The sequence below is a fragment of the Algoriphagus antarcticus genome (genome assembly GCF_002150685.1).
Lineage (GTDB): Bacteria > Bacteroidota > Bacteroidia > Cytophagales > Cyclobacteriaceae > Algoriphagus > Algoriphagus antarcticus.
The window spans coordinates 1-115,343 of sequence record NZ_MSSW01000008.1; the positions used below are offsets into that span (position 1 = coordinate 1).

91 protein-coding genes and 1 tRNA gene (1 of these 92 running past the window's edge) are annotated in these 115,343 nt (G+C 40.0%); 50 read left to right on the plus strand and 42 right to left on the minus strand.

Annotated elements, in window-relative coordinates:
* Positions 1 to 2,353, minus strand: a 2,353-nt coding sequence (locus BVH04_RS04455) for an ABC transporter permease (RefSeq protein ID WP_086540132.1), incomplete at its 3' end; no start/stop codon positions are given.
* A 241-nt stretch (positions 2,354 to 2,594) separates the two neighbouring features.
* On the opposite strand from BVH04_RS04455, the gene queG reads away from it, so the two are divergent.
* Positions 2,595 to 3,530: a tRNA epoxyqueuosine(34) reductase QueG gene (gene queG, locus BVH04_RS04460; protein ID WP_086540270.1), complete on the plus strand. Its 936-nt coding sequence runs from the start codon at positions 2,595 to 2,597 to the stop codon at positions 3,528 to 3,530.
* A 17-nt stretch (positions 3,531 to 3,547) separates the two neighbouring features.
* A complete protein-coding gene (corA, locus tag BVH04_RS04465) occupies positions 3,548 to 4,657 on the plus strand; it encodes a magnesium/cobalt transporter CorA (protein WP_086540133.1) in 1,110 nt (369 codons plus the stop codon).
* Between the two features lie 2 nt (positions 4,658 to 4,659).
* Here corA and BVH04_RS04470 read toward each other — a convergent pair whose 3' ends face one another.
* From BVH04_RS04470 to BVH04_RS04485, 3 genes are all read right to left on the minus strand, one after another.
* Positions 4,660 to 5,064, minus strand: a complete 405-nt coding sequence (locus tag BVH04_RS04470) for an META domain-containing protein (RefSeq protein WP_086540134.1) — start codon at positions 5,062 to 5,064, stop codon at positions 4,660 to 4,662.
* Positions 5,065 to 5,124: 60 nt separating this feature from the next.
* Positions 5,125 to 5,982, minus strand: coding sequence for a carboxylating nicotinate-nucleotide diphosphorylase (gene nadC, locus BVH04_RS04475; protein ID WP_086540135.1), 858 nt, complete (start codon positions 5,980 to 5,982; stop codon positions 5,125 to 5,127).
* A gap of 739 nt (positions 5,983 to 6,721) precedes the next feature.
* Positions 6,722 to 7,063, minus strand: coding sequence for a DUF4783 domain-containing protein (locus tag BVH04_RS04485; protein ID WP_086540271.1), 342 nt, complete (start codon positions 7,061 to 7,063; stop codon positions 6,722 to 6,724).
* Between the two features lie 194 nt (positions 7,064 to 7,257).
* Here BVH04_RS04485 and gpmI point away from each other — a divergent pair, with 194 nt between their 5' ends.
* Both gpmI and BVH04_RS04495 read left to right on the plus strand, forming a co-directional pair.
* Entirely contained in the window at positions 7,258 to 8,781 is a 1,524-nt protein-coding gene (gpmI, locus tag BVH04_RS04490) for a 2,3-bisphosphoglycerate-independent phosphoglycerate mutase (RefSeq protein WP_086540137.1), read from the plus strand.
* On the plus strand, positions 8,781 to 9,353 hold the full coding sequence (locus BVH04_RS04495; protein ID WP_086540138.1) for a hypothetical protein: 573 nt from the start codon (positions 8,781 to 8,783) through the stop codon (positions 9,351 to 9,353). The genes gpmI and BVH04_RS04495 overlap by 1 nt, the downstream gene beginning before the upstream one ends.
* 291 nt (positions 9,354 to 9,644) lie before the next feature.
* Here the strand turns inward: BVH04_RS04495 and BVH04_RS04500 are convergent, their stop codons facing one another.
* Positions 9,645 to 11,324 carry an amidase gene (locus BVH04_RS04500; protein WP_086540272.1) on the minus strand — a complete coding sequence of 560 codons (1,680 nt, stop codon included), beginning with the start codon at positions 11,322 to 11,324 and terminating at the stop codon, positions 9,645 to 9,647.
* Positions 11,325 to 11,392: 68 nt separating this feature from the next.
* Between BVH04_RS04500 and BVH04_RS04505 the strand changes: the two genes are divergently transcribed.
* Both BVH04_RS04505 and BVH04_RS04510 read left to right on the plus strand, forming a co-directional pair.
* Positions 11,393 to 11,833, plus strand: coding sequence for a hypothetical protein (locus BVH04_RS04505; RefSeq protein ID WP_086540139.1), 441 nt, complete (start codon positions 11,393 to 11,395; stop codon positions 11,831 to 11,833).
* Between the two features lie 145 nt (positions 11,834 to 11,978).
* Positions 11,979 to 12,296 carry a hypothetical protein gene (locus tag BVH04_RS04510; RefSeq protein ID WP_086540140.1) on the plus strand — a complete coding sequence of 106 codons (318 nt, stop codon included), beginning with the start codon at positions 11,979 to 11,981 and terminating at the stop codon, positions 12,294 to 12,296.
* A 945-nt stretch (positions 12,297 to 13,241) separates the two neighbouring features.
* Here the strand turns inward: BVH04_RS04510 and BVH04_RS04515 are convergent.
* A complete protein-coding gene (locus tag BVH04_RS04515) occupies positions 13,242 to 13,556 on the minus strand; it encodes a hypothetical protein (RefSeq protein ID WP_086540273.1) in 315 nt (104 codons plus the stop codon).
* A 159-nt stretch (positions 13,557 to 13,715) separates the two neighbouring features.
* On the opposite strand from BVH04_RS04515, the gene polA reads away from it, so the two are divergent.
* From polA to BVH04_RS04580, 12 genes are all read left to right on the plus strand, one after another.
* Positions 13,716 to 16,544 carry a DNA polymerase I gene (gene polA, locus BVH04_RS04520; RefSeq protein ID WP_086540141.1) on the plus strand — a complete coding sequence of 943 codons (2,829 nt, stop codon included), beginning with the start codon at positions 13,716 to 13,718 and terminating at the stop codon, positions 16,542 to 16,544.
* 304 nt (positions 16,545 to 16,848) lie between these two features.
* A complete protein-coding gene (gene radA / locus BVH04_RS04525) occupies positions 16,849 to 18,222 on the plus strand; it encodes a DNA repair protein RadA (RefSeq protein ID WP_086540142.1) in 1,374 nt (457 codons plus the stop codon).
* Between the two features lie 152 nt (positions 18,223 to 18,374).
* Entirely contained in the window at positions 18,375 to 18,860 is a 486-nt protein-coding gene (locus tag BVH04_RS04530; protein ID WP_086540143.1) for a mechanosensitive ion channel domain-containing protein, read from the plus strand.
* A gap of 75 nt (positions 18,861 to 18,935) precedes the next feature.
* Positions 18,936 to 19,346: a DUF6157 family protein gene (locus BVH04_RS04535; protein WP_086540144.1), complete on the plus strand. Its 411-nt coding sequence runs from the start codon at positions 18,936 to 18,938 to the stop codon at positions 19,344 to 19,346.
* 304 nt (positions 19,347 to 19,650) lie between these two features.
* Positions 19,651 to 20,697 carry a family 43 glycosylhydrolase gene (locus BVH04_RS04540; protein ID WP_086540145.1) on the plus strand — a complete coding sequence of 349 codons (1,047 nt, stop codon included), beginning with the start codon at positions 19,651 to 19,653 and terminating at the stop codon, positions 20,695 to 20,697.
* A 258-nt stretch (positions 20,698 to 20,955) separates the two neighbouring features.
* Positions 20,956 to 23,100 (plus strand): beta-L-arabinofuranosidase domain-containing protein, encoded by a 2,145-nt coding sequence (locus BVH04_RS04545; RefSeq protein WP_086540146.1) that lies wholly within the window; start codon positions 20,956 to 20,958, stop codon positions 23,098 to 23,100.
* 10 nt (positions 23,101 to 23,110) lie between these two features.
* Complete coding sequence (locus BVH04_RS04550) at positions 23,111 to 24,955, plus strand: glycoside hydrolase family 2 protein (RefSeq protein ID WP_086540147.1); 1,845 nt, start codon at positions 23,111 to 23,113, stop codon at positions 24,953 to 24,955.
* A 5-nt stretch (positions 24,956 to 24,960) separates the two neighbouring features.
* The gene (locus BVH04_RS04555) at positions 24,961 to 26,109 is read left to right on the plus strand and encodes an aldose epimerase family protein (protein ID WP_086540274.1); all 1,149 of its coding nucleotides are present in this window, start codon (positions 24,961 to 24,963) and stop codon (positions 26,107 to 26,109) included.
* 288 nt (positions 26,110 to 26,397) lie between these two features.
* Positions 26,398 to 29,877 carry a PAS domain-containing sensor histidine kinase gene (locus BVH04_RS04565; protein WP_086540149.1) on the plus strand — a complete coding sequence of 1,160 codons (3,480 nt, stop codon included), beginning with the start codon at positions 26,398 to 26,400 and terminating at the stop codon, positions 29,875 to 29,877.
* The gene (locus BVH04_RS04570) at positions 29,874 to 32,243 is read left to right on the plus strand and encodes a PAS domain-containing protein (protein WP_086540150.1); all 2,370 of its coding nucleotides are present in this window, start codon (positions 29,874 to 29,876) and stop codon (positions 32,241 to 32,243) included. The genes BVH04_RS04565 and BVH04_RS04570 overlap by 4 nt, the downstream gene beginning before the upstream one ends.
* Positions 32,224 to 32,676, plus strand: a complete 453-nt coding sequence (locus tag BVH04_RS04575) for a response regulator (RefSeq protein ID WP_240510829.1) — start codon at positions 32,224 to 32,226, stop codon at positions 32,674 to 32,676. The genes BVH04_RS04570 and BVH04_RS04575 overlap by 20 nt, the downstream gene beginning before the upstream one ends.
* The gene (locus BVH04_RS04580) at positions 32,651 to 33,679 is read left to right on the plus strand and encodes a PAS domain S-box protein (protein ID WP_240510830.1); all 1,029 of its coding nucleotides are present in this window, start codon (positions 32,651 to 32,653) and stop codon (positions 33,677 to 33,679) included. Before BVH04_RS04575 ends, BVH04_RS04580 begins: the two co-directional genes overlap by 26 nt.
* A gap of 92 nt (positions 33,680 to 33,771) precedes the next feature.
* Here the strand turns inward: BVH04_RS04580 and BVH04_RS04585 are convergent, their stop codons facing one another.
* From BVH04_RS04585 to BVH04_RS26580, 3 genes are all read right to left on the minus strand, one after another.
* Positions 33,772 to 34,395 carry a phosphatase PAP2 family protein gene (locus BVH04_RS04585; RefSeq protein ID WP_086540152.1) on the minus strand — a complete coding sequence of 208 codons (624 nt, stop codon included), beginning with the start codon at positions 34,393 to 34,395 and terminating at the stop codon, positions 33,772 to 33,774.
* Between the two features lie 58 nt (positions 34,396 to 34,453).
* Positions 34,454 to 35,365 (minus strand): serine hydrolase, encoded by a 912-nt coding sequence (locus BVH04_RS04590; protein WP_086540153.1) that lies wholly within the window; start codon positions 35,363 to 35,365, stop codon positions 34,454 to 34,456.
* A 99-nt stretch (positions 35,366 to 35,464) separates the two neighbouring features.
* Positions 35,465 to 35,623: a PIN domain-containing protein gene (locus BVH04_RS26580; RefSeq protein ID WP_116116502.1), complete on the minus strand. Its 159-nt coding sequence runs from the start codon at positions 35,621 to 35,623 to the stop codon at positions 35,465 to 35,467.
* 591 nt (positions 35,624 to 36,214) lie between these two features.
* Here BVH04_RS26580 and BVH04_RS04605 point away from each other — a divergent pair.
* The 5 genes from BVH04_RS04605 to BVH04_RS04625 all read left to right on the plus strand — a co-directional run bounded on the left by BVH04_RS04605 (position 36,215) and on the right by BVH04_RS04625 (position 41,609).
* Positions 36,215 to 37,039 (plus strand): alpha/beta hydrolase, encoded by an 825-nt coding sequence (locus BVH04_RS04605; RefSeq protein ID WP_086540156.1) that lies wholly within the window; start codon positions 36,215 to 36,217, stop codon positions 37,037 to 37,039.
* 176 nt (positions 37,040 to 37,215) lie between these two features.
* Entirely contained in the window at positions 37,216 to 38,115 is a 900-nt protein-coding gene (locus BVH04_RS04610; RefSeq protein ID WP_205635787.1) for a sugar phosphate isomerase/epimerase family protein, read from the plus strand.
* A 151-nt stretch (positions 38,116 to 38,266) separates the two neighbouring features.
* The gene (locus BVH04_RS04615; protein ID WP_086540157.1) at positions 38,267 to 39,808 is read left to right on the plus strand and encodes a M20/M25/M40 family metallo-hydrolase; all 1,542 of its coding nucleotides are present in this window, start codon (positions 38,267 to 38,269) and stop codon (positions 39,806 to 39,808) included.
* A gap of 128 nt (positions 39,809 to 39,936) precedes the next feature.
* Entirely contained in the window at positions 39,937 to 40,134 is a 198-nt protein-coding gene (locus BVH04_RS04620; protein ID WP_086540158.1) for a type II toxin-antitoxin system VapB family antitoxin, read from the plus strand.
* Between the two features lie 389 nt (positions 40,135 to 40,523).
* Entirely contained in the window at positions 40,524 to 41,609 is a 1,086-nt protein-coding gene (locus BVH04_RS04625; protein ID WP_086540159.1) for a serine hydrolase domain-containing protein, read from the plus strand.
* Positions 41,610 to 41,656: 47 nt separating this feature from the next.
* Here BVH04_RS04625 and BVH04_RS04630 read toward each other — a convergent pair whose 3' ends face one another.
* Both BVH04_RS04630 and pnuC read right to left on the minus strand, forming a co-directional pair.
* A complete protein-coding gene (locus BVH04_RS04630; RefSeq protein WP_086540160.1) occupies positions 41,657 to 42,184 on the minus strand; it encodes an AAA family ATPase in 528 nt (175 codons plus the stop codon).
* Positions 42,185 to 42,371: 187 nt separating this feature from the next.
* The gene (gene pnuC, locus BVH04_RS04635) at positions 42,372 to 43,001 is read right to left on the minus strand and encodes a nicotinamide riboside transporter PnuC (RefSeq protein WP_086540161.1); all 630 of its coding nucleotides are present in this window, start codon (positions 42,999 to 43,001) and stop codon (positions 42,372 to 42,374) included.
* Between the two features lie 216 nt (positions 43,002 to 43,217).
* Between pnuC and uvrA the strand changes: the two genes are divergently transcribed.
* From uvrA to BVH04_RS04655, 4 genes are all read left to right on the plus strand, one after another.
* The gene (gene uvrA, locus BVH04_RS04640) at positions 43,218 to 46,034 is read left to right on the plus strand and encodes an excinuclease ABC subunit UvrA (protein ID WP_086540162.1); all 2,817 of its coding nucleotides are present in this window, start codon (positions 43,218 to 43,220) and stop codon (positions 46,032 to 46,034) included.
* 525 nt (positions 46,035 to 46,559) lie between these two features.
* Complete coding sequence (locus BVH04_RS04645) at positions 46,560 to 46,970, plus strand: nucleotidyltransferase substrate binding protein (protein WP_086540163.1); 411 nt, start codon at positions 46,560 to 46,562, stop codon at positions 46,968 to 46,970.
* A complete protein-coding gene (locus BVH04_RS04650; protein ID WP_086540164.1) occupies positions 46,960 to 47,277 on the plus strand; it encodes a nucleotidyltransferase domain-containing protein in 318 nt (105 codons plus the stop codon). The genes BVH04_RS04645 and BVH04_RS04650 overlap by 11 nt, the downstream gene beginning before the upstream one ends.
* Positions 47,278 to 47,539: 262 nt before the next feature.
* Positions 47,540 to 47,614: transfer RNA gene (locus tag BVH04_RS04655), tRNA-Val, on the plus strand.
* Positions 47,615 to 47,680: 66 nt separating this feature from the next.
* On the opposite strand, the gene BVH04_RS04660 is transcribed toward BVH04_RS04655, so the two are convergent.
* The 3 genes from BVH04_RS04660 to BVH04_RS25370 all read right to left on the minus strand — a co-directional run bounded on the left by BVH04_RS04660 (position 47,681) and on the right by BVH04_RS25370 (position 49,735).
* Positions 47,681 to 48,832: an ATP-binding protein gene (locus tag BVH04_RS04660; protein WP_240510831.1), complete on the minus strand. Its 1,152-nt coding sequence runs from the start codon at positions 48,830 to 48,832 to the stop codon at positions 47,681 to 47,683.
* A 479-nt stretch (positions 48,833 to 49,311) separates the two neighbouring features.
* A complete protein-coding gene (locus tag BVH04_RS04665; RefSeq protein ID WP_086540166.1) occupies positions 49,312 to 49,521 on the minus strand; it encodes a YgaP family membrane protein in 210 nt (69 codons plus the stop codon).
* 70 nt (positions 49,522 to 49,591) lie between these two features.
* Positions 49,592 to 49,735 (minus strand): hypothetical protein, encoded by a 144-nt coding sequence (locus BVH04_RS25370; protein ID WP_169714357.1) that lies wholly within the window; start codon positions 49,733 to 49,735, stop codon positions 49,592 to 49,594.
* A 161-nt stretch (positions 49,736 to 49,896) separates the two neighbouring features.
* On the opposite strand from BVH04_RS25370, the gene BVH04_RS04675 reads away from it, so the two are divergent.
* Together BVH04_RS04675 and BVH04_RS04680 are read left to right on the plus strand one after the other, a co-directional pair.
* The gene (locus BVH04_RS04675; protein WP_086540168.1) at positions 49,897 to 50,460 is read left to right on the plus strand and encodes a hypothetical protein; all 564 of its coding nucleotides are present in this window, start codon (positions 49,897 to 49,899) and stop codon (positions 50,458 to 50,460) included.
* Between the two features lie 106 nt (positions 50,461 to 50,566).
* A complete protein-coding gene (locus BVH04_RS04680) occupies positions 50,567 to 51,592 on the plus strand; it encodes a hypothetical protein (protein WP_086540169.1) in 1,026 nt (341 codons plus the stop codon).
* A 192-nt stretch (positions 51,593 to 51,784) separates the two neighbouring features.
* On the opposite strand, the gene BVH04_RS04685 is transcribed toward BVH04_RS04680, so the two are convergent.
* Positions 51,785 to 52,096 carry a rhodanese-like domain-containing protein gene (locus tag BVH04_RS04685; protein WP_086540170.1) on the minus strand — a complete coding sequence of 104 codons (312 nt, stop codon included), beginning with the start codon at positions 52,094 to 52,096 and terminating at the stop codon, positions 51,785 to 51,787.
* 11 nt (positions 52,097 to 52,107) lie between these two features.
* Entirely contained in the window at positions 52,108 to 53,502 is a 1,395-nt protein-coding gene (locus tag BVH04_RS04690; protein WP_086540171.1) for an MBL fold metallo-hydrolase, read from the minus strand.
* A gap of 301 nt (positions 53,503 to 53,803) precedes the next feature.
* On the opposite strand from BVH04_RS04690, the gene BVH04_RS04695 reads away from it, so the two are divergent.
* On the plus strand, positions 53,804 to 56,335 hold the full coding sequence (locus BVH04_RS04695; protein ID WP_086540172.1) for a M14 family metallopeptidase: 2,532 nt from the start codon (positions 53,804 to 53,806) through the stop codon (positions 56,333 to 56,335).
* A 97-nt stretch (positions 56,336 to 56,432) separates the two neighbouring features.
* Here the strand turns inward: BVH04_RS04695 and BVH04_RS04700 are convergent, their stop codons facing one another.
* Complete coding sequence (locus tag BVH04_RS04700; protein WP_140160521.1) at positions 56,433 to 57,425, minus strand: hypothetical protein; 993 nt, start codon at positions 57,423 to 57,425, stop codon at positions 56,433 to 56,435.
* 165 nt (positions 57,426 to 57,590) lie between these two features.
* Complete coding sequence (locus BVH04_RS04705; RefSeq protein ID WP_086540174.1) at positions 57,591 to 57,824, minus strand: hypothetical protein; 234 nt, start codon at positions 57,822 to 57,824, stop codon at positions 57,591 to 57,593.
* Between the two features lie 531 nt (positions 57,825 to 58,355).
* Here BVH04_RS04705 and glgP point away from each other — a divergent pair.
* From glgP to BVH04_RS04720, 3 genes are read left to right on the plus strand one after another with little or no spacing between them, the layout of a single operon-like run.
* A complete protein-coding gene (gene glgP, locus BVH04_RS04710) occupies positions 58,356 to 60,014 on the plus strand; it encodes an alpha-glucan family phosphorylase (RefSeq protein ID WP_086540175.1) in 1,659 nt (552 codons plus the stop codon).
* 53 nt (positions 60,015 to 60,067) lie between these two features.
* Positions 60,068 to 60,796, plus strand: a complete 729-nt coding sequence (locus BVH04_RS04715; RefSeq protein ID WP_240510832.1) for a DUF1003 domain-containing protein — start codon at positions 60,068 to 60,070, stop codon at positions 60,794 to 60,796.
* Positions 60,797 to 60,850: 54 nt separating this feature from the next.
* A complete protein-coding gene (locus BVH04_RS04720) occupies positions 60,851 to 62,650 on the plus strand; it encodes a M14 family metallopeptidase (protein WP_086540177.1) in 1,800 nt (599 codons plus the stop codon).
* A 53-nt stretch (positions 62,651 to 62,703) separates the two neighbouring features.
* Here BVH04_RS04720 and BVH04_RS04725 read toward each other — a convergent pair whose 3' ends face one another.
* The 14 genes from BVH04_RS04725 to fic form a co-directional block, all read right to left on the minus strand.
* Complete coding sequence (locus BVH04_RS04725; protein WP_086540178.1) at positions 62,704 to 63,567, minus strand: DUF7281 domain-containing protein; 864 nt, start codon at positions 63,565 to 63,567, stop codon at positions 62,704 to 62,706.
* Positions 63,567 to 67,274: an ATP-binding protein gene (locus tag BVH04_RS04730; protein WP_086540179.1), complete on the minus strand. Its 3,708-nt coding sequence runs from the start codon at positions 67,272 to 67,274 to the stop codon at positions 63,567 to 63,569. Before BVH04_RS04730 ends, BVH04_RS04725 begins: the two co-directional genes overlap by 1 nt.
* Entirely contained in the window at positions 67,258 to 67,731 is a 474-nt protein-coding gene (locus BVH04_RS04735) for a condensin complex protein MksE (protein ID WP_205635788.1), read from the minus strand. Before BVH04_RS04735 ends, BVH04_RS04730 begins: the two co-directional genes overlap by 17 nt.
* A 24-nt stretch (positions 67,732 to 67,755) precedes the next feature.
* Positions 67,756 to 69,270, minus strand: coding sequence for an IS66 family transposase (gene tnpC, locus BVH04_RS04740; RefSeq protein WP_086540180.1), 1,515 nt, complete (start codon positions 69,268 to 69,270; stop codon positions 67,756 to 67,758).
* A gap of 68 nt (positions 69,271 to 69,338) precedes the next feature.
* A complete protein-coding gene (gene tnpB / locus BVH04_RS04745) occupies positions 69,339 to 69,692 on the minus strand; it encodes an IS66 family insertion sequence element accessory protein TnpB (protein WP_086540181.1) in 354 nt (117 codons plus the stop codon).
* Positions 69,692 to 69,985, minus strand: a complete 294-nt coding sequence (tnpA, locus tag BVH04_RS04750; RefSeq protein WP_086540182.1) for an IS66 family insertion sequence element accessory protein TnpA — start codon at positions 69,983 to 69,985, stop codon at positions 69,692 to 69,694. Before tnpA ends, tnpB begins: the two co-directional genes overlap by 1 nt.
* Positions 69,986 to 70,173: 188 nt before the next feature.
* A complete protein-coding gene (locus tag BVH04_RS04755; protein ID WP_086540183.1) occupies positions 70,174 to 71,370 on the minus strand; it encodes a hypothetical protein in 1,197 nt (398 codons plus the stop codon).
* Positions 71,371 to 71,372: 2 nt separating this feature from the next.
* A complete protein-coding gene (locus tag BVH04_RS04760; protein ID WP_086540184.1) occupies positions 71,373 to 72,239 on the minus strand; it encodes a bifunctional class I SAM-dependent methyltransferase/HIT family protein in 867 nt (288 codons plus the stop codon).
* Positions 72,227 to 73,345 carry an HNH endonuclease domain-containing protein gene (locus BVH04_RS04765; protein ID WP_086540185.1) on the minus strand — a complete coding sequence of 373 codons (1,119 nt, stop codon included), beginning with the start codon at positions 73,343 to 73,345 and terminating at the stop codon, positions 72,227 to 72,229. Before BVH04_RS04765 ends, BVH04_RS04760 begins: the two co-directional genes overlap by 13 nt.
* Before the next feature lie 373 nt (positions 73,346 to 73,718).
* A complete protein-coding gene (locus BVH04_RS04770) occupies positions 73,719 to 74,864 on the minus strand; it encodes a PDDEXK nuclease domain-containing protein (RefSeq protein WP_086540186.1) in 1,146 nt (381 codons plus the stop codon).
* Between the two features lie 453 nt (positions 74,865 to 75,317).
* Positions 75,318 to 77,432 carry a DNA helicase RecQ gene (gene recQ, locus BVH04_RS04775; protein ID WP_086540187.1) on the minus strand — a complete coding sequence of 705 codons (2,115 nt, stop codon included), beginning with the start codon at positions 77,430 to 77,432 and terminating at the stop codon, positions 75,318 to 75,320.
* Between the two features lie 547 nt (positions 77,433 to 77,979).
* Positions 77,980 to 78,771 (minus strand): nucleotidyl transferase AbiEii/AbiGii toxin family protein, encoded by a 792-nt coding sequence (locus tag BVH04_RS04780; protein ID WP_086540188.1) that lies wholly within the window; start codon positions 78,769 to 78,771, stop codon positions 77,980 to 77,982.
* Positions 78,768 to 79,589 (minus strand): type IV toxin-antitoxin system AbiEi family antitoxin domain-containing protein, encoded by an 822-nt coding sequence (locus BVH04_RS04785; RefSeq protein WP_086540189.1) that lies wholly within the window; start codon positions 79,587 to 79,589, stop codon positions 78,768 to 78,770. Before BVH04_RS04785 ends, BVH04_RS04780 begins: the two co-directional genes overlap by 4 nt.
* Positions 79,590 to 79,727: 138 nt before the next feature.
* The gene (fic, locus tag BVH04_RS04790; protein WP_086540190.1) at positions 79,728 to 80,612 is read right to left on the minus strand and encodes a protein adenylyltransferase Fic; all 885 of its coding nucleotides are present in this window, start codon (positions 80,610 to 80,612) and stop codon (positions 79,728 to 79,730) included.
* A 526-nt stretch (positions 80,613 to 81,138) separates the two neighbouring features.
* Between fic and BVH04_RS04795 the strand changes: the two genes are divergently transcribed.
* Complete coding sequence (locus tag BVH04_RS04795; protein ID WP_086540191.1) at positions 81,139 to 81,390, plus strand: hypothetical protein; 252 nt, start codon at positions 81,139 to 81,141, stop codon at positions 81,388 to 81,390.
* A gap of 221 nt (positions 81,391 to 81,611) precedes the next feature.
* On the opposite strand, the gene BVH04_RS04800 is transcribed toward BVH04_RS04795, so the two are convergent.
* From BVH04_RS04800 to BVH04_RS04810, 3 genes are all read right to left on the minus strand, one after another.
* Positions 81,612 to 82,208, minus strand: a complete 597-nt coding sequence (locus BVH04_RS04800) for a YceI family protein (RefSeq protein ID WP_086540192.1) — start codon at positions 82,206 to 82,208, stop codon at positions 81,612 to 81,614.
* 63 nt (positions 82,209 to 82,271) lie between these two features.
* Positions 82,272 to 83,546, minus strand: coding sequence for a hypothetical protein (locus BVH04_RS04805; protein WP_086540193.1), 1,275 nt, complete (start codon positions 83,544 to 83,546; stop codon positions 82,272 to 82,274).
* Between the two features lie 17 nt (positions 83,547 to 83,563).
* A complete protein-coding gene (locus BVH04_RS04810; RefSeq protein ID WP_169714359.1) occupies positions 83,564 to 84,037 on the minus strand; it encodes a YceI family protein in 474 nt (157 codons plus the stop codon).
* A gap of 428 nt (positions 84,038 to 84,465) precedes the next feature.
* On the opposite strand from BVH04_RS04810, the gene BVH04_RS04815 reads away from it, so the two are divergent.
* The 5 genes from BVH04_RS04815 (at position 84,466) to BVH04_RS04835 (ending at position 90,513) form a co-directional block, all read left to right on the plus strand.
* Positions 84,466 to 86,625 (plus strand): TonB-dependent receptor, encoded by a 2,160-nt coding sequence (locus BVH04_RS04815; protein ID WP_086540195.1) that lies wholly within the window; start codon positions 84,466 to 84,468, stop codon positions 86,623 to 86,625.
* An 11-nt stretch (positions 86,626 to 86,636) separates the two neighbouring features.
* Positions 86,637 to 87,281 (plus strand): tetratricopeptide repeat protein, encoded by a 645-nt coding sequence (locus BVH04_RS04820; RefSeq protein ID WP_086540196.1) that lies wholly within the window; start codon positions 86,637 to 86,639, stop codon positions 87,279 to 87,281.
* 95 nt (positions 87,282 to 87,376) lie between these two features.
* The gene (locus BVH04_RS04825) at positions 87,377 to 88,447 is read left to right on the plus strand and encodes a sensor histidine kinase (protein ID WP_086540197.1); all 1,071 of its coding nucleotides are present in this window, start codon (positions 87,377 to 87,379) and stop codon (positions 88,445 to 88,447) included.
* Positions 88,444 to 89,196 carry a LytR/AlgR family response regulator transcription factor gene (locus BVH04_RS04830; RefSeq protein WP_086540198.1) on the plus strand — a complete coding sequence of 251 codons (753 nt, stop codon included), beginning with the start codon at positions 88,444 to 88,446 and terminating at the stop codon, positions 89,194 to 89,196. Before BVH04_RS04825 ends, BVH04_RS04830 begins: the two co-directional genes overlap by 4 nt.
* 198 nt (positions 89,197 to 89,394) lie before the next feature.
* The gene (locus tag BVH04_RS04835; RefSeq protein ID WP_086540199.1) at positions 89,395 to 90,513 is read left to right on the plus strand and encodes a DUF4221 family protein; all 1,119 of its coding nucleotides are present in this window, start codon (positions 89,395 to 89,397) and stop codon (positions 90,511 to 90,513) included.
* A 127-nt stretch (positions 90,514 to 90,640) separates the two neighbouring features.
* Here BVH04_RS04835 and BVH04_RS04840 read toward each other — a convergent pair whose 3' ends face one another.
* The 3 genes from BVH04_RS04840 to BVH04_RS04850 form a co-directional block, all read right to left on the minus strand.
* Positions 90,641 to 92,212, minus strand: coding sequence for an Rne/Rng family ribonuclease (locus BVH04_RS04840; protein ID WP_086540200.1), 1,572 nt, complete (start codon positions 92,210 to 92,212; stop codon positions 90,641 to 90,643).
* 181 nt (positions 92,213 to 92,393) lie between these two features.
* A complete protein-coding gene (locus BVH04_RS04845; protein ID WP_086540201.1) occupies positions 92,394 to 93,221 on the minus strand; it encodes a tetratricopeptide repeat protein in 828 nt (275 codons plus the stop codon).
* 18 nt (positions 93,222 to 93,239) lie between these two features.
* On the minus strand, positions 93,240 to 93,548 hold the full coding sequence (locus BVH04_RS04850) for an HU family DNA-binding protein (protein ID WP_086540202.1): 309 nt from the start codon (positions 93,546 to 93,548) through the stop codon (positions 93,240 to 93,242).
* Between the two features lie 145 nt (positions 93,549 to 93,693).
* Here BVH04_RS04850 and mutY point away from each other — a divergent pair, with 145 nt between their 5' ends.
* From mutY to BVH04_RS04875, 5 genes are all read left to right on the plus strand, one after another.
* The gene (gene mutY / locus BVH04_RS04855) at positions 93,694 to 94,767 is read left to right on the plus strand and encodes an A/G-specific adenine glycosylase (protein ID WP_086540203.1); all 1,074 of its coding nucleotides are present in this window, start codon (positions 93,694 to 93,696) and stop codon (positions 94,765 to 94,767) included.
* A gap of 45 nt (positions 94,768 to 94,812) precedes the next feature.
* Positions 94,813 to 95,274: a single-stranded DNA-binding protein gene (locus BVH04_RS04860; RefSeq protein WP_086540204.1), complete on the plus strand. Its 462-nt coding sequence runs from the start codon at positions 94,813 to 94,815 to the stop codon at positions 95,272 to 95,274.
* Between the two features lie 70 nt (positions 95,275 to 95,344).
* Complete coding sequence (gene gldE / locus BVH04_RS04865) at positions 95,345 to 96,694, plus strand: gliding motility-associated protein GldE (RefSeq protein ID WP_086540205.1); 1,350 nt, start codon at positions 95,345 to 95,347, stop codon at positions 96,692 to 96,694.
* Between the two features lie 394 nt (positions 96,695 to 97,088).
* The gene (gltB, locus tag BVH04_RS04870; RefSeq protein WP_086540206.1) at positions 97,089 to 101,579 is read left to right on the plus strand and encodes a glutamate synthase large subunit; all 4,491 of its coding nucleotides are present in this window, start codon (positions 97,089 to 97,091) and stop codon (positions 101,577 to 101,579) included.
* A gap of 1 nt (position 101,580) precedes the next feature.
* Complete coding sequence (locus BVH04_RS04875) at positions 101,581 to 103,059, plus strand: glutamate synthase subunit beta (protein WP_086540207.1); 1,479 nt, start codon at positions 101,581 to 101,583, stop codon at positions 103,057 to 103,059.
* Between the two features lie 162 nt (positions 103,060 to 103,221).
* Here BVH04_RS04875 and BVH04_RS04880 read toward each other — a convergent pair whose 3' ends face one another.
* Together BVH04_RS04880 and BVH04_RS04885 are read right to left on the minus strand one after the other, a co-directional pair.
* Positions 103,222 to 103,452 (minus strand): type II toxin-antitoxin system RelE/ParE family toxin, encoded by a 231-nt coding sequence (locus BVH04_RS04880; protein WP_086540208.1) that lies wholly within the window; start codon positions 103,450 to 103,452, stop codon positions 103,222 to 103,224.
* Positions 103,427 to 103,675, minus strand: coding sequence for a ribbon-helix-helix domain-containing protein (locus BVH04_RS04885; protein ID WP_086540209.1), 249 nt, complete (start codon positions 103,673 to 103,675; stop codon positions 103,427 to 103,429). Before BVH04_RS04885 ends, BVH04_RS04880 begins: the two co-directional genes overlap by 26 nt.
* A gap of 172 nt (positions 103,676 to 103,847) precedes the next feature.
* Between BVH04_RS04885 and BVH04_RS04890 the strand changes: the two genes are divergently transcribed.
* From BVH04_RS04890 to BVH04_RS04905, 4 genes are all read left to right on the plus strand, one after another.
* Positions 103,848 to 106,721, plus strand: a complete 2,874-nt coding sequence (locus tag BVH04_RS04890; RefSeq protein ID WP_086540210.1) for an SNF2-related protein — start codon at positions 103,848 to 103,850, stop codon at positions 106,719 to 106,721.
* Between the two features lie 42 nt (positions 106,722 to 106,763).
* Positions 106,764 to 107,102 carry a hypothetical protein gene (locus BVH04_RS04895; protein WP_086540211.1) on the plus strand — a complete coding sequence of 113 codons (339 nt, stop codon included), beginning with the start codon at positions 106,764 to 106,766 and terminating at the stop codon, positions 107,100 to 107,102.
* 13 nt (positions 107,103 to 107,115) lie between these two features.
* A complete protein-coding gene (locus tag BVH04_RS04900) occupies positions 107,116 to 108,234 on the plus strand; it encodes a helix-turn-helix domain-containing protein (RefSeq protein WP_086540212.1) in 1,119 nt (372 codons plus the stop codon).
* Between the two features lie 269 nt (positions 108,235 to 108,503).
* Positions 108,504 to 110,045 carry a hypothetical protein gene (locus BVH04_RS04905; protein WP_140160522.1) on the plus strand — a complete coding sequence of 514 codons (1,542 nt, stop codon included), beginning with the start codon at positions 108,504 to 108,506 and terminating at the stop codon, positions 110,043 to 110,045.
* A gap of 13 nt (positions 110,046 to 110,058) precedes the next feature.
* Here BVH04_RS04905 and BVH04_RS04910 read toward each other — a convergent pair whose 3' ends face one another.
* Positions 110,059 to 110,739 carry an RloB family protein gene (locus BVH04_RS04910; protein ID WP_086540214.1) on the minus strand — a complete coding sequence of 227 codons (681 nt, stop codon included), beginning with the start codon at positions 110,737 to 110,739 and terminating at the stop codon, positions 110,059 to 110,061.
* Complete coding sequence (locus BVH04_RS04915) at positions 110,708 to 112,081, minus strand: AAA family ATPase (RefSeq protein WP_086540215.1); 1,374 nt, start codon at positions 112,079 to 112,081, stop codon at positions 110,708 to 110,710. The genes BVH04_RS04910 and BVH04_RS04915 overlap by 32 nt, the downstream gene beginning before the upstream one ends.
* A gap of 255 nt (positions 112,082 to 112,336) precedes the next feature.
* Here BVH04_RS04915 and BVH04_RS04920 point away from each other — a divergent pair, with 255 nt between their 5' ends.
* Both BVH04_RS04920 and BVH04_RS04925 read left to right on the plus strand, forming a co-directional pair.
* Entirely contained in the window at positions 112,337 to 114,013 is a 1,677-nt protein-coding gene (locus tag BVH04_RS04920; RefSeq protein WP_086540216.1) for a site-specific DNA-methyltransferase, read from the plus strand.
* Between the two features lie 17 nt (positions 114,014 to 114,030).
* Positions 114,031 to 115,343, plus strand: the beginning of a protein-coding gene (locus BVH04_RS04925) for a DEAD/DEAH box helicase (RefSeq protein ID WP_086540217.1). 1,351 nt of this gene lie beyond the right edge of the window; 1,313 of the gene's 2,664 nt are visible here — the first part of the coding sequence; it begins with the start codon at positions 114,031 to 114,033; the stop codon falls past the right edge of the window.

A 115,343-nucleotide genomic window follows, 5' to 3' on the forward strand; every position in this document is an offset into this window, starting at 1 on the left:
ATGGATGCTTTTTTGCAACGGTCTCAACTCGATAAGCATAATTTTCCAACCATGCTTTCCCTCCCCAAATGACAGCTGGAACTGCTAAAACTGCTGAAACTCCAAGAAGGAAAATGTATTCTCTGACCAGCAAGAGCATCAGCTTTCCAACACTTGCTCCAAGGACTTTTCTGATACTAACCTCCTTTGCTCTCAAGATAGCGGTCACCGACACAAGTGCGAAAAGACCTAGGCAAGCAATGATTATGGCTAGGATAGAGAACGCTGAAAAAAGATTAGCGAATTGGATGTCAGCCTGATATTGTCTATTGAAGTCTTCGTCAAGGAAGTAATAGTTAAATGGATCTTCGGGAAATGCCGAGTTGTAAGCGGCTTGTATGTGATCCATAGATCCTTGAATATCTGATATATCAATTTTCAATGAATAATATGAATTATAAAATTGATTATGAACAAAAACATACGGTGTATATGAGTCCTTCAATGAACTCCAATGAAAGTCCTTCACTACTGCTGATACGGTGATCGTATCCACGCTTCCATAGTCTGCAGCCAATCTTTTTCCTATCGCATTTGCGGGATCTTGTAGGCCAAAGGCTCTAACAGCGGCTTCATTAATAATTACGTCATTAGGTATCCATTTTCCCCTTTCTCTAAAGTCCTCTCCAGACAACAATTCAAAATCATACGTATCAAAGAAATCGTCATCAATAAAAATGATGCTACTACTTTGCTTTAAACCCATTTCATCAGGAGCATCCAATGCCCACATATCCAATGTCGCACTACTTCCTCTTCCGGGAATAGAACTTGAGCCAGACACTTCAGAAATCGTAAGGTGCTTACTCACCTGCTCCTTAAATACTTGAAATTTTGACTCCTGCGCTAACCTATCCTTTTCCAAAATTCGGCTTGGGCCATCCAGGACAAGGATTTTTTCTATATCAAGGACCAGATCTTGATTTTTCATAAACAGGACTTGTCTATAAATCAAGTAAGTACCTGATATCAGCAACATGGAAATGAAAAACTGAAAGATGATCAACCCTTTTCGTAAGGAGAGACCGCCCCTCTGTTTTATCGTATTTGATTTGAGTATGTTCAAAGGCTTATGCCCGCTTAAGATGAATGCCGAATAGAGCCCGGAAAGCAAAGTTCCGACTACTATCACCAGAGCGAAGCCGCCCAGAAATTTCAAATTCGTTATTACATCCAATGAAAGTTTTTGACCTAGAATTTTATTGAGAATGGGAAGCAATAAATAGGCAATGCCAATGGAAAACACCGCGGCTAAAAAATTGACGAGAAAAGATTCCATTAGAAATTGGCCAATGAGCTGTTTCCTGTCTGCTCCGATGATTTTTTTCACACCGATCTCTTTAGCTCTTCCTAATGCCTGTACCGTAGAAAGATTGATGTAATTGGCCCAGGCCATCAACAGAATGACAATTGCTATGATTGAGAAAAAGGTAATATGCTGACTATCTCCATTATTTGCAGCTATGTCTCCAGCAAATTCAGACTTCAAATGAATATCAACCAGAGGTTGTAATCCTGCTTCCAAAGTGACTTTTTCCTCCTCCAAAATATCTCCAATATGAGTGGCAAACACTTGGTCAAATTTTTTGGCAACTATTTCAGGATCGCCATTTTTGTCTATCGAAACATAAGTCACAAAGTTAGCCCATTCCCAGCCGTTAGATTCTGTATAGGTTTTTTCGTTTTCAAGCAAAAACCCCATCGGCAATAGAATATCAAACTGCAAATGGCTGTTACTTGGCAGTTCTTTTAATACTCCAGCAACTGTAAAATTCCCAACAAGTAAACCTTCATTTACCTGTAGTTCCTTACCCAAACAATTGTTATTTCCAAAGTATTTTTGGGCAATTTCCTCAGTAATAACAATGTTGTTCTTAGTGATTAATGCAGAGCGCAAATCTCCATATATAAGTGGGAAATCGAATAGTTGTAAAAAATTACTGTCGACGTACCAACTCCTATTTTCCTGAAAATGCAAGTTGTCCTGCTTATTAGAAACAACCATTCTTTCAATTTGTGGCTGTATTCTAACAAACTGCTCGATCTCGGGAATCATCTCTTTACCACTTGGCCCCAGCGCAAAACCGCTATATGCCGATGAATTCAAGTCTCCTCCTCTCTTACTCGTTACAGTAAGCCGATATATATTCTCTGCATTTGAATGAAATCGATCATAGCTTGACTCAAAATAGACGTATTGAAAAATTAATAGAAATACTCCCATCCCCACAGCCAAACCTAAGATATTGATGAATGAAAAAATCTTGTTTTTGGCAAGGTTTCGGCTGGCGACTTTGAAATAATGGGTTATCATTAGGTGTGTATTTTATGTTCAAAAAATCAATCGTCTATGGAGGTGAAATATGAATATATTCTTGAGAAATTTTTATTTAATTTTCTTTATTAACCCTAAGATTTACAGTTGCTTAAACCCCAATTATTACATTAGTATAGTTCTTTTAAAAAAATAAACCAAAAGAGTAGTCTGATTTCTCAGGATTTATACGCCTAGGCTCATGAGCGTAGAAAAAATTAAAGACGTGTATCTTTACCCCATGGCTCCCGCCGAAAATAACGCTTCCATCATCAAATCCACCGCCAAGCGGCTGGGATTTGACTTTTGTGGGATAGCGAAAGCAGGATTTCTCGAGGAGGAAGCGCCGAGATTGGAAGACTGGCTAAATCGCAACTACAATGGTGAAATGGGCTATCTCTCCAATCATTTTGACAAGCGACTCGATCCGACCAAACTTGTAGAAGGAGCAAAAACGGTGGTTTCATTGGTTTACAATTACTATCCTAGTAATGAGTTGCCAGCTGAAAAGTCAGACATCAAACTCGCCAAGTACGCTTACGGAGAGGATTATCATTTTGTGATTCGTGACAAACTCAATGAATTTTTGGAAATACTCCGAGAAGAAATCGGTGAAATCGACGGGCGTGGTTTTGTGGATTCTGCTCCGGTCATGGAGCGGCAGTGGGCCCAAAAAGCTGGGTTAGGCTGGCTGGGGAAAAACAGTCTTTTGCTAAACCGGGAGATGGGAAGTTTCTTCTTTCTCTCCGAACTCATTATCGATCTGGAAGTAGCTCCTGATACTCCTTTGGCTAAAGATTACTGCGGCACCTGCACCGCTTGTATTGATGCCTGTCCTACGGATGCCATTGTGGATAACGGAGTGATTGATGCTTCCCGCTGCATTTCTTACCTGACCATTGAGCTAAAAGAAGCCATACCCAATGAGTTCAAAGGAAAAATGGAGAATTGGGTTTTTGGTTGCGATATCTGTCAGGATGTGTGTCCTTGGAATAGATTTTCGAAGCCACATCAGGAGCCTCGATTTCAACCCAATGATGAGCTGAAGGAATTGTCAAAATCTGACTGGCAGGAGATCACCGAGGAAACTTTCGGAAAGGTTTTTAAAAAATCAGCAGTAAAGCGCACTAAACTTGCTGGACTAAAAAGAAATGTCGACTTTCTTACCTCTAATTAACCTCCTCCGAGATTCATATGAGCCCTCAAAAACCTAGTCTTAAATCCGTTCAGAAGCTTTTTAAGCCAAAAAAGAAGAAGAAGATAAATCATAAAGTTGGTTTGGCACCTGGTGCTTTGGTTTATACCGGGGACAAAAAGCTTGATAAAGTATCAATCAACCTAATCACCTATGATGAAGTTGATTTCTACGAAGAAGCTATTGTACTCGATCAATTGGAAGAGCATCTAAAGATGAGGAAAAAGGTACTTTGGATAGATATCATCGGTTTACATGATGTGGAGCTATTTGAGAAAATAGGCTTGCTTTTCGGCATACACAAGCTGACAATGGAGGATATTCTAAATGTAGATCAGCGTCCAAAGATGGAGGCTTTTGATGATTATCTTTTTGCGGCTTTGAAAATGATTCAATGTCCTACCCCAGAGTCTCCTATAGACGACGAGCAGATCAGTTTTGTGCTAAAAGACGGTATCCTGCTGACTTTCCAGGAGAAAAAAGGAGACGTATTTGAGTTTGTACGTAGTCGCTTGATAGACCCTAAGCGAGCTATACGCCAGCGAAAAGCAGATTATTTGCTTTATGCACTACTCGATGCGGTGATTGATAATTACTTTATCGTAATGGAAAATGTGGGTGAAAGAATAGAAAACCTGGAATCACAGGCTATGACTTCTCCCGGTAGTGAAACCCTCAGCGCGCTTTACTTACAAAGACGTGAAATGATGGATCTACGCCGTACTGTCTATCCATTACGTGAAGTAATTGGTTCTTTCGACAAATACGCAGACGATAAAATCAGTCCTGAGACCAGGCCTTTCATACGGGATCTTTACGAGAATACCGTGCAGGTCATAGAGACCATGGAAGTGTTCCGAGACATGTCTTCAGGCGTTCTCGATCTCTATATGAATAGCCTTTCCAACCGCATGAATAATATCATGAAAGTGCTGACAATCATCTCCACTATCTTTATTCCACTCAGTTTTGTGGCAGGTGTCTATGGGATGAACTTTGACAATATGCCCGAACTGAACTGGAAATATGGTTATTTCTACGTGATCGGGGGAATGGGATTGGCAATAATAGGTATGCTAATATATTTCAGAAAAAAAGACTGGATTTAGATTTACTGCAGTTTCAGAATCACATCTTTTTTGCCGCTTTTCAGCAACATCATATCCCCTTCGATCTCGTAATACCGAACTTGGTCTAGTAATTCCAAAAATCTGTTTTCAAAAGGCTGACTTTGACAAGTCATTCGCGTAGCACCTATTTCTGAAAATCTCATTGATTTTCTTTTATCCAAAGAGAAATCCCCAAAGATCCTGTTACATCCCCCACTCCCATTGATGAGTCCATTTTGAGAATTGAAGATTAAATGAGCATCGTTAGGAGAACCTGAAGTTTGCACTGGAGTGCCCATCATCTCTACCACAGCTAAGTGTCTGCCGTACCAATTTTCATTTGGAAACGAACTGGAACTGCAAGATGCAAAAATAAGTAGGGTAAGTACGAAGAATATATTTTTCATAGTTGGCTAATTTTTCTTTATAAGGCTGAAATCATGCCAAATTGTTCCGCACTGCTTAGTTTACATCGCCTTCAAACTGATATCCATACTTTTCACGGAGTGAGTTAATGCCCCCATAGAAATATAATCCACCCCACATTCGGCCACAGCAACTAGGGTGTCTTCGGTGATTCCGCCCGAAGCTTCAGTTTTATATCGATCACCAATCAGGCTTACAGCTTCTCGCATCATGGCATAATCCATATTATCGAGCATAATCTGATCTACTCCGCCTACCTTTAGCACCTGCTTTACCTCTTCTAGATTTCTTGTTTCAATCTCTATTTTTAAGTCTAGATTATTTGCTTTCAAATAGGATCTTGAAGCTTCTATTGCCTGGCGAATTCCACCTGCAAAATCAACATGATTGTCTTTCAGCATCACCATATCATACAGCGCAAAACGGTGATTTACGCCTCCGCCGATCAGCACAGCCCACTTTTCCATTAATCGGAAATTAGGAGTTGTCTTCCGAGTATCCATGAGACGAGCTTTGGTGTGAAGGATCTTCTCAGTCAAGCGATAAGTCAGCGTGGCAATTCCGCTCATCCGCTGCATGCAGTTCAGCACCAACCGTTCGGAGGAAAGAATGGAGGCAGATGATCCTTTTACTATAAGACCTATATCTCCATACTTCACTTCCTCTCCATCTTTTACAAATAGTTCTACATCGAGCATTGGATCATAAGTCTTAAAAATCCGCTCTGCTAACTCGACTCCTGCAATGATTCCATCATCCTTGATCAGCAATTTCGCCTGACCTGTTTTTCCTTCTGGGATAGAGGAAAGAGATGAGTAATCACCTGGGCCTATATCCTCTACAAAAGCAGCTGATATAAAGGAGGACATGGCTTCTTCGGTCAAATAGGTTGGTTTCATGCCCAAAAATAGGCATTCGGATCTCCCTTAATGGCGCTAAGGCGCAAATATCTTTTAATGCTCTAGAGTCTTTGCGTTGATTTGCGGGTCGAAAATTCTCAATGTTCAAGGCTCAAAGAAAAGGCAGCTCCCGCAACGGCGCAAATTTCCTTTTGGAAACTGTAAGATACTTTTACATAGGAACTTTTGATAAGAAATAATTTACAAGACGTTTCTTATAAAAAGTCTCAAAGTTTAATAATCATGCTTCGATGACCTCTCCACAACAATTCAATGAATATGTAAAAAGCAACTGAGTCCTCCGCGGAAATCTTTGTGTACCCCGCGGTTAAAAAAGCGCAATGTTCAAATTCAATGATCAAGGAAAGAATAGCCACGTACTTTGCACTTTCTTGGTGCCCCCTGCGGCTAAAAAAACACATTAAGAGGTAGAAATTCATAGCGCCGTACCTAAAGGCACGGCTCGAAACAAGCATAACATTCTACCTTTCTACCCATAGTTTGTCCCTAAAGGGACGCTTAAACTTGGCTGTCGACTTTGATTACAGACTATTCTCCCGCTCGGAAAAAGATCTTTATATAAGCGATTTTACTAACCTGAACTAGCTGCGCACTCTGCGTGCCCTCCGCGAAAACCTTTGTGTATTCCGCGGTTGAAAAAGTCACAATGTTCAAATTCAATGGTTTAGGAAAATAATTGCGCTCTCTGTGCAAACCATCGTGAGCTCCGTGGATATAATTAGCCTTTGACAAACTCAAGACTGTAAATTTTAAAATCTGAAGCTTGCTGAGACACTTTTATAAAAACTTTAAACAGCGCCTCAGCGGTCTGGTAATCACCGATATAGGAACTCAAACTCGGGTTGTTTTCACTGTGGAAAACAAGACTGAATCCCAAAGATGGGTTTTTCTTAAAAAAATCTTTTAAAACAAGTTCTGCTTGATTTTTGGAATAATCTCCCTGCGAACCGTTAACATTTAAGGAAATGCTGGAATCGAAATATTTGGCCAACTCGCTGCTGGAGCCATTGTCAATGGCAGATATAACCGTGTCGATGGAATTCAGGGAATCAATTTCCATTGCTGGAGATTGAATAAACAAGAAAATTGAAACGATTAAACTTAATACTGAGGTCATTGCCCTTGCTAAGCAAATACTAAGCCAAAAAAGGAATCCTGCCCTGCATTTTTATGATTACCAATTGCAGCCCTCCGAAGTTTTGTCTAATCGGGATTTCGGGGCTACTTTGCCTTGAAATATAATATATTTGCAGTATGGAGAAGAAAGTACTTTTAATGATTTTGGATGGCTGGGGAATAGCCACCAACCCTTCTGTTTCTGCTATTGACAAGGCTAAAACGCCTTTTGTTGATAGCCTTTATACCAAATATCCCCATGCTAAATTGGAAGCTTCTGGTCTTGCTGTTGGTTTGCCAGCTGGCCAAATGGGTAATTCCGAGGTTGGTCACATGAATATTGGTGCTGGTCGTGTAGTCTACCAGGATTTGGTAAAAATCAATCTTGCGGTAGAAAATAAAGAGTTAAATACCCATCCTGTTTTAGTAAAAGCGTTTGCAAAAGCCAAAGCGAATCACAAAAAGGCTCACTTCATGGGCTTGCTTTCTGATGGCGGAGTCCATTCGCACATAGAGCACCTGAAAGGACTTTGTGATGCAGCACAATTCAACGGTATGGATAATGTATTTATCCATGCATTCACCGACGGTAGAGATACGGATCCTAAGGGAGGCATTGGCTATTTAGAAGATCTTCAGCAGCATTTGACTCATTCCTCGGGTAAGATAGCTTCGGTAGTCGGACGATATTATGCCATGGACAGAGATAATCGCTGGGAGCGGGTAAAACTGGCTTATGATGCATTGGTGAAAGGTCAGGGCGAGAAATCCAAGGATATTATTGCCTCCATGCGCAAATCCTATGAAAACAATGTCACTGACGAATTTATCAGACCCATCATCCATGCCGGTGCTGATAACAACCCTTTAGCTATAATAGAGGAAGGTGATCTCGTGGTCTGCTTCAACTTCCGTACAGACCGTGGTAGAGAAATCACGCAAGTACTTACACAGCGTGATAACGACGATTTCAACATGAAAAAGTTGAATGTAGAGTACGTCACGTTCACTAGTTATGATGCTACGTTCAAGGCCGTAGAAGTACTATTTGAAAAAGACAACCTGAACGATACACTTGGAGAAATCTTGGAAAAAGCTGGGAAAAAACAAATCAGAATTGCCGAAACAGAAAAATATCCTCATGTAACGTTCTTTTTTTCCGGAGGAAGGGAACAGGAATTCATTGGAGAAAGCAGATTACTTTGTCCATCACCGAAAGTGGCTACTTATGACCTAAAGCCTGAGATGAGTGCTTTTGAAATCACTTCCAAAATCAACGGTGAGCTGAAAAAGAAAAGCGCAGATTTTATTTGTCTCAACTTTGCAAATGCAGATATGGTCGGTCACACGGGTGATTTCGATGCAGCCGTGAAGGCCTGTGAAGCAGTAGATGCCTGCGCGAATAGTGTGATTACTACAGCTTTGGAAAATGACTACACCATTATTGTCATCGCCGATCACGGCAATAGCGACATGATGATTAACGACGACGGCACTCCAAATACAGCCCATACGACCAATTTGGTGCCTTGCATCATGGTTGACAAAAATGATACACTCACCATCAAAGATGGAAAATTAGGTGATTTAGCACCTACCATTCTCAAGCTGATGGGCATAGAAAAGCCAGAAGTCATGACTGGAAATATTCTGTTGGCTTGATGAAGCATATCAAAAGCTTTTCATTCGGAATTTTCTTTCTCGCTAGCTTCGGGCTGTGTTCTTGTGTAGATGAATCAACAAAGGGAATTGAAAAAGAACCTTACTTTGACCTAAAAGGATTTATCGAAGAGAAAATTCAGGAAATAGATAGCGTGGAAGTGAGCAAAGTTTCTCAGGTTCAAGAAGAAGAAAAACAGGCCACTGTTATCTACACTACCAAGGATTGGGAGGAGGAATTTGGCATATTCACAGAAGCTGATATCAATAATTCTTCTTCACTTCAATCCTACGAAACTACGTCTTCAGACAGTACGTTGGCTCATGAACTCTATCCAAATTCAGAAGGAAAAGTGAAGTACATCAAAGTCACTTATTTCGAAGACGAAGTAAGCAGTGTATCCATCAAAATAGCAGATGATAATTTGTTTTACTCTACCACTACCCTGGCAGAAATGTATATGAACAAAGCTACCAATCTGATAGACCATTATTCTATCGAGACCACTCAGAAGATTTGGTTTCTAGATCCAAATGAAATGAAAATCCAAGGAACTATAATTCCGAAATATTAAGGTTTCAAATAGGAAATTTCTAAAGCATAAAGGCAAGAATTGAAGCGTATCTTCAGTCCTTGCCTTTTTTTTACTGTCTTTCTCACCACGAGGTCGCTGAGAAAACCGCAGAGATAAATAGATAGGCTTTATGCACTATTTCTAATAAATAGGCAATCTGGGTTTTGGGTTTTTGATAGTCCATCAACCCATCTCAGCGACAAAAACTCTGCGTACTTTTCTTTGCGTTAAATATCAGTTTCCTTCTTTTCCATTTGTGAAGTCCCAAATCATAAATGCTTTTTTAACTGACTATTTATCAAACATCGGAGGACGCTTGGCTTGCCAGTCACTAGTATTCTGAATTAGATGCCCAAGCATCACCAGTTTCTCTTCTTCGAAAAGATTAGCAAGCAAGGTAATGGAAGTAGGATTTCCTTCTTCATTGAAGCCATTTGGAAGGCAAAGCGCAGGGTGACCTGTCAGGTTGGTGACCTGTAATTGCTGACCACCAAAACTCGGTGTCACTATCACATCATACTCCTTCATGATCTCATGCATCTCTGCTATCAGCACAGTTCTCTGCCGAGCTGCCTGCACGTATTCTACTGCCGGAATAAAGCGAGCTGCCCGGAATAGATTTGGCCAGGCATTTTTGTGCTGTGCTACCAATTGATCATCCCAACCTAGCCGTGTCAACTCATCAAAAGCTGCTGCGCCTTCCACCATCAACATGAGCCCGATTGAATTAGGATTTACCGACGTCTTTAACTCCACGGGATGGAGTTCGAAGCCTTGATTTTTCAATAATTCCAGCACCTCATTATTATTTTCACTTCCTGCTCCTTCTCCTTCAAAATAGGATTTGAAATACCCTACTTTCAGTTTTTTGACGTCAGTTTTACTCGAATAATTAAAAGCTGCCCCAATCGTACTGCGATCCATAGCATCTTCACCGTTTATCACAGAAAGGATAATCCCATCATCCAAGGCGGATCTTGATATTGGGCCGATCTTGTCCATCGACCAGCTCAAAGCCATAGCTCCATTTTTACTCACTCGTCCGTAAGTAGGTCTCAAACCGGTGACTCCATTCCGAGTGGAGGGAGAAACTATGGATCCTAGAGTTTCCGTTCCTATAGCAAATGGAACCAATCCTGCACTGACCGCGGACGCTGATCCAGCAGAAGATCCACTTGAGCCTTGTTTCAAATTCCAGGGGTTTTTAGTCACACCGCCATACCAGACATCACCCATCGCCAAAGCTCCCAAAGTAAATTTCCCTACTAAAACACCTCCTGCATCAGACAATTTAGTTACAACAGTTGCTGTTTGATCGATTTCCTGATCCTTGTAAGGCATGGCTCCCCAGGTAGTTTTTGTGCCTTTCACCGCCAAAAGATCTTTGATTCCATAAGGAATCCCATGAAGTGGGCCTCGGTATTTTCCTTCAGAGATCTCTTGATCCATGGCTTTAGCCTTTTGCAATGCTGATTCCTCCATGAGCGTGATTAGACATTGAAGGGTGTCCGAGTAAGTCTTGATTCTATCCAAGTAGATCTTGGTCAAGCGTTCACTGCTTAGTTTCTTTGATTTGATCAAGAATGCCAGCTTATGGACAGGCAGGTAGGCAATGTCTGATTCCTTCTCAGGCAATTCCACCGCAGTGGGTAATCCCCAATCCAAATCTTTTTGAACCTGATTTGGAGTAAATCCAATGGGAAGCGGATTGAAAATGAGAGATGGAGTTACAGAATTATCTAGCTTAAATTCGCGAAGCCCTTCATACTTTCTTCGTTGAGATGTGAGTGTGCCAATCATACTATCCTTCTCTGCAGGTGTGAAGCTAAGACCTAACAATTCGGAAGCTCCCTCAATTGCTACCGGGGTGATTTCACCGTATTTTTTGCCAAACGAAAAGCCTAATGCCAAACAGGCTGCAGCTCCAATAAGGATAAAAACAGGTAATCGAACTACATTTTTTGATTCCATTGAATAGTTTTGTAATAATGCGGTACAGAGATTCAACATGAATTCCTTTACCCAAGATAATTAACCTTATGGATCAAAGTCCTTCCTTTCCTGTATTTCCCATGCATTTTCGGGGAATTCTATTACTTGCCGGAATGTACACAATTGCCTGGTCTGCTATTTACAGGCTAACGGGCAGTTCTTTATTGACTTGGCTAGCTAATGGAAATGAAGTTAATTCTGACCTTTCCTTAGGATATTATGGAGGTTTTGGGATAGTAATAGGCCTGCTGATCTTTTTTAGTGCATTCTATCCCATCAGCTGGGTTTACCTGATTATAGCGGGTATTACCGGAAAAATAATTTTAGCTATTTGGTTTGCCTTAGCTTTTCTGCCGGATTTGGGATGGAGTAAACGGACAGGTTTTCAATTGATTTTTAATGAAATACTTTGGCTTATACCTTTAATCGTGATTTTCTTGCGGGCTATTCAAGTAAAAAATTACTTGTTTAATAAAACCCCGGAATAATGTGTTCAACATTTGTCAGATTTAATCTTTGAAACAAAAAAGTTCTATTACACCTACGTTATGGGCAATTCCTGAAGAAAATTCAGAATCAAACTATTTCAATATTTAGTCGTAAGTTAAATTTTCAAGATATAAACAGAATACTATGATAGTTCAAGCAACACGTGAATTACCAAATTTAAACGACCTGCTTCAGGAACTACAAAACGAGTTTTCTGGTCAGTATACCTTTAAGATTTTTGGTCTTGGATCTCAAAAAAGCATTTTAGTTCGGAAGTCTGCTTGGATTGGTGTTCAAATAACAATACATGGTAATGAAATCAATATAGACGGGTCATTCCCCAACATTATTATTTCATCTTTAATGACCTTACTTTCTCAAAGTACAATAGCCCCCGTTAACAAGTGGTTCAAACTTGAAATCAAGATAACAGACTTCTTGAAAAGAAAGTACAACCAGTAACTACGTTACGTACCATTTAACTGAAAGTATCAACAATCGAGCTGGAATATGGTGAACATAGGATTCTTTCTAAGAACATTACAAGAGCATAAATGACTAAATAAAGCCCATACAGCATATAATAAGAAGAGTAACTAAAAATAAAATTTCCAAATCTCTATACAATTTGGGTTCTTTTGTTGGAATTTTAACCCAATATTTTTACAGTTAGAATTAGGGAATATCAGCCTTGAATTTGTATAGTATCAATTCTTCGAATTTCATTTTAAGAAACTAGGACTTTCAAGAAAAGTTATTGTGATAGGATTGCTGAGTTTTCCAATACTTGACTTGACCTTCGATATAGCTTTTACGCTTCGAGATAAAATTACAAGGTGAAATAGTCTTTACAGCAATTGATGACAGTTTCGCTACAACCAAATCAATCAGACAAAAAAACGCAGAATTTAAAGGAGAATATCATTTCTCAATAGCAGCTTTTGGAAAAACTAGAATACAAATTAAGAATGACTCAATTTTAGTGATGAGCCTAGCATGTAGAGAATATACTGACACTCGACAAAGAAAATAATAGAATCTGTATGTACGCTTCTCTGCCAGTAAGTTCTCTTCCAGTAAGTGAATTCTCTTTGGTCAATGGATTGAAAGACCGATGACCAAAAACCGGAGTAAACCAGAATTCAATGTGTCTTTGGATTTTCTATCGTATTAATTTCCTCATGGCAACAATGCTTACATTCAAATGAGAATTTAGAAAAGTAACTGACTTACAGACTATTGGACAATAAAATACTCAAATAAATATGTTCCTCAAAAGCGTGTAGACAAGAGCAGAAATAGCGTCCTCTGCGGAAATCTCTGTGTACACCGTGGTAAAAAACTGTAAGAAAAAAGCTGACAAATTACTGTCAGCCTTTGGATTGGTTGTTAGAAGGTTAAGTTCGCTTAGGTCAACAATATCAAAAGAAGCAGAATAATAATTATTGCTCCGACTGAGATGTAAATCGCTCCTCCCTCACGCTTAGCTTCTTTCTTCATGTCTTTCAGCTCCATGCGTACATCCTTAATTTCATCTTTGCTCATTTCACTGAAATCCATTGCCTTGATTTCATCTACTCTTAGTTGGATCTCGGCAAGCCGCTCTTGCTGAGCTTCCGTCAATTCAGTTTTCTCTTTCTTCGAGTTTTCGTCGTTTGCAGGTGCGGCTACCAACATGTGTGTGGAGAAAACCAATGCGATAATTGCGAATAATTTTTTCATAAGTAGTTTGCTAATGGTATAATGAAACTTATAATCAAAATTGCCGCCAAAGACTGTCAAAAGCATGTGGATGAGGTAATCTTTTGAGCCAGCCTACCAGAAAATTTGTAACTTCACAGCCTCAAAATGACCTGCTTTTTATCATAAAATCATTCTAAAATGTCCCAAAAACAGCCTTGTAAGCTTTTTTTACTTGATGCAATGGCGCTTATCTATAGAGCGCATTTCGCCTTCAGCAAAAATCCACGAGTAAACTCCAAAGGACTGAATACCGGAGTGATGCTGGGGTTCACCAATACGTTACTTGAAATAGTTGACAAGGAAAAACCTACCCACATTGGGGTGGCATTCGATACCCATGCCCCCACTTTCAGGCATGTGCAGTTCGCGGCCTACAAAGCCAATCGTCAAGAGCAACCAGAGGACATAGCCATTGCTATTCCATGGGTAAAAGAGATTGTAAAGGCATTTAATATTCCGATTTTGGAATTGGATGGATACGAAGCGGATGATGTGATCGGCACATTGGCTAAGCAAGCAGAGAAAGAGAATTTCACGGTGTATATGATGACCCCCGACAAGGATTATGGGCAGTTGGTGGACGATCATATTTTCTTGTACAAACCTTCTTTCATGGGCAATGGAGTTGATATCATGGGGCCAAAAGAGATCTGCGCAAAATGGGATATTGAGCGCGTAGATCAGGTTCGGGATATCTTGGGACTGATGGGAGATGCTGTGGATAACATTCCCGGAATACCTGGAATAGGCCAAAAAACAGCTGTAAAACTTCTAAAAACTTACGGTACCGTCGAAGAATTAATAAAGAATACCGCGGATCTGAAAGGCAAACAAAAAGAGAATGTGGAAAACTTTGCTGCACAGGGTATTCTCTCCAAAGAACTCGCTACGATAAAATGCGACGTGCCTATTACTTATATAAAAGAAGATCTAAAGTACGAGGGAATTGATGAAGAGAAAGTACGTGCGATTTTTACAGAACTTGAATTTCGAACTCTTGCTTCCCGTGTATTCAAGGGCACTGATAAAATCGCAGCAGTTCAAAAAAATGACCAATTGGGACTTTTTGGCGAAGCTTCAGCTCCTACTGCTACCATTTCGCCAGAAATAGAATTTGAAGAAGAATCAGTGAATGTGGCTGAACAGAAAGCACCGGATACTATTCACAGCAATATTCAGAATTATCACAAAGTCAAAGGCGAAACGGAAATCCTTGAATTAGTCGAATTTCTGGAGATTCAGAAAGAACTTTGCTTTGATACCGAGACCACCTCCGTGAATCCCATGGAAGCCGAGTTGGTTGGAATTTCTTTCGCTTATGTCACAGGTGAGGCATATTATATTCCTTGTCCAGAAGACAGGGAAGGAACCTTGGCAATCCTGGAATTACTCAAGCCAGTCTTCGAAAATGAAGCCATCTTGAAAATAGGCCAGAACATCAAGTACGATATTTTGGTACTGAAAAATTACGATATCGAAGTGAAAGGTGTGCTCTATGATACCATGCTTGCGCACTACCTGATCGATGCGGATGGTAAGCATTCTATGGATTGGTTGGCAAAGCAATACCTGAATTATGAGCCGGTTTCGATTATTGAGTTGATCGGAAAAAAAGGCAAGAATCAGGGAAGCATGCGTGATGTGGATGAGGACGAGGTGACTGCCTATGCCTCGGAAGATGCAGATATCACGCTTAGATTAAAAGCAGAATTTGATCCGCTTTTGAAAGAAAATAAGCTGGAAAAGCTTTTTGATGAGGTAGAAAATCCGCTGATCAACGTGCTTGCTGATATGGAGTTTGAAGGCATTCGGATCAATACGGATAGCTTGGCTGAGATGTCTGTTTTGCTGGAAAAAGAGAGTAAGGAAATCGAGAACAAAGTCTACGAAATGGCTGGAGTTCGCTTCAATCTGGCTTCGCCAAAGCAATTGGGTGAAGTACTTTTCGATAAATTGAAACTTGATCCGAAGGCAAAAAAGACCAAAACCGGTCAATACGCAACAGGAGAAGAAGTGCTGAGCAAACTCGCTCACGAGCATGAAATCATCCAGAACATCTTGGATTTTCGACAGATGGTGAAGCTCAAGTCAACTTACGTGGATGCCTTGCCTACCTTGATCAATTCCAAAACTGGTCGAATTCACACTACTTACAATCAGTTTGTGGCGGCTACAGGCAGACTATCCTCTACCAATCCAAACCTTCAAAACATTCCTATCCGAACAGAAAGAGGTCGTGAGATCCGTAAGGCTTTTGTCCCAAGAGATGAAAATCATATCCTGCTGGCTGCTGATTATTCTCAGATCGAACTACGGATTATGGCAGCTTTCTCGGGAGATGAATCTATGATCGAAGCTTTTAAAAATGGCCGTGATATTCATGCGACTACTGCTGCAAAGATCTTTCAAGTACCGCTTGAAGAAGTGACTTCTGATATGCGTAGAAAAGCCAAGACAGCTAATTTTGGAATTATTTACGGTATTTCTGCCTTTGGGCTTTCTCAGAGATTATCCATTCCACGCGGTGAGGCTAAGGAGATAATTGATTCTTATTTCAAAGAATTCCCTGCTGTCAAAGAGTACATGGATGGAGCAATCGAAAAAGCCAAAACGCATGAATACGTGGAAACTATCTTAGGTCGCCGCAGATATCTTCGCGATATCAACAGCCGAAATGCTACCATGCGTGGTTTCGCCGAGCGAAATGCAATCAATGCACCGATTCAGGGATCTGCTGCCGATCTGATCAAAGTAGCAATGATCGATGTGCATAAATGGATGAAAAAAGAAGGGCTCAAATCCAAAATGATCCTTCAGGTTCATGATGAATTGGTCTTTGATGCGCACATAGATGAAGTGGAAATCCTTAAAGCCAATGTTCCAGGCCTGATGTCAAATGCAATCAAAATGGCTGTTCCGGTAGAAGTGGAAGTGGGGACAGGCACGGATTGGCTACAGGCGCATTAAGAATTTAAAATTGAAAAATTTAAAATTGGAAAATTCTTAGTCTCGGAAACGAAGGCAATTCTTAAGGAGAAAGGTATATCTCGCTCTTTCAGAGCTTTTGTATCCCGATCTTCTATTTATTACCCAGCCGGTAAGGCTGTCCTTTGGTATCTTGGGCTTTCAGCCCAACTGCATTGTAAATCTATGTTGAGGATCTTGCTGAACTACCTTATAGAATTTTTATAAAGAAAACTTCGGTACTTAATAGAACCTCTGAAGTTCCGTCAAGCCTCGTAAATCAAAAATCGAAACTCGCAAATCCCCCATGGCCAAAATAAAAACCACCTTCTTCTGTCAAAACTGTGGCGCACAAAGTCCAAAATGGCTTGGCAAATGCCCTGCTTGCGGGGAATGGAACACCTACGTGGAAGAAGTAGTCCAAAAAGAGGAATCCGGAAAAGGAAGTTGGAAGTCACCTTCAACAACTACCAAAAAGGCCAACGTCCCAAAGAAAATCCAAGAGGTCAACTACGAGGAGTCACCAAGATATGTGACAGGAGATGATGAACTCGATCGTGTTTTGGGCGGAGGGATTGTACCTGGCTCACTCGTATTGATCGGTGGAGAACCCGGGATAGGCAAGTCCACCTTGATGCTTCAGATAGCTTTGATCCTGGAAGGCAAGAAAATTCTCTATATCTCTGGGGAAGAGAGTGAGGCCCAGATCAAGATGCGTGCAGATCGCATGGCAGCAAAGAATCCAGATTGCTACGTGCTTTCGGAGACGAATACCCAGCAGATTTTTCAACAGATCGAGGCTCTAAAGCCTGATTTGCTGATTATAGATTCCATACAGACTTTGACAAGTCAATATGTAGAATCAGCGGCAGGATCTGTTTCTCAAGTGCGGGAGTGCACCGCCGAACTTATGAAATTCGCTAAGGAAACCGGAACGCCAGTTTTCCTGATCGGACATATCACCAAAGACGGATCTATCGCCGGACCGAAAGTGCTGGAGCATATGGTAGATACGGTTTTGCAGTTTGAAGGAGATCGGCACATGAGCTATAGAATCCTGCGAACTTCCAAAAACCGCTTTGGATCTACACACGAACTTGGAATCTACGAGATGCGAGTGGAGGGTCTTCGCCCTGTAGCCAATCCTTCAGAAATCCTTTTGACCCAAAGAGAAGAAGTGCTAAATGGTGTCGCTATAGGTGCAATGATGGAAGGAAATCGGCCTTTGCTGATTGAAATCCAATCACTGGTCAGCCCTGCTACTTATGGCACACCACAGCGAAGTAGTACAGGACATGATGCCAAGCGATTGAATATGCTTTTGGCCGTGTTGGAAAAGCGGGGAGGAATGAAACTTGGTCAGCAGGATGTATTCTTGAACGTGGCGGGAGGAATACGCGTGGATGATCCGGCATTGGATCTTGCCGTTTGTGCTTCTTTGATTTCCAGCTATGAGGACACGCCTGTTTCAGAGCAGATTTGCTTTGCGGCGGAAGTGGGCTTGGGAGGAGAGATACGTGCTGTTCATCGCATCGAAAACCGAATAGCTGAGGCCGAGAAACTGGGTTTCAAAAAGATCATCGTCTCCAAATACGCCGTGAAAGGCCTCGATCTTGACAAATACAAAATTGATGTGATGCCGGTAAGTAAGCTGGAGGAAGTATATCAAAAGATTTTTTGAGAGAGTTTAATGAGTTAATAGGACTGTGGAGACACAGGATACGGTGAAGGAATCAATAGTGGAAACTAATCAGTCCTTCGGGCAGATTAGTCATATAGGAAATACAGTAACACCGAATATAATAGATTACCCTATAGTTAAAAAATATTTATATGGACATTAGAGTAATAGAAACAATAATTGCGATTGCTTCCTTCTTTATACTAAGATTTGCAACTGTAAAATTTCTTACAAAAATTCAGAATAAATATAGCTATTCAAAATATAGAATTCGCCCAATTTTAAAGTTTATAAATTTGCTTATTTTTATTACTCTTTTAATTGTATTAATAGCAATTTGGGGAGTTGAACAGTCAAGACTCTTGACTTTTATAACTTCTGCACTGACGATAATTGGTATAGCTTTAGTTGCTCAGTGGTCAATACTTTCAAACATATCTTCTGCTTTAATCATATTTATTAGCCATCCTGTTAAATTAGGAGAGTCAGTTACAATCCTTGATAAGGAATTTGATATTGAAGGCCAAGTATCCGACATAGGATTGTTTTATGTAATTTTGAAAACAGATAAAAATGAAAAAATTATGATCCCTAATAATGTATTTTTACAAAAAGCAACAAAGATTAATATAGAATAGATAATTCGATTTCCTTTTAGAAAAGGCTGCCAACTTACCGGAGGAGATTTGAGGAACTTTAAATTATGAAGAAAAATGAAAGTGCATACAACAAACTACTTTGACACATTCATAGAAGTTGCGGACGACACAAAAGCTATCTTCGGGACACAGCCAGAGTCAAAGAATAAAAAAACGGTTGCCGAAATGCAGTACGAATTGATTTCTAAAAATCCCTATAAGTACACTTCGGACGACATATTTTTTCAGGTGTTTGCCAACAGAAATGACTTGACCAAAGCAGAATACAAACAAGCAAGGGAACAATTCTTCTCAAAAGGACAACCTTGCTTTCGTGCTTCTCCACTGACTAAAACATATGGTTTTGGTATTCATAGCGACAGAAATGGGAAGATTGCACTTTACGGAAGGGAAACAGACCAATACCAAAAATTAGTAGCCGAACCAAATGTCAAAAAAGTGAAGGCAATGAAATCGAGCAAATAAGAAAATATGGGTATCCTCTCGAATGCACAAACAGAATTAAACTTGGTTTGAGGGTTGGAAAATCCACCTATCCCCTTTTGATCCGGGTAGCTCGGGAGGAGGAATTTCCATAATTGAACTTCATCATTGATTCCAAGAAGCTACGTGTAGATAAGCGGATACGCATATTCCTTTACAAAACCTCTAAGGTAGACTTCCCTCCAAAGTAGACCTCTTCTCTTTCTTGTCCATTTTTCAAATTCCCCGGTCAGATCCCTCAGCGACTCCTCATTTTCATTTAAATTGAGACAAGAACTTTCAAAACATGAATATTGCCCTTGTCCTTACCCTACTGAGTATTGCTTGTAATTCTTTCCCATCTGCAAAGGTTGACAATAATTTTGCGCAGCAAATAAGCGACACGCTCAGATACACCAACCCCGTTTTTGAACCTGTGCTGGCAGATCCTACAGTCGTGCTAGTCGGTGATGAATTCTATGCCTATGGCACGGAAGACAATTGGGGCGAAGAGGGCGGCTACCACTTGGTGCCCGTGATCAAATCCAAAAATCTGGTGAATTGGGAATTAGTTGGAAATTCCATGGCCAAAAAGCCAAACTGGAAAGAGCGAGGTGGAATCTGGGCTCCGGATGTCACTCAGGTAGGAGCACAGTTTTACATGTACTATTCCTTCTCCACTTGGGGCGATTCTAATCCGGGGATCGGGCTGGCAATTGCCGATAAGCCAGAAGGACCATTTGTAGATCAGGGGAAAGTTTTTGACTCTGAAGAAATCGGTGTGGCCAATTCCATTGATCCATTTTATGTGGAAAAGGATGGGAAGAAGTACCTGATCTGGGGAAGTTTCCATGGACTATTTCTTACCGAACTGGCTGCAGATGGTAAAAAGCCAATTGGCGAAAAAATCCAAGTGGCCGGCAATCATCTGGAAGCTGTATATGTCTATGAAAAGGACGGCTATTATTACCTCTTTGGATCTGCAGGGACTTGCTGCGAGGGAGCCAATAGCACATACAGAGTACTGGTAGGTAGATCTGAGAAGTTGGAAGGACCATATTTGGATAAGGAAGGCAAAAGTATGTTGGACGCCGACTCGGGGACTTTAGTCGTCGGGACAAACACAGGTGAAAATGGCTATGCTGGTCCAGGACACAACGCTGAGATAGTTACTGATACCGAAGGGCAGGATTTTCTGCTTTATCATGGTATGAACAAGCAAAAGCCCCTACTTACTAATGGCACAAATCGTCGGGTTTTGCTTTTGGATAAGATAATTTGGTTAAATGGCTGGCCGAGGATCGCTGGTCGAGAACCCAGCACGAGTTCTCAGACTTCACCAATTTTGGAATAGCTCCATACAAGAATCTGAAAAAGAACGATATAAATAATAATGAGAGGAATTGAAAACATTAGTGTATTGCCTTAGATAATCAGGGTCTTTTTAGATTTTCATTGTTAACTTGGGATTTAAACTCATTGTTTTTTCATCAACATTAATCTAAACCTATCATGAAAAAGACTTACACTAGAAACACTACGAAGATTAAGCCCAGTCTGAAACAGGGGGTTGCAATTTCAGGGACCTTCATAATCCCAAAACCTGTAATAAATGTTAAAAAACCGCTTTAAATCAACTCTGGCACTAGGTGTTTGTGCCGGGCTGGTTTCTTGTAATTCTGGAAATAATTCCAATAATTCGGTCACATTAGTTGACCGAATCCCCACCGAAAATACAAATGAATTCTACATCAGCAACCGGGCGCCTTTGGTGCCCAGTGCGCTGATCAAGCTTCCCGTAGGTGCGGTGAAGCCGGAGGGATTCCTCAAAGAATATCTGATTCGTCAGAAAAACGGCCTAACGGGAAATCTAGGTGAGATCTCTGCTTGGCTTCAAAAAGACAACAATGCTTGGCTTTCCAAGGATGGTACAGGAGAATGGGGCTGGGAAGAAGTCCCCTATTGGCTAAAGGGATATGCCAATATCGGGTATATCATGAATGATCAGCCCATGATCGACGAGGCTAAGATCTGGCTGGAAAGTGTACTGAATAGTCAGCGGGAAAATGGAGACTTTGGGCCAAAAGTGATGGATGGCGATCATCCTGATTTCTGGGCGAAGATGATCATGCTTTATTGCCTTCAGTCCTATTACGAGTATTCTCAGGATCAGCGTGTCATCGAGTTGATGACCGATTATTTCAACTATGAGTTGACTGTTCATGACGAGGAATTTTTAGAAGGATACTGGCAGCGACTTCGCGGAGGAGACAATCTTCACAGCGTGATCTGGCTATACAATCGTACAGGAGATGCTTTTTTGCTGGAATTAGCAGAGAAAATCCATCAGAACACCTCGGACTGGCGAGGTAGAGATTTGCCTATAGCCCAAGTGAAAAATCACTACGAAGTCCGTGATGGAGGAGCAGTTCCTGACTGGTATCGGGATCAGGTGGATTGGCACAATGTGAACCATGCACAGGCATTTCGCGAACCAGCTCAGTATTACTTGCTGAGCAAAGACGAAAAAGACCTGAAGGCGACCTATGAAAACTTTAGTATTATCCGCGAGCATTTCGGTCAGGTTCCTGGCGGAATGTTCGGCTCGGATGAAAATGCCCGTCCAGGCTATGCGGATCCGCGTCAAGGAGTAGAAACCTGCGGTATAGTCGAGCAGATGAATTCCGATGAGCATTTATTGAGAATCACCGGAGATCCATTCTGGGCAGATCATGCGGAGGAAGTTGCATTCAACACCTACCCCGCTGCCGTGATGCCGGATTTTAAATCCCTTCACTACATCACCTCTCCAAATATGGCTTTGCTGGATGCTGAAAATCATGCTCCCGGGATCGCCAACAATGGCCCATTTCTGATGATGAATCCATTCTCTTCTCGTTGCTGCCAACATAACCATTCTCAGGGCTGGCCATATTTCATCGAAAATCTCTGGATGGCTACACCTGACAATGGCGTAGTTGCGGCAATGTATGGAGCGAGTAATGTGGAAGTGAAAGTTGGAGACGGGACACTAGTCAACATAGAAGAAACGACTCATTATCCGTTTGAAGAGGAAATCAAGTTTGCAGTGAGCACAGAAAAGTCCGTTGATTTTCCACTTTATCTGAGGATTCCAGCTTGGACAAAAGGAGCTTCCATCACCGTGAATGGTGAGGTAATAAAGGATAATATTTCTGGAATTGGCTATGCGAAGATTAGCAGAACTTGGGCAACTGGTGATCAGATTACACTTACCCTTCCCATGGAAATCCAGACCAAAACATGGGAAAAAAACAGCAATAGCCTAAGCGTGAGCCGGGGGCCATTGACTTATTCCCTCAAGATCAGAGAGAAGTATTTCAAAAAAGAAAGTGATGAGACTGCGATTTGGGATTCCAAATGGCAGAAAGGCGCTGATACGAAGAAATGGCCTTCTTGGGAGATTCATCCGGTGACAGACTGGAACTACAGTTTGGTCGTGGACGAAAATGATCCCGCTTCCTCTTTTGAGGTAATGAAGGGACAGTGGCCGAAGTCTGATTTCCCGTTCACGCTAGAGGAAGTTCCTATTAAAATCGTGGCTAAAGCGCGTCAGATTCCAGAATGGCAATTGGATCAGTACGGCTTGGTGGGAGAATTGAAAGACCTTCCCAAGACTTCCGATCAGCCTATAGTCGATGTTACCTTGATCCCCATGGGAGCTGCAAGACTGAGAATTACTGCTTTTCCAGAACTGATAAGTAACAATAAACCATAAACCTATACTTATGAAGAACATATTGATTTTTGGCATATGCCTGCTTTTTGCGCAGCAGATCGCGACAGCACAAACGAGTGCTTACAAACCTGTAGAGGGAAAAATAATCACGGAATGGGCAGCTAAGGTTACTCCTGAAAACGTCCATCAGGAATATCCCAGACCTCAGATGACCCGTGAAAATTGGGTAAACCTGAACGGACTATGGGACTATGCGATCAAACCAAAAGGTCAGGCTGTTCCGTCTGCGTTTGATGGGGAAATTCTAGTGCCTTTCCCAATAGAATCAGCTCTTTCTGGCGTAGGTAAAACTGTGGGGAAAGACAATGAACTTTGGTATAATACCACTTTTTCTACCCCAAAGAAATCAAGTAAAGATCGCGCTTTACTTCATTTTGGAGCCTCTGACTGGGAAACTGAAGTTTATGTAAATGGTCAAAGTGTAGGAATACATAAGGGAGGTTATGATCCTTTTGATTTTGATATTACAGAGCATTTGAAATCTGGCAAAACTCAGAATCTGCAAGTGCGCGTCTGGGATCCAAGTGATGATGGCCCTCAGCCACGTGGCAAGCAGGTAAAGAATCCAAATAGTATTTGGTACACTCCCGTGACTGGAATCTGGCAAACGGTATGGTTGGAAACAGTGCCTGCTTCGTACATTTCCGGTTTGAGAAACGCCTCTGATATTCAATCCAAGCAAATTTTGGTAACACCAGAAGTAGCTGGAGCTACCTCTGGTCAGCAAATAAAAGTTTCTGCTTGGAAAGACGGGGCAATGCTCGACGAGCAAACTATAAGCCCATCTGAAACAGCCAAATTGACGATCAAAGACGCTGAACTTTGGGCTCCGGGGAATCCTGTTTTGTATGATCTGAAAGTAGAACTTGTTGATGGCAAAAAAGTAGTGGACGCTGTAGGAAGCTATGGGGCTTTGAGAGAAATCAGCATGGCTCCAGACAAAAACGGTATTCAGAGAATGATGCTTAATGGCAAATTTTTATTCCAATATGGCCCGCTTGATCAAGGCTGGTTTCCAGACGGATTGTACACCGCGCCTAGCCATGAAGCAATGGTTTTTGACATCCAAAAGACTCAAGAAATGGGTTTCAACATGATTAGAAAGCACGTCAAAGTGGAGCCGGCTACCTGGTATCATGCATGCGACAAGATGGGCATGCTAGTCTGGCAAGATATGCCGAGTGGTGATATGGGAAATGGCTGGGAGATGAAGCTGGGAGTTTTGGGAAGTGGATCAGACCGTGATCGAACTCCTGAGTCGGAGGCGATTTACAGAGAAGAATGGAAAGAGATCATGGATGATTTCTATAACTTCCCCTCAATCGTAGTTTGGGTGCCTTTCAACGAGGCTTGGGGCCAGTTTAAAACCATGGAAATCACCGAATGGACCAAAGATCACGATCCTTCAAGATTGGTGAATAGTGCCAGTGGAGGAAACTTTGAAATGGACGGAACCAAAATCACTGGAGACATCATCGATCTGCACAATTATCCAGATGCCAAAATGCCAGCTCCGGGAATTTACGGTAAAGAAAATATCCTTGTACTGGGTGAATTTGGTGGCTTGGGACTTCCAGTGGATGGACACGTTTGGCAGCAGAAAGACAACTGGGGCTATCAGAGTTTCAAAAATCAGGAGGAGTTATACAACCGATATGCTGGGCTGATGAGTAAACTAGAAGAATTGATTGACGCTGGCCTTTCAGCCGCAGTGTATACGCAGACTACCGATGTGGAAATAGAGACGAATGGGCTGATGACTTATGATAGAAAGGTCATCAAATTCGATGTATCTAAGATGAAAAGTATTCATGCACCTTTATATAATAAATGAGCAGAATGAAGAATCATTTCAATAAAATCCTTGGTGCAGTAGCGCTGGGGATTGTACTATATAGCTGCGAAAGCAAACCAAAAGAAGAATCAAAAGCTGAGGAGCCTGAGCAAGAGCAGGTTTTTGGCACAACATTTCAAAATAAAAAAGTGGAAACATACGAGATCAAAAATGTCAACGGCCTGAAAATGAACGTCACCAACTTCGGCGCAAGAGTTACCCAACTTTGGGTTCCGGACAAAGATGGAAATCTGGTGGATGTCGTTTTGGGTTTTGAAACCCTTGACGAATACCTCAACAGTGGAGAGAAATACTTCGGTGCAGCTATTGGTCGCTATGGCAACCGAATTGCAAATGGGAAATTCACGCTGGATGGTGAAGAATACACATTGCCAACCAACAATAATGGACAAACGCTACACGGCGGACCGGGTGGATTTGACTATGTGATTTGGGATGTAGAGAAGTCGGGAGAAAATGGCCTGATCTTCACATACACTTCGCCAGATGGAGAAGAAGGTTTCCCTGGAGAACTGAAAGTGAAAATGATCTATACGCTCACTGACGACAATGAATTTAAAGTCACTTACGAAGCTGAAACTGACAAGGCAACACCAGTTAATCTGACTCATCACTCATTTTTCAACTTAAATGGAGCAGGAAATGGAACTGTGCTGAACCACACGCTTAAATTGAATGCCAGCAAATACACTCCAGTGAATGAAGTACTGATCCCGACAGGTGAGACTCCAGCTGTGAAGGGAACTCCTTTCGACTTTACTACCGCTACCACAATCGGAGCGAGAATCGATCAGGAAAATGAGCAGTTGACCTTCGGTGGAGGTTATGACCACAACTGGGTATTGGACAAAACAGGAAATGACTTGACCCAAGCTGCTGTGATCTCATCGCCACAGACTGGAATCGAGATGGAAGTTTGGACTACCGAACCAGCTATACAGTTTTACAGCGGCAATTTCCTAGATGGAAGTACCACAGGAAAAGGCGGTAAGGTCTATGCGCTGAGATCTGCATTTTGCTTGGAAACACAGCATTATCCAGATTCACCGAATCAGCCGAATTTCCCTTCTACGGTCTTGAAGCCAGGCGAGAGATACAAACAGACCTGTGTGTATAAGTTTGGGCTAAATTAAATCTATTCTTAAAGCCTTTATGTTCAGCCATTTTGCAGAACATAAAAGGCTGTTTCTTAAAATAGTAAAATCTCACTTCGATTAACAGAACATTTAGGTTTAAATAATTGTGTCAAAAAGCCAATAGCAATTCGTCAAGTTCTAATTGGATTATATCCAGAATAAAATCATTTTTTTGGCTAAAAGGCCTTGCAAAGTGTTTTTTTTTATACTTTTCTGAACCCATCAAGGGTTTGATTGAGAAAGAAACCAAAGATTTCAATCAAATTTATTTTGAAACTTTCGCTTATGTCACTTCCAAAAAAAGAAAATTCAAATAACATATGCCCAACTTCATTTTCTTATATGAATTTGAGTGAAAGTGGAAAAGGGATATTTGAATTAATTGAAAATATATCTGGGATTGGGTTTTGGAAAGTCAATTTACAAACAGGAGAAAATCAATGGTCTGATAAATTTTATAAGATCTGTGGATTGGATCGCAAAAAAAATCCTCCAAGCACTGACCTTGGTATTTCCGTCATACATCCAGAGGATAGAAATAATGTCAGAGAAGCTTTAGAAGAAAGTATTGAAAAAGGGATTCCATATCAAGTGGAAAAAAGAATCTTATGGCCTTCGGGAGAAATTAGGCATGTGCTTTCGGAAGGGGTTATTGAATATGATGAAAAAGGGAAGCCTCATTTCTTAATAGGGACATTTAAAGATATTACTAATCTCAAAGGTAGGGAAAGCCAGTATGTTACTACATCCAGCGAGCTGGGTGATATATTAGATTACTCAATTGACCTGATTTTCTTGTTTGATGCCAATGGACTTATAGCTAAAGTTTCTGAAAGCGTACTAGAGACATTAGGATATTCTAAAAAGGAATTATTAGGAAAGCATTATGTAGATTTTTTGTATCCTCCAGATTTGGAAAAAACCAACGTCGCGTTTAAAAGCGTATTACAGGGTGAGAAAATCAGAAATTTCGAAATACGATTGATTGCCTCAAGTGGTAATCTCATCCACCTTAATTGGTCTGGTAATATAAAGCAAGGTACTAATCAGGTTTTGGGGATAGCGCGGGATGTTACTGAACTGGTAGAATTGAGAAAAAAACAGATAGAGGAAAAATTCAGAATTCAAACTATCCTAAACTCCTCTCCAGATTTAATTTGGAGCTTAGATAGAGATTTCAAGCTAGTTACTGCCAACAATGCTTTTTTTAAAAACATGCAAAAAGCATTGCATTGGGATATCAAATCTGGTGAAAATCTTTTATCCAATGAATTTTATGAACCTAAGCAGATCGAATTTTGGAAGTTCAATTATGAAAAAGCCCTAAAAGGTAAGAATGTAAAAATTGAGGTGAAAGAAGAATCAAAGCACCAAGATTTCTCTACATTCTTTGAAACAAAAATAACTCCTATAGAGGTAAATGGTGAGATTGTAGGTTTGGCTTGTTTTTCTAGAGATGTAACTGAAAAAAGAATTGCATCTGAAAAAATTAAAGTTGAAATCATGCAACTTCATAAAGGCCAAGAAATATCTAAAATTGGCTATTGGGAAAGTGATTTGGATACCAAAAGGGTTTTTTGGTCTGATGAGATGTATAAAATATGGGAGGTCAAAAAGAGTTCTCAGAATTTAGACTTTGATTTTTTCTTTCAGTCAATACATCCTGAAGACCGAAAGGAGTTTCTATATCATAAAAACAGGGCTTTGATTCAGGAAAAGAAATTGGATGTTGTTTATAGAATTATTCTTGAGGGGAATAGATTTAAATACATTCATGAAAAAGGAGAAATAATTCAAGATAAAAATGGAAAAATAAATTTATTCAGAGGAACTGCCCAGGAAATCACCAAAGAAAAAGAAATTGAAATTGAGCTCAGGGATAGAAATTTTTTTATAGAATCTACTCTCAACAATATCCCTATGGGAATAGCCGTCAACAAAATCAGTGATGGGGAAGCCACTTATATGAATAAAGCCTTTGAAGATATTTACGGATGGCCAAAATCCGAACTAGTTAGTGTAAATGATTTTTTTGAAAATGTCTATCCCAATCCAGAATACCGCAACTGGATAAAAACAAAGATTTCTGAGGATGTAAAAAGCGGGGTTCCAGAAAGGATGTCTTGGAAAGGAATAAAAATCAACACGAAGGACGGAAAGGAAAAAATAGTAAATGCAAAAAATATTCCTGTACCGGACTTGAATTTGATGATTTCAACTGTGTCTGATGACACTGACAGGTATTTGGCAGAGCAAGCTTTGAAAGTCAGCAATGATCGCTTTACACTAGCTTCAGAAGCGGTTTCAGATGCAATTTGGGATTGGGATTTGGAGAAAGACACCATCTTTTTAGGTCAGGGTTTTCAGAGACTTTTTGGATATCCAGTAAATCAAAATCAGGTTGATGGGAAATTATGGTCAAATAATATTCACCCAGATAATTTTGAAGAAATCCAAACTAGTATCCAGAAAGCGATACAAGATGCATCTCAGAAATATTGGTCAGGGGAATATCGCTTTAGAAAGAATGATGGTTTTTATGCTTTTGTAATTGAAAAGTCGATTATCATAAGAAACAAAAAAGGAGTAGCGGTCAGAATAGTTGGTGCAATTCAAGATATTACTCAAGAGAAGGAGAGAGAAAAGCATCTTAACCTTTTAGAATCAGTGGTTACAAATACGACAGATTCCATATTGATCACCAAAGCAGAACCAAGTGAAAAAGGTCATGAGATCATCTATTGTAATAAGGCATTTATAGAAATGACAGGATATCAACCGGAGGAGGTATTGGGTAAGACACCTAAAATTCTTCACGGTATAGGTTCAGACCAAGATGCCCTCAAGCGATTAGGCAAAAACCTGAGAAATTGGGAGAGTACTTCTGTAGAGGTGATTAATTATAGAAAAGATGGAACCCCATTTTGGGTCAATATAACAGTGATTCCTGTGGCAGATGAGAAAGGGTGGTACACGCACTGGATAGGTATACAGAGAGATGTTACTGAGCGTAAGAAAAAAGAACAGGAAGTCGAACTGACGAATGAAAACCTCAAGAAAGCAAATAGAGAATTACTGCTATCTAATCAAGATCTGGAGCAGTTTGCCTATGTGGCTTCTCATGATTTGCAAGAACCTCTTCGGATGATAAGCAGTTTCTTGGGTTTGATAGAAAAGCGCTACGATGCTGTTCTGGATGAGAAAGGGAAAAAATACATTCACTTTGCAATAGATGGTGCGAATAGAATGCGTGAGATAATTTTAGACCTATTGGAATTTTCTAAACTAGATAGTTTTAAAGAAGCTAAATCATGGGTTGAGTCAAAAGAAATCCTAGATACCTCTCTGCTTTTTTTGAAAAAAAATATTGATAAAACTGGACCTGTTTTTCATCTAGAGCACCTTCCAAAAGTCTATGGACACAAAAGTACTTTAATACAATTGTTCCAAAACATAATCTCAAATGCCATCAAATATCAGCCCGAGGGTCAAAAGCCGGAAATATGGATTACTGGCATTGAGTGCGATAATGAATGGGAGTTTTCGATCAAAGACAATGGCATTGGAATAGAACAAGAATACTTGGAAAAGATCTTTGTGATTTTTCAAAGATTGCATGTAAAAGGTACTTACACTGGGACAGGCATAGGCTTAGCTATCAGTAAGAAAATAATAGACCTTCACGAAGGTAGAATCTGGGCAGAATCTGAGCTGGGAGAGGGTACTAATTTTTACTTCACTTTGAAAAAACCAGCTAGTTCATGAAGAGAATAAAAATGTTGTTATTTAAATCCCCGGCAATTCTTGGGTTTTTAGTGTTTTTTGTCCTCTTGTGGTTTGGGTTTTTTCTTTCTCTAAGAGATTATCAAATAAACCAACTCGATGAAAATAATAAGGTAGCACAGGCTGCGGAACTCATTGAAAATAGGATACAAAGTGTAATATCTACGTCCAATACCTCAGTAAATATTTTGGCATATTTGGTTCAAACGAATAAGATTGAGCAAAACTTCGTTGAAATAGGCAAGAGCATCATAGATAATATTGAAATAATTGACCAAATACAATATTTAGATAGCGGGGTCATAGTGGCTACTTACCCATTAACTGGCAATGAATCCGTTATTGGATTTGATATCTTAGCTGATTCTGCCTCGTCTGAAGAGGCTACCATAGCAATAGAAAAAAAACAAATATTCTTTGCAGGCCCCGTTGCTTTAAAACAAGGCGGAGAAGCCATCATAGCGAGGCAGCCAATATTTGAAGACAATAATTTCATTGGATTTGCAGTAGTTATAATTAATTGGCAAAAATTCATAGACGAAGTTTTCAATGGCTTGCACAGTAATCCAGAATTTACAGTTGATTTATTCAAGCTTTCCCCTACTGGTGCAGTTGATAAATCTTTGCTCTTAAGTGATTTTACTTTAGCTAATGGCCCTATAAAGGAAATCAAAATCCCTGAAGGAAACTGGATTATTCATGTACAGCTCAACTCAAGCAAAGCGCTAAGTTCTATAGGCTTCCTTATTCTGCTGAGAGTATTGCTTGCCCTATTGCTTGGCTATTTAATATTTAATTTAGCTAACCAACCCAAAAAACTAGCTAAAAAAGTAAAGGAAACTACACGCAAGCTCAGGCTGAGTAATCAACGATTTAAACTGGCTACAAAAGCAACTTCAGAGGTGATTTGGGATTGGGATCTTGAGAAGAGTTATACTTTTCGTAGTGATAACTTCGATAAGCTTCTTGGATATTCGAGAAATGAAGATGTAACTAAAGATGAGTTTTGGAAATCAAAAATTCATCCAGAAGATCTAGCTACTGTTGAGAAGAATTTAAAAGATACCCTTTTGGGAAAGGAGGATAAATGGTCTCAAGAATTCAGATTTAAAAAAGCAGATGGAGAAGTACTTTATGTAATTGATAATGGGCTGATAATTCGGGATAAGGATGGTAAAGCAATCAGAATGATTGGCTCAACTCAAAACATTACAAAAAGAAAAAATGCAGAAATCGATCTTTACAACCAGAAGCAGAGGCTTTCTAATCTAATAGAAGGGACACAGGCTGGTACATGGGAATGGAATGTACAAACAGGTGAAACCATTCTAAATGAAACTTGGGCAAATATCATTGGGTATACTTTGAAAGAATTAGAACCAATCAGCATCCAAACTTGGATTGATTATTCTAATGCAGAGGACATGAAAGAATCCAATAAACTATTAAAAGATTATTTTGCCGGCAAAAGTAACTCCTACGAAGCTGAGTGCCGAATGAGGCATAAAAATGGAAATTGGGTTTGGGTATTAGATCGAGGAAAAGTTTTCTCTTGGACCCCGGATGGAAAGCCACTAATGATGTTTGGAACACATGTAGACATCACCGAGAAAAAACTGAGGGAAGAAGAAATCAAAACTGCAAACCTGAAACTACAATCGGCTAACGAAGAGCTAAAATCTTTTGCATCCGTGGCTTCTCATGATATGAAAGAACCATTGAGGATGATTAGTTCTTTCCTTCAGCTTTTGGAGAAAAAATATACACCAGTTTTGGATGAAAAGGGTCTCCAATACATCAATTTCGCAGTTAGTGGAGCAAAAAGACTGAGCTTTCTAATTGACGATATACTGGAGTATTCCCGTATTGGTTTTGATGCAAGTAAATTAGATCGAGTAAATCTCACTAGGTTGGTAGAAGAAGTAATTGTGCTCAAGAAGGATTTAATTGATGAAAAAAGGGCACAAATAAATGTGGGGGATTTACCGGAAATTTCAGGAATGGTGACACCTATTAAAAGTGTCTTTATCAACTTGATTTCCAATGCACTGAAATATCAAGAAAAAGGAAATATTCCAATAATTTCCATCTATTCTAAAAGTGTGGAAGGTTTCTGCCAAATCACTGTTGAAGACAATGGAATAGGAATTGATGAAGTATACTTTGATAAGGTTTTCAATGTATTCAGTCGCTTGCATGGTAAGGATGAATATTCTGGAACAGGAATTGGGCTTGCTGTATGCAAAAAAATAATAAGCCAGCATGGAGGGGAAATCTGGATAGAGTCTCCAGACAAAGGCTGTAAGTTTCATTTTACTCTCAAAGGATATGGCAATTCAACCAATTAATCTTTTGCTAGTTGAGGACAATGAAGGAGACATCGTGTTATTAACTGAAGCGTTGAGCGATGCCAAAATTGTACATAAGATCGATATAGCAAGAGACGGGGCCGAAGCAATAAATTTACTTAATAGGCTTGCTAAAACTAATTCTGATGATCTACCAGATTTGATTTTATTAGACATTAATCTTCCTAAAAAAAATGGGTACGAGGTAATCCCTTCTCTAAAAGAAAACTCTGCGTTGGGTAAAATCCCTTTGATTATTTTTACTACATCTTCTTCAGAGTTGGATATTATTAAAGCCAAAAATCTGGAAGCTTATTGCTATATTATCAAGCCCATCGAAATTGAGGAGTACGTGAAAGTGGTCAGTAAAATTGTGGAGTTTTGGTTATCAACACTTAAACTTCCAAATGAAGAGCGCAATGGCAAAAGATGAAGAGCATTACCATATTTTAGTAGTTGAGGACAACATTGGAGATTTTGTGCTGATAGAGGAATATCTCTTTGATTCACTTCTTAATTTAAACACCAAACATGCCGAAAGCTTCAAAGCTGCCAGCAATTATTTGGAAAATGCTGAATATCAATTTGACATTGTATTTCTCGATCTTTCACTTCCTGATAAATCTGGAGAAGAATTAGTGTTGGATATCATCAACAGAGCTGTAGGAATTCCAGTGGTAGTTTTGACAGGCTTTTCCAATTTGGAATTTGGAATCCGGTCTTTAGCATTGGGGGCTTCAGATTATTTGCTCAAAGATGATTTGTCTCCTGCGATCCTTTATAAAAGCTTGCTCTACAATATTCAACGGGTCAAATTTATTTCTGAACTGAAAGAATCCAGAAGTAAATTCTCCGACCTCTTCCAATTAAATCCCTCTCCCATTATTGTATATGATTTGGAAACTTTAAAAGTCTTAGATGTAAATCAAGCTACAATTTCAAAATATGGCTACACGAGGGAGGAATTATTATCCAAGAACTTATTTGATTTTCGCCCAAAAGAAGAAGCCGATAAATTACCACAAGCTGAAGAGGGGTTCTGGGAAAAAAATATTTCAAATGATCAGCGGATAACAAGACATATAAAAAAAAACGGAGAGATCATAGATGTAGAAATTAATCCTGCCATAGTCAAAATCAACAGCAAAGATGCCGGCTTAGTTTTAGTAAATGATATCACCGAAAATCTTAAATATATCAGGAAAATTGAAGAGCAAAATGACGCCTTTAAAGAGATAGCTTGGGTGCAATCACACGTGGTGAGAGCTCCCTTGGCAAGGCTGCTGGGATTGGTAAATCTATTGGAGGTTTCAGAAGATGAAGGTGAAAGTGAAACCAACGACCTACTTGAATACATCCAAGCTGCTGCTTTAGAATTAGATAAAATCGTCAGAGATATCAACGCGAAGGCAGAAAAGATTTCCAGTCGAGAATAGTCAAATAATGTGAGACTACTTCAAATTTAATTTATCACTCATCCTCCCCACCATATCTTCATAAACTGTCTCTGACCCTTCCAATTTGGTTTCTACGGATAGTTTGACTTTCTCCTAAGTAAGCTATCTCCTTTTTTATGAAATACTTTCTTATTGATAAAATAGCAGAGATATGCACTACCGGCACCGACCACAGCACCCACCAGTACATCACTGGGATAATGCACCCCCAAATCCATTCTTGAATATCCCACTGTCGAAGCCCACAAGAATGAAGGGGCGATAATGTACCATTTGGGATAACTGAGACTCAAAGTGGTAGCTGTGGCAAATGCCGCTGAGGTATGGCCAGAGGGAAAAGAGGGTGTATCGGGATCAAGCACATTCTCTATGAAAATATAAGTTTCGTAGGGTCTGGGTCTATTTACGCTGTATTTAAATGCGGTGTTGATAAAGGTGGAAACGAGGAGAGTTTCTGCAATAAATAAACCTTTTTGAGTGGTTTCTTTATTTTTTTCCAAGAGCCCTACAGATAGGATAATAACAGGCGTAGCTATGCTGATAGGAGTGACAGTGTTGCTGATAAATTGAAAAGAAGGATCCAGGTTCTCATTTCTGTTTAGATTGATATTTTTTAAAATATCGATATCAAGATTCTGAGAAAAGCCTGGAACTGAAACCGAAAGGAAGAGCAGTAAACTGATTAATTTTTTCATAGCTTTTTAGCAAAATCCCCTCCCAAGTAAAACTGAATAGTTGACAATTGTGATAGTATTACTTCTCTTCAGAGCTCATCATATACTCATACACAGTCTTAGATATTCCAGCTAATTGCTCCGTTCCGGTATCATAATCTTTTAGATTTTTGGAAAGTAAAACCAACACATATGAGCGACCATCTGGCAAATAGACGATCCCCGCATCATGGTGTAAGGCTGTGATTGCACCGGTTTTGTGAGCCACTTTAACGTTTTCAGGAAGATAAAAAGGGATGATCGTATTGAACTGCTGGTCCTTCATGATAGCAATCATCTGTTCACAATCAGTTTCGGTTCCAGCCGTTTTATCAGCGATAGCTTTCATTATGATCATGAGATCCTTGGCAGTTGTGGAGTTGCTCAATCCTAATTCATACGCTTTGGTATCCTCGACTCCTCTCAGAACTTCGATTTTGTCAGCGCCCAACTCCCGCATGGTTGCAGTTACATTTTTGGCTCCAACTAACTCTATCAATACATTGGTGACCAAATTGCTACTCACCGTAATCATGCTGTACATCAAGTCTCTCAGGGCTACCGTAGTACCGATCTTGCTATAAATCACATCGTCGCTATCCATTCCAATGTCCATGCTGTAAAGACTACTATCGACTATACTTTTGAATTCATTTTTCAGCAGAATCGAATCGTCGAGATTTATTTTTCCTTCCTTGGCTTGCTTGAAGAGCTCGATCATTACCGGCACTTTCATCGTGCTAGCGGCATGCAATTCCTCGCCTGCTTTGATCAGCAAACTGTCATTAGGTTCTGACAAATTGTAAAAAGCTACCGCTACATCTCCTTGGATTGAATCCATTTGCGACTGGACGGTGGTTTGCAAATCGGCTATTCTGGTGGATTTTTCTTGGCAAGAAAACAGAAAAGCAAAAGCAATTAAAAGGGAAATGATAGTCTTGATTGGATGCATATTAATGAGCTTGAGAGTCTATGGAATTGCTTTCCTGTCAAGGTTAGCATTAAAGTCTGAAAAATCGAAGTATTCAATTCTAATTAAACCTCTGTTTTACTAAATTTCTAAAAGCACTAGTTCTAGTTCTTTTATTTTTGCGAAGCCCTTATCTGCTGTAACTCGAGGTATTTCATATAATAAGGAAGTCGAAGCAATGATAGCATCTGGTAATTTGATGTTATAATTTCGTTTCAGATGAATTGTAAGATCATTGATTCTAGCTTTTCATTTCACTAGAAAGCAATCTTTTACTAAGGCATTAAGCAAAATTTCTTCCGTCTCCAAAATTCCTTTATATCCTAGTAACTCAACTTCTGAAATAAATGAAATGCCAAAATTGTATTCTAAAAATGGCTTTACAAACTCATTTCCTTCATGGATATAAATCAAAAAATTGGTTTCAGCAATAAAATCAAACTTCACTTTCTCTTACTTCCAATTGATATTCCAACCCATCCAGATCACGCTTGAGCTTCCCAAAATGCTTTGAGAGATTGCCAGATTAGGGCGATTTCTTCAGTTTCTTTTGAAGAATTTCTGCAATATTTTTTGCATTTGACTTGTCAATGGATCCTCCACTTCCACTTCGAATTGTTGACTTCAAGCCTCGGAAATTGATGCATTGGTTTTCAAGGGAATTTAATGGATACTTCCCATTTGAGATTAGTTTACCAAGAGTAAGGTGGCTTGAAAATCTACAGAGAGGAAGAAATTCTTTGTTTCCAGAAGCTTTTTTGATTTTTAGCCAGCAAATCCAATCAATCCTCACCATTTTTACTTTACTCAAACTAAAAACCACCACTAAAAATGAAATCCAAATTTCCCTTCTTACTAGCACTTGCTTTTTTCTGCTTGATTTCCCTTCATGCGCTGGCAAGCGTGGACACAGTCGCAACTTTCAGCTCAGCTATGCAAAAAGAAATCAAGGCAGTGGTAATTACGCCCAAAGATTATAGCGAATCCAAGGATTACCCGGTGGTTTATTTGCTCCATGGCTATTCGGGAGACTACAAGGCGTGGCTAGGCCAAGTTCCACTATTAGAGTCTTACGCAGATCAGTATGGGATGATCATCGTGACGCCTGACGGAAACTTTGGAAGCTGGTACTGGGACAGTCCGGAAGTTGAGAATTCCAAGTATGAGACCTATGTAGGAAAAGAATTGATAGAATTTGTCGACAAAGAATACAGCACTATTCAGAGTCGAGAAGGTAGGGCGATTACCGGCTTAAGTATGGGCGGACATGGTGCGCTTTATCTCGCATTTCGCCATCAAGATACTTTTGGAACTGCCGGAAGTCTGAGTGGCGGTGTGGATATCGGACCATTTCCAGAAAACTGGGAGATGAAAAAGTACCTAGGCACCAAAGCCCAAAATCCCGAGCGCTGGGAAGAATACTCAGTGATGTATCAAAGCAATAGATTAATCCCAAATAGATTAGCACTGATCATCAGTTGCGGCACAGAGGACTTCTTCTACGACGTCAATGTGAAGCTCCACGAAAAACTAGCCTATAACAACATCCCTCATTCATTTATGAGTGGTCCGGGAGGTCATACTTGGGAGTATTGGGCTGACGCGGTGCAGTATCAACTATTGTTTTTTCATCAATATTTTGAAAAAGGGAAATAGCATCTTCCATGCTCTGGGTCTGTAAATGATTTTAGTATCCTATCTATGAGATAGATTCAAAATTGCTTCGTGGCTTTAAAGCTCCTTTTGATGGTTCAATTTGTATCTTTAAAAACAACTCAGAAGTTAGCTAGCCTGAAAACGCTGAGTTTTCAACTTAAACCTAACCTTACACAATGCTTCACCGCCGAGATTTCATAAAGCAGACTGGACTTGCCGTCTCAGCTGCCAGTTTTGGACTAGCTAGTTTCAATGTCCCCAAGGCAAAAAATTACAAAATGGGACTTCAGCTTTATACTATTAGAGCCCCCATGGCTGAGGACCCTATAAAAGCGCTGAAAACTATTGCAGGTTTTGGCTATCAGGACACCGAAACTTACGGATATGATGGGCAATCACAGCAATTCTATGGAATGCCTGCGGCAGATTTCAAGAAAGTTTTGGAGGACAATTCGCTGGAAAGTACCAGCGGTCATTATGACTTTACCAAGTATTTCAACGGATCTAATGAAGAGCTTTTGCGGTACACAGATCAAAGCATAGCCGGAGCTCATGCTCTTGGTCAAAAATACATTACTTGGCCTTGGCTAGATCCTGAGTCTCGCTCTATTGAAAAGTTTAAATCCTTAGTAGATAAGCTAAATATAATCGGCGAGCGTGTGAATAAAGCCGGACTTGGTTTTGCATACCACAACCATGATTTTGAGTTTATTGATCACAATGGAGAGATTGGCTATGACATCATTTTGCAGAATACAGATCCAGAATTAGTCAAACTTCAAATAGATCTCTACTGGATAGCACATAGCTCTCCATATACTGCGCATGAGCTTTTCCTGAAATCTCCCGGCAGATTTGTGATGTGGCATATCAAAGACATGGATAAAATTAGCAGAGACTACACGGAAATGGGAAATGGATCAATCGATTATACTAAAATCATCCCAGACGCTTCTCTCTCTGGAATGGAATATTACTACATCGAACAGGGTGGCAATTTTGCCCAAAACCCTATCCAAAGTGTAAAAGAAAGTGCTGAATACTTCAAAAAGAACTTGATCCATTTGTTTGCCTAATCAACTTAGCAAACATTTCTCCAGTGATAACCAGTCCTAGTAGTTGACACTTCACTTTGTGGAAACAACACCCTAGCATAGCACACTAATCCACCAACGGTGCGGAAATCACAGTTCTAAGCAATAATTTTAAATACTAAATAAACCAAATATGAAAAAGAGATACTTATTAGGCATGGGTCTGATGCTGCTTTTCGGCAGCAATGTCCAAGCTCAAGATGAGGTGATTGATAAGATCATTAAAGAAGAAACTGAGAACTCACAGCTGAAGCAGATCGGACATGAATTGATGGATGGTATCGGGCCGAGATTGGTTGGGACTCCTCAAATGAAGAAAGCGCACGATTGGGCCGTAGCCAAATATAAAGGTTGGGGAATCGAAGCTCGCAATGAGCAATGGGGCGAATGGAGAGGCTGGGAAAGAGGAATCACGCACATCGATATGGTGGCTCCTTGGACTAGATCTCTTGCAGGCATGCAACTCGCTTGGAGCCCTTCTTCACCAAAAGGCGGAGCTCAAGGTGAAGTCGTTATGATTCCTGAGTTGGCAGATTCTGCTGCTTTCGCAAAATGGCTTCCCTCTGTAAAAGGCAAGTATGTAATGATTTCAGCTCCTCAGGTGACTGGTCGACCAGATTACAATTGGGAGGAATTCGCTACAGAAGAGTCTTTCTCAAAAATGAAAGAAGAGCGTACGGCTTCTGGCAGAGCTTGGAATGAAAGACTTCAGAAAACAGGTAAAGGACGTAGAGATTTACCAACAGCTCTGGAAGATGCAGGCGCTCTAGGAATCATTACTTCTTACTGGTCTCAAGGATTCGGAGCTAACAAGATTTTCTCTGCATCTACCAAAAAAGTACCAACTGTAGATCTTTCACTAGAGGACTACGGATTACTTTTCAGATTGGTTGAAGGTGGTGAGAAGCCGGTGATCAACCTAAATGCACAATCCAAGGAGAATGGCATGGTGCCAACATTCAATACCATCGCTGAAATAAAAGGAACTGAGAAGCCTGATGAATATGTGGTGCTATCTGCACACTTCGATTCTTGGGATGGCGGTACTGGTGCAACTGACAACGGCACAGGTACCATCATGATGATGGAAGTGATGCGCGTTTTGAAAGAAGTATATCCAAATCCAAAGAGAACAATCTTGGTAGGACACTGGGGTTCTGAAGAGCAAGGATTGAATGGTTCTAGAGCATTCGTAGAAGATCATCCAGAAATGATGCCTAAGATTCAAGCCCTTTTCAACCAGGACAACGGAACTGGTCGTGTAGCCAATGTATCAGGACAGGGCTTCGTGGATAGCTACGAATATCTAGGCAGATGGATGTCTAAAGTTCCTCGTGAAATCACCAAAGACATCGAAACCAGCTTCCCTGGCAATCCAGGAGGTGGTGGATCTGACTATGCTTCCTTCGTAGCAGCTGGCGTCCCTGCATTTTCTTTGAGCTCATTGAGCTGGTCTTACTATAACTATACTTGGCACACCAACTTGGATACGTATGACAAAATCATCTTTGACGATGTACAAAACAATGTGATCATGGCAGCTATTATGGTGTACATGGCAAGTGAAGAAGAAGGAATGGTTTCTAAGGAAGTAAGAATTCCTATCGGAAGAAATGGCGAGCCTACAGAATGGCCTGCTGTACGCTCTCCTACTAGAAAAGGTGGCGTAGAGTAATCATATGCCTCATGCTATATTATCAAAGCCACGGGGAAAATTCCGTGGCTTTTTTTCATTTGAACATTTTTTGAATCAACACGTCGCTTACATTGCGTGAATAATCACGCCAAACAGCATCATAAATAATGAGAACAACTTTAGATATTCCATCTGAATTACTAGACGAAATAATGGAGCTAACAGGAGCAGCTACAAAAAACCAAGCCGTCAGAGAAGTACTGGAAGAGCAGATTAAATTGATCAAACGAAAACGGCTCCTGAGTATGAAAGGGACTATCGACTTGGATTTAGATCTTGATAGGTTAAGAGAGAGGGATTCATGAACAAATATCGAGTACTAGTAGATAGTTCAGTATGAATTCAATATTTCAAGTTTGGTAATATTGAGTATCTAGATAACCTTATTAAAAATGATGTATTCTGCACCAGGTTTTTGAAATATGAATTAATCCAGCCTTAATCCCACAGCTATTTTTTTAATTATTGTGATTATACGGAATCTTGCCAGTTGAAAATTTAAAGGGTTAAAAATTCAAAGTCACCTTGAATTCTGGTTTACTTCGATCATCGGTAATCGGAGTTACAACCCATTGACCAAAGAGAATTCGCTTACAGGCAAAAAAGCGTACATACATAATAATTATAAAGCACTTTGCCCTCTCATTAGTGCAATAGCTAAAGGTTTCGTAAATTCCTGACAAATCCCCTTGTCATGTACAGATTCCTCACACTCTTACTTTTGGCTTTTGTTTCCTTCCAGACCAACATAATTGCCCAGCAGAAGATACTCAAAGAAGCGTTTGAGAGAGCCGAAAAAGAAGGGTTTTCTGGGGTGATTCTCGTTGCAGAAAATGGAAAAATACTCTTCGAAGAAGCAATAGGAATGCGGACATACGAAAACCGCATTTTGCTGCATGAAGATGATATCTTCGAATTAGCATCAGTTTCTAAGCAATTCACTGCCATGATGGTGATGATGTGCGAGGAAAAAGGGCTATTGAATTTTGACGAGCCACTTTCAAAATACATAGAAACTCCCTACCCGGGAATCACAATTCGAAATCTGCTCACCCATACTAGTGGTCTTCCAGATTATCAGGCCGTCATGGACGAGCATTGGGACAAAAGCAAAGTGGCAGGGAATCCGGATATTCTCGAATACCTGAGAGAATATGCTCCTGTCAAATCATTTGAACCAGGCGACCAATACGAATACAGCAATACTGGCTATGTTTTGCTTGCTAGCATTGTGGAAAAAGCCACTGGAAAAGATTTTGTAGATCTGATTCGGGAATGGATATTTCACCCATTGAAAATGAAAAGTACAGACATTCGATCCTTGGAGGAAAAAGCGAAGGTTCAGACTTTTGCCGCAGGCCACCTAAAAGATGAAAATGGCAAGTATGTCAATGCCAATACTTTCCACTCTTCTGATTACACCGTATGGCTGGGCAACAGAAAAGGCCCGGGAAGAGTCAGCAGCAATGCCGAAGATCTGCTGAAATGGGATCAGGCTCTTTACTCCAACAAATTGGTCTCAAAGGAAACACTAGATGAGGCTTTTACACCTTTTAGGCTGAATGATGAAAGAAGAAGCTACTATGGATTTGGCTGGGAGATCGAGCCCAAAAGTCCCTTCGGAAAAATGGTCATGCATACCGGTGATAATCCCGGCTACAAAACCATCATCGTTCGCTTCATCGAAGAAAACAAAACGATCATTATCCTGAATAACAATGCTCATCCAGACCTGATGAGAATCGTAGAGGCGGCCACTCTTTCGTTGGGAAAATGGTAAAGAGATTTGAAATTGGAAGATTTCAAAATTGACAAAATTAAAGAAATCTAAGCCTCAAGTTGATTTATAACCTCCACAGCTGTCTCTAGCCTTTTCTTTCGATCTCCGCAAATAATCGAGTACGGAAAGTCGCTATCCTTTGCTAATTGAAGGTACTTTTTGAAAAAATACTGTCGCATCTCCAACTCGGGATATTCTCGTTGAGGATCTGGCGCCCAAGGCAAATCTGTATTCGTAAGCAAGATCAAATCATAGGTCCTTTTGCCTATTTGTTCCATTACCCAAGGATCTGTTTTCCCAAATCTATGCTCTGACCAAATGTGGATAACTCGCAGATCTGTGTCGCAAAAAAGATAATTGTTCGCATTTTCAGCGATAGCATCTTCCAAAGCAACCTGTCCTTTCCCGATTTCGATCATATCCTCATAGCGGTATTCTCTACCCAAATTCTCAAGGTACTCTCTCGCATACTCAGGCACCCAAGGCTCTCCAAAATATTTGGCTAGATCTTCGGCTAAGGTACTTTTCCCTGTGGATTCTGGGCCAAGGATTAAAATTCGTTTTGGGTTTGACATTTTTTATTAATTCGGTTTTAACCACAGAGGCCACAGAGATTATCGCGGAGGAACACAGAGTGATATTTCAATTATGTTAGTGAACAAAGATTGAAGTTCAATTTCGTTTATTCGTCGTTAAGTGTCAGGCTGAGCGTCCCATATAGCTATCGGGATCGAAGCCCTACTTACTGCTCTTCGTTCAACTCTATACTAATACCACTTCATGTTTATTTTTCCTCGCTGATTTGATCCATGCAATTAATCCCATAATTGCTAAAATAGTGAAGAATAGGTACTGAAAAGATGTCAATACTAACCCTTTGTAAAAATAGAGTGGTACAGCTACTACATCCGTCAAAATCCAGAATATCCAGTTTTCCACTTTCTTTTTAGCCATCAGCCACATTCCTACAAATGCTGAAGCTGTCGTAAACGAATCCCAATAAGGCACATCGCTATCCGTGAAATTGACCAGCACGTAAGACAAAATAATGTAGGATGCGACGAAAATACCGATAGATACTGCCCAGCCACTCGCCTTCAGCCAGGTGACAGGTAATTCAGCTTTCCCTTCTTTGGGATGAGTCCACACATACCAGCCATAAATCGACATACTGAAGTAGTAGGCGTTAATCCCCATATCCGCGTAAAGCTTGTATTGTAGACAAATCCAAACGTAAATCAGTGTGGAAATAATCCCGGTGGGATACACCCAGATATTTTCCCTCATGGAATAAAACACCGATGCAATTCCTAAAAATACCGCGAAAGCCTCTAGCCAAGTCATATTCTGAAGGCCTTCAGCCAATCCGTCTAGCAGGTATTGTAATTCCATATTGCGAAGAAAAGAATTAAAATTGAAAGTACTTGTCCGCGGTTGCGAATTGGAAAATCTGCGTATATCAAGGTTCTCATGATTGCCTTGTATTCTCGAAATTCGACTACACAAAGGAACCTTTCGAACGAAAATAGGAGAACCTGACAACATTAAATAAACAACCTTACCAACTTTTTCCAGACTTTGGCTGTTCCTTTCGTAACTTTGCCAGCTATGACTTTGAGCACTTTATCCGCTAAAACAGACATCGACTCCCTCGATCCCAAGGAATACATTATCATCAAAAATGCCCGGGTGAATAACCTAAAAAGCCTGAGCGTCGCGATTCCCCGAAATAAATTTGTAGTGATTACCGGACTTTCAGGTTCTGGTAAATCTTCTCTTGCATTCGATACACTTTTCGCCGAAGGCCAACGGATGTATGTGGAAAGCCTCAGTTCCTATGCACGGCAGTTCCTCGGCAGGATGGAAAAACCTGACGTAGAATACATCAAAGGCGTGGCTCCGGCGATCGCAATCCAGCAAAAAGTCAACACCAAAAATCCTAGATCAACAGTCGGAACGACCACAGAGATCTATGATTACCTGAAGCTACTTTTCTCCAGAGTGGGGAAAACCATCTCGCCAATTTCTGGCAAGGAGGTAAAACACCATACTGTCACAGACATCGTGGACTACGTCCAGTCTTTTGAAGAAGGATCAAAAGTCATGATTTCTTGTCCCTTGCAAATCGAGCGTGGAAGGAAGATCAATCAGGAGCTTGAATTGCTTTTGCAAAAGGGCTATACCCGGATTTTGATCGATGATGAAGCATACTTTGTAGAAGATTTGCTGCAGGAAAAAAAGATCCCAAAAGGGCACTATGAGATCCTAATCGACCGCGTTGCAGTTCACAAAGAAGATGAGGACAATCAGTTCCGAATTGCCGATTCCGTGCAAACGGCACTTTTCGAAGGTCACGGAGATTGCAAAATCACCATACCCGAAAAAGAAACCAAGAGTTTTTCTGATCGCTTCGAACTCGATGGCATGCAATTCGAAATTCCCACTGTCAACTTTTTCTCGTTCAACAATCCATACGGTGCTTGCCGAACCTGCGAAGGCTTTGGAAATGTGCTTGGAATAGACCCTGATCTGGTCATTCCTGAAAAAGATCTTTCAGTTTACGAAGGAGCAATTGCTCCTTGGCGGGGAGAATCTTCCCGCAGCTGGTTGGAGCCTTTGTTGAAAAAAGGAATAGAGTTTGACTTTCCAATTCACAGAGCTTACGAGGATCTGAATGAAAAGGAAAAAGCACTCCTTTGGACTGGGAATAAATATTTCAAAGGCTTGGAGGCTTTTTTCCAAGATCTGGAAAGCAAAACATATAAGATTCAATATCGCGTGATGCTCTCACGTTTTCGTGGTCGCACGACTTGCCCGGATTGTAAGGGAACACGCTTACGCAAAGATGCCTCATACGTCAAAATTGCCGACAAATCCGTCATTGACATTGTATTGATGCCGATTGATGAAGCTTTGCCATTTTTCAATACGCTGGAACTTCCTCCACATCAGGCAAAAATTGCTAATCGACTGCTGAAAGAAGTCCAGAGTCGTTTGGAATATATGGATCAGGTTGGCTTGGGTTATTTGACCTTAAATCGCTTGACTTCCTCACTTTCCGGAGGAGAATTTCAGCGAATTAAATTGGCTACTTCTTTGGGTTCGGCGCTGGTAGGTTCCATGTATATTCTGGATGAGCCAAGTATTGGTCTTCACCCTAGAGATACGGATCGATTGGTGGATGTGCTGAAATCTCTTCGTGACATGGGCAACACCGTGATCGTAGTAGAGCACGAGGAAAAAGTGATGAAAGCTGCCGATCAGATCATCGACATTGGGCCGGATGCAGGTGTTCATGGCGGAGAATTACTTTTCCAAGGTTCTATTGAAGAACTGATGACTTCAGCACAGACTCACACTGCCAAATATTTGCGAGGTGAAGAGTTGATTTTCAAAAAAGATGGAAATCGAAAGTGGAAAGACGCTATCAAAGTCAAAGGTGCTAGAGAAAACAACCTGAAAAATATTTCTGTCAAATTCCCACTGAACACACTTACAGTTGTGACTGGTGTTTCAGGTTCTGGAAAGTCAACGTTGATCAAGAAAGTGCTTTATCCAGCTTTGGGCAAAATGCTGGGAACGGTCATCGATGAAAGCGGAAAATATGACAAGATCGAAGGTGACTATAAATCTATCTCTCAGGTGGAATTTGTAGATCAAAACCCTATCGGAAAGTCTTCCCGCTCCAATCCTGTCACGTATGTGAAGGCTTATGATGCGATCAGAACGCTTTTCTCTGAGCAAACAATATCTAAGCAGCGAGGCTACAAACCAGCGTTTTTCTCATTTAACGTGGACGGAGGCCGATGTGAAAACTGTGCCGGCGAGGGAATCACGACTGTAGAGATGCAGTTCATGGCAGATATCCACCTGACTTGTGAATCCTGCAAAGGCAAGCGATTCAAGAACGAGATTCTGGATGTGAAGTATAAGGACAAAGATATCTCGGATGTGTTGCATATGACCATCGATGAAGCGTTGGATTTCTTTAAAGGAAAAACTCAAATCATCAATAAACTACAACCCCTTCAGGAAGTAGGCTTGGGCTATATTGGCATGGGTCAAAGCTCCAATACGCTTTCTGGCGGTGAGGCACAGCGAGTGAAACTGGCTTCCTTCTTAGGAAAAGGCGGTACCAAACACGGTGATCACATTCTCTTTATCTTCGATGAACCTACCACCGGACTTCACTTCCACGACATCAAAAAACTCCTCCACTCCATCAATGCGCTGATCGATCAAGGTCACTCAGTAATTATCATCGAGCATAATACCGAAGTGATCAAATCTGCAGATTGGGTGATAGACTTAGGACCTGAAGGCGGAAATAAAGGCGGTTATCTGACTTTCGAAGGTACCCCAGAGGATATGATGAAGGAAGAGGGGAATTATACTGCGAAGTACTTGAGGGAGGCTTTTGTGTAAGTCTCTCGCCAAGGCGCAACGGCGCAAAGGTTCATCGTCATTGCGAGTCTTGAAAATTCAGAAAATATACAAAAAGGAGATGACAGGGTTACTGTTTTAGCTATGGTTTTCAGAATTAAATGCTGAAATTTTTCAAATCTCAAAATATAATACACTCTGTCATAGGTAGCAAAGCGAAGCAATCTGTTTGTGGAGAAAGCTTTTATCAATTCATATTAGCGCAAGTCTTCTGACTTGTGCTAACTACATTGCAGTCTTCAGACTGCTTTTTCTAGTAAGGCTTTATTAAACCCCTCATGCCGAAGACTTGATTTGTCTTGGATATAATCATTTTTCTGAGTTAGAGATTAGCAGTCTGAAGACCTTTCCGCGGAAGGCAGTCTTGAACCAGAACGGGTACTGATCTTAGGAATCTTTACTAACTGCGTCCTCTGTGAAAACCTCCGCGTCCACCGTGGTTAAAAAAGACTTTAAGAAAAAATAAACACCTATTTTAGCTTGAACCGTAGAAAGACCCATTACACAATGTCTAACGAAGATATACGCTGGAAACAGCGCTTTACTAATTTCAGCAAAGCAATGAGCCATTTGGAAAATGCATTTCAAATTCCCAATCCTGACATTGTCCAAAAAGCAGGGATAATTCAATTTTTTGAAATGAGTTTTGAATTAGCCTGGAATATGGTGAAGGATTACTTGGAGGAGCAAGGTTTTGTAGACATCAAATCACCTAGAAGTGCGCTAAAGAAAGCTTTCGAGATGGGAATGCTTGAAAATGGTCATGATTGGATGGATCTATTACAGGATAGAAACTTGACTGCACATACCTACGATGAGCAAAAAGCTACTGATATGGAGCAATTGATTAGCAATAAATATTTTCCACTATTGAACGCCTTGCGAAACAGTTTCAAACAAAAACTAGATGAAAAATAAATTCGGACTTTTGGATGCAGATGTAGAAGCAATTTCAGGCGTGCTAAGCAATCATCCTAAAGTTGAAAAGGCTTACATTTTTGGGAGTCGCGCCAAGGGAAATTTCAAAAATGGAAGTGATGTGGATATCGCACTTAAAGGTGATAAGATGGATTTTGACACTGTAAGCCAAATCAGCTATTTGCTGAACGAAGAAACTAATATGCCATATAAGTTTGATGTGCTGAACTACAACGCTGTCAAAGAATCCGATTTACTGGTGCATATAGATCGAGTTGGAATTGAGGTTTATAGTCGGAGTTCTTAATAAAATGAGGTGAAATCTACCGGATCAATTTCACCTACCCATAGTATTGGATTTATTCAGACATTTCAGTAAGTCAAATTCATAAGATATACCTACTGCAGGCAGGCTTGAATCAGTCGGCCTATTTGAGAAACTTTACCATGAGAATCAAACATTTGATTTCCATGATAAAGTAGGTTTAATTCATCTTCCAAGAAATATCAAACTTGGTGTATTGCGCTTGATTTCCCCATCCAATTTTTCATATCTTCGAATCGTTAATGGAATCTTAGCTCAGTTGGTTTAGAGCGCTGCTTTGACAGAGCAGAGGTCGGGGGTTCGAATCCCTCAGGTTCCACAAGAATTATCACGAAGGCGCTAAGGCACAAATGTTTTCGCGCCTTTTCTTTTTTAACTTATTGCTTCACTGTCTTTGTGGCCTTCTTCCCAAAAACTCCCACAACCCCACCGCCCTCACCTTTTCCGATAGCGGATAGCCCTGATCGATTCTACAGATCACAAATCCCCCTTCCGCTCCCGTATCTTCCATGGTGATTTGAAGACCCTTCGTGAGTTTAGGGGAAAGTGTATTCTTGATTTCAATAGCCGTCTTGACTACCCCGTTTTTCACCAAAAGCAGATCACATTCCGCTCCCTGATGCGTACGGTAGAAATAGTATTCGTATGCTGCTCCGAAAGTTGCTGTAATCTGCTCAATCACAAATCCCTCCCAAGAAGCACCAATTAAGACCTGATTTTTCAAGGCATCCATCGAATCCACTCCTGCCAACGAATGCAACAAACCCGCATCACGGATAAAAACCTTGGGAGATTTTACGAGGCGCTTTTTGATATTGTGATGAAATGGCGGTAGCACCCGCACCATAAAAGAGCCTTCCAGATATTCCAGAAAGCGATTAACGGTCGGACGTGTGATTCCCAGCGCACGTGCGAAACTTTCACCATTCCAGATTCCTCCCTGAGCATTGGCAAGCATCATCCAAAAACGCTCTACCAGCCTAGGATCAGTACTCAATCCTATCTGCGCCAAGTCTCTTTCTAGATAAGTCTTGATAAAGTTCTGTCTCCAAAGCTGGGATTCTCTCTCGCTTTTTGCCAAAAATGACAGTGGAAAACCACCTCTCATCCAGAGCTTTTCAAGTTCGCTAGCATCTACTTCTCCCAAGTAAAAAGGTGTTAGCTCCAAGTATCCAATTCTGCCAGCCAGCGAATCCGCACTTTTTCGAATCAAATCAGGCGAAGCTGAACCCAAGAGAATAAATCTCCCCGGCTCACGCTGCTCATCTATCAGGCTTCGGAGCTCTGCAAACAATTCGGGCATTAGCTGAATTTCATCCAAGATCACCGTTTTGTCAGCATGATCTTTAAGAAAAAGCTCAGCATCCTTCAGCTTCGCGCGATCAGAAGCTTTTTCCAGATCGAGATAAATACTATCTCTATCCAAAGCCAGATTCCTGACTAGCGTAGTTTTCCCCACCTGTCTTGGTCCCAAAAGCCCAACAGCAGGAAAAATCGAGAGATATTCCTGAAGAAGTGGAAGTATTCGCCTATCCATTACCATGAAAATCGAAAGTTTGATTTACGGATTTCATGGTAAATATAAAATTTTATTTCATATCAGAAATATTTTACCGTGAAAATCGAAAGGTTAGATTTACGATTTTCATGGTAAAATTATATGACTGTTCGCTATGGTGCACAAAAATGTTTGGAATCAATGTTTGAGGATAAGTTTCGGCTACTCCCCCTTTCCAAAGGGGCTAGGGGTAATTTTACATGTGAAAACCAAATATATTATTGATACGTGCAAGATCACGGATACTCATTTAAAATTATTTAAGCCAATTCAACTTTAGCGAAAGTCTCATTATTTGTGCTTTTTATATTGCAACTATAAGAATGCGTTTCTGTAAGTCTACGTCCGAAGAATTCAACTACAGAAGATAGAATGGACTAGTCCTCTCTACTAGGAAAAAAGTAAGCTGTGATTAACTAGGCTTTAGATAGAAAACGATAGTTCGGCTATAGAAAACTCTATGAGCTGGCCTTTTTGCAAGTACTAATCCCAAATGGCAAATACAAAGGGCAAAAGCTCATAAATGAGGTGGCCACAAAAACGACAGCCAACACACCTAATACTATGGCCAAAGTGCCAGAAATTGTACCTGTGAAATACAACACAGCTACACCTACTGCAAGTAACAAGCGAATAATTTTGTCCGCGGAACCCATGTTCTTTTTCATAGTTTTTTAAGTTTATTTATTTAAAATCTAATTGTTTGCTCTGTTGATAAAGTCCACTAAGTATATTTTCCTATTTTTTGACTGCAAAAATCCGGATTACAGAAGCAGTGCCCACATGATATTTACCTTCCTCTAAATTGGTGTCTGTTTCATATGCCTCAATAAAGTCAAAATCCGCAAAATCCTCTTTGATTTCTTCCAAATCAAAAAGCATACTCACATCTTTTGGTCCGCCTGCATTCGGATTATGTTTCTGAAAATTTAGATGGTTTTTACTAAAACACTCCAAAATTAGAATTCCGCCTTCGATAAGGAGCGCACTTAATTTTTGATGATAAAGACGTCTTTTGGCTTCAGGAAAGTAGGTATGGAAAAATGCGATGGCATCAAAGTATCTGGTTGGATATGGTTTACACCGATATTGAAGTTAAAGACGCCAGTGATCCGTTTGCTCACTTTATATCACTGAAGTCATTGTATGTGGCTGAAAGTAGAGAAAAAGCAGGTTTGGTGATGGTAAGTGATGGAAACATTACTTCTGTCCCTGTTACAATGTCTGAGGACATTATCAGTTTCCCGCCGTTTAACTTTAAAGCGAAAGACAAGGAAGGAAATCTTCTCCCTGATTCTGTGAATCTGATAGATAATAATTACGAAATAAAGGACATGTTGGGTGAGTTGGCTGAGAAAAAAGTAGCTTTACCAATAACCACAAAAATAAAACCAGATATGAATCCTAACGAAAACGATCCTGAGAACAATGAAATTCTTCCTGTAGGACCTGATACAGGAAAAGCTGATACACTGACACCAGAAGGAAAAGTAGCTGCTGGAGCCTCTGTTTTAACGGGAATGGAAGCGATGATAGCAGTAGCAGATATGGACTTATCTTCATTCGACATGGATTCAGATGTCACTTTTGAGAACATTTGTAATTAAGCTTTAATGAAGCAACAGGGAAGCCATTCTTAACGGGATGGCTTTTTTTGTTTGTTTAATATCTGTTATCATTATAATATAATCAGAAAATATACTTATTCAATATATGGGAGCTATATCCACCTGCCGACTTCTCGGTGAAGATCATTTCATTAAATTAGTACAGTTAGCAATCGGTCAACAGATCAGCAAAGGGATAGTAGACCCTAAAGAAATGGTCGCTGACCTTTGGAGAAAGCTAATGAATCAAGGAGTGAATTACGAAAGCGCCTTGGTTTATATTGGTAACTACATGCGATTCCTTCCTGTTTTAATATCCAAATACAAAGGTTCTGGAGTTCAGGAAAAGATAGATATTGTTAAAAACATCAGTGCGGATTCGTTCTCGAATTTCATGTTTGAAATGGATATCAAGATTGGAGATCAAGCCAATCCTATTGATACAATTGAGAAGCTTGATGCTTATATCCAGAGGACTTTTGTGGAGCCAGTTCTTGGAAAGAGAGAAGAAGAACTTCCGGAAGAAAATAAAAAAGGCAATGTAGATCCTGAGATTGAAGAAGAGATTGAGCCGGAACCTGATTTGCTTTTTGAAGAAGAAATCGAGAATGAGGTTGAGGTTACTGAAACAGTTTCAAACCATGTGGTAAACAATGAAGTCGGACTTAGATACATTGCTTCCAGAATGGCTAAGCAAAGCTATATCGCTGTAGAGAAATTCGGTCAGATAGTCGCGTTCCATTACGATTCATCTACACAGACTTTTCAGGAAATATCCGCTGATCTTCAAAGGACTGATATCATAGGAAACGAGCTATCGCTTAATGAATTCATGGATTCTTATGTAGGATCCCCTATGGTAAGCTTACCTACAATCATTGAGAAAAATCGTCAGGATAAGGAAAGCAGAAACTCTAACCTGAGAGATTATTATGGCAGGATTATTCAACGGTTCAAGGATTCCAAAAGCATTGTAACATTTTTTGGTAATGCGATTAAAGCCAAGAGCAGAGAACACTCGATAATCGATACAGACTCCATTTTTCAACGCCAATATTTTTGCCTTCTTTTCTCCTTCTACACTACTATCAAAAGCAAATACATCCCATCCCAATTTGGCAGCAAAGACTGAATTTCTTCCCTCTCCCTCTGCAGGAAACAAAATTCTCCCTGGTTTGAGCCCTGCTAATTTCGACTTCAAATATTCATTTGGCTTTTCGCCGTAAGCAAAATCTGGTTGACTGTATCGCTGATCCCAAAAGTCCATTTTATTATGATTTAAAATAAAAATGGAGAGCCGTATGACTCTCCCTTAAAGTCTATTTTATCCTACACATTGGTTGACATTGCTCCAAGAGCCCCCGTTGATGACATTTTGAACGCCATTTTTCTCCAAAATGCTCTTCGCCTGTCCGCTGCGGTTGCCACTTTGGCAGAACACAACGATGTTTTTCTTGCCTTTGAACTTTGCCAATTGGCTTCCAATTCTATCCAAGGGAATATTTATCGCCCCTTTGACACTGCCTGAAGCAAACTCACCTGAGGAGCGCACATCAACTAGAAATGCTCCATCTTCTATTACCTCTTTCAATTGACTGTTGTCTTTACTTCCGAAAATTGCTGATAAAAAGCCCATAGTATGATTGTTTAATTTTTAACTGTTTCATTTCCTTTTTCCTGCCACTCTTTCATTCCTCCAGAGTAGTTTTTCAAATTATCGAATCCATTTCTTCGCAGAAGGGAATAAGCAATAGCTGCTCTATCCCCACTTTGGCAGTGAATTACAACCTGTTTGTCCTTATTTATTTTATCCAGATTATCTTGCAAAGTCCCTACAAACACGTGGTCTGCACCATTCACATGACCGGAAGCATATTCTGTCGTATTTCTTACATCGACTACCTGCACATCATCTTTTCCAACCAAAGATTTGAACTCTTCGATATCAATCACATCTGCAGACTCAAGCTCCACCTCTACGTCACTGACATCATCAATGAATCCATAGATATTGTCAAGACCAATGCGCATGAGTTTACGTGTCAGATCTTCCATCTGATCTTCCTCTGCTACAAGTACAAATTGTTCTTGATAGTTAAGCAGCCAACCCGCCCAGGTCGAAAAGGAATTATTGCCTTGGATATTGATGCTGTTTGGCAAAAAGCCTTTTGCAAAATCCACTTTATCTCTAGTGTCTATAACTTTCAACCCATCCTTGTACGCAGATAGAAATTGATCTTTGCCAAGCTTTGGATGCTTGGGAACTTCTACCAATAAAGGTCTATCCACCTTATTCAAGTGCTTCATCATCGCAAAATACTTCGGTGGTTCTGGCTGCCCCTCCAATAAATAATCCACAAACCCCTCCTCATCGGAAGCGTATTGGAATGCCCAGTTTCGTATCTTCTCATAACCTACAGTTGAGCTAGGAACGGCGCCTAGGGCTTTGCCGCATGCTGATCCAGCTCCATGCCCAGGCCAAACCTGAACGTAATCTGGAAGTTCTGCAAACCGCTGAACTGACTCATACATCTGTTGTGCTCCTTTCTCTTGAGTTCCTATTAATCCAGCAGCCTTTTCCAGCAAATCTGGCCTTCCTATATCTCCTACAAATACAAAGTCCCCTGTGAAAATCATAACTGGTTTGTCTGTGGCAGGATGATCTGTCAATAGAAAACTAATACTCTCCGGAGTGTGACCTGGAGTGTAAAGCACTTCTAAACTAAGGTTTCCGACTTTAAGAGTATCGCCATGATGAAGGCCTTCGTGATCAAACTCATATTGCCATTCTTTTGGGCCCTCGCCTGATAGATACATTTTTGCACCAGTCACAGAAGCCAATTCTCTAGAACCACTCAAGAAATCTGCGTGAATATGTGTCTCAGCAATGTGCGTTATCTTCATGTTGTTTTGCTCGGCTATCTTCAAGTAAACATCCATGTCCCGCTGGGCATCAATTACAATTGCTTCACCTTTTGCCTGGCAACCTATGAAGTAACTTGCTTGTGCCAGGGATTTGTCATATACATGTTGGAAATACATACCTATATTTATTTTGATTCAACTTCTATTTAATACTGCAAAGAACTGGCTTTTCATTTTGTCGTTCAGCAACTTTTGTCACATTGCCCATTTACTTTCATAATGTTGAATTTGGGTTTTTCTTTAATGAACTATCCAACTGGAATTGGACAATCCGAAGACTGAAATTCTATAAGTCCATATGTGAAGACGCTAACAACTTCAAGCTGGAACTTGATCTTTCACCGAGCTTTTTTTAATCGGTGGTACAACAAAAGACAAATCCTTTTAAATTCAGGCTATTATTCTATACCTCCACTTTATGAAAAAACTCTTACTCTTATCACTATTCGTTTTTTCGATCACTGTTTGTTCTTGGGCTCAGATCCAAACTCCTGAGCAGTTTTTGGGCTACAAACCCGGTGATCGATTCACTCCGCATCACCGCATGGTCGATTACTTCGAGCATGTAGCGGCCAATAATCCAAATGTCAAACTAATCCAATACGGAGAAACCAACGAAAAACGCCCACTGATTGTCGCTATTCTTTCCAGCCCGGAAAACATGGCTAATCTGGAGCAAATCCGTACTGACAATCTCAAGAGAGCAGGCATGATGGACGGAGATCCATCGACTTCTGTTCCGATCAACTGGATGTCTTTCAATGTCCATGGAAATGAATCTGTGGGTATGGAAGCTGCGATTTCTTCCTTCTATACGTTGGCAAATCCTGAAAACGCGAAGTCTCAAGAATGGCTTAAAAATCAAATCGTCATCATCGATCCTGCGATCAATCCTGACGGCCGTGATCGATACTCGAATTGGTATAATCAGAAAATGAATACAACGCTTCAGCCAGATTTGCAATCCGTGGAGCACAATGAGCCATGGCCAGGTGGCCGTGCAAATCACTATTTATTTGATCTGAACCGCGATTGGGCTTGGCAAGTACAGGTAGAATCACAGGCTAGAATGAAGCTTTATCATAAGTGGATGCCTCAGCTTCACTTGGATTTCCACGAGCAGGGCATCAACAATCCTTTTTACATGGCTCCAGCTGCAGAACCTCTACATGAGCAATTGACTCCATGGCAGCATGAGTTTCAGGATACTTTCGGAAGAAACACTGCCAAATACTTCGATGAAGCTGGAAGATTCTACTTTACCAAGGAGCGCTTCGACCTACTTTATCCTTCCTATGGAGATTCGTACCCGATGTTCAACGGCGCGATCGGCATGACTATCGAGCAAGGTGGTGGAGGTCAAGCAGGTGTTGGTGGATTTAATGCAGTGGGCGACACTGTTTCGTTGAGCTACAGAATTCAAGGGCATTATACAGCAGCGATGTCAGCTGCTGAAGTGACCAGCAAAAACGCTGAAAAACTGCTTTCCGAGTTCGAGAAATTTTTTGATGAAAACTCCACTTCTCCAAAAGGCCAATACAAAAGCTTTGTGATCAAAGGAGAAAGCAATCCCGCTCAGGTAGCTAAATTGCTTGAACTTCTGGATAAAAATGGAATCAGATACGGTAAAGCAGGAGCAAAATCAGGTTTGAAAGGTTTTTCTTATGGATCGGGAAAAAGTGAGTCTTTCTCCACCAGTGAGGAGGATATTATCATAAATGCTTACCAGCCAAAGTCGGTTTTGACACAGGTTTTATTTGAGCCAAATCCTGCTTTGAATGACAGCATCACTTACGATATCACGAGTTGGTCTATGCCGTATGCATACGGTTTGGAAGCTTATGCACTAGAAAGCCGTATAAATGCAACTGGAGCTTATGAGAAACAAGCGTTTGCGCCGAATGTCGCTGACAAAACTCCAGTAGCCTACCTAGCCCCGTGGGAAGGAACCCGCGATGCAGCATTTCTTTCAGCTTTGCTTACTGCGGATATTCGTGTCAAATTCAATGAATTTCCTTTTGAAGTGGAGGGGAATAGCTTTCCTGCCGGATCCCTGATGATCACCAAAGGCGGAAATGAGTATGTTCCGAATTTTGATCAGAAGGTAGTCGAGATCGCCAATAAATTTGGAGTGACCCTAGCGACTACTATGAGTGGCTATGTCGACAAAGGCAAGGATTTTGGATCACCAAATATCCGAGTGATCCAAGCACCAAAAGTGGCACTAGTTGGTGGAGAAGGCACAAATTCGTTAAACTATGGAGCTATTTGGCACTTCTTCGAAAAAGATCTGAATTATCCTCTTGTGAACTTGGAGCTGGATAATATGGCTCGTTATGACCTGAGCAAATACACTGTCATTATCATGCCTTCCATGCGTGGTGCAGGCCTGAGCAAACCTGCCGAGGAAAGTCTGCTGGAATGGGTTCGTGCTGGCGGAAAACTAATTGCAATAGAAGGTGCAGTAGATTTATTTGCCAATAAGGAAGGCTTTAACCTGAAGACATTTGATACAGAAGACGAAGAAAAAGCATCTAAGGAAATGCTGGATTCCTTGGCAAAAGTCGAGCGAATCCTTCCGTATCAAGAAGGAGAGCGTTTGGAGATTTCCTCAGGTGCAGCTGGCGCGATCTATCAAGTGACGATGGACGAAACTCACCCACTCGGCTACGGAACTGGTGGAAAATACTATACGCTAAAAAATAATTCGAACAAATTCGCATTCCTCAGCAAAGGCACAAATGCAGGAATAATTGCCAACAATGATGCCTACAGAACTGGATATATCGGTTTTAAAATCAAATCAACAATGGGTGAATCCATGGTGATTGGAGTAGAAAATGCCGGCAGAGGTGAGATCGTTTACTTTGTAGATGATCCGATTTTCAGAGGATTTTGGGAGTCTGGTAAACTCGTGTTGAGCAATGCCATCTTTATGGTAGGGCAATAAGAGACGCTAGAAGTTAGACTTAAGTATTAAGACCGGCTACTGAAAATTAGCCGGTCTTTATGGTTTTAAAAGAAGGATATATTGAGAAAATAGATAGTTAATTCAATTGATAAACATAGAATTTCCGAAAGGTATCTTGATTTTCATCCTCTCTGATCGAGATTCCACCCACAACTAATTTATTTTCCTGAAAAACAAAATTCCTGGCGATGGGCATCTCATAATAGTTGATGGATTTGTCTTCTGGATTATACTCTATCATGGTAACCCCACGAAGATCTCTTCTGATAATATCAATTGGTGTCAGTTCTCTTGAGTTTTCATTTTTAAGATGAGATACGAGGCGATATACTTTTCCATTATGGGTTTTGGCAAACTCATAGTTCTTTTCCTTTACTACATATTCCCTACTTACTTCTTTATCTGGAACATGATCGAGGAACTTGGTTTTGTGTCCATTTTCAATTCCACAGTAAAATGCATCAATAGATTTATTCTCAAAACTATAGATATACAGACTATCAGAAAATGGATAATTAATCAGCGCAGTCTTACTGTCATAGCTGGAAATTTGTCCACCTGAGAGATTTGAGGGCAAAAATTTCCCTCCTACAAATTCAGGATATATTACTTGATCTGTAAATTTCCTTGAGGTGAAATCATATTTCTGAAAAGGAATTACTTTTTCAAAATAGTCTCTATCGTCGAAACGGGTATCATTAATAGTAGGCAACATTATTTCGCCTTGATTATAAAAGATATCTGAGTAAAACCCACTTATATAAAATCTAGTATAATCACCGTCGTTATAATTGTATTTTTCTACTAATTTTCCTAATGAGTTATATAAATAGAACTTGTCCGTTGCCGAAGGAAAAACATAGATTAAATCTTGCCCTTGATAAGAAATAAAAAGATCTGTGGCGTTAAAACCATCTGGTCCTTCTCTTGGTATATAAATCGGCTCCAAATATTCGCCTCTCTCAAAATTCAGGCGCAAGACCAGCAAATCCCCCTTTGCATCCATTCCATAGTCAATCAAAAGAGTCTGCGAAGAATCACTAAATGTTTGCCACTTTGAAATAGGCACAAATTGTATAGGAAGTTTTACTTCTATACTGTCAATCAGTACTAAGTTTGAATATTCAAAGATGTCGGAATCTGTCTTAGAAGAACAGCTGATTGAAAAAAAAGCAAGAGCCACTATGAATAGGTAGCTCCTGCAATTTAAAATAGAATAATTCACGTTAGAAATTTATTCTGGAATATTAGGTAATTCAATTCGAGTAGATGAACCTGGGGTTGTACAATCATCACCAGGTTTATCTTCGCAGTGAGAAACTAAATATGTTCTGCCATCCATTCTATCAATATCCTCAACTGATTTGTAATCCCAGCCAGTTTCTTCTAATGCGTAAGAATTAATGGAACCAAACGAAATAATGCCGACTAACAGGCACGAAAATGTAAAAACAAATTTCTTTTTCATAATAATTAAATATAAAATGTTAAAACAATAAAACGTCTAAAAATGGCCATTAGAGACGTACAAATCTATTTAAAAGAAAGAAACTTCCAAATACCTAGTTTCAAAAAAATTGATTTAGTTTTATTTCTGAGTAAATAATAAACCTAACTCGTTAATTATCAAATGGATTAAATTTTAATTTTTTTTATGGTGACCCGATCCTCAGAGGCTTCTAGAAATCTGGTAAGACCGGTCGCAGAGAAGTGGCCGGTTTTTTATTTAGCAACTAACACAAAGTACCGCAAAGGATAGGATTCACTCTACAAGATTTGTTGTCTTGCTTCTCTAGAAGCAGGACTAGCATTCGTGATTAATTTGCAAAGCGCTTGATTAATTAAGTCATTTTGCACAAATGAATGTGCAATTTTAGCAGAAACTGCACATTTGAAAGTGCATTTATCTATTACCGCTCCTTCTTTACAATTCTCTAATCCTATTCTTGCTTCACATTTCTGAATTCAATTATCTTAGGATTTTCTTAGCTATCCTCTCATGACCGATTTTAAAAATTACACTGTCCCCTATCCTCCTACTCAGGAATTCTCCAAGCCAGTGGCCTATTTCTCTATGGAATTTGCCATTCACCAACCGCTCAAAATTTACTCTGGCGGGCTAGGATTTCTTTCAGGGTCACATTTGCGAAGCGCCTACGAACTCAAGCAAAACCTAATCGGTATCGGTATCCTTTGGAAGTACGGCTACTATGATCAAGGTAGAAATCAGGATCAGACCCTAAAGGCTGAATGGTATGAAAAGACCTATAGCTTTTTGGAGGATACTGGGATAAAATATCAGATAACAATTCATGGAAACCCTGTTTGGGTGAAAGCTTGGTATCTACCTCCTACCACCTTTAATAGTGCTCCGCTCTTCTTGTTGAGTACAGACTTACCAGAAAACGACTACCTCAGTCAGACCATCACGCATCGACTGTACGATTCTGATTCGGCAGCAAAAGTGGCGCAGTTTATACTGTTGGGGATCGGAGGAGCTAGGCTGCTGGATGAACTGAATTTCAACCCGGAAGTCTATCATCTCAATGAGGCACATGGAGTCAGCGCAGTTTTCCATTTGATGCGGAAATTCGGGTCGAAAGAGGAAGTAAAAAAGCGACTAGTATTCACCACACATACGCCCGAAGAAGCTGGCAATGAAAAGCATGACATCTACCTCTGCGAGAAAATGGGGTATTTCAATGGGTATCCATTAGACGAAGTGAGATGGCTGACTGGCATGGAAGGAAATCTATTTAATCACAGCTTAGCGGCATTTCGATTTGCTAGAAAAGCCAATGGGGTCAGTAAACTTCACGGCGAGGTAAGCAGAGATATGTGGAGCAAATATTCAGATATTCCTGAAATCACCTCGATCACCAACTCTCAAAACTATAGCTACTGGGCAGATAAGCAGCTGTATCATTTCATGAGTACAGATGATAAATCCGGATTTGAGGACAGGAAGCATTATTTGAAAAAAAGAGCTTTCGAATTGGTGGCAGATCAGACTGGGAAATTACTTGATCCAAATGTATTAACCATAGTTTGGGCAAGACGCTTTGCAGGATACAAAAGGCCAGATTTGATCACAAGAGATCTCGCTAGGTTTGAAGCCCTAATCAATAATCCAGAACGTCCGGTTCAGGTTATTTGGGCTGGGAAGCCATATCCATCTGACTATGGGGCTATTTCTACATTCAATCAACTGGTGCATCTAAGCAAAAAATATCCGAATGTGGCTGTATGTGTGGATTATGAATTGACCTTAAGTAAGCGGCTCAAGCAGGCGGCAGATGTATGGCTAAATAATCCGCGTGTTCCCCGAGAAGCAAGTGGGACTTCCGGCATGACAGCAGCGATGAACGGGGCTGTGAATTTCAGCACCTTTGACGGTTGGATATGTGAATTTGCCGAGCATGGTGAAAATAGTTTCATTGTCCCTACGGCTGATTATCAAAATATGAGCATACCGGAACAGGATCACTTTGATCTAGAAAACATCTTTCAAGTGCTAGAAAATGAGATTGTCCCAACTTATTATGAGAACAAAAATACTTGGGATGACATCGTAGAAAAAGGCATGAAAGATGTGATAGAGCGCTTTGAAAGCAATAGAATGGCCACAGAATATTACGAAATTATGTACAAATCATAATTCCTTTCCTCCTTAAATGAAAGCCTGAGTTTGTATTTCAAACTTGGGCTTTTTTGTACTTTGGGGAAAATAAGTCTTTCAAAATGGCGATTTCACATATTAGCAACCAAACTATTCCAGCTGGCGAAAGTGTAAAATTTGAGGAGATTCGTGAAGGAATTCAAGCGCTGATCAATTTGAATTTCCCAGATTTCGGATCAGGCAAGTTTATTTCTTTAGATGAACTAAATCAATATCGAAGAAAATACCTCACCTCCTTGATCCTAGAGGAGCGCGGAGAACTTGCCCAGATCGATTTAGACGTAATGCAGGCTATCCAGTCAAATTCGATTCTGTCCGAAAATGTTCAAGAAGATCTGGAGGAGAATATTAGTCCTGGCGATAAGCTTGCCGATCAAATTGCCTCATTCGGGGGTAGCTGGACCTTTATCATCTTTTTCTTTAGTTTCATATTGATTTGGATTGGCACCAATATTTTCCTTTTGGTCACCAAAGCCTTCGATCCTTTTCCATTCATTTTGTTGAATTTGATTCTCTCCTGTCTCGCGGCGATTCAAGCGCCTATAATCATGATGAGTCAAAATAGGCAAGAATCCAAGGATCGACGCCGAAGTGAGCACGATTACAAAATCAATCTCAAGGCTGAACTTGAAATTAAATTGCTAAGTGAAAAAGTAGATCATTTACTCGTTCATCAGAATAAGAAACTTTTAGAAATTCAAGAAGTCCAGACAGACTATTTAGATGATCTGATCAAAGCGATAAGAAAAGGAGAGAAATAAAACCTTAAATCCAACAATCCCAAAGCACCACCTAATCCCAATAAAAACCACCCCATGAAATTCAAAAAAGCTTTTCCTCTCAATTTGTTATTAATCTTCTCTTCATTGCAGATTTTAGCTCAGGAAATTATGCCTCCTCTACTTCCTTGGGATGGAAAAAGTAAAGAATTGCTAGTGGAAAAGTCTAATAAATGGATTACCCCATTTGAGCTTTCGGATGGACTGGAATCACCAACCTATAAAGAAACGATGGCTTGGATAGACAAATTAGCCAAGAATTCAGACTACCTCGAAATAAATTCAATCGGGCTTAGCGAGCAGGGAAGACCGATACAAATGGTAATTGCATCTAAGGATCAGGATTTTACTTCTGAAGAATTATCCACCTCTAAAAAGCCCCTGATCCTATTCCAGGCTGGAATACATGCCGGGGAAATAGACGGTAAAGATGCAGGAATGATGCTGCTACGGGATATCAGTCAGGGGGATAAATTAGATCTTCTGGAGTATGCTAATCTACTTTTCATCCCAATCCTCAATACAGACGGCCATGAGCGAAGAAGTGAATATGGAAGAGTAAATCAACGTGGTCCGAAAGAGATGGGCTGGAGAACCAATGCACTAAATCTTAATTTAAACAGAGATTACACCAAACTAGAGACTGCAGGAATCTCAGCGATGGCAAGGGTTATCAACAGCTACGATCCTGACTTGTATATTGATATTCACGTCACCGATGGAGCCGACTATCAGTACGACATTACGTATGGCTATGTAGCGACTGGAGGCTATTCACCACAAATCTCAAGTTGGCTTTCTACTTATTTTCAACCAGAAGTAGATCAGGCTTTGAAAGACCAAGGGCACATTCCTGGACCATTGCTTTTCGCCGCCAACAACGAAGACTTTACAGAGGGAAACATTGCCTTTTCATTTAGCCCGCGCTTTTCACATACCTATGGAGATATTCGGCATTTGCCTTCTATTTTGATAGAAAACCACTCTTTAAAGCCTTTTGAACAACGAGTTTTGGGTACTTACATTTTTCTGGAGCAAGCTATAAAATCTGTTGGAACCCACTTTTCTGAGCTGCAGTCTGCGGTGAAAGCAGACAAAAATCAAGAGAAAGAAGCTGTAATTGTCAAATATCAATTCCGGGATACTCCTGCCGACTCTATGGAGTTTTTGGGAATTGCTTCCAAAAAAGTAACCTCCAAAATCACAGGCAATGAATATGTGGATTGGGAAGGAAAGGCCATCACCCAGCTTGTGCCAAGCATTTTGATGGACAAACCCGCTGCTTCAGTTCCAGTTCCGAAGGCTTATTGGATTCCTGTAGAATGGTCAGAAATTATCGATAAACTGAAAACTCATGGCTTCGAAATGGACATTCTCAAAGAAGCGAAGGAAGTAAACATGGAATTTTCCACAATTTCCGAGTACAAGCTCAGCAATCAGCCTTACGAAGGGAGATTCAGATTTCAATCATTTGAATTGGAAAAAGAAAACAGCAAGGTGATGCTCAATCCTGGTTCTGTTCGAGTGAAAACCGATCAACCCCTGGGAGAACTTTTGGTGATTTTGATGGAGCCAGAATCGGTGGATAGCTTTTTCCAATGGGGATATTTTCACTCCATTCTTTCGCAGACCGAATACATGGAAACCTACATCATGGAACCTATGATTGCCAAAATGCTGTATGAGGATGCAGATTTGAAAACGAGATTTGAGGCGAAAAAGAAGACAGAAGCTAATTTTGCAAAATCTCCCAGAGCAATCTATCAATGGTTTTATGCACAGACTCCTTACTACGATCAGAATTGGAAGGTGATTCCGGTGGGGAGGGAGTGGTGAGGGGTGACGATTAGTATAATAGGGTATTTTCAGTAACTGTAAGTCTCAGAGGTTTATTGTTCAGATTTAATATGAATCAAAATCTCCTGATCCAAACCTTTTCTAAGTTTGTGAATAGTGTCAATAAGTGTTAAAAGATTTCCTTCATCGATTAAATCCACTTCAAAGTTTATTCTTTGATCATTATATCGTTTTCTATTTCCATAGTCGACAATTAACTTGTCAATATTTTGCGGAATATAAAACGATGCTTTGTTCCCAAGATGCTTTTTGAACTCATTCAAATAGATGCCAATTCCCGCAAAGTCATAATCACCAAAATGCAAATAACTATTTGGTATGAATTGAAGCCACTTGATTAAGTCCTTACTTTGGTTTTGAGGGTAACGACTTATAAACAATGGTTTAATGTCAGAGAACAAATACTTCTGATTGTCAATGTGCCGAAAGTTTTCTGGATTTTCGATTCCTACCAATGTAATGTCTTGTGGTAATATAAATTTTTCAAATTCATAGATGAACTGAAAAGTTCCTACAACTGGGTTGAGTATAATTTGATTTCCGTTTAGCGTTGCCTGAATTGGGAAGTAGCAGTTAACCAAAAATCCCTTGAAAGTTCTTACACCAATCAACTTGGATTCGGCTGAAACAGCTACGAGTTCGCTACGCGTTACGCCTTCCTTTTTAAATACATCAATGTATCGTTGAAGGCTATTGATTGAATAATTGTTTTGTAAATAAGTGTGTAATGCTTTTTTATCAGAAAGCATCAGAGATTTTTGAATTCTTCCTTTTCGTTCGATGATTCCTTCTAGAACTAAATCATCAATCAAAAAATGCTTTGCCGAACTTGAAGGAATGCTTTCGCCATGAGATAGACGCAGTAGTTTTTCTGCGATATGAACAGGAACTTTCATTAGGCTTCGGTCTTAATTACGGACTCAACTGCTAGAATTTTCCTTACCAGCCGTTTTATGCTTGTTACATTCTTAGCATCCTTGGCTAACAGATATGTGTAACGATAATCGGTTGCGTTATATGAAGTTGGTGAGCTGTTTATTAATAAAATATTTCTGTCGTTTGCAAACTTCAAAATCCCTTTCACATTATTTGGATGTAGCTTCCCAATTTCATCCATCATACAATGCAACCGAAAATTATCTTTATATTTCTTAGCTGCTCTCTCTTTAAAAACATTCAGCAGCATAATATTTATCATTGCTTTTACAAGGACATCTGTTCCCTCTGAACCAACATTTGTAAGTTTCTCAACCCATCCCGAATCATTATCATTTTCTACAATTCTAAATTCCAATTCAAAAGAATCTGAAAGATTAATTTCCTTCTCCTTACTAGTTGCCATTTCTTTTATCAACTCTTTCAGAAGAGAAATTGCTTTTTCATTTTTGTTAACTTGATCTGCTGAATTAAACAAATCTACCTTCCCGATATTATATGGATTATCATCATTGAAATTTTTAATTTCAACTAGCAATCCAAAAATCCTATTCGCACTTTCTTTAGTTCTTAGCTCCATACTTTTTATGGCCTGAACAAATTTTCTTGAAACAAAGTCATTGTTTATATCTCTGATTACTTGACTTATTTCCCCTTCTTTTGAAATAAGATCGCCAGTTTCAATACCAATTCTACGGATAATATGAGCAAACCGTTCTTCCACTCTTGCCTTATACTCGCTAAGTTTATTTTCCTCAATAAACTCTTTCAACATCTCGGCAAATTCAAAGAATTCGGCTCTTTCGTTAAACTTAACTTTGAAACTAAAAATGTTATTTTCTTGAAAATTGCCAGTGAACTTGTTAATAGCTTCTTGTAGTTCAATGTATCTTTTTGTAATTGTATTGTCAGTCGTGTTTAACTCACCAATAATAAAGAAGCAAGAAAATTCTGTTTTGTTTTCATCAGTGTATTCTGATATAAATATTTCAACCGTTTGGTAAACATCTGTCTTTGTGAAAGTGTCAAACGCTGTTAAGTCAGTATCAAAACCAGTAAGTGTTTTTCCAATGGATTCAATTTCTGCATTGTGAAGTCCGATGTCTTGAATGAACTTTTCTTGCTGTTGCTTATGTTTGGCTAATTCTGTTTCTAATTGTTTTTCAAATAAAGATTTCATCCCTCTGAATTCATCTTCTTTTTCAAATAATTCTCGTTTGTCTTTATTGTATTCTGCAACTGTGTCTCGGTTGTTATCTATAAAAATTAATTCGAGGTCAATTACTGAAAGTCGCAAATCAATTTCCTCTATTCGCTTAGTATCTGCTCCTTTGTTGTTAAGTTCTTTTTTCTGTTTGAATTTTATTTCTGCTTCCTTTTTTCCAATTGAATTTTTTTCACTTTGAATTAGCAAATCAATTTTACTAATCATTTCAGTAAGTTTCAGTTGCTCTACTTTTATTTTTCCTTCTTTCTCTTTCTTCTTTGTATAAATCAATTTGGTAATGCTTCCTTCAACATTTTGAACCTGTTCTTCTGCATTTGTTTTTTCTTCACTCAACTTTGAAATAGCGTTATCAATAATTTCCAACTCCGCTTTCTGCTCTGTTGCTGCTTGGGTTTTCCAGTCGGTTAAACGAACCCCAACTTCTTCTAATTTTATTTTGTTCTGGTCGCTTTGATATTTGTTGGTATCAACAATTTCTTTCTGCTCTTTTATTTTGGGCTGAAACCTTCTTCTAAGTTTTTCAAGTTCCTCGTTTGATTTAGAATTCAAGTCAGTAACGACTTGAAGTATTGCTGTGATTTGGATATTGAAATCATCTTTCTCCTTTTGTAAATCGGCAACTGTTTTAACCTTTTTGGTAATCTCATTCGTGTCAATACTGATTCCAAAAAAACTCAAATCTACATTAGATATTTTCTTTGGATTCAATCCCGACTTATACAAAACATTATCCTCGTCAATTACTTTTCCAATTGTCTTGTCCCAATCGGGAACGTGCTCATTCAACCATCCATAAAGGGAATCTTTGCTGTTTTCAATCTTCGTATCAATCGCTGAAATATTTACATTCAGTTTTGTTTGAAGTTCGGTTTGCTTTTCAACTTTTCTTTTTGTGTCCTCTTTAACTCCTGTTTCTTCAAGCAACCATTCCTTTTGAATGTTTTTATTTTTTTCTGTTGCTTGCTGAATTGCATTATCTGCTTTTGAAATTGCTGAATTCAAGTTTGAAATATCAGCGTTGTAGGCATCAATTTCCTTTTCATAAAATCTTTTGTTCCTTACTTCTGAACGACTGATTCTATTTGCTGTAATTGCTTTGTCTTTTCCCTTTACAAGTGAATTAGCAACTTCAAGTCCTTCTTTGTGCTGTGCCCTAATTTCCTCATAAAGCAAATCGTATTGCTTAGTCAATTCTTCTTTGAAGTGAAGTTGGTTTTCTTTTGCAGAGTTCTTTTCAGTTTGCTTGCTGTTCTCAAACTCCTTCAACTGACTTTCTAATTGCCCTAATTGTAACTCATATCGTTTTTGTATTTCCAGAAACTTAGAAGTGAGAATGTCCTTTTCACCTATTAGATTTTTCTTATCTAAATCTAATGGAATTTTCTTTGAAACTCTTTCAAGGATGCTCTGAATATTCAAAGCAACATATTCATCACGCTTGGTTTTTATTTCTTTAAGTTTGCTTTTGTATTTTCCAATTTGCTCTTGCGTCTTTTCTTTCTTTTTGTCAAATACACTATCAAGTTCGTTTAGTTTAGTTTTTACTTTATTTCGTTTCAGTTCTTCAACTGCAAGCTGCTCGGCAACTTTCGGTTGCTGTTCTTTTACATTATTTAAAGCCCAACCTAATTGAGAAGCTAACTCTGCTTTCTTTTTATTTAAATATTTCAATGCTGAATAAACGGTTGAAACATTGTCGGCTTGCTTTTCAACCTGATTTTCTCCTTTACGATTCCTGTCAGTCCATTTCTTTATGTCGTTCAAATTGGTTTCAAAATCTTTAAGATGAGTTTGAGAGTAAGTTGTCAAGTCAATTTTGATTTCTTCCTCATTCAGCGATTTTATTATTGTCTCTTTTACAAATTCAGCGCTAAGATTTGCATTGAGAAAAACATTTGAAATCGTTCTTGGAATGTTTTGAAATTGCTTACTCTCAATCAAAGCATACTTTCTAAATTCACTTGGTAAACCTTTGTTGTTGCCGTAAAGAATGTTTCTGTATTCTTCATAGATGTGAATCGTTCTTGTGTAACTTATATTTTTTCCAAATGCTTCTCTGGTCTTATCCCAACTCTCAAAAGCCCTACCTTCGCTATCTATGAAAAAGTTTTTGTCAAATGCAGAATCAAAAAATCTAAAGGCAACTCTTCCTTGTGATTTAAAAGCTAAAACACAAAACAGTTCGTTTTCTGTTTGCACTTCATAAACGATGTAGGAATTCTGATACGGAAAATAATATTCATCAAAAGTTTTCTTTTCTCTTGGTATACCAAGTTTCTGTTTATCGGCATTGTAGAAGAAAAGAATTGCTCTTAGCAAAGTGCTTTTTCCCACTCCTTGCGTTCCTATGAAATGAACATTTCCATCAAGATTTACTTCTGCATACTTGAGGGACTTATCAGCACTGTTTATGAAAACTATTTTATTCAGGTATTTCATTTCTTACATCTTCGGGTATATTGATTGTCAAAATAAGTTGTTCAAGATACTTGAACGAAGCCAACACTTTGTATTGATGTGTAATTTCATTTTCAAGTTCAATGAAAGTGTCGTCAATTAGTTTCTTTAAAATCTTGTCAAGAATGTCTTGATGTTTTTCTTTGTCGGTATGCTTCTTTAGTCCTTCTAATTTAGTTTCTAACTCTGCATCAATTTTTATTCTTACAAGAATGTCAGAAGGAGTGAATCGATAACCTGAACTAAAAGAATTGTCATAAGTTTTCAGAAAGTCAATTATGTCAATCCATCTGAATGCTGCTTCAATCTTTGTTTCAAGGTCAACTTTGTTTTCGGGTCTGCTGAAATAATAATACTCTTCTCCTTTCTCTAAAGTAAAATTGATGCTTCGGAAATAGTCATATAAATTTTCGAAGGTTTGTTCGTATCCATCCGACAAACTCCATATTGTAATTTGGTTTTTTTATTTAGGTCGATATATTTCCCAATTAGAGGGTAGAAGTTGATAAAGGTCTTTTTGCTTATGGCTCTGGATTCTTTCAAAGACATCCTTCAGCCATGCAAATTCATTGATCTTGTTTTTTTTGCAGCTGGCCATAAAGGAGTACATCCCGGCAGCCATCTGGGCTGCCTGATGTGATCCCGCAAAAAGGAAGTTCTTTCGGCCGATTGCCAGTGGCCTCACTGCATTTTCTATCAGGTTGTTGTCAATTTCCATCTGGCCATGAAGTACGTACGCACTCAGTCCCGCCCATCTGGGCAGGGTATAGTCGATGGCTTTTCCCATAGGACTCTGGGGCCTGTAGCGCTCTTGGTGCTCCTTCAGCCAGTTCTCCAGCCTGTCCAGAACGGGGCGGGCATGTTCTTTTCTTTCCTCCGTGCGTTGCTCCCAGTCCAGTTCCCGGTCTCTCATCTTTTGTTCCAGCGCATACAGCAGCTGCATTTCGTCCAGCACATAGTTGGCCTGTTTCTCATCATCCTTGACGGCATTGACAAAATAACGTCTTGCATGGGCCATACAGAAAGTCAACAGGATATCCGGATGGTTCCCGTAAAGCGAATCATAGACGGTATAGCCGTCTGTCTGGAGAATACCCCTGAACCCGGCAAGCATTTCTTTGGGACCGGAACTATCCCGGCCCTTTCGGTAATCAAACAGGACTAGCCTGTCCACGGGAGCATGGTACAGCCACATATATCCCTGGTGGATGCCGTTTTTATGGTCCCTGTCCAGCACCTTTATGGGAGTTTCATCTGCCTGAAGATATTTTTGGGAGAAGACGATCAGGCGAAGCAGCTCCCAGAGCGGTTTGAGCTGTTCCCATCCTCCCATAAGCCAGTCTGATGCGCTGGAAGCGGGGATGCGGACCCCCATCTTGCTGTATTTGTCGATCTGCCGGTGCAGCGGCATTCCGTAAACGTATTTATCGACGGTGAGTTGGGCGATGACCGATTCGGAAGGAATGCCTTTTTCGATTACCCGGTCAGGAAGCGTTCCAATCAGGATACCTTCACCGTTTGGTCTGGCGTACTTGGGACGTACATACCTTTTTACATAGAAAAAAGCGGGCTCAATCTCCAATACCTCGGTCACTTCTTCCCCGATCTTTGTACAGCCCGCGGTGGATTCGCAAGGCTCTATGATGATCTCTTCCCTTGCCAGTTCTTCGGGCAGGCTCATGCGGCCGGTTCCTTTGGCTCTTTTCTTTGGTGCGGGCTTCTGTTGCTGCACGGAGCAGGACAGCTCTTCCTGTACCGACTGGGTGGTACCCAGTTCAAAAAGTCCCATCTGGCCATCAGCGGAACTGCTGTTGCGCTTCTCGCTTTTGAACCCAAAAATATACCTGCGGAGCTTGTCCAGCTCGAATCCCAGATCAGCGATTATATCGTTCTTTTCAGAAAGAATCTCTTCTTTTTCGGACAGTACCAACAAGGTCTCTTCATACAGTTTTTTGTAGTCCTCCTCCTTGTTTTCCATGGCCTAAATATACGCCAAAAAGTAGCTTTAATAGTATTTTAAGCCACTTTTTACTCAAAAAAAGCAGACTATTTTCGAGTCCTGTTTAGGGGGTTATAGCGCTTTCTGTAGCTCACCGAAACCAGCCTTACCCCCTGTAAAAGCAGGCTGAGCTGACCGCTGGTGACTGCGTTTCCCGGCAGCGCAGGACGTTCAAAAGTACCCTGTTCAAGCTTTTTGATGTACATGGCAAAACCGTCCCGGTCCCACTGCAGAAACCGGATCTGGTTGGAACGCTTGCCCAGAAAAACGAATACGTCCCCGTTCATCGGATCAAAACCAAGCTTGTTACGCACAAGTCCGGCAAGGGAGTTGATCCCGTAACGCATGTCGGTAGGTTCATGGTACAGGAAGTACCGGGCTGAACTTGACAGGGCCAGCATCAGCCCAACAACTCACGCACGGTGACCACATCCACAGCGCCAAACAATTCCACACAGATCCCCGAGGGATAGCTGATCCTGGCTACCGGACTTGCCGTGGTAGGATGCATCGGAATAATTGAAAACGGGGAAGGGAAAGCTGCAGGGATGGTATCGGTGTCAAACTTTCTGCACCAATAATAGAACGTTGCTTTGGGTATGCCTTCTGATGCAGCAAAGGCTGCCTTGGTCTTGCCGGATTCCTGCCACTTACAGTACAGGGAATAATATGCTTCATTGGTTGTCTTTTTCATCCTGCAACTTTAAGCATTCAGGAAACCGCTCGCAATACGGGGTTGGTCGGATGGATACGTTTGTTCGTCCTCAATTACTTTATACAGGTCACTTACGGCTTTTGTAGAGCTATTTGAGTTTATGAATTGTCCTTTACTTAGGAATTTAAATATGTCGGCTGTTTGAATTGGAACTTGCATTTTATTTTTTATTTAGGATATACCATTGCGAATTCAATTTCTTTTTTCACCTCAAACTTATCGGTTATATTAAAGATGTTTTCATATTGTGAAATCAACTGGCAATAAATTGTAACACGGTCTTCAAATGAAACTTCCTTTGCAAAATTGTAATTCATTATGAAATCAAAAAGATTGTAGCTGGAAGCTACAAATCCATTTTTCACTTCTTCAAGATTGATTTGTATTTCTTCTTCTATTTGAGTTTCCAGATACTCACTTGAAATCTTTTCAGCAACGGGGCGCTTCAAGTTTATTCCTGCTTTCACACGCTTCGCAATTTTTATTATGCTTGCAAATGCTTCTTCGTCTGCTTGTAAATATTCAAGAGAAAGTTTCAGCGGATAAGCCGGATTCGGTTCAAATATTACGGAATCATTTGCAGCTAGAATTGCTTTTATATCCGTTGCTGTCTCAAGGATGAATTGATCTTTCAAATATTTTATTAGTCGCAATTTTTCAATCACATTGCTTTGAAACTGGATTTGGTTTAAGAAATCAATAATCTGTCTTTCAATTTCAATGAGGTTGTGTGTGCATTTGCCTAATTGGATCTTGAGTTGAACAATTACCCTTTTCAATTCTTCATCAAGTGCAGTATAAAAAAATGTCACCTCATCTATTGAAATTAATTTTTCGGATTGAGTAATAAGCTTCGTGATATCCTTTCTCTTTTTATCAAGATTTAAAAGTTTGGCTCGTTTTATTTTATAGTTTGGCTCGTTTTTAAAAGTGTTGTCAATGTTCCTTTTTAAGTCAACTACATTTCTCAAGGTAATTGCCCCTAATTTTCTAAGTGTATTTTTGACCGTTCGTAAATAATCATACTTCCTTTGTTCATTGGGTTCGTTGAAATAGTAATCAATATTTTGCTTTACCTTTTCAAGGTTTTCATTGATGTATGAAATATTTATCTCTTCGTTTGCATCCAAAACCAATTCAAAAAATTGTAGAAACTCATCATCAATTTCAAGGGTGCTCCCATTCTGACGTAAAACAGAACGGTTTATTAGATATTGAATTCGGTTACCATCATTCTCAACCAAATCAAGAGCATATTCATATTTATACGAAGCGGATTTCCTCATCTTAAACATTTCAGTAAGAAGTTTATGCTCCCTATTCAAAGCAGAAACCAATTCTTTAATATTTGAAAATGTATTCATATTCAATATTTCTGTTTACTAGGAATTACACCTCTCACTCCGCCTCTTGGATCATCGACATCACCTTTGTATCGAGGGGTCAAATGGATGTGAACGTGGTTTACTGTTTGTCCGCCACTCTCTCCAATATTGATCCCAACATTAAACCCATCTGGGTTGAACTTCTGAGACAGAATCTCTTTCACTTTGTTCATCATAAATACACAAGCTGATTGCTCTTTGAAGGTCAATGCGAAATAATCATCACAATGCCGTTTTGGGATAATCAAAGCGTGCCCTTCATTGACAGGAAACTTATCATAGATGGCATATGCTGTTGCCGACTCCACAATGAGCTCTCTATCCGAATCAGGATTACAGAAAGGGCAATCCGAATTTTGATTTCTTTTTAATTGGTTATAGTGCTGATACTGGTAGATTTCGCAATTCTCATTCTTAAAAAAGGATTTTGAGTTTAGAATTACGTTGCATTGATACGTCTGTTTTTGATGAATTTTGTGCATTCTAAAACCTTCGTACTGCAAATCCCTCCGTACCGCGATATAGACTTTTCCTGTTGGTTTTACTAAGGAAGAAAGCGCCATCAAAACAGTAGCTTGCTCTTCTGGTAGAAGAACATTCAAAACATAAAAGCAAATTATGGTATCAAATTTTTTATTGGGAAAATCTGGGGCGTAATACTTATCGTAACCTTCAATTTTCATCCCTTTTCCCTTGAGTAATTTAACATCAGACCCAAAGCCACAACCAAAGTCCAACACATCACCAACCAGTAAATTCCTCTCTAAAAGAATTCTAGCTGGGAAAGAAATGCTGTCTCTTTCCTTGGCGGTTAGGTGGCTATTTGGGTTAGACTTTAAATTTTCCATCCTTCAAAACCTCTGCTTTCAATTAAATAATTACAACTGTTCTGTAATTGCGAAATCCCATGTTTTTTCCAAGAATCAAATGAATGGTTTCCTAAGAGTGCAACCTGGATTTCTTTTTGAAATCGTTTAGATTGACTTTCAAGGATTATCCCCCAATAATTAATGATAAGATCTTTTTGCCTTTCGATAATTTCCTGTGTTGGGATTTTATCACGTTTGGCCCTATTTACAGGAGGTGTGGAGGGTAATAAATTCCAAAGGTCATTATTTTTCCAAACAGAAAATGGGATTACGTGATCGATATTAGTTTCACTTAATGAAGTAATTTTTTTACCAGTCCAAACGCAGTAAAATTTTCCTTCTTTTTGAAGTATCTCGTTATACAATTTTTTCGATTCCTTAATTTCTCTTAGCGTGATCGGACTCCTTAAAACTTCATTAAGAACCTTATCAATCGATAAATTATTCCCAGATGCATTTACAGAAAATTCTGCCCATTTGAATAAAATAGAATCTTGCCCATTTATAAAACTACCCAAAATTTTAAAGGCTTCGTAATATTCAAAAGGAATTGAAAATGTCCCAAAATCCTTGATTAAAGTCTCAATGTCTATTCTTGACTTTCTTTTAATAGGTTGATTATCAAAGTTAAAAATAGAGTAATAGTCATTGGTTATTGAACGACCGATATACCTCATTGGCATTTTAGTGATCGTATCTCTAAGCTTTTTAGCAAGTTCAAAAAAATCAGCTTGCAAATCTTCTGGTATTCCTTTGTTCTTTAAATCATTATAAAATGCGGAAAAACCTCCACGAGTTTCGTAATCAGATATCAATTTGACCAACTGACTACTAAATGCAAGATTAGTTGCTCCATTAATTTGAGGTATCGTAGTGATAGACTCCAAAATTGGATAGTAGTACAATAACCATTTTTCGATAAGCAGCCCAGTTGGTATTTGAACACGGTTTCCGTTGAACGAAATAAAGGGGGAGTTATCTTGAATAATATCAATAACGCCACGCAAAAGAGCAAATTTGTAGGTAGTAGCCTTACTATCCCTTTCAATGATTTTGCTAATGTTATAGAAGACTTGGTTGTTCATGTTTAAAAATAATCGTTCAAAAAAAGGTTATAGCAGTATTGGAATAACCTCATCATCTTAACTGAAATTTCCCCTCCTCAATATCCTTCCAAATCTCCGAATAAAAAAACAAGCCTAGGCATTTTTGCTACCCTCATTGATACAAAATCAAATTAGCCAGTCAATCCTTTTTACCTATCCAAAGTAAGCTTATTAAACTTGAACACCTCGCGATTTGAGTAGCTGACTTCGAGCACATGAAGAATTGGCATTGTCAATCCCTCGATATGTCAGCGGCAAAAAATATGAAAATCCCGGCAAATGCTTCAGCCCCTATTTTCTCAGCTTCTCCTCAGGCATGCGGATCGCGTTGATTGAATATTCATAAATCCATTTAGGTCAATTTGTTAAGTTCATTTTCTAGTTCTTCTACTGAAGGCATGTTTCTCTGGATGAGTTGAGGTAATTCACTAAATGTAAATTCGCTGATTCCCATGGGTTTGTTCATATCCTGAAGGGCATATTCCACCTCCAAAGTATCTTTTGATTTGCACAAAATAATGCCAACGCTTGGATTATCCTGTTCGGTTTTCAAGAGTTTGTCGATTGCAGACAGATAGTAATTCATCTTCCCGGCATACTCCGGCTCAAACTCGCCCATTTTGAGATCGATCACCACATAGCAATGCATCTTAATATGGTAAAATAGCAGATCAAGTCGGCGTTCTTTATTCCCCACTTGCAGGGGATACTGTCTTCCTACAAAGGCAAAGCCTTTTCCCAGCTCCAATAAAAATTGGGTGATGTTCTCGGTAAGTTTTCGCTCCAATTCCAATTCTTGAACATTGACTTCCAAAGTCAAAAAATCAAATTTAAAGGGGTCTTTCAGTGTCTCACGAGCAAGGTCACTTTGAGGCTTTGGGAGCGTCAGTTCAAAATTATTTTGTGCTTTGCCTTGTCGTTCAATCAGCTTGGACGCTAGCTGCATCTCCAATACACTTCTGCTCCAGTTGTTTTGGATAGTTTGTTGAATGTAGAATTGGGCTTCTTTGATGCTTTGGGTCTTATTTAAAATTACAATGTGATGGCCCCAAGGGATTTTGCATAAAACGCTATTTGGTGTTAATTGTCCAACAGCCTGTTGGACAATTGGATTATTCAGATTGCTGCCTGTGTTTTCTATTTGTCCAACGTCCTGCTGGACTATTGAACTGCTTTCAGAAAAATCACCAATTCTTACTTGTCCACCAGCTTGGTGGATCAATTCACTTTCTTTGAAAAAGGAATAAAACTTGCGCATAGCAAACAAATTGGTTCTTGAAAAACCATTGGTATCGGGCAGGTCTCTTTTGAGATCCTTAGCTAGCTGCTCCACCACTTTGCTTCCCCATGCAAAGGATTCCTGCTTCTCTACAATACTTTTCCCAATATCCCAATACAAGCGGATCATCTCCTCGTTTACCGCAATGCTCGCTTTGAGTTGAGCAGATTTGATTTTTTGTTTGAGGGATTCTATCCAATCAATGTAGGTTTTGTCCATTGTTCTGGGCTATTCGGTAGATACTAAAAATCAAGTAATCAAATCAAAATTTTCATTGTCTCCTATCACTTTGCAGGATTTTCTATTTTAATTGAATCAAGTCACTATTCAGGATTAAAGCTTTTTTTATGCTCAATAAGAGCTATTATTTGAAATTTCCCTCGGATTAAAAAGGGTTGTTTTTAAAAATCGTCCACTCAGCAAAATCAAATTAATTCCGTATTGCTAAAGCAATCATTTTACCCTAAACTTATCAGTTAAAGATAGTTTTTTAATGCGAAAACTCACTTCTCCCGTATTTGCCTAACTTTCCCCCTCCATATCCCAAATCTCTCAAAAAGCGGATAATCATATAAAAAAACAAGCCGACGCATTTTCCCTGCCTTCATTTTCCTAGAAATTAGTAAGCTAGGCTAGATTTAAGTTTTCTGGAACAGCGGCTAAGTTACTCTTTCACTCATTCTTCAAAATCAAAGTCAAACTCATTCGTATTTCTCCATAAGAGACTTCCTCATTCAGTTTTTCAAAAATGGGTTTCAGCGCTATTTCTCTATCCAACTCATTGAACGCGACCCTTACCTTATCCACCACCGCTTTCTCTACGAGTTTCTCTAATTCTACGCCTTTTCCCTCGGTATATAATTGCGATAGATGGGAATAAACTGTGGTAATCTGTAGATCTCTTTTCGCTGCGATCTCTGCGGGGTTAAGTCCCTCTTTATATAGCACAAAAGTCTCCAGAGTAGTTGGCGTTTTTTTTGGTTTTGGGGAAGAACTAAATTTACGAATCACCCGCATAAATTCTTCGCCGTATTTTTCCATCTTGTTCATCCCCACACCGGAAATAGCCAAGAACTGATTTTCTGTGACCGGCATATCAACCGCCATTCCTTTCAATGATTTGTCACTGAAAATAAGATAGGCTGGGAAATTTTCTTCTTGGGAAATCGAATACCTCAGCTGCTTCAGAGCAGTAAATAAATCCGTGTTCACATCTTCCTCATCAGCCATTTTCATGGCGTTTGGCCTCATCTTATTCTTCTCTTCAGGAACTACAGGTAAAGTCAATTTTATACGTTGTTCGCCTTTCAGCACTTTCCATCCAATGGGTGAAATCTTTAATGCTGAACCTTCGCTATACATAATCTCAATCAAGCCTTGATTTGCTAATTGAATGATGTAATCTCTCCAATCAATAAAACTTACATCCTTCCCCACGCCATAAGTTTTGAGTTGGGAATAACCTCCCGCATGTACCTCAGCATTATTGGAGCCTCGCAATACATTAATTAACATCGTAATCCCTTCCTTTTCTTTCATCCTGGCAATTCCGGAAAGCGCTTTCTGAGCCAGCAAAGTTCCGTCAAAGTCTTTGGGTGGATTGGCACACACATCACAATTACCGCAATCTTTGGTCAAATGCTCTCCAAAATAAGAAAGCAGGATTTTTCTCCTGCACGATTTTGCCTCAGCAAATTGCAACATCCGGCTCAATTTGTCTTTTTGCATAGCTGAATTTGCACCGTCATCCGCAAACTGACTATACAATACAAAATCACTCATGTTATAATACAACCTTGTTTCAGAAGGCAATCCATCACGACCTGCCCTCCCTATTTCTTGGTAGTATCCCTCTAAGTTTTTGGGCAGATTATAGTGAATCACCCAGCGTACATTCGACTTGTCAATGCCCATCCCAAAAGCAATCGTAGCCACAATTATTTTTGTGTCGTCGTGTATAAATGCTGTTTGCACCCGCTCCCTTTCCTCGGGGTTCATTCCTGCATGATAAAATGCCACCGAATGTCCATCCGCCTTCAAATAATCAGCAACTTCCTCTGTATTCTTTCTACTCAGGCAATAGATAATTCCACTTTCATTCTTTTTCCTTTTCACAAACTGCGCAATTTCCTGCAACTTTTTATTCTTGGGAACTTGACCTCTTACCTCAATACTTAGGTTTTTCCTGTCAAAAGAGGATATAAATAACTTGGAGTCTTTCAACCCCAATTGCATTTCAATATCCGCTCTGGCAGACTTGTCCGCAGTGGCAGTCAAAGCCATAAACGGAACTTCGGGTAGGGAATTTCTAAATGCTTTGAGCTGCGTATATTCTGGTCTAAAATCATGTCCCCACATGCTTACACAATGTGCCTCGTCAATGGCAACTAATTTTATATTCAAATCTCTCAACCATGTGTTACTGACCGAAATCAATTTCTCCGGTGATAAATACAGCAGCTTAATTTGGCCGTTTTTAGCTCGAGTGATCACGTCATTTTCAGCCTGTGGAGAAATAGAACTATTAAAAAAATCTGCCTGTATTCCGTTGGCTTGCAATGCCTGCACCTGATCTTTCATTAATGAAATAAGGGGCGAGACAACAATCGTAATTCCATTAAAACACAAGGCTGGAATCTGAAAACACATCGATTTGCCGCCACCAGTTGGCATCAGGACAAAACTGTCTTTTCCTGCTAGCGTGCGGTCGATGATTTCTTGTTGCAAAGGGCGAAATTCATCGTAACCAAATACATCCTTTAATAGCGTTTGTGGGGTCTTTTCCATAATCACACGCAATTTAAGTTTTGAGGCTTTGCAAAGCTAGCCTTGAATGAGATCAGCTTTTTTAGTATGGTCTGTCGAAAATCCCGACACACCACTTGCTCTTTCAGCTTATCCTATTTCGTCTGGAAGATGTCAAAATTAGAAACCGCTGGGAACTGGTATTCTCTCTATGTATTTGTAGTTCAGGCATTCTACACCTTTACTTTATCTTGAATTATTGCAAATAATCTTATCAAATTAATGGCAGCAAAATAGCTTTGCTGCCGATATTTAGTAATTCCATTTAAGTAAATACTCAGTTTATTATTCTTCTACTGGCATAGCGTAGCATTTTGCTTATGGAATATTTTCATAAGCTTTATGAATTACCCCTCCAAATTCCCTTACATGAAAGCAGTTCACCCCATTTTATTTGATCGGTTTTGCTTGAAGGCAGTTGCCTAGGAGCTATTTGTTGGGCTTTGGGTTTTGATCTGAAGCTGGATAGTTCGATCTCATAAAACGCCCTAAGCTTTATGGGGCGCCTAGCTATTTTTTCGCTTTGGTATCAAAGCTTTTCCAATAGCTCACTTCGCACAAGGTCATAGGCTTGCTCTTGGTCGTAGTGTGTGCCAGATCTGAGTAGGGCTTTGGTGTCTCCGATAAAGTCTGAGTCCTTGAGTTTGGATTCCAAATTCAGAATAAACTGTTTCCGACTCGGCGGGTTCTCTACCGAAAAATTCATGTATTCTTGATAGCAATGAAGTAAGGTGGTTTTATCCAACTGCGCCTTTTGGGTCAATGCCATAAACAAATCAAATAAATCACGCCCCTTTTTTCGCTGGTAAAGCGCTCTGAGTTTAGTACCGAGCAACTCTTCTAATTTGTAAGTAGTTATGTTGCAATACCCATCAAACCATGAACTATTAACCTGAAATGGGACCCCTTGCAGTCCCAAAACGGTAAAGTGTTCTCGCGTATTGGTTTCTACCTTTAGCCGAAGTCGTATGGATGGTGGAAACTCCGAATCAAAACGGAAAATTATCTGATTGCCATCTCGTTTTGGCTTCACTAGGGACTCGGTCAAGAAACTTAACGCCGTTTGTAGCCGCTGTACCGTTTCTTTAATCGGTTCTGCCCTAACTTGAACTAGATCTATGTCTTCGGAATACCGAGGTTGAGGATTTATGTACAATTTATGTAAGGCTGTGCCTCCTCGAAAAGCCAAACTTTTGGATAACCAAGAATCTGAAAAAATATGTACAAGGGCTCTACATATCACCAAATCTTGCTCCACCTGCTCGTTGGTTTGCCATGGCACCTGCTGTCTCCACTGAGTAATATATGCTTGAGGGATCATTCGTCTAGGTCGATTGTTGTATTTACGATTACATTCCACTGATTATCGGATGCAAATCCTTTTGTGGAGCTTCGAACCTTAAGTGGGATTCGGAAGAAGTTCTGACTCTCGGTTTTCATAGCTTTAAACAATGCTCCTGCCAAATCCAATCGCCCACAAATCATCTCCAAAAGATAGCCCAAACGCTGTAAAGTAGTCGTTTGCACATGACGCACGAGCAATGCTGAAAAGTCACTTGGTTTGATGATCTCAGATAATTCGCTGATGACAGTTGCAGCCCGAGTAATCCCTCCAATTCTTCTCTCAAATTGAATCAAATCACATGCTGTCAAAGATGGGTTGGAAATATTCAAATAGCCCGCTTCGGTTTTAAGTTGATTGATCAGCCCTTCTGGAATAGTCTTAATACTGATGTAATTGATTTTAAGGCCTTTTCTTTCGGTAGCTCGAAGAACCGGAAATGTCGAAATCACAAAATATTCTTGAGGCTGCTGATGGGCAGCTCCATGATATGCGGCAGCATTTAGCAAGGCAAGGTAATAAGGCCTTTTCAAGTGGGCCATCAAAGAATCTAAAAACAAATTGGGCGGCAAAACCCCTCTGCCAGCGTATTGAGGTGGGATGATTAAGTAATAACCCTTGAACACTGACAAAAGCCTGCCTTTTTCAGTCAGTCGGTTTAGTGCAAGTTTGATAGAATTATCACTTTGTGTTTTGAAGTGGTTTCTAAGTTCGAATAATGGAAAACTAAATCTTCCATTAGCGAGAACTTGATCCGTCCAGTTGGCAATCTGATTGTATGAAGTTTCTACTGTCAAGGGAGAGTTATTTTTTGCTTAAGGTATCACATTTCAATACGTTTCGCAAATTATTTATCTCACTCTTTATCCTAAGCAGTCACCTAATAAATTCTTAATTTTTCAAACCAAAAGAAGGTATATCAGTCTAATAATTACCTACTCCAACTCCTCGTAGTAATACGAGTGGTCAATTCCTTTCCTATACATTTCTCGACTGTCGATTTGGTCAGTTAGGGCATTTTTTAGCAATTGCTTTAAACCACTGCTGTCCACTGCGCTTTGCACCATGGCATTCATATACTCAGATTTCCCAATTCTACTCCAGTCAACGCATTTTTTAAGACGCCTCTTCAAGATCAAATCCAGCCAAATTCGTGTGCTTCTGCCATTGCCTTCCATAAAAGGGTGAGCATTATTCATTTCTCCATACTTTTCTACAATCTCCTCAATTGTACGTTCGGGCATTTGATCTATTCCCGCTAAGGTATCAGCAAGAAATCGAGCCATAGCAAATTGAAAACCGCCTTTCGAAATGTTCTTTTGTCTGATTTGCCCCGCAAAATCATACAAGCCACCAAAGAGGTACGCATGTATTTGTTGCAAGCCGTTTATAGTACCTACTTCTATATTTGCAATAAAGGAGCTCTCAAAAAGGGCATAAGCCTTGGTTTTGCTTTTCCCATCTAGGGTCTCATCGCTGTAGGTAAACCTTTCGATAAATCGATTGGCCTTTGTGCCTGGAAAAGTTTTTCCCAATGCAATAATTCCAGCGTAATCGAGCATGTCGGTCAAGCGTTTTTTACCATCAGGTGCTAGCAGTTTCAACTGGGTAGTGACACTAACCACTTGACTGTTTTCTTTCTTGAGTTTAGCTTTTAGGTACTTCCAGTAATTGCGGGTTTTACTATAATCATCTTGGTTGGTAAGTACTGCGACGATATCCAATACCGAAAACCACCATTTGGCATTTTGCTCATCCCAAAGGGCGCGCACTTCACGGTCATCAAAAAAACGAATAGATATTTTTTGCTGTTCCTTCATTATCCGAATCAGTATTCTTGAGTTTTAGGATAGAATTTAAGATTCATTTGATGATTATACGCTTCTTTGCCATTAGAATAGTGTAGCCCAGACGGCCTCGACTTTTCCCCTCCCCACATTTAGAGTAAATATCTCCGGACTCCGAGCTTGTCGAGGTGTACAAGAATCTATTTTGGCTACTGACACGATTCCGTATCATCATATTCATTTATTACCTAAGCTCTAATTGCTCCAAAATAATGCCTGTAGCCTAGAGATAAATCATCTCCAAATAGATCGTTTTTAGCTTTGGCTAAGAGTAATTATACCAAGATAAGCAATCCTCTACCATCATCCACCGAGCGCGTTTTACAATTGGGCATAGCTGCTATGTAATCCTTGCTTAGTACCTTCAAAATTCAATTGAGCATCAAAGGCAGATTACTGAGAATCTATTTATTTACTTCGGGCGAAAAAGGCTTTTGCTGCCATCGCCCATGCGCCAGGCTTTAATTATATACTCCTCTTACTCGAAGATTATGCAGATTTGATTTTTGATTCCAAGCAAGAATTTGATCAAAGCTATCTCCCAATTATTCAATCAGTCATTGAAGAAGCAGGTTTCCCCCACAAACTTGGTGAACCCATCTCCACCATTTATTCCATGAAGAAAGCAGATCATCATTGGAATAGAAAGTTGATGGAATTGGAATTAACTCATCGAATAAAGAAATGGCGCTTGAGGAATATCAGAAATATCATGTCGCTTGCGAAATTGATTGGTACAGAGATTAAGTGAACAAGACCATTTCAAAATTTAAAAATGAGAAGAAAAGCTAATTCCCTAAACCAGAAAAATTCAATAACGTAAAGAAACCGCTCGCCCATATTGCCTTCTAGGCAGTTGATCTAGAAATGGGAAGTAGATCCTGAAGGAAACTAGATTGAGATCACTAGATGAACCTTATTTTAACGAGAAAGTGATTCCGGTGAGAAGGAAAAGGTAGGAATGAACGAGTTTCAACTCTGCTTTTCAAGTACCAATGAAAAATTCACCATGATTGAATCTTGAACTCTTACTGCACCTAAAAATTTTACTGGTGGTTCGATATTAAAATCGGATAGCAGAATCTTTCTCTCTCCTGAAAACAAAGCATTATCTCCATTTTTAGACAAAAACACACATGAAATCGGATACTTTTTAGAAATTCCAACCATGGTAATCTCTATTTCTCCTGTAAGATTTTTCTGGTTGACAGTCTCTGATTCTTTGGTCAAACTGAGAAATTTGACTTTGATAGTAGGATATTGATCTACTTCAATAGTCTTTTTGAAGTCCTTGGTCAAAAATGCATTATTGCAATCAAAGTTTGTACTTGTAATTAGCACTTCGCCATTCCATTGCCCTACTTCACCGTGATTTGCAGTTAATCTTTGCGTCAAATATTCAGTTCCTGAATTGCTATAATTTTCGCATTGGAATTTTGAAACATTGGTGGTTCCTAAAATTTCCAACAAACTATCAGAGGTGATTTTCCAATTAATCACCTCCTCCTCTGGAGTTATAAGTGAAATAAAAACCAAATTGAAAATCAAAATAAGATGTTGAATCGTCATGGCTTTTTAAGTAAAAAAGCCAATTCTTACCTTAATTGGAAGAATTGGCTATGTGTTATTGTATTAGAAGCTAATCGCTGCTTCGATATTCACCCCATTAAACTTGGCTCCATTATAGATAGACGCGGCATTAAAACCATTTTTATATTCTTGATTCATATACTCCAGCTTGACAATCACATTTTTTGTCATAAACCATCCTCCACCTACATTCAATCGGCTAATTTCTATGTCAGAAGCATCAGAATCGTTCCTTTTGCCTTTTACGGTGTTGTATCTACCACCGAGGTAAAACTGCTCAGTTCCTCCGAAACGGTAAAGAAGCTCACCAGAAAGTTGGGTGAAATTACCGTTGCCCTGCTCTTCAGAATTGCCTACAGACTCTACAATCCCAAAGAATTCCAGCCCTTTATATTTAATAAATGGATTAATCTGGAACGCAGTCATTTGCTTGAACCGGGGATTAAATCTTCCTTCAAAATCATTTGAATTGCCTTCGAGTGGATCCAAAACATGGTAATACCGTCCGCCAGCTCTGTCTCCACCATATAACCATGTTCCAGTCGTAGTACCATTATTCAAATACCATGACCCTGTAAGTCTAAATCTGAAATCTTGATTCAATTGCTTATCAACACCTAGTTTCCCGTAAAAGGACGGCTTGTTATCCGTATTGTCGTTTACTACTACGTTCTGGTTCAGTTTGCCATTGGTAAGACCAACGACGGCGATCAATCCGTCTTTTTGAACTGTCACTTCTCCAAAAGCTTCTGTCGAAAATGAATCCATAATGTAGTTCCCAATGAATGGGTTGTAAATCACTCGGGCATTATCTGATCTACGGAAGTGAGCATCGCCGTAATTGAATTCATCCATACCAAACGTGATCGTAGTATAATCCATGATTCCATCCAGGAAACCTTCCTTGATAAACCCCAGTCGGTCAATTTGAAGATAGCCACCTTTTACCCAGGCCTCATTGTGATGCTTAGCTGAGAGGTAAGTTCTCAGATGCAATCTCAACCCGTCAGCGAGCTGCGTGTTGAGATTCAGGTTTGCCGAGGGCAAATTGAAGTTTGACCCCAATTCTACTAGATTATTCAGTGAATTGGAATGATTGATAGATTGGAATTGCAAAGCAAAATCTCCTCCCACGAAGACACGGACCTTTTCAAAATCTCCTCCTCTTTCTTTAGGAGTTTCAAAAACATTCAACCCTTCTTTGCTATTTTGACGGAAATATTGGAGCTCTGTTTTTTCTTGGGCAAAACTTACCGTGGAGCTCAAAACTGAGGACAGTAACGCTCCAAAAACTATAGACTTAAATTGCTTTTTCATGTGGTAGTAGAGTCAGATTATGGCGCTTTTGTAAATGCTATGTTAAAAGATAATTGCAGTTCATTTCCCGTTTTTATAGTACCAAAAACTGCTTTAGGCGGGTCTATTTTGAAGTCACTGAATTTGATGTCTTTTGAACCTATAAAGGTGACAGAATTGCCATTTACTGAATAGGTAACCTCAATGGGTATAGTTTGGGAGATTCCAGAAATACTCAATTTGCCAGTAGTACTAATTTTATTTCCACTGATCTTGGATGGACCAGTCATCTCAAAAATTATAGATGGATATTTACTGGTCGACAAAGCTTTATAGGCATTTTTGTCCATACTATTGTTTCCACTTTTTAGACTTTCTGCCTTTAGCTCAACTTTAATAGAAGAGATATTCATTAGTTTATTGCCTTCCATGGTCAATTGGGCCGTTCCGGTAACTCCTCCTTCAGCATCCATATGCCAATCATGGATGGTGGACGTACCTGAAACTTTCATTTCCTTTGATTCTGATAGGGAATACTTACTCTGGCATAAACCCTGAATAGTAAATACAAGAAAAACTATTGGTACTAAAAACCAAATCAATTTCGTCTCAGATCTCATAGTTAAAGTGGTTAAATTTTCAGTGCAAAATTACTTCAGGCTTTTGGGTAGACTGATGATAAGAAGAAGCTTATTTCCTGACATTAATCAGTTAATAGGTAAAAAAAAGCGATTAAAGATTCTTTTTTTACAAAAAAATATATAAATATTTATACGAACCTAGTCAAAAAAACTCGATTAATCAATTTTACTTTATCCATTTTAGATAAATCCCTTTGGTCTGAGAAATATGAAGTTCAGTCGCAGATTTCTACAGTTCAGTCAGTTTCAGTTTTTTGACTTCAATACTGTTTTCATATTTGATTCAAATACGAATCGAAATGAATCCACGACTGCTACTTTTTATCATTTTACTTCTTTTGCAAACCCAGGCTTATGCGCAAACAACTATCCAGGGAAAAGTACTTGATGAAAAGGGACTGCCACTACCGGGAACAAATATCCAGCTCAAAGGAAGCTATGATGGCGCTACAAGTAATCAAGATGGAAGCTACCAGTTCGAAACAGCTGAGGTAGATGCTCAAGTTTTGATATATAAGTTTCTCGGTTTCAAAACTCAAGAGCTTAACATCTCCATTAAGCCAAATTCCAATGAAATCCAGCCAATTTACTTAATCGAAGAAATCACAGAAATGAATTCTGTGACCATCTCAGCTGGAGCTATGGAGGCTTCTGACGAAAGAAAATCGGTGATCTTGAAGCCACTAGATATAGTAACCACCCCAAGTGCCATGGGCGATATTATGGGCGCTTTTCAAACCCTTCCCGGAACAAGCACTGTAGGAAATGATGGTCGCTTATTTGTCAGAGGTGGTGATGCCAGCGAGGTAGGGATCTACATCGATGGCATGCGAGTAGGTAACGCCTATGGAACCACGGCTGGAAATGTCCCAACCCGTACTCGATTTAATCCCAATCTATTCAAAGGAACATTTTTCAGTACCGGTGGATATTCCGCAGAATATGGACAAGCGCTTTCATCTGCTTTGGCACTGAATACCAAAGACCTTTCGATTCGAAGTCAGGGGGATCTGAGCATCATGTCAGTTGGAGGGGGATATTCACATACTCTCGCCAATGAGAAACAAAGCATTACAGCAAGTGCAAACTACTTCAACCTCGCCCCTTATCAAGGTCTGATTAAGCAGGAAATTGACTTTGAAGCAGCTCCAAATGGCTGGGATATAGAAGTAGCCGCCCAAAAGAAAACTGGAGAAAATGGCTTGCTTAAAATAATGGCTCGAACTGAATCAGGCGGGATGCAACTATGGCAGCCTATTCCCGGATCTGATAGAAAAGTATTGGTGGATCTAAAAAATAATTACAACTATGCACAAGCTAATTGGAGAACGGCCTTAAAGAAGGATTGGACAATATTCACTGGCATTTCCTACTCAAAGAATTTGGACAAGATCGCTTATGATAGCCTCCTGATTGAGAGAAGAAATGAACTTATTCATATCAAGGGGACAGCGATTAAAGATTTTTCCGACCGCCTTTCTGCAAAATTTGGAATAGAACATTTCATCCATCCATTTTCAGAAAAACTGTTGAATGAAGGCTTGGGAAGGGAATTTGACGATCGGGAAACCTACCTATTTACCGAATGGGATTTCTATTTCAATAAAGATCTAGTCTTTCGTGGTGGACTTAGAGGCGGAGCGAGTTCTGTTTCTAATGAAGAATGGTTAGACCCAAGGTTCTCTGTCGCCTACCAATTGAAAGACAAAGGGCAATTGTCCTTGGCGGCTGGCAGCTTTCATCAACTGCCTGTGGAAAACTTTCGGGTACTAAACACTAATCTTCAAAATTCGGAATCGAATCATTTGATCTTAAATTACCTCTTTACCAAGGAAGGTTTCACTTTCCGAGCCGAGACATTCTATAAGTCATACGACCAGCTTGTCACTTTTGAAGGGACTTTGGACAATCCTCAAGTACTTCAGAATGGTGGTTCGGGCTTTGCCAAAGGAATTGACTTTTTCTTCCGAGATCGTAAGACATTTAAAGATACTGACTATTGGATTACCTACAGCTTTGTAGATAGCAAGCGGAGCTTTAACAAATATCAAACTGAGGTACAGCCAAGTTTTGCTCCGAAGCATAATATTTCGGTGGTGGTCAAGCATTTTGTCCCATCGCTCAAATCACTAATCGGAGGGTCATTCGCATACAATGACGGTTATTCATACACCAACCCAAATATGGATAACTCAGAGATGAACTCAAAAACCAAGAGCTTTCAAAACCTGAGTCTTTCTTGGAGCTATTTGCCAAAGCCAAATGTGATCATTCATTTAGCCTGCACCAATGTACTCGGCAGAGATAATGTATTTGGCTACACCTTCAGCCCAAAGGCAAATACCGATGGCATCTTTGAATCGATTCCCCAAGGTCAAATTGCCCCAAGATTCGTATTTCTGGGCGTTTTCCTGACTTTTTCTAAGGACAAAACAGCAAATCAATTAAACAACCTCTAAACTAATAAATTATGAAAAAGTACATCTTAACCCTCACCCTATCTTTAGTGTGGATAGCATTTGCACAAGCAAGTGATCCGGCTTTCGTCGCCGCAATGCAGAAGCAATTAGCTGCAAAAAACACCATTGCAACTTTTGAGCAATCTCAAACAGTGACCAACGGATTTTTGAGAATTGCTGAAGCGACTGAGACGGAGTGGCTGCCACTCTATTATGCAGCTTTGCTTAAAACTGAGGCAGCTTTTCGCTTCGATATAGATAAGGATAAAAGTCTGGACGAAGCCCTTGAGCTAGCAAAAAAAGCGGATAAAATAGCACCGGGGAATTCTGAAATTACCGCTTTACAAGGTTACATTTTGATGGCAAAAATCAGTATAGATCCTGCTGGTCGGGGACAGACTATGAGTCCTCAGGCGATGCAACTTTTTGGAAAAGCTATTAATCTAGATCGTGAAAATCCACGCGCTGTATCACTGATGGCGCAAATGGAACTTGGAATGTCCCAGTTCTTTGGCACCGGCCCTGAGAAAGCCTGCGGAATGGCGAGAATGAGCATGGACCTTTACAAAAAAGAGGAAGCTAAAATCAACGATGAGTACATCCTTCCAACTTGGGGCAAAAAACAGGCTGATCAGGTTACCTCAAAATGTAACTAAACTAATCAAGCTTCACGTCTTATTAGCTTTAATTCCTGAATTCGATTGAATATTACCCCAGGAATTAAAGCTTTTTCGATACATTTCCTATGCAAATGAGTAACTCCGAAGAACCTATTTATAAAATGAGAATCAGCATTTGGAATACTTTTCCAAAGTTTTTGCTGATCAGTCTGGGAATAGCATTGGTAGTAATGCTGTTTTTTTGTCCTAGCTGTTTTTTGAGTTGGGAAGGAATAAAAATGATATTTCCCGATTTTCTGTATTCTTTGGCAATCACCATGGCGATGAGCTTTGGAGGAAATGTGGTTGAAAATTATTTTAATAATAGAATTTCGTGGATAGAGCATCCCATGAAAAGGCTGATTGTCACTTTAGTATCCTATTTAACCTATGCGTTTCTTGTATCCTTCATCATTGTACTTTTTTACGCCTGGGTTTCTGGCCTGATATCTTTTGACAACATTCCATGGGTAAATATTGCTTCAAATGCAACGCTTCCCATGTATATCGCTTTGGGCTTTATGGCTTTGTTTACGACTCGTTCTTGGCTTTTGGAATGGAGAAAATCAGCTTTGGAAGCTGAAATCCTCAGAAACGAAAAATTGTCCAGCCAATACCAATCTTTAAGAGATCAGTTGAACCCACACTTCCTGTTCAACTCTCTAAATGCGCTGTCAGGATTGGTGTATGAAGATGCCGATAGATCAGCAGCATTTATCCAGAAACTGTCGAAAATCTACCGCTACGTTTTGGAAGTACAAGAAGAGGAATTGGTAGATCTTACGATGGAAATTTCCTTCGCTAGGAACTATCTGGAGCTACAAAAAATCAGATTTGAAGAAAGCCTTCAATTTAACATTGAAATAGATGATCAAGATGGTTTTTTACCACCGTTATCACTTCAACTAGTACTTGAAAATGCTATCAAGCATAATATTTTGAGTGAAGCAGATCCCTTATTTATCCACATGTATCGAAAGGATAATGATTTGTGGGTGAGTAACACTTTTCAGCCTAAATTGAGTCAAACAGAACCTTCCACAGGTGTAGGTTTAAGTAATATAAAAATGAGATATCAGCTGATTTCAAAAATGGATATTGAAGTCATCCAAACTGAAGATGAATTTATAGTGAGGTTGCCAATTTTAGAATTATCCACATGAGAATATTAATTATAGAAGACGAAAAACCTGCTGCTAATCTCCTCTTAAAACTTATAAAGAAACATTTTGGAGATGCCGAGATTTTTGGGAATTTTGACAGCATCACGACAACTATACAGTGGCTTCAAGAAAATTCAGTTCCAGATTTGATTTTTTGCGACATTCAGCTGGCAGACGGGATCAGCTTTGAAATTTTTGAAAAAGTGAAGTTATCTACCCCTATAATTTTCACTACGGCATTTGACCAATATGCAATAAAAGCATTTCAGGTAAACGCAATCGACTACCTTTTGAAACCTATTGATCCTTTGGAAATGGATAGGGCTGTGGATAAATTCAAAGCCAACCAAATTAGGTCTACAATCGAACTGGATGTATTGAAAGAATTATTATCACCAAAGAAAGTCAACTTCAAATCTAGGTTTTTGGTACGCTATGGAGAGAAAATACAGAGCTTACCGATAGAAGATATCTCCTTTTTCAGCAGTGAAGAAAGAGTCACTTTTCTACAAACTCACGAAGGGAAAAAGTATGTACTCGAAAGTACGTTAGAACAAACTGAGGCTCAGGTAAACCCTGTCAATTTCTTTCGCCTCAATCGAAAATACCTCTGTAGTTTGGCTTCTATAGACGGAATATTTTCTTACTCAAATAGTCGGTTGAAAGTTTCTTTGAAAAATTCCACTGACCATGATATTTTGATCAGCCGTGAAAAAGTAAGTGGTTTCAAAGACTGGCTTGATCAGTAATTTAGATTTACGGAATTTCCAGTGGCTTTTTGGGCAATGAATAAAGGCACATATTACGATAGGAACTCACCTGTCTAGAAAATCTCCAACTTAAGTGTCACCAGGCGCAACTAAGAAAGCTGAGCCTCGAATTTATAAAACGGCAAGTTTTTTTTGTGCCGAATTATTTAATTTACAAAACACATTCAACCCTGAACCATGAGAAAGTTTACACTTCTTAGTTTTTTAGCCTTAAGTTTACTTGGAATCTCCTGCACTCCAAAATCTGAAAAACATATTCCTGTTTTCGATTTAAAAGATTTGATCGTTGATACACTGTATTTGGAGAAGGATACGCTGACAAAGGATTTGAGGGAAAATTTCAGCTATTATAAAACTGATTCTGGTGAAGTAATAGCTACCTTTTTAAACCATCAATTGCTAGTTTATAGTTATCCGGAAGGAAAATTACTGGAAAAGAAAAAATTTGAAAAAGAAGGTCCAAATGGAATTGGCTCCTTCGTTACTGGTGCTTATATAGGTGAAAAATCCATCTATGTACTTTCTCAGCAAAAAGAATTGATTGAGACTGACTTCAATGGTAAAGTGCTAAATAGATGGGATTTCCCAAAAGTAAGTGATGCCAGAAAATATGCAAACTATTCCACTGCAGGTTTTAACAGAGTTCGAAAATCTGAAAATGAGCTCTCATTTATAGATATACCGTACGTTTTTCTGGAAGGGTTTGAGGAATATGACAAATGGGGAATGATCTTTAATACTGAATCCCACGCTTTTTCAAATTTTAATTTCCTATATCCAAAAGTCATTGCAGAATACACAAACGATGATCAACTGGGCCTATTCAGCCATGTTTATCTTCCTGCTAACAATGAACATCTGATTAGTTTCGCCATTTCTGACTCTATAGCCGTTGTGAAAAATGGAAAGCAGACTTGGAAATGGGGAGGAACATCTGAATCACTGGAGTTTAAAAAGGGAACAACAGTACCAAGTGGAGACTATATAGTCTACCAACCAGACCATGAAAGCAGTAAGTACAATGGGTTAGATTTTGATACCCATGCTGGAAAGATTCTACGATGGGTAAGGGTAAAGGGTCCTACACTTGAAAATATGGATCAAGAGAGGAATCGTTTGTTGGTATTCGATAAAAATCTTAGCTCCGAAGCGGAATTAGAATTTAAATCTAAGGAAATGGGAATGTATGGATTCAATACTCCTAAGGGATATGCTGTGAGCCTTTATACCGAGACAACTGATGATGTGACAGCATTCGCAGTGTTAGATTTTTCTAAAATCAACGCTAAGGATTAATCCTAACTCAATTTTGACAGTTCTCTGGTACAAAGGCAAAGCCAATTTCTATATGCGTCCTCTGCGAGAACTTTGTGACCTCAGTGGTTAAAAAAATCCTTTCTGAAAACCCATAAAAAAAGCGAGACTATTCAGTCTCGCTTTTTACATGTAGTTCGATTTCCTCTCCAGATTCATCTAAGAATCTGTATTCCGTCACGGGTAGGGAAGAATCTTTGATCAGTTTTATCCACTTATTATACTTGAAAAACCACTTAACTCTTCGGCTAATTAGGCCTGTAGTGAAGTATGCGTGCAGGTAGGGATGCAGCCCAATTTGTATTTTACTCACATTCTGGATAGTAGCAATATGATCTACGTCTTTTTCCAGCTTATCGGCTATCAGGATAGATGCCTGAATTTTGCCGGTGCCGTTGCATGCCGGGCAAGTCTCTTTGGTCACTATATTGACCTCGGGCCTTACTCGCTGTCTGGTGATCTGCATGAGCCCAAATTTGCTCAGGGGCAAAACAGTATGCTTAGACCTGTCAAACTTTAGCTCGTTGTTCATCGCTTCGTAGATGGCTTTCTTATTGTCGGCCTTCTTCATATCGATAAAATCGATAACGATGATTCCTCCCATATCCCGGAGGCGGAGCTGTCTGGCAATTTCTTTAGCGGCGACCAGATTGGTTTTCAATGCCGTTGATTCCTGGTCACTTTCCTGGTTGGACTTATTACCACTGTTCACATCAATGACGTGCAGGGCTTCTGTATGCTCGATGATCACATACCCTCCTTGCGGAAGGCTGACCGTCTGTCCAAACAGGCTTTTGATCTGCTTTTCTATTCCAAAACTTTCAAATAGCTTGGCTTTACCGTTGTAAAGCTTGACAATTTTTTCTTTTTCAGGAGCTATATTCCTGATGTAGGATCTGATCTGATCGTAAGTAGATTCTTCTTCTACGGTGATTGCGTCGAATGATTCGTTGAGCAGGTCTCTCACAAGTGAGGAGGCCATACTCATCTCTCCGATAATTTTGTCGCGACTCTTGGCTTTCATCAATTTGCCCATGCCCTCTTCCCAACTAGTGAGAAGATTGCGAAGGTCTTTATCTAAGTCACTAACGGACTGACCTTCTGCCACTGTCCGGATAATTACTCCGAAATTGGCTGGTTTTATAGAATTGATGAGTCTCAGGAGACGTCTTCTTTCCTCGTTGCTTCTGATCTTCTTGGATACGTTGACCGAATCCGAAAAAGGGACTAATACGAGGTAGCGACCTGGCAGAGAGAGCTCACAGGATAGTCGAGGCCCCTTCGTAGAGATGGGTTCTTTGACGATCTGAACTAAAATCTGTTGATTTTTCGATAGCGGATTGGAGATTTTTCCAATCTTGTCGATTTCAGGTTCGTTTTCAAAACCCTTCAAATTGTAATTGCCGTAGTTGTTGTTGCGCACCATTTTGGTGAACTTCGTCAGGCTGTTGAAATTTGCCCCGAGGTCCTGGTAATGAAGAAAGGCGTCTTTCTCATAACCTACGTCAATGAAAGCTGCATTGAGCCCATTAACGATTTTGCGGACCGTACCGAGATAAATATCTCCAACTTTGAACCCATTGTCCATTCCTTCGGAATGCAACTCAACCAGGCTTTTGTCTTGAAGGAGGGCAATTCGACTTCCGTTTTGAGCAGAATCGATTAACAATTCCGTACTCAAAATTTCATCTTATTATTATGTAAATGAACGTTTACTCAAATGACAATAAGAAGAAGTGTATTACTTCTTCTTATGTCTGTTTTTTCTTAGTCTCTTCTTACGCTTGTGCGTAGCGATCTTATGTCTTTTTCTTTTCTTTCCGCAAGGCATAGTCTTTGGATTTAGTAGTGATACAAATAAATTATAGCTTGTCGAGATAGCTTTCGATGCTTCCTAGGATTACTTCGTCTTCGGTCATCGTTTGTACTTTCTCAAACTGGGCTTTCGCTTTGTTGTTTTGTTTGGCTTCGAAATAGCTTACGGCTAGATAAAACTGCCCCTGAAAATTATCCGGGTGATATTGGATCAATTCTTCAAATCGCTCAGTGGCACGCTTATACTGACCTGATTGCATAGATAGCAAACCCATATTGAATAGCCCATCCTCATTTTGGGGATCCTGCTCTAAGATTTCTCTTAGCATTGTGATTCCTTGCATTGGGTTGGACGAGGACACATAAGTCATCGCTACCTTGGTTTTCAAATCCAAACGGGTGGGATCCTTATCCAACACCTGGTTCAAATACTTTCGGGTCTGCTCGGCAGTGTAAGTTACTTTCTCTGGATCTAGCGCAAAGCTGAATGCTTCATAATAAGCTTTTCCTGCTTTCTCTGCCAGTTCCATGTCTGATTGCTGATCTGCCGCCAAACTAAGATAATATCCTGCACTATCGTATTTCCCAAGTTCCTGATAGATCGCGGCAATTTCTTCTGTGGAAGATTTCGACTCTTCGTTCGAAGAATTCTCAGCGATCTGAAGCTTCAGCGTATTTATCTGTAGCCTCTGGTCAGGACTTAACTCAGCCTCATGCATCTCTACCGGATCAGTGGAAGAAGTGACAGCAGATTTATTTTCCTGAGAAACTGCATCTGCCTTATTTTCATTGTCCACGACCACAGTAGGAAGGACATACAATCCTCCGATTGCGATGATCCCCAGTGCTATGAGTATGAGTTGAGATCTTTTCATGTCAAAAACTCTTCAGACTTAGTCTTGTGGAGCTAGTTCCTTGATTTTTTTGCTGTTTTTGATCTTCTCCACAAATACCTTAGATGGCTTGAAAGCCGGTATGTAGTGTTCGTCGATCACGATCGCTGTGTTTTTGGAGATGTTTCGGGCGATTTTTTTAGCTCTCTTCTTATTGATGAAGCTACCAAATCCTCTCACGTAGATATTGTCTCCGTCGGCCATTGAATCCTTCACTACTTTGAAGAATGCCTCAATGGCTTGTGTAACATCATCCTTTTGGATGCCTGTTTTGTCCGAAATCTTAGTGATTACTTCTGCTTTAGTCACTGTAATATTAATTTAGAAATTACGAAATAAGCTTAACGACCTATTAACCAAGTGTTTTTGGGACTGCAAATGTAAGACAACCATTGTAATTAAAAAACTTATTCATAAAAATTAGCGTGATTTGTATGATAGATTTTAATTGACCATGGAACGCAAAACCTCTGAATATCAGGCTTTTTCACATCAAATACTAACTTGGTATCGAGAAAATCCAAGAGATTTACCATGGAGAGGAATACATGATCCATACAAAATTTGGCTGTCAGAGATCATTCTTCAGCAGACTCGTGTAGCTCAGGGGTTACCCTATTATTATGCTTTTGTGCAGACTTATCCTACCGTAAGAGATCTAGCTCTAGCACCGGAAGAAGAAGTCCTAAGACTGTGGCAAGGTCTGGGCTATTATAGCCGGGCTAGGAATCTTCATGCTTGTGCAAAAAGTATCTGGTTTGATATGGGAGGTGAATTCCCAAAGACTTACGCAGAACTCCTCAAACTAAAAGGAGTCGGCAGCTACACCGCATCGGCTATTGCAAGTTTTGCATATGGTGAAGTCAAAGCTGTGGTGGATGGCAATGTATTCCGCGTGCTGGCACGCTACTTTGGGATTGAGACTGACATCGCAAGCTCGAAAGCAAAGAAAGAATTTGAGGCGCTAGCCAATCAAATTATCCCAAAAGACCAACCCGGCGAGTTCAATCAAGCCATCATGGATTTTGGAGCAAGACTTTGCACACCCAAAAATCCAGACTGTGAAGCTTGCCCTTTGAAGGGTTCTTGTTTCGCGTTACTACATAATATGGTGTCGGATCTCCCTGTAAAGATTAATAAGGTAAAAGTTAGAGAGCGGAATTTCCATTATTACGTCATTAAGTGTGGGGAAAAGTGGGTTTGGAAAAAGCGAACTTCTGGAGATATTTGGGAAGGGCTTTTCGATTTTCCGCAGATAGAGTCACTCCCCAACCAAAAAACCGAATCACTTGAAATTCCTCAAGGAGTATCATTTCAGCATCAGATTCACCAAAAAAAATACCGACACATTTTGTCACACCAAAGATTAAATGCAATCTTTTCTAAAGTAGTAATTGCTGAAGAAGACCTGTCAAATCTTGAAAATTGGTGTGAGAAAGAAGGTTTTATGCTGGTAGAAGAAGATAAAATCGAATATTTGGCAAAGCCAAAGTTGATTGTAAACTTTTTGAACGATCAAGGTATTTGAGTACCTTCAAGTAATAGACTTTTTCAAACATAAATTAAATAAACTATGGCAGGAGTAAATAAAGTAATCCTATTAGGCAATTTGGGCGCTGATCCCGAAGTGAAATATCTGGAAGGAGATAATGTGGTGGCAAAACTTCGGCTTGCTACGACTGAATCCTACAAAGACAAAACGGGTAATCGGGTGGAGCAAACGGAGTGGCACGATTTGGAAATATGGGGAGCACTAGCCAAAGTTGCTGAGCAATATCTAAGAAAGGGCTCTCAACTCTATGCTGAAGGGAAAATCAAAACTGATAGTTGGCAAGATGAACAGGGTCAAAATAGATATCGCACAAAGATCCGAGTACTCAGCTTTACCATGCTTGGAGGAAAACCAGATGGCAACGATAACCAAGCCTCACCTCAGCAATCCACCCAACAAAGACCAGCATCGGCGGCGCCGACATCCGCGCCCAAAGCGCAAGAAATGGTTTCAGATACAGAAGATGACGATCTGCCATTTTAATAATCCTTTCCCCTGGAAGCTATTTTCAGGGGAATTTTTTAATTTTGCATTAACCTTTGCGGTTTAATACATGGACGATCCCTACCCGAGTTACCATTTACTCGCTCAGATTAGCTCACCTTCGGTAAGTTATCTGATTTTAAATGGGTTGCTTTTTATATTACTATTAATAGGCTCTGCCCTTGTTTCTGGTTCTGAGGTAGCATTTTTCTCTCTAACCAATGAAGATTTGGGGAATATCGAAGAAGATAACACTCCACGCGGCAAAAAAGTAATTGGCTTAGTAGAGTCTCCCAAAAACCTTCTCAGCACTATCCTCATTCTAAATAACCTGATCAATATTGGGATAGTGACGCTCACCACTTTTGTGGCATGGTCTATTTTTGGACAAAATGCCACAGGAATAATTATTATTCTAGTACAAACAATTGGGGTGACATTCGCAATCGTATTTTTTGGGGAGATCGTCCCAAAGGTCTATGCTAACAAAGCAAAAGTGGAGTTCAGCCTGATCATGGCTCCTACCATTACATTTTTCTCCACTATTTTAAGACCTTTTTCCATGTTTTTGATGGCTTTTAGCAATGTGCTGGAAAAGCGAATCGAAAAGAAAGGCTATTCACTTTCGGTAAATGAGTTAAATCAAGCGTTGGAATTGAGTACAGAGGATGCTCCAAATGAAGAGCGTGAGATTCTACGAGGAATAGTAAACTTCGGCACACTGACTGTGAAGCAAGTGATGCAAAGTCGAATGGACATCACTGCCATAGATATGGACATGGATTTCCATGAATTGATGGACAAAATCAATAAAAGCGGCTATTCTAGAATCCCTGTCTATGAGGAAACTATTGACAACATTCAGGGCATACTTTACATCAAAGATCTTCTTCCATTCATTGAGCGAGATGAAGATTTCGGCTGGAATGAATTGATTCGCAAGAGTTTCTTTGTACCCGAAAACAAAAAAGTGGACACCTTATTGAAAGACTTCCAATTAAAACGCGTGCACATGGCAATCGTAGTGGATGAATATGGTGGAACTTCCGGGTTGGTCACGTTGGAGGATTTGATCGAAGAGATCATTGGGGAAATCAACGATGAGTTTGACGATCACGACGACATTTTCTTCCAAGAACTAGACCCTGCTACGTTTATCTTTGAAGGAAAAGTCTCTCTGAATGATTTCTGCAAAAAGTTAGATTTAGACTCACAGGTGTTTGAAGATGTGAAGGGCGAAAGCGAATCTCTGGGCGGCTTGCTACTGGAGCTTAATTCGAAATTGCCGAAGAATGGTACTAAGATCAAATTTGAAGATTTTGAATTTACAATTCTGGCAGTGGACGCCCGGAAAATCAAAAAAGTGAAGGTTCATATCAATTCCTTGGACAAGGATATCTTTGGCCCTCATACCGATTGAAAAATAACAATTCACAATATTTTTAGTTTTTCCCATTTTCCCGAATAATATTCTTCACTCGTGTGGATAAACGCTGATTCGAAGAATCTTAAACAAAATTCACGAAAAATAATTTTATTTTTTTTTGATAGAATTTTCGAGAGCCCGAAAATCAGATATTTTGCACATTTTTTTTGATATTTAAATAGAAAAGCACCCTATTTATTCAAATACTGCTACAATTTATATTAGGTAGTTCTATTTTTTACACCAAAAAGTTAATTGCCAAAATATTAAAAAACTTAAAATCCATAAAAAATAAGGCACTAAAGCAGCCGTTTTGTTGCCGTAATTTTAATAGGACGATTTTTTTCTGTAATTTTTGGAAATTTTGAACCTAATAAATTCTATAATAATGCAAGAAGGTTTGTATCGATCGGAGTTTGAGCACGACTCCTGCGGTATAGGTGCGGTTGTTGATCTGAGTGCAGTACCCTCACATGAGACGATTAGCGATGCCTTATACATGCTGAGCAATATGGAGCACCGTGGCGGCCGTGGATCTGATCCTAAGTCTGGCGATGGAGCTGGCATATTAATACAGGTACCACATCAGTTCCTCAAAGATATTACTGCGCGTACAGAAATCGAGCTTCCTGAAGCTGGATCCTATGGTGTAGGTATGACCTTTTTCCCAAGGAATAAGCAATTATTTCATCGCTCGAAAGAACTCCTCAATCAGTTGATCGATGAGCTGGGTTTTGAATTGATCGGCTATAGATCTGTTCCGGTGGATGAAACTGTACCGGGTTCAGGAGCACTTGAGGTGATGCCAAATATTGAGCAACTTTTTGTCAAGCATAAAAAGGGACTCACAGGAATTGAATTGGAGCGTAAACTTTACGTATTGAGAAACTATTCTACTTTAGAAATCAATACCAAGATTCCTGGTGTGAATCAGTCTTTCTATTTTGCGAGTTTGAGTAGCCAGACACTTATATATAAGGGGCAGTTGCGCACAGACCAGGTTTTGGCTTTTTACAAAGACCTTCAGAATCCGAGGATCGGATCTGCTTTTGCGATAGTTCACTCCCGCTTCTCTACCAATACCTTTCCAAATTGGAGACTGGCTCAGCCGTTTCGTTTTCTTTCTCACAATGGTGAGATCAATACGATCAAGGGAAATCTGAACAAAATGAAGTCGAAGGAAAACCTCATGAAATCTCAGTATTTCACTGATGAGGAGCTTTCCAGATTGATGCCAATCACCGACAAACTAAAGTCGGATTCTGCGAATCTTGACGCGATGGTGGAGCTACTGACTTTGAGTGGACGATCTCTGCCTCATGCCATGATGATGCTTGTCCCAGAGGCATGGCAAGATAACGAGGTGATGGATCGAGACAGAAAATCATTCTACAAATTCCACGCATCACTTGTAGAGCCATGGGATGGCCCAGCTGCTTTGCTATTTACAGATGGAAAATCTGTAGGTGCCACACTGGATAGAAACGGTCTCCGTCCACTTAGATATTTTATCACAAAAGATAAACGACTTATTCTATCTTCTGAAGCCGGAGCTCTGCCTATTCGCGAAGCTACTATTGTAGAAAAAGGCAGAATTAGCCCAGGAAGGATGATGTGGGCCGATTTGGAAAAGGGACGTGTATTATTTGATCAAGAAGTAAAAGGAGAAGTCTGTAGCAGGCAGCCTTATGAGCAGTGGGTAGCAGATCAGCGAATCAAACTTCGCTTAGAAGACGCACCTATAAAGCTGTCTCATCCATATTTCACCGAGAATATTAAAAAGCACCAAACCATATTTGGATATACTTCTGAGGAACTCAAAGTAGTATTAAGTCCTATGGGAGATACGGCGTATGAAGCAATTGGATCTATGGGAGCGGATACTCCTCTGGCCGTTCTATCCAAAGAAAGTCAGCATATTTCCAATTACTTCAAGCAGCTATTTGCCCAGGTAAGTAACCCGCCGATTGATCCTATTCGGGAGAGAATGGTCATGTCGCTTTTCACCCGTCTGGGTGTGGGCCAAAATATCCTGGAGGAAAGTCCAAAACATACTCGTCAAATCCACATTTCCCAGCCCGTTCTTTTAAATGAAGATCTGGAAAAGATCAAAAATATGGAAGGACAGGGCTATAGATGTGCGACACTCACAAGTCTTTTCCTAGCTGACCATAAGTCCGGAAGACTCTTAGAGGCACTGAACAAGATTTGTGATGAAGCTGAAAAAGCGATCAACGAAGGAAAAAATATTATCGTTATTTCTGATCGCAACAGCACCAAGGAATATGCACCTGTTCCATCTCTATTGGCTATAGGAGCGGTACACCATCACTTGGTCAAAAAGAAAATAAGGACCAGCGCCGGCTTGGTGTTGGAATCTGGAGATATCCGCGAAACACACCATTTCGCTACTGCGATTGGCTACGGCGCATCTGCTATCAATCCCTACATGGCTTTGGAATCACTGCTCAACATGTTTGAAAAAGGTGAGCTACCCAATGCCAAAAACCAGAAGAAACTATTCTCAAACTACCAATCTGCGATAGGAAAAGGACTACTGAAAGTTCTTTCTAAAATGGGTATCAGTACGCTTCAATCGTATCAAAGCGCACAGATTTTCGAAGCCTTAGGATTAGGTCCTGAAGTTATCGACAGATGTTTCAAAGGCACAATTTCCAGAATCAGCGGTATTTCCTTTGACGAGTTGGCCGAAGAGGTTTTGATCCGTCATAGAGCTGCCTACGAAACTGAATCTCCTATTCTAGAGCAAGGCGGCGTATATCAGTGGAAAAGAAGAGGTGAAAAACACCTGTTCAATCCTGAAACAATCCACTTACTTCAGAAGTCAACTCGTCTGAACGATTTTGGTATGTACAAAAAATTTGCATCCAAAATCAATGAGCAAAGCAAAGACGCCTTGACTTTAAGAGGCTTATTTGAATTCAAAAAAAGAATCTCAGTCCCAATCGACGAAGTAGAGCCAGCATCTTCCATCATGAGAAGATTTGCTACCGGTGCTATGTCCTTTGGTTCGATTTCCCATGAAGCACATTCTACTTTGGCGATAGCCATGAACAGAATGGGCGCCAAAAGTAATTCTGGTGAAGGAGGAGAAGATGAGATTCGTTTTGCCAAAAAAGAAAATGGAGACTGGGAGCGCTCAGCTATCAAGCAAGTAGCTTCAGGTAGATTCGGTGTTACGAGCAATTACTTAACAAATGCTGCCGAACTTCAAATCAAAATGGCTCAAGGAGCTAAGCCCGGAGAAGGTGGTCAGCTTCCTGGACATAAAGTAGATGATTGGATAGGTAGAGTAAGACATTCCACTCCTGGAGTAGGATTGATCTCACCTCCACCCCACCACGATATTTATTCTATCGAAGATTTGGCTCAGCTGATTTTCGATTTGAAAAATGCCAATAGAAAAGCTAGAATCAACGTTAAGCTGGTTTCCCAAGCAGGTGTGGGTACTGTAGCAGCAGGTGTGGCAAAAGCCAAGGCTGATGTAATCCTAATCTCCGGAGCAGACGGCGGTACTGGAGCATCTCCATTGAGTTCGATCCGTCACGCTGGTTTGCCTTGGGAGCTTGGATTATCAGAGGCACATCAAACTTTGGTTAAAAATAACCTTCGAAGTAGAGTAACACTTCAAACCGACGGTCAGCTTCGGACTGGACGTGATCTAGCGATTGCGACACTTTTGGGAGCTGAAGAATGGGGAATTTCTACCGCTGCATTGGTGGTGGAAGGATGTATTATGATGAGAAAATGCCATCTCAATACTTGTCCTGTGGGTATAGCAACACAAAATCCAGACTTGAGAAAACTATTTACTGGTGACCCGGATCACGTCGTTAATTACTTCCAATTCCTTGTGCAAGATCTCAGAGAGATCATGGCATCGCTTGGATTCCGTACCGTGGATGAAATGGTAGGACAAAGCAACGTACTTCAATCTACAGGACACTTGAATCACTGGAAGTGGGATAAAGTGGACTTGAGCCCTATTTTCCATAAAGTGGAAGTTCCGGATCATGTAGGAATTCACAAGCAAATCGATCAGGAATTTGAGCTGAAGAGAGTATTGGATAGGCAGTTGATCAAGGCAGCGCTGCCTTCATTGGAACAAGCGATGTCCTCATCAGGAAGCTTCCAAATCAAAAATACTGACAGATCAGTGGGGGCAATGCTCTCCAATGAGATTTCTAAAATATACGGAAGCCCGGGCTTGCCTGAGGATACGATCAATTTCAAATTCACAGGTTCTGCAGGTCAGACTTTCGGAGGATTCCTTGCAAAAGGAGTCAACTTCGAACTAGAAGGTGAAGCCAACGATTACTTTGGCAAAGGTCTATCTGGTGGAAAACTGATCGTTTATCCTAGCAGAAATGCCAAATTCGTTCCAGAAGATAACATCATCATCGGTAACGTGGCGTTCTATGGTGCCACTTCTGGAGAAGCATATATCAATGGAAAAGGTGGTGAGCGATTCTGTGTAAGAAACTCCGGTGTACAAACCGTAGTGGAAGGAATCGGAGATCACGGCTGTGAATATATGACCGGTGGATTGGTAGTAAATCTTGGAGAAATAGGAAGAAATTTTGCTGCAGGAATGAGCGGTGGAATCGCCTATATTCTCAAGGATTACATTACTGAAATCAACCCAGAATTAGTAGATATAGATATTCTGGAAGGTGAGGATTTCAACACGATCAAGACATTCCTCAAAAGACATGTAAAACTGACCAAGTCGGGTCTAGGAACCAAATTCCTTGATGATTGGGATAAATCCAAAGAGAAATTCATCAAGGTAATTCCTAGAGATTATAAGGCGGTTTTAGAGAAAAGAGCATTAGAACAATCAAAATCATTGGCGTAAAATGGGATCGAAAGAAGGATTTATTCAATTCAAAAGAGAAACTCCGGTTACCCGTGACGCGAAAGCTAGAATAGGTGACTACAAGGAAATATATGAGCCGTTTTCAGGCGAAAAGTTAAATAATCAAGCAGCACGATGCATGGACTGTGGTGTTCCTTTTTGTCATAATGGTTGTCCACTCGGTAATGTGATTCCGGATTTCAACGATGCGGTTTACAACAACGAATGGGAGCAAGCGATCAAAATATTAAGGAGCACAAATAATTTCCCTGAATTCACGGGAAGGATCTGCCCCGCTCCCTGCGAGACAAGCTGTGTTTTGGGCATCAATAAAGATCCTGTTGCGATAGAATTGATCGAGAAAAACATCGCTGAAAAAGCCTATGAACTTGACTTGATCAAAGTAAACCCGCCAAAAACAAGAACTGGAAAGTCTGTTGCCGTGATTGGCTCAGGACCTGCAGGACTCGCAGCGGCAGATCAGCTAAACCAAGCAGGTCATGAGGTAACGCTTTTCGAAAAGGATTCCAAACCAGGAGGACTACTACGATATGGAATCCCCGATTTCAAGATGGAAAAATGGGTAATTGATAGACGTATTGAATTTATGAAGCGAGAAGGGGTAATTTTCTCTTGTGATACCGAAATTGGCTTCAATATCAAAGCAGAAAATATCCTCAAAAACTTTAACGCTGTAGTACTTTCTACCGGCGCCGGACAACCAAGAGGACTGAATATCAAAGGCTCACAAGCAAAAGGTGTTCATTTTGCCATGGATTTTCTAGGTGAACAGAACAAGGTTGTATCTGGTGAGATCAAAGAAAACCCAATTTCAGCAAAAGGAAAGCATGTGATTGTAATCGGCGGTGGTGATACAGGAAGTGATTGTATTGGCACATCCAATCGACATGGAGCGGCTTCAGTGACGCAGCTTGAGCTTTTGCCTAAGCCCCCTCAGCAAAGAAACACGCTCAACCCATGGCCAGAATGGCCTATGACGCTGAGAACATCCAGTTCTCATGAAGAAGGAGTTGAGCGGGTGTTCTCTATTCTTACTAAAGAATTTACGGTGAACAAGGAAGGTCAAGTGACGGGTTTAAGTCTTGTAGATCTGGAATGGGTACACAAAGACGGTCGTATGGTTTTCGAAGAAATTGCAGGCACTGAACGTACAGTCCCTTGTGATTTAGCATTTTTGGCTATTGGCTATACCGGTCCGGCCCATAATGGATTACTGGAAGCATTCGGTGCAGAAACCATGGAGAATACACTTCCCAAGTCTAAAAATTATCAAAGCACTAATTCAAAAGTTTTCCTAGCTGGAGATATGCGTAGAGGCCAATCCTTGGTTGTTTGGGCAATATCAGAAGGAAGAGAGGCCGCTGTGAAAGTGGATGAATTCTTGATGGGAGAGTCTACTCTACCTCGGAAAGATGAGTCTTTCTTCCAGGTTGAGGAAGAAATTGAGGGAAATATCTGATTCAGTTGAAATAGAATCTTCTTTAAGTTAAAAACTACAAAAACATAAAGCCATCTGAGAAGTCAGATGGCTTTATTAATTTTTAGAAGTGACGTTGAAAGTCTTGCCTTTGATCTAAAATCCTGAAGATATAAACACCATCTAAAGTTTTTTCATAAAATATCATGTGGGTTTGAAATCTGTATTCTTTAGCCTAGGAGCATATTCGATCGCACTTCTGCCTAGGTCTGGATTAGAGCATAAAGAATCGAAAGTAGTAAAAAGACCTGTGATGTATTTTCTAGCTTGATTATCACCATTTGCCTCCACAATATGGACAGCTATTCGATCCAAATCCTCATCTTCCTTTTTGGAGAGTAGGTGGTAATCAGACTTGTTTCTTCTTACGATCAGCTTGTCGACTCAGTGCAAATTCCATGATCTCGTTCACTGTTCGAACACGAACACTTACTCCGCTATCGTATCCATCCTGAATATCAGCCTTGGTCTGTAGGAAATTTCTATTGCGCTCTTTATCCAATCGAATCAGATGCCGCAAATATTCGCTATCATTCGCAAAACCTCCTTGTTGGATTTGTAACTTAATCCATTGCTCCTGAGAAGCTGTGATGGTCATTGATTTTCTAATAGTAGTCGTAGTTCAACAATCTAATTACATAGAATTTACGCATTCTAAGATATTATTAAATTATCAAGTTCATAATATCATGTTTCCAAAAAGATCCAGTGGGGAGGATTGATATGAAATCTTCTAAATTAGGCTTTTAATCGTTCGATTACCTTTTTACATGACTTTAACACCCTACCACGCTAAATACTTCGCATTTGAACTTACCAAACGCGTAGCCTCTGATAGTATCGAAAAATTAGCTTCTGCTTTGGTGGATGCCAAAGTGGACTTAAACCCACATCAGGTTGAAGCTGCACTTTTTGCATTCAGATCCCCTCTTTCAAAAGGAGCTATCCTGGCTGATGAAGTCGGACTCGGAAAAACCATCGAAGCAGGACTTGTCCTCAGTCAAAAATGGGCAGAACGGAAACGTAAGATTCTAATCATCGCTCCAGCCAACCTCCGGAAGCAGTGGAATCAAGAGCTACAAGATAAATTCTATCTGGAAAGTATAATTCTAGAAACCAAATCCTTCAATCAGCAAATCAATAATGGAAACTTAAATCCTTTTGACCAAAAAGATCAAGTTGCAGTTTGCTCTTACCAATTTGCTAAAACTAAAGCACCCTATTTACGGCATATCAAATGGGATTTGGTGGTCATTGATGAAGCTCACAGACTTCGGAATGTGTACAAAAACAACAATGTGATCGCCAAAACTCTAAAAGATACCTTAGAGCCATTCCCAAAAATTCTTTTAACTGCAACTCCACTCCAAAATTCACTATTAGAATTATATGGTTTGGTTTCAATTATTGATGATCATCTTTTCGGGGATCTGAAAAGCTTCAAAGCTCAGTATAGCCGGGCAGATAAATACGTCGATTCGGGAATCTATGAGGAGTTAAAAGAACGATTGAAACCTGTAACCAAACGGACGCTTCGGAGACAGGTTCTTGAATACATCCAGTTCACTAGCAGGAAAGCATTTGTATTTGAGTTTTTCCCGTCGGATAGCGAACATCAATTATATACGCTAGTCTCGGATTATTTACAGCGTGAAAGACTTTATGCATTACCGGCATCTCAGCGTCAATTAATGACCTTGGTCTTGCGGCGTTTGTTGGCATCTTCTTCATTCGCGATTTCAGGAACCTTCAAGCGACTGGAGGAAAAGTTGCTGGATGTTTTAAAAAGACACAAAGAGAATCCTTTGGAGTTGGAAGATTTTCTCAATGAAGACTATGAGGATTACGATGAACTCAAAGACGAATGGGAAGATGAAGCAGAAATCCCAGCAGAAAAATGGTATTCGGAAGATGAACTCCTCGAGATTAAAGTAGAAGCTGATTTATTGGGAAGTTTTGCACAATTGGCAGAATCGATCCAAGTGAACTCTAAGGGTGAAAAGTTAATAGCCGCACTCGAAACCGGCTTTGAAGAGGGTACCAAACTCGGTGCAGCAAAGAAGGCAATCATCTTTACTGAAAGTAAGCGAACACAGGCATACCTCGCAGAACTGCTTTCAAAAAGCGGCTACGCAGGAAAAATAGTGTTATTCAACGGCACAAACTCAGATAAAGGCTCTCGGGCAATTTATCAAAAATGGCTGGCCCAAAACAAAGATTCTGACAAAGCAAGTGGCTCACCATCCGCAGATATGCGAGCTGCTTTGGTAGAAAATTTTCGAAATGATGCCGAGATCATGATTGCTACCGAAGCGGCTGCTGAGGGAATCAACTTGCAATTCTGCTCCGTCGTGGTCAATTATGACATGCCTTGGAATCCGCAGCGAATCGAGCAACGAATCGGTAGATGCCATCGGTATGGGCAAAAGCATGATGTGCTAGTCATCAACTTTCTGAACAAACGAAATGCCGCTGATGAGCACGTATACCGATTACTCAATGAAAAATTTAATCTTTTCAGCGGCGTATTCGGAGCCAGTGATGAGGTGCTAGGCTCATTGGAATCCGGTGTGGACATCGAGCGAAGAATAGCACAAATCTATCAAACCTGTAGAACCACGGAGGAAATAACTAAGAGTTTTACCGAGCTAAGACAGGAACTAGAAGAAAATATTACACAGGCGATGGATTCCACCAAGGAAAAATTGCTGGAAAACTTCGATGAAGAAGTGCATGAAAAGCTTCGAATCAACCTTGCTCAAAGTCGGGAGTACATCTCCAAATATGAAACCTACCTCTGGAAAATCGCCAAGTATTCTCTGAAAGAAAAAGCCAGTTTCGATGAAAAGAATCTTTCCTTCAAGATTCGCTCTCCGATTATCAATGCCCCAATCGGAAATTATAAACTGGGAAATAAACAAATTCCAAATCATTATCACTTCAGAATCAATCATCCCCTGGCACAGGAGATTTTGAATACTTGGAGCAGTAAGACGCTGCCAGTTCAGGAAGTCACTTTTGATTACACCAATTCCCAAACAATTATTTCAGCGTTGGAGCCTCTGCTAAATAAAACAGGGTGGATCAGTGCCTATCAACTGGAAATCGAATCTTTCGATAAGGAAGATTATTGGATCGCCGTCGGGCTGACCGAGTCCGGAGAATGGATCGATTCAGAATTGGTCAAGCGATTCTTTTCTTTGAATGCCCAGCTAGGTTCTGCTCAAGAATTGGATTCCGAAAACAAAGAGCTGATCGAACAGAAACTGGACGAGGAGATGGATGCAGCAAAGGAAATCTCTCTAACCAAAAACGGGAAATTCTTTGACCAAGAGTATGATAAATTGGAACACTGGGCGGATGATATGAAGATCAGCCTTGAGCGGGAACTCCAAGATCTGGATGGGGAAATCAAACTCAAAAAAATGGAGGCCAGAAAATCAACGGATCTCAAGACGAAAGTTCAGGCCCAGCGAACCGTGAAAGATCTAGAAAAGCTTAGATCTGAAAAACGAAAACGCCTCTTCGAAGCCCAAGATGATATCGAGCAGAAAAAAGAGTCTTTGCTTGCCGCCGTTGAGAAGCAACTGGAACAAAGACACCAAGCAAAAGAACTTTTTACTTTTAAATGGAATATTATATAATCTATAACCTTTGGGGTTAATAACTTTTAATCATACTTTTGCGTGAACATCACTTACAGAACAAACAAATTAAAGAAAGAGGCAGAGGATCTTAAAGCACTTTTTAAAGCTTATGGAACTAGTGCCAAGCAAATTAATATGAGATTGGCGGATTTGAAAGCTGCTGCAAATCTGGAAGTCATCGGGAAAATACCCGGTGCTAGATGTCACCAACTCAGTGGGAAAAATTACAAAGGTTATTTAGCAGTAAACATTACTGGAAACAGAAGATTGATTTTTAAACCTAATCATGAACCATTACCGACAAAAGAAGCTGGTGGATTAGACTGGTCTCAGGTGACAGAGATTACCATTGAAGAACTTTGCTACGATTACCATTAAAGCAACAAACCCTATGAAACTCAAAACCCAATCCGATATTGAGCTTGCCAAAGCGCTGATCTCCCCTCCCGGAGATACGCTGGCTGAGACCATCGATGAGCTCAGATTTTCTCAGACCGAGCTGGCAGCTCGTATGGGAAGACCCGTAAAAACCATCAATGAACTGATCCAAGGAAAAACAGCCATTCTTCCCGATACTGCCATCCAACTGGAAAATGTGACAGGTGTTCCCGCTGCGTTTTGGCTCGAGCGTGAAAAAAACTATCAACTGGAATTGGCAGAAATACGGGAAGCCGAGCAACTGATTCAGGACAAAGATTGGCTCAGCAATTTCCCGCTCAAGGAACTCATTGGGTTTGGTTGGATCGAGGTAGAAACCAAAGAAACGCTGGAGCGAATGAAGGCGATTCTTCAATTTTTCCAAGTAGCCAGCAAAGAGGCCTTTTATCAGTCCAGCTGCTTCGCTATGGTGGAGAAAATCGACTACCGATTAACTAAGCAAGTCCAAAAAAACCCTTACGCTTTAGCCGCTTGGCTTCGGCAGGGAGAGATTCAGGCTAGGGAAATGAAAGTGGGAGATTTTGACAAAAAGCGATTTGGAGATTCAATTCCACGAATCAAGGAAATCATGGTAGCCCATCCGGCAGATTTCTTCATTCGTCTCTCAAGCTTAGCCGCCGAGGCCGGAGTGAAAGTCATCCACACTCCAAAGCTCCCCAACTCCAAAGTCCATGGAGCGACTCGCTGGGTAGGAGATACGCCAGTGATCCAACTCTCCAACCAATTCCAGCGGAACGATATCTTCTGGTTTACCTTCTTCCACGAAGCCGGGCATATCCTGAAGCATGGCAAAAAGGAAGTATTTCTCGAAGGACTGGAATATACTGAAGATGGACAGGTCAAGGAAAAAGAAGCCGATGACTTTGCTATAGCGAGTACCTACAGCGAGCGGGAGGAAGCAGAATTCATGAGCTTACGCAAAGATGGAACCTGGACTACGGATCAAATCCGTGATTTCGCTCAACGGATCAATACTCATCCTGCAATGATAGTCGGCAGATTGGAGCGAAAAGAAATCATTTCGCGCGGTCAAGGACATGTGCATGGGTTTTATCAGAAAATTGAGTTGTGAGTAGTATGTTGGAAATGCTTGATGATGCTAATAAATATTCCGCTGAGAAGTTTATAAAATTAGTATCCGAATCGGATGATTTTTGCAGATTAGGATCCCAAAGTAAACAAACAACTGTATTTGGAAAAATTGATTTTACTAATGAAAATTACTCCAAAAAACACTTACTATTGACAAATTTCAGATTTGAAGGAAAAATTGCATTTAGTGATATTGAGTTGCATTCAGGATTAATATTTAATGAATGTGAATTTAAAGCACCCGTTAGCATGATGAAGTGTACATCTCATCAAGGGGGTGAACGTGGATCGGCATTTGAAAATTTCACATTGGGTTTTCTAGGCTGTACAATCACAGCAATTTATATTGCTAATTCATTTTTTGAAAACGGCATTTCTTTTCTAGGATTGGTAAGTGAAAAGGCTCACATAGGGCAATTGTCTTTTAATGACGTCGATTGTGGATCTTCTTTTGAAATAAAAAATTGCCTTCTTAATTCTTTCGATTTTTTGGGAGGAATAATTAGAAAGATGGGACTTCAATTTATATCAGTTGAAGTAAGTAATCGTCTTCGAATAAGTCCCATAAAATGTTCAAATTTAATTATATCGGGCAAAGACTCTTTATTTCATAAAACCGTAAATATTTCTGGAACAGAATATGGTTCAATCATATTTGATAGTGGAATTTTTAAGGATGAAATTGTAATTCAAGACATTTCCATTTCAGGGTTTCTGAGTTTTGCAGTCGCTGATTTCGAATCTGAGGTTCGCCTTTCATTTGACAATAAAAACGTGAAGGTTTTTAATATCCGCGAAGTTCATATTCTTGATACAAAATTTAAAAATGGAATTCAGTTTGATGGCCAAAAGATTATTTCAGAAAAACTCCAAATCAACTTCTCCGAAAAATCCTCCGGTGTAATCGATTTCAGAAACACATTTTTCAAAGAAGTCCTTTTCAAAGGAATCAACTTTAACAATTCCGTTTTCCTTCGAGATTGTTCATACGATAGATTGACGTTTTCCCATTTTTTCAACAAAGCGCTTATTTCACTGAACAATAACAACTATCCCGATGAAGGCAAAGGGAATCCTGAGCAATTACTAATTGAAAACTCTAACCTAGGAAACACTGAATTTTACGATTTCGATTTTAGCGTCTATCCATCTGTTCGAATCATTGATTCCAGACTGGATTCCATATTTACCTATGGCGCTACATGGTTTGAAAACGGTCAACTAAACGTGGAGGAATCTGAAGTAAATCAAAGAAAAATCTTATCTCAACGAAGAGAAATTTTTCGGCAGTTGAAATTAGCAGCTGAGAAGCAATCAGATCGAATAACTTCGCTTGACTTTAAGGCTAGAGAAGTTGAAGTTCATGCTCAACTCATTCAACAGAGACGAAATGACCCAAATACAGGATTTCAGAATTGGTTGATTAGAACAGGGGATTTAGCATCGATCTGGCTTGGAAAAACCAATCATCACGGACAAAGCTGGCTTTTACCTTTTGGTTTACTGATTTTAGCTACAATTCTTATTTATCCGCTTTTGGTTATTTCTGCTGATTGTATTATTTCATGGAAATGGGACTGGAGCGCAGAAGGTGTGAGCTTATTTTGGGAGAAAATCACTAAGTACGATTCGATATTTTGGCAACTCTTCAACCCCACTCGAAGAGTAAGAGATATGTTTCCAGATCAAACTATTGACGCTTCAGCTCATTTCTGGGACGGCCTCCAACGCATCTTCCTTGCCTTCTTTATCTTCCAGATCGTTTCAGCTTTCAGGAAGTTTGTTAAGTAAATTTTAAAGTAAATTAAGTATCGAGTTTTGCCTTTGCGTCGCGAATTCTATCTCCCAATAAGCGTAGCATACTTTCGGACAAGCGATAGATCTCTGTAGAACCGATTTTCAAATTGCCTGCTTCATCAAGGAAGAAATTAGCCTTGGCGTTTTCAGTTGCGTCTGCGATATAGATGGGATGCCTTCGCGAATCAAAACCACCTGCAAGTAAGGTATTCACCTTTTGCTTCCAAGTTTTGCAAGCTTCCATTCCTTTAAAATCTGCAAACTCCGCTTGCCCATGGAAATAAAGCCACACTTCAAAGCAAGGATTGCTCTCTACCAGCGACCAACGATCATGTGATTCTATCTCTGATTTGATAGCAGAAATTTGAGGTCTTCGGGAATTACCCTTATCCGGGTCAGAGTCCAGCACAATCCAAACCTCATCTTGATCCTGTAAATTATACTTGGGTTCAGGATTTTCGGCAGTCACCAAAATACAATTTTTGGCAATCTCCAATAGCCCAAGTGGTGAATTGTCCTCATGAGGGTTCAGCTCATAGATTTCCAGATTTATCCTAGAGTCCATTTCCTTAAAGTATTGGAAATATGCAAGCTCCCGTCTTGCTCCTTCACAAAAAATATAGATAATTTTAGCTTCCCGACTCGGGGGCCTTCGCTCAAACAGTCTCCGGGTTATGATCATATTCATGCCAGTTAAGATCCTTGAGATTACCTAGAAAAGGAATGGAACCATAGCGCCCATTCAGATACCCCTTTCGAATATCAAGCGTCTTGTGTTCCTTGAAATCACTAAGGGAATAAAGGTCAGTAGCGCCATCGATATTCTTCTCTGCAAACCAAATCTCATCCTGTCGAAAGAGCTCCTGATCCAGCAAATTGGATTCATGAGTAGTGAAAATCAGCTGTCCTTGGGTTTCGGGATCATCAGAAAATTTCTTGACCAATTCCTTGATCAAAAGCGGATGAATACTTCGCTCAATTTCGTCAATCAAGAAAACACGTCTATCTGAAATAACCTCCATAAAAGCAGGAACGAAATCTAATAATCGGATTGTCCCATCGGACTCCTCCTCCAAGTCAAATTGGATCACACGCTCATCTTTCCCCTTGTGATTTATCTTTAGACTTTTTACCCAGAATTTATCCTCTTCCTTCACTACCAAAATTTCATCCCCGCTTCTGCTTGCAAGTTCTATCATTTTTAGTTCGGACTCCTCCACTTTCTGCTTAAGCTCTACCAGTTCATTTTCATTGTCTTTTCCAAAAAACTCGTCCATATCCACCTTTTCGGTAGTCAAAGATTCGATCCCAATGTTTAATGAACACATCATATCCTGAGCATAGCTTTTGAATGCTGGATCGGTATCTATATGATGGGCTAAACCAATAGGTTTGGTTTTAGGAGATAAGATTTGGAGCGTATCACTAAACCAGCCAAAAGCAGTTTTGACATCAGTCAAATATTTATTGTCACGCTTAGCCAAAAGCCTAAATACTGGCTCAGTTGGCTTTACAAACTCCTCGAGCAAGATACTTTTCAATACTTGGCTTTTCTCGTCCTGTTCAAATTCCTCTTTGAATATCAAGGTTGTAGCTCCCTTTACATCTGTATTACGCTCAAAAATTAATGCATCCTTACCTTGACCCAAACCCGAATTATAGAGCTCTTCAGTGACTATTTTACCCTGATTCATCACCAAACCATAATAAAATGGCTTTCCATTTTGGATAAATTCTACTGCCAAAATTTGATTGGCTTTGGGGTCCGAATTAAACTTAAAGTCATTATCTCGAAATTTAAAAGGGACTTTCCCATTGACTAAAAGGCTTTGTAATACATACATCGCCTTAATCAGATTAGATTTCCCCGCGCCGTTTGCCCCATAGAGCGCGGACATCTTCAACAGTCGAAATCCATCAAAATCATAGCTATGATGGTCGAGTGTCTTAAGCCGGTTATTGGGTATGGCGTTGAATTCCTTCTGGGGGCCAAAAGAGAATACATTTTCTATTACAAATCTGATAAGCATAGCCTTAACGTGATTATTTCACACAAACTTATCATAATTGTGAATACAGAGTACAAAAAAGTGAATAAAATTCACAACTCTGTGAAAATACTACACATTACCAATCTTTACACTATAAATCCAATCTACCTTCAATATACTAAAACCAGACATAATGTGTCAAAAATCCCTCAAGGCTGAATCCAGTTTGCTTAAACTCTAAGTTTTTGCTTTCTTGAGTCCTGTCAGCAAAAGACACCTATTTTTCAACAACACATGTCAACCTCCAAATCCCAAAAACTCGAACTCACCTGGATCGGCAAAGGCGATGAACCTAAGCTCGAACCACGCATCTTGATCGAGAATCCCGAATACAGCTATGGAGATCCCAAGTCGGAGAATATGCTGATCCACGGGGACAACCTCCTTGCCCTAAAAGCCCTGGAGCAGGATTATGCAGGAAAGGTAAAATGCATCTATATCGATCCGCCTTATAATACAGGAAGTGCATTTTCACATTATGATGATGGGGTAGAACATTCTTTATGGTTAAACTTAATTACAGTACGTATTAAAATTTTAAAAAATCTACTATCACAAGATGGATCAATTTGGATAAATATAGACGATAACGAAGGTCATTATTTAAAAGTGGCTTGTGATGAGATTTTTGGGAGATCAAATTTTATTTGTGGTATAGCTTGGGAAAAAAGATATTCTCCTCCACCAGACACTAAAGACTTTGGATACATTCATGATCAAATCCTTGTCTATAAAAAAGCGCAAGAATTTCGTAGAAATTTACTTCCTATGACTGAGGATCAAACAGATAGATATAAAAATCCTGACAACGATTCTAGGGGTCCATGGAAAGCAATGGATTACACTTGTAGGTATAATTTTAGAGAAAGGCCAAATCTCTATTATCCAATAATACACCCTTATTCCAATGAAGAAATTTGGCCAAAAAAAACAAGGGTATGGGCAATGTCAAAAGAGGTAACACAGAAAAATTTGAATGAGAAGAGAATATGGTGGGGTAAGAGTGGATTGAATAAAGTGCCTGCTCTTAAAAATTTTTTTTCTGAAATCAATCAGGGAATGATGCCAATGTCTTTGTGGAAACATACATTGGCAGGACACAATCAAGAAGCAAAAAAAGAAATCAAAATACTTTTTGGAAATGACATTTTTGATACTCCTAAACCTGAAAGATTAATCCAAACAATTTTAACTATTGCAACTAATCCAGGCGACCTAGTCCTCGACTCCTTCCTCGGCTCCGGCACCACGGCAGCCGTAGCCCACAAAATGAGTCGCCACTATATCGGCATTGAGTTGGGCGAGCATGCCATTACTCACTGCTATCCCCGATTGAAGCAAGTGGTGGATGGAGAGCAAGGAGGAATCTCCAAGTCCGTGGACTGGAAAGGTGGTGGAGGATTTAAGTTCTATACCCTAGCTCCTAGCTTGCTGAATCTGGACAAGTTTGGAAACTGGGTCATCAATAAAGAATACAATCCCGATATGCTGGCAGCCGCCATGGCGAAGCAAGAAGGTTTCAAATATGCCCCAGACGAAGCCATCTTCTGGAAGCAGGGTAGAAGTATGGAGCGCGACTTTTTGTTTACTACCACTCAGTTTCTCACGGTTGAAGCAATAGATCGGATTCAGGAAGAGATGAAGCCAGAAGAAACGCTTCTAATCTGTTGCAAAGCTTATCAGCCAGAATGTGAAAACCGGTATAATTCTATCACCATCAAGAAAATCCCAAGTCTATTGCTCGACAAGTGTGAGTTTGGACGGGATGACTACAGTCTGAAGATCGTGCAGGTGCCTACTGAAGATCAGGAAGGGGAAGGAGATTCGGAGGAAGTCGGTTCTGATTTCGATTCAGAATTTCCCCCGAAATCCAAAAGCTCTAAACCAACCCAACCCGGTCTTTTTGACTGATTTTTTAACCCAAAACCATGAACAAACAAGCCAATCAGATCAAGCAGCGACTTTCACTTCGCCAGCCACTTCAAGAGTCACTGGATATTGTAGCGCAGCTAGCAGATGCACTTTCCTTGGATAAGCATGCGGATTTGGAAGAATCTCTTGCCATTGTGCAAAAACACTTTCCGAAAGTAGCGGACTTTGAGCGGGATTTTCCATCCATCTGTTTTTCCATCGCCACTGGCGTAGGCAAGACACGCTTGATGGGCGCCTGCATCACCTATTTGTATCTGGAGAAAGGAATCCGCAATTTCTTCATCCTCGCTCCCAACCTCACCATCTATGAGAAACTGATGGAAGACTTTGGCAATCCAGCATACTCAAAATACGTGTTTAGCGGGATCGGGGAATTTGTCCATAATAAACCTGTAATCATCACGGGAGAAAACTATGCGCAGATGGGTGGACTTTTCCGCGACTCAGAAGTGCGGATCAATATCTTCAATGTCGCCAAGTTCAACTCTGACAATAAAGGAACAAAGAAGGATGGCGTGTCGCTGGCGCCACGAATCAAGCGACTGTCAGAATATCTGGGCCAGTCCTATTGGCAGTATTTGACTGAGTTGAAGGACTTGGTGATCTTAATGGACGAAGCGCATCGCTACCATGCTGATCAGAGCAAAAAAGCCATCAATGAATTGAAGCCTGTTTTGGGAATTGAGTTGACGGCTACACCGGTAGATGAAAAGGGAAAAGTCTTTAAAAATATCGTGTATGAATATTCCTTGGCAAAAGCTTTGGAAGATGGGAAATATGTGAAAAACCCCGCAATCGCGACTCGCAAGAACTTTCGTGCCCAAGGATTGAGCGCAGATGAAATCGAGAAAATCAAGTTGGAAGATGCCATCTCCATTCATCAAGACACCAAAGCTGAATTAGTCTTGTATGCCCGAAACACCGGAGCGAAGTTGGTCAAGCCTTTTGTCTTAGTCGTTTGCAAGGATATTACTCATGCTTCGGAGGTCTTTGCTTATATGAGTTCACGCGACTTCTATGGTGGGCAATACCAAGGAAAAGTATTGCAAATCGATAGCAGTACGAAGAAAGACGAAGAGATTGACCGGCAGTTTGTGGCGTTGGAAAAATACGAGAACGAAATCGAGATCGTCATCCACGTGAATATGCTGAAAGAAGGCTGGGATGTTTCGAATCTTTATACGATAGTTCCGCTACGCGCTGCAAATGCCAGTATCCTGATTGAGCAGACCATAGGCCGTGGACTTCGCTTACCTTTCAATGGCGAGCGAACCGGCGTAGATAAGATCGATAAGCTGACGGTGATTGC

Coding starts and splice junctions, on each gene's coding strand:
- BVH04_RS04680 (WP_086540169.1), top strand. CDS start 50,567: ATGGGAGCTATATCCACCTGCCGACTTCTCGGTGAAGATCATTTCATT.
- BVH04_RS04495 (WP_086540138.1), top strand. CDS start 8,781: ATGAAGCATATCAAAAGCTTTTCATTCGGAATTTTCTTTCTCGCTAGC.
- BVH04_RS04630 (WP_086540160.1), bottom strand. CDS start 42,184: ATGTCAAACCCAAAACGAATTTTAATCCTTGGCCCAGAATCCACAGGG.
- BVH04_RS04585 (WP_086540152.1), bottom strand. CDS start 34,395: ATGAAAAAATTAATCAGTTTACTGCTCTTCCTTTCGGTTTCAGTTCCA.
- BVH04_RS04780 (WP_086540188.1), bottom strand. CDS start 78,771: ATGATCCCTCAAGCATATATTACTCAGTGGAGACAGCAGGTGCCATGG.
- BVH04_RS04505 (WP_086540139.1), top strand. CDS start 11,393: ATGGATCAAAGTCCTTCCTTTCCTGTATTTCCCATGCATTTTCGGGGA.
- BVH04_RS04535 (WP_086540144.1), top strand. CDS start 18,936: ATGAAAGTGCATACAACAAACTACTTTGACACATTCATAGAAGTTGCG.
- BVH04_RS04890 (WP_086540210.1), top strand. CDS start 103,848: ATGACTTTAACACCCTACCACGCTAAATACTTCGCATTTGAACTTACC.
- BVH04_RS04540 (WP_086540145.1), top strand. CDS start 19,651: ATGAATATTGCCCTTGTCCTTACCCTACTGAGTATTGCTTGTAATTCT.
- tnpA (WP_086540182.1), bottom strand. CDS start 69,985: ATGAAAAAGACAACCAATGAAGCATATTATTCCCTGTACTGTAAGTGG.
- BVH04_RS04690 (WP_086540171.1), bottom strand. CDS start 53,502: ATGTATTTCCAACATGTATATGACAAATCCCTGGCACAAGCAAGTTAC.
- BVH04_RS04905 (WP_140160522.1), top strand. CDS start 108,504: ATGATGAAGTGTACATCTCATCAAGGGGGTGAACGTGGATCGGCATTT.
- BVH04_RS04810 (WP_169714359.1), bottom strand. CDS start 84,037: ATGAAAGTTTCAGGTACGTCCACCATCCATGATTGGCATATGGATGCT.
- gpmI (WP_086540137.1), top strand. CDS start 7,258: ATGGAGAAGAAAGTACTTTTAATGATTTTGGATGGCTGGGGAATAGCC.
- glgP (WP_086540175.1), top strand. CDS start 58,356: ATGACCGATTTTAAAAATTACACTGTCCCCTATCCTCCTACTCAGGAA.
- BVH04_RS04575 (WP_240510829.1), top strand. CDS start 32,224: ATGGCAATTCAACCAATTAATCTTTTGCTAGTTGAGGACAATGAAGGA.
- BVH04_RS04695 (WP_086540172.1), top strand. CDS start 53,804: ATGAAAAAACTCTTACTCTTATCACTATTCGTTTTTTCGATCACTGTT.
- BVH04_RS04765 (WP_086540185.1), bottom strand. CDS start 73,345: ATGAACAACCAAGTCTTCTATAACATTAGCAAAATCATTGAAAGGGAT.
- BVH04_RS04515 (WP_086540273.1), bottom strand. CDS start 13,556: ATGAAAAAATTATTCGCAATTATCGCATTGGTTTTCTCCACACACATG.
- BVH04_RS04900 (WP_086540212.1), top strand. CDS start 107,116: ATGAAACTCAAAACCCAATCCGATATTGAGCTTGCCAAAGCGCTGATC.
- BVH04_RS04590 (WP_086540153.1), bottom strand. CDS start 35,365: ATGCATCCAATCAAGACTATCATTTCCCTTTTAATTGCTTTTGCTTTT.
- BVH04_RS25370 (WP_169714357.1), bottom strand. CDS start 49,735: ATGCTTTTTGATTTGGAAGAAATCAAAGAGGATTTTGCGGATTTTGAC.
- BVH04_RS04620 (WP_086540158.1), top strand. CDS start 39,937: ATGAGAACAACTTTAGATATTCCATCTGAATTACTAGACGAAATAATG.
- BVH04_RS04730 (WP_086540179.1), bottom strand. CDS start 67,274: ATGAAATACCTGAATAAAATAGTTTTCATAAACAGTGCTGATAAGTCC.
- BVH04_RS04770 (WP_086540186.1), bottom strand. CDS start 74,864: ATGGACAAAACCTACATTGATTGGATAGAATCCCTCAAACAAAAAATC.
- BVH04_RS04860 (WP_086540204.1), top strand. CDS start 94,813: ATGGCAGGAGTAAATAAAGTAATCCTATTAGGCAATTTGGGCGCTGAT.
- tnpC (WP_086540180.1), bottom strand. CDS start 69,270: ATGGAAAACAAGGAGGAGGACTACAAAAAACTGTATGAAGAGACCTTG.
- BVH04_RS04610 (WP_205635787.1), top strand. CDS start 37,216: ATGCTTCACCGCCGAGATTTCATAAAGCAGACTGGACTTGCCGTCTCA.
- recQ (WP_086540187.1), bottom strand. CDS start 77,432: ATGGAAAAGACCCCACAAACGCTATTAAAGGATGTATTTGGTTACGAT.
- BVH04_RS04725 (WP_086540178.1), bottom strand. CDS start 63,567: ATGAAAGTTCCTGTTCATATCGCAGAAAAACTACTGCGTCTATCTCAT.
- BVH04_RS04650 (WP_086540164.1), top strand. CDS start 46,960: ATGAAAAATAAATTCGGACTTTTGGATGCAGATGTAGAAGCAATTTCA.
- BVH04_RS04800 (WP_086540192.1), bottom strand. CDS start 82,208: ATGACGATTCAACATCTTATTTTGATTTTCAATTTGGTTTTTATTTCA.
- tnpB (WP_086540181.1), bottom strand. CDS start 69,692: ATGCTGGCCCTGTCAAGTTCAGCCCGGTACTTCCTGTACCATGAACCT.
- BVH04_RS04815 (WP_086540195.1), top strand. CDS start 84,466: ATGAATCCACGACTGCTACTTTTTATCATTTTACTTCTTTTGCAAACC.
- BVH04_RS04830 (WP_086540198.1), top strand. CDS start 88,444: ATGAGAATATTAATTATAGAAGACGAAAAACCTGCTGCTAATCTCCTC.
- mutY (WP_086540203.1), top strand. CDS start 93,694: ATGGAACGCAAAACCTCTGAATATCAGGCTTTTTCACATCAAATACTA.
- BVH04_RS04500 (WP_086540272.1), bottom strand. CDS start 11,324: ATGGAATCAAAAAATGTAGTTCGATTACCTGTTTTTATCCTTATTGGA.
- BVH04_RS04675 (WP_086540168.1), top strand. CDS start 49,897: ATGCGATGGCATCAAAGTATCTGGTTGGATATGGTTTACACCGATATT.
- BVH04_RS04875 (WP_086540207.1), top strand. CDS start 101,581: ATGGGATCGAAAGAAGGATTTATTCAATTCAAAAGAGAAACTCCGGTT.
- BVH04_RS04550 (WP_086540147.1), top strand. CDS start 23,111: ATGAAGAACATATTGATTTTTGGCATATGCCTGCTTTTTGCGCAGCAG.
- polA (WP_086540141.1), top strand. CDS start 13,716: ATGTCCCAAAAACAGCCTTGTAAGCTTTTTTTACTTGATGCAATGGCG.
- BVH04_RS04835 (WP_086540199.1), top strand. CDS start 89,395: ATGAGAAAGTTTACACTTCTTAGTTTTTTAGCCTTAAGTTTACTTGGA.
- BVH04_RS04920 (WP_086540216.1), top strand. CDS start 112,337: ATGTCAACCTCCAAATCCCAAAAACTCGAACTCACCTGGATCGGCAAA.
- gltB (WP_086540206.1), top strand. CDS start 97,089: ATGCAAGAAGGTTTGTATCGATCGGAGTTTGAGCACGACTCCTGCGGT.
- BVH04_RS04605 (WP_086540156.1), top strand. CDS start 36,215: ATGAAATCCAAATTTCCCTTCTTACTAGCACTTGCTTTTTTCTGCTTG.
- BVH04_RS04565 (WP_086540149.1), top strand. CDS start 26,398: ATGTCACTTCCAAAAAAAGAAAATTCAAATAACATATGCCCAACTTCA.
- corA (WP_086540133.1), top strand. CDS start 3,548: ATGAGCCCTCAAAAACCTAGTCTTAAATCCGTTCAGAAGCTTTTTAAG.
- BVH04_RS04555 (WP_086540274.1), top strand. CDS start 24,961: ATGAAGAATCATTTCAATAAAATCCTTGGTGCAGTAGCGCTGGGGATT.
- BVH04_RS04580 (WP_240510830.1), top strand. CDS start 32,651: ATGAAGAGCGCAATGGCAAAAGATGAAGAGCATTACCATATTTTAGTA.
- queG (WP_086540270.1), top strand. CDS start 2,595: ATGGCTCCCGCCGAAAATAACGCTTCCATCATCAAATCCACCGCCAAG.
- BVH04_RS04625 (WP_086540159.1), top strand. CDS start 40,524: ATGTACAGATTCCTCACACTCTTACTTTTGGCTTTTGTTTCCTTCCAG.
- uvrA (WP_086540162.1), top strand. CDS start 43,218: ATGACTTTGAGCACTTTATCCGCTAAAACAGACATCGACTCCCTCGAT.
- pnuC (WP_086540161.1), bottom strand. CDS start 43,001: ATGGAATTACAATACCTGCTAGACGGATTGGCTGAAGGCCTTCAGAAT.
- BVH04_RS04910 (WP_086540214.1), bottom strand. CDS start 110,739: ATGAATATGATCATAACCCGGAGACTGTTTGAGCGAAGGCCCCCGAGT.
- fic (WP_086540190.1), bottom strand. CDS start 80,612: ATGAAGGAACAGCAAAAAATATCTATTCGTTTTTTTGATGACCGTGAA.
- radA (WP_086540142.1), top strand. CDS start 16,849: ATGGCCAAAATAAAAACCACCTTCTTCTGTCAAAACTGTGGCGCACAA.
- BVH04_RS04485 (WP_086540271.1), bottom strand. CDS start 7,063: ATGGAAATTGATTCCCTGAATTCCATCGACACGGTTATATCTGCCATT.
- BVH04_RS04530 (WP_086540143.1), top strand. CDS start 18,375: ATGGACATTAGAGTAATAGAAACAATAATTGCGATTGCTTCCTTCTTT.
- BVH04_RS04510 (WP_086540140.1), top strand. CDS start 11,979: ATGATAGTTCAAGCAACACGTGAATTACCAAATTTAAACGACCTGCTT.
- BVH04_RS04570 (WP_086540150.1), top strand. CDS start 29,874: ATGAAGAGAATAAAAATGTTGTTATTTAAATCCCCGGCAATTCTTGGG.
- BVH04_RS04545 (WP_086540146.1), top strand. CDS start 20,956: ATGTTAAAAAACCGCTTTAAATCAACTCTGGCACTAGGTGTTTGTGCC.
- BVH04_RS04720 (WP_086540177.1), top strand. CDS start 60,851: ATGAAATTCAAAAAAGCTTTTCCTCTCAATTTGTTATTAATCTTCTCT.
- BVH04_RS04760 (WP_086540184.1), bottom strand. CDS start 72,239: ATGGAAAATTTAAAGTCTAACCCAAATAGCCACCTAACCGCCAAGGAA.
- BVH04_RS04915 (WP_086540215.1), bottom strand. CDS start 112,081: ATGCTTATCAGATTTGTAATAGAAAATGTATTCTCTTTTGGCCCCCAG.
- BVH04_RS04645 (WP_086540163.1), top strand. CDS start 46,560: ATGTCTAACGAAGATATACGCTGGAAACAGCGCTTTACTAATTTCAGC.
- nadC (WP_086540135.1), bottom strand. CDS start 5,982: ATGAAACCAACCTATTTGACCGAAGAAGCCATGTCCTCCTTTATATCA.
- BVH04_RS04755 (WP_086540183.1), bottom strand. CDS start 71,370: ATGAATACATTTTCAAATATTAAAGAATTGGTTTCTGCTTTGAATAGG.
- BVH04_RS04825 (WP_086540197.1), top strand. CDS start 87,377: ATGAGTAACTCCGAAGAACCTATTTATAAAATGAGAATCAGCATTTGG.
- BVH04_RS04615 (WP_086540157.1), top strand. CDS start 38,267: ATGAAAAAGAGATACTTATTAGGCATGGGTCTGATGCTGCTTTTCGGC.
- BVH04_RS04685 (WP_086540170.1), bottom strand. CDS start 52,096: ATGGGCTTTTTATCAGCAATTTTCGGAAGTAAAGACAACAGTCAATTG.
- BVH04_RS04805 (WP_086540193.1), bottom strand. CDS start 83,546: ATGAAAAAGCAATTTAAGTCTATAGTTTTTGGAGCGTTACTGTCCTCA.
- BVH04_RS04660 (WP_240510831.1), bottom strand. CDS start 48,832: ATGGATAGGCGAATACTTCCACTTCTTCAGGAATATCTCTCGATTTTT.
- BVH04_RS04470 (WP_086540134.1), bottom strand. CDS start 5,064: ATGAAAAATATATTCTTCGTACTTACCCTACTTATTTTTGCATCTTGC.
- BVH04_RS04845 (WP_086540201.1), bottom strand. CDS start 93,221: ATGAAAAGATCTCAACTCATACTCATAGCACTGGGGATCATCGCAATC.
- BVH04_RS04885 (WP_086540209.1), bottom strand. CDS start 103,675: ATGACCATCACAGCTTCTCAGGAGCAATGGATTAAGTTACAAATCCAA.
- BVH04_RS04665 (WP_086540166.1), bottom strand. CDS start 49,521: ATGAAAAAGAACATGGGTTCCGCGGACAAAATTATTCGCTTGTTACTT.
- BVH04_RS04705 (WP_086540174.1), bottom strand. CDS start 57,824: ATGAAAAAGAAATTTGTTTTTACATTTTCGTGCCTGTTAGTCGGCATT.
- BVH04_RS04820 (WP_086540196.1), top strand. CDS start 86,637: ATGAAAAAGTACATCTTAACCCTCACCCTATCTTTAGTGTGGATAGCA.
- gldE (WP_086540205.1), top strand. CDS start 95,345: ATGGACGATCCCTACCCGAGTTACCATTTACTCGCTCAGATTAGCTCA.